Genomic DNA, 115,343 nt, shown 5'->3' with positions numbered 1-115,343 from the left:
GCTGGTGCTGGTGATCAACGACGCCGCCCTGTGGGTGTGGGGCGCCGAAGACCTGCTGGGCCGCCGTGCCCCGGGACTGACCGGCGCCGTCGATCTGCTGGGCCGGCAGTATCCCGTCTACAACCTGGCCCTGATCGCCATCGGCCCCACTGTGCTGGCTTTGCTGTGGCTGTTGCTGACGCGCACGCGCTGGGGCGTGCTGGTGCGAGCCGCCACGCAGGACCGCGAAATGCTGGGCGCGCTGGGCGTGAACCAGGCCTGGCTGTTCACGGGCGTGTTCGCGCTGGGCGCGATGCTGGCCGGGCTGGGCGGCGCGGTGCAACTGCCGCGCGAGCCGGCCAGCCTGGGGCTGGACCTGCGCGTCATCGGCGATGCCTTCGTGGTGGTCGTGGTGGGCGGCATGGGGTCTATCCCGGGCGCCTATGTGGCCGCGCTGGTCATCGCCGAGCTGAAGGCGCTGTGCGCCGGCCTGGGCACGGTCACGCTGCTGGGCATCGAGGTGTCGTTCTCCAAGCTGACGCTGGTGGTCGAGTTCCTGTTCATGGCGCTGGTGCTGGCGGTCAGGCCCTGGGGCCTGTTCGGCCGGCCGCAATCCATCAGCCGCGGTACGGCGCCCGCCGAGGCGCCGCTGCGCCCCGCCTCGCGCCGTGTGCGCCTGCTGGCCCTGCTGCTGCTGGCGTCGCTGATCGCGCTGCCCCTGCTGGACGCCTGGCTGCCGTATGCGCCGGTGCTGGCGCAGGACATCCTGATTGCGGCGCTGTTCGCGCTCAGCCTGCACTTCATCATGGGGCCGGGCGGCATGCATTCGTTCGGCCACGCGGCGTACTTCGGTCTGGGCGCTTACGGCGCTGCCTTGTTGCTGAAGGCCGCCGCGCTGCCGATGCCCGTCGCGTTGATCGCAGGCCCGTTGGCGGCAATGGCCGGCGCGGTGGTGTTCGGCTGGTTCTGCGTGCGCCTGTCGGGCGTCTATCTGGCGATGCTGACGCTGGCGTTCTCGCAGATCGTCTGGTCGGTCGTCTTCCAGTGGGATGGCTTTACAGGCGGCTCCAACGGCTTGATCGGCGTGTGGCCGGACGACTGGTTGTCGGGCCACGCGTATTACTACCTGGTGCTGGCGCTGGCCACGCTCTCGCTGCTGGCGTTGCGGCGCATCCTGTTCGCGCCTTTCGGCTACGCCTTGCGCGCCGGCCGCGATTCGCCCTTGCGCGCCGACGCCATCGGCATCGACGTCAAGCGCGTGCAATGGATGGCGTTCGTGCTGGCGGGCCTGTTCGCCGGGCTGGCCGGCGCGTTGTTCGCGTTTTCCAAGGGCAGTATCTCGCCCGATGCCATGGCGGTCGGCAAATCGGTCGACGGCCTGGTGATGGTGCTGCTGGGCGGCATTCAGACGCTGGCCGGGCCCGTGGTGGGCGCCGCGGCCTTCAACGTGCTGCAGGACTATGCGATGCGGCTGACGGAATACTGGCGCGCGCTGCTGGGCGGGGTGATCCTGCTGCTGGTGCTGGCCTTTCCACAAGGGATCGCCGGCGGGTTCCGGCAACTGGCGCAGCGTATGTCCATGCCGGGGGCTTCTCGATGAACCTGCTGCAAGTCCGTGACCTGGGCAAGTCGTTCGGCGGCGTGCAGGCCGTGGACGGCATCAGTTTCGACCTGGCCGCGGGCGAACTGCTCGCCCTGATCGGTCCCAACGGCGCCGGCAAGACCACCACCTTCAACATGGTGGGCGGCCAGATGGCGCCCAGCCGGGGTTCGGTGCTGTTGGACGGCAAAGAGCTGGCCGGCAAGCGTCCGCGCGACATCTGGCGGCTGGGCGTGGGCCGCACCTTCCAGATCGCGGCCACCTTCGCTTCGTTGACGGTGGCCGAGAACGTGCAGATGGCGCTGCTGTCGCACCAGCGCCGCATTTTTTCGCTGTGGTCGCCGGCGGGCGATACGCATCGTGGCCAGGCGCTCGATCTGCTGGAGCAGGTTGGCATGCGCGACCAGGCCGACCGGCCGTGCAGCGAACTGGCCTACGGCGACGTCAAGCGTGTCGAGCTGGCCGTGGGCCTGGCCAACGATCCGCGCCTGTTGCTGATGGACGAGCCCACCGCGGGCATGGCCACGCAGGAGCGCCGCGACTTGATGGCGCTGGCCAAGCGCCTGGTGATCGAGCGCCGCATGGCCGCGCTGTTCACCGAGCACAGCATGGACGTGGTGTTCGCCTATGCGGACCGTGTGATCGTGCTGGCGCGCGGCCGGCTGATCGCCGAAGGCACGCCGCAGGAGATCCGCCATCATCCTGCCGTGCGTGAAGTCTATTTCGGCTCGGGCAAGACCTTCGAGAAAACGGGAGACGTGGCATGAGCGCGCCAGGCAGCCCCACCGCCGGACCGTTGTTGCGCGTCGAAGGACTGAACGCCTGGTACGGCGCCGCGCATATCCTGTTCGGCATGGATTTCGAGGTGCGGCGCGGCGAGGTCGTTGCGCTGCTGGGCCGCAACGGCGCCGGCAAGTCGACCACGCTGAAAGCCGTGATGGGCATGCTGGCGCGCCGCGCCGGCCATGTCACGTTCATGGGCCGCGACATCTCTCGCCGGCAACCCTACGAGATCGCTCGCCTGGGCCTGGGCTTCGTCCCGGAAGACCGCCGCATCTTCACCGACCTGACCGTCACCGAAAACCTGGAGGTCGGCCGCCAGCCCGCGCGCCGCTGGCTCGACGGCAGCCCGGTGCCGACCTGGACGCCGGATCAGCTCTACCAACTGTTCCCCAACCTGGGCGCCATGCCCGATCGCCCCGGCGGGCAGATGAGCGGCGGCGAGCAGCAGATGCTGACTGTGGCGCGCACGCTGATGGGCAACCCGTATCTGCTGCTGTTGGACGAACCCTCGGAGGGCGTGGCCCCCTTGATCGTCGAGCAGATGGCCCAGATGATCCTGACCTTGAAGGCCCAGGGTGTCAGCATCCTGCTGTCCGAACAGAACCCGCATTTCGCTGGCTTGGTGGCCGATCGCGCCTACGTGCTGGAGAAGGGCCAGATCCGCCAGGAGGGGACGATGGCGGAAGTGTCGGGTGGTTTGGCGCTTTAAATCCGTCTCGATCCTGGGTCCTCAGCCGTCGGGGAAGAGACCGACGCAGGCGAGATCGTTGTAGCGCTTGTGCGGGTCCGCCACGAGGTCCGCGGCAGGCCGCGACGCGGCGTGATGCACGACCAGCGGCAGGTCTTCGTCGTAGAGATATTGGGTATCCAGGTCCTGGCAGCGGCGGCCAAAAGAAACCGGATTCGCCAAAAAAAGCGCCCCTGGAAGCAAGGGCGCGGTTCGGTGCATCAGGGCGGTTGGGCCTTACAGGGCCTCGAAGATCCCCGCAGCCCCCATCCCGGTCCCGATGCACATCGTCACCATGCCGTATTTGCCCTTGGTGCGCCGCAACCCATGCACCAGCGTGGCCGTACGAATCGCCCCTGTGGCCCCCAACGGGTGCCCCAACGCGATCGCCCCTCCCAGCGGATTCACCTTGTCGGGATCGAGCTGCACATCCCGGATCACCGCCAGCGACTGTGCGGCGAACGCCTCGTTCAACTCGATCCAGTCGATGTCCTGAAGCGCCAGGCCCGTCGTCGCCAGCACCTTCGGAATCGCCGCGGCAGGCCCGATGCCCATGATCTCCGGCGGCACGCCCGCCACCGCGAATCCGGCAAAGCGCGCCAGGGGTTGCAGGTTGAACTCGCGCAGGATGCGCTCGGACACCAGCACCACCGCACCCGCGCCATCCGACATCTGCGAACTGTTGCCCGCCGTGACGCTGCCGCGCGCGGCGAACACCGGGCGCAGCTTCGCCAACGCTTCCGGCGTGGTGTCGGCACGAGGGCCTTCGTCCCGGTCCGCCGTGCGTTCCACCCGCCTGGGCTCGCCCGACTTGCCGTCCGGCAGCCACGACACCACGGTGTAGGGCGTGGTCTCGGCCTGGAAGTGGCCGGCCTCGATGGCGGCGATGGCCTTGCGGTGCGAGGCGAGGGCGAAAGCGTCCTGGTCTTCGCGCGACACCTTCCAGCGCTCGGCCACCTTCTCGCCGGTCAGGCCCATGCCGTAGGCCATGCCCAGGTTTTCGTCGTGTTCGAAGATGGCGGGGTTCATGGCCACCTTGTTGCCCATGATCTGCGGCATGGCGCTCATGGACTCGGTGCCCGCGCCGATCATGATGTCGGCTTCGCCCAGGCGGATGCGTGCGGCCGCGTCGGCCACGGCCTGCAGGCCCGAGGCGCAGAAGCGGTTGACGGTGACGCCCGCCACGCGGTCGGGCAGGCCGGCCAGCAGCAGCGCGATGCGCGCCACGTTCATACCTTGTTCGGCTTCGGGCATGGCGCAGCCGGCGACCACGTCGTCGATGCGCGCGCTATCGAGCGACGGCACCTGCGCCAGCGCGCCGCGCAGCGCTGCGGCCAGCATGTCGTCGGGGCGGGTGTGGAGGTACAGGCCGTTGCGCTTGCCCACCGGCAAGCGGGTGGCGGCCACGATATAGGCTTCCTGCATGGTCTTGGTCATGGTCGGTTTCCTGTTTTTACCGCCGGGCCGCCCCAAGGGAAAAAGCGCCCCCCTCGGGGGGGCAGCAAGCCGAAGGCGCGGCGTGGGGGCATTTTCATTGCCTTAGTTGCGAAGCGGTTTGCCGGTGTCCAGGGTATGGCGGATGCGCGCCTGCGTTTCGGGCGTGCGCAGCAGCGCCACGAACTCGCGGCGTTCCACCGCCAGCAGCCAGGTCTCGTCCACGCGGGTGCCGGCGTCGATCTCGCCGCCGCACAGGGCCACCGCGGCGCTGCGCGCGACGCGGTAGTCGTGCTCGCTGATCATGCCGCCGGCACGCATGTTGACCAGCACCATTTCCAGGTTGGCGATGCCGGTGCGGCCCGCCACCGGGATGCCACGCACGGGCAAGGGCGGCTTGTAGCCGGTGTCGGCCAGCGCGCGCGCCTCCTTCAGCGCGACCCACAGCAGTTCGCCGGGATGGAACACCACCGGATCGGTATCGGCCGCGTAGCCCATGTCGACGGCCTGCAGCGCGCTCTTGGCGACCTGCGCCGTGGCGATGTTCTGGAACACGGGTTGCAGGTATGGGAAGACCTCGTTGGGCGTGGCCGTGGCCGCGGCCAGGGCGGCCGCCCGCGCGGCCAGCGCCTTGCTGCCGCCGCCCGCCGGGATCAGGCCCACGCCGGCCTCGACCAGGCCCACGTAGCTCTCCAGCGCCATCACGCGCCGGGCCGCATGCAGCATGAATTCGCAGCCGCCGCCCAGCGCCATGCCCTGCACCGCCGCCACCACCGGCACCTGCGAGTAGCGCAGCGCCAGCGACGTGTTCTGGAAAGTCTCGACCGTGGCCTCCAGCATGTCGAACTGTCCCGCCTGGCAGGCCTGGTAGACCTGTTCGAGATTCGCGCCCAGCGCAAACGGCGCGTCGTGCCACAGCACCAGGGCATTGAAATCGGCCTCGGCGCGCGCGACGGATTCGCGGATGCCTTCGAGCACTTCATTGCCCAGCACGTGGTTGCGCGTGGTGATCGACAGGATCGCCACGCCGGCATCGACTTGGGGCAAATGCCACAGGCGCACGCCCGGGTTCTCCCACACGGTGACGCCGCGGTCGGGCGCGGCCTCGCCGGCCACGGTCTCGGGGAACAACTGGCGGCCATACACCGGCAGCGACGAACGCGGCTGCCATTTGCCGTCGGTGGCCCGGTACGAGCCCTCGGGCGCGTGCACGCCCTGGCGTTGCGGCTCCAGCACCCAGGCGGGCAGGGGAGCGTCGCTCATGGCGCGGCCTTGCTGCACGTCGTCGGCGATGGCGCTTGCGACGTCCTGCCAGCCCGCGGCCTGCCAGGTCTCGAAAGGACCCTGGCTCCAGCCGAAGCCCCAGCGCATGGCCAGGTCCAGGTCTCGCGCGTTGTCGGCGACGTCGGCCAGGTGCACGGCGCTGTAGTGGAACAGGTCGCGGAAAATACTCCAGAGGAACTGCGCCTGCGGGTGCTGCGAGGCGCGCAGCTCGGCCAGCCGCTTGGCCGGATTGCGGCCGTGCAGGATGGTGGCGACTTCATCGGCCACCTTGCCGCCGCTGGGACGATAGTCGCCCGTATTCAGGTCCAGCACCTGAATCTCTTTGCCCACCTTCTTGTAGACGCCCGCGCCGCGCTTCTGGCCCAGCGCGCCGGCGTCGATCAGGCGTTGCAGCCATTCCGGCGACTTGAAATGGCGATGCCAGGGATCGGCCGCCAGATGGTCGTGCATGGTGCCGATGACGTGCGCCAGCGTATCCAGGCCCACCACGTCGGCGGTGCGGTAGGTGGCGCTCTTGGGCCGGCCGATCAGCGGACCGGTCAGCGCATCCACCTCGTCGAAGCCCAGGTTCAGCCGTTGCGTGTGGTGCATGGCGGCCAGGATCGAGAACACGCCGATGCGGTTGGCCACGAAGTTCGGCGTGTCCAGCGCGCGCACCACGCCCTTGCCCAGGCGGGTGGTCAGCCAGGTTTCCAGGCCATCCAGCACCTGCGGCTGCGTGAACGAGGTGGCGATCAGTTCGACCAGCCGCATGTAGCGCGGCGGGTTGAAGAAGTGCACGCCGCAGAAACGCGGGCGCAGGGATTCGGGCAGGGCCTCGGCCAGCGACTGGATGGACAGTCCCGAGGTGTTGGACGCGATGGTGGCGCGCGCGTCGAGATGCGGCGCGATGCGCTCGTACAGCGCGGTCTTCCAGTCGAGCCGTTCCGCAATGGCCTCGATCACCAGGTCGCATTGGCCCAGTTTCGGCAGGTCGTCATCGTAGTTGGCGGGCGCGATCAGCGCCAGCCGGGCCAGGCCGGCCAGCGGCGCGGGTTCGAGCTTCTTCAGGCCCTCCAGGGCTTTGCGGGCGACGCCATTGCGGTCGCCCTCCTTGGCGGTCAGGTCGTACAGGGTGACGCGCACGCCCGCGTTGGCCAGGTGGGCGGCAATCTGCGCACCCATCACGCCAGCGCCCAGGACGGCGGCATGCTTGACGATGAACTTGCTCAAAACAACCTCCTCGTTGGTGGAGCGGTCCTGGTGAGGGATGCACCAGGACCGCCCGGGGCCGCGACGCGCAACCGCGCCGGACCTGTCAGAACCGTGCGGTGACCTGCACGCCCAGGATGTTTCCCTTGCTTTCGTAGCTGCCCGCCAGGCGGCCCCTGGACAGTTGGTTGCCCGATGTGGTGTCGATGTCGGAGTCGCGCAGGTACAGATAGGTGTAGCCTACATCGATGTCGATGTTCTTCGTGGCCCGGTATTGCACCCCGGTCGAGAACCACCAGCGGTCGGTGTCCGGCAGCGAGGCCAGGCGGTCTTCCGCCTTGTGCACCGGCGACTGGTCGAAGGCCACGCCGACCTTCCACTTCCATTGCTCGTTGATCTGGTAGTTGGCGCCCAGCGCGATGCGCCAGGTGTCACGGAAATTCAGCGGCAGCGAGTCGGAGGGGCCATTGCGGTTGGCGATGTCCAGCGACTGCAGGCTGCTCCAGCCCGTCCAGGAAATGTCGCCCAGCAGTTGCCAGCGTGGCGTGAGCTGGTGCGAGGCGCTCAGGATGAGCTGGTCGGGCAGCTTCACCGTGGTGCTGGCCGCGTAAGACGCGGTGGTGGTGGCGCCGCCGGGCAGGGCGATGTCGTTGACGTCGGTGTTGCCCTTCGCGTCCTGTTTCATGGTGGAGCGGTACGACACGCCGATGCGGGTGCTTTCCGTCGGCTGGAACATCACGCCGGCGTTCCAGCCCCAGGCGTCGCCATGCATCTTCAGGCGGGCGTCGCCGTTGGTGAAGATGCCCGCCGCGGGCACCAGCGGCACGACGGTTTTCTTCTGGTATTCGGCGTCGATGCGCTGCCAGTTGGCGCCGATGCCCAGCGACAACTGGTCGGACACCTTGTAGGCGATGGACGGATTGATGTTGTAGGTGGTGATCTCGAATTTGTTCGAGTGGTACTGGCCCGCCCAGCCGCTGTCGTACTCCGTCATCAGGCCGAACGGCGCGCCCATGCCGATGCCCAGCCACCACTTCGGCGCCACCTGGTACGACAGGTAGGCATTGGGCACCACGCCCAGGTGGCCCGCATCGCCGCTGTTGCCGCCGGTGGGAGCGGTGCCGCCCAGCACGGTGGGGTTGCGGCTGTTGCCGTTGTCCCGGAACTTGAACGACGGCCAGATGGCGTTGGCGCCCGCCGACACGTTGCCGCCGGGCAGATAGGTCATGCCGGCCGGGTTGAAGTAGATGGTGCTGGCGTTCTCGGGGTTGGCGGCCGAGCCCGCATAGGCGTTGCCCAGGCCGCTGGCGTTCTGTTCCAACAGTTGGAAACCGGCGGCATGGACGCCCACGCCGTAGGTGCCTGCGAGCAGGGCGGTGATGGCGTTGAGCGCCAGGAGGTGTTTGCGCATTCTCAGGTCTCCGATGGATATAGGTATTGTCGCCGGGCTGGTTTGCTTTTTTGGGTCGCCGCAACCGCCCGATCGTTGTTGTTCCTGCGTTTACTACTCGCCCGCCGGCCTGCCGGCGGGCGGGTTTATTCCGTGGTGGGCGCCGTTGGCTCCTGGGTGCGCGACCCATGCAGCGGACCGCCGGTGTAGGGGGCATAGCCGGTGCCGAAGATCACGCCGGCATCGGCCAGGTCCGCGTCCGCCACGACGCCCGCGGCGACCTGCTGCCGCGCGCGCGCGACAAGGGGTTCGACCAGGCGTTGCGCCAATCCTGGTGCGGCCCGGCCGGCTTCGCCGCGGGCGGGCTTGACGGCCTTGCCATCGCGCCACGTGTAGAAGCCCTTTCCCGTCTTGCTGCCCAGCTCGCCGCGCTCGACGTGCTGCAGCAGGCAGCGGGGCGGTTCGGCGCCATCCGCCAATTGGCGTCCGGCGGCCAGCGCGATGTCCAGCCCCACGGTGTCGGCGAGTTCGATGGGCCCCATCGGCATGCCGTATGCCGTCATCGCGGCATCGATGGCGGCGGGCGCCATGCCTTCGTCCACACAGCGCATGGCCTCCAGCATGTAGGGCGCCAGCACGGCATTGACCAGGAAGCCCGGCGCATCCTGCACCGGCAGCGGCAGCTTGCCGATGGCGCCGACGAAGGCGCAGGCGCGGGCCTGCGCGCCGCCGTCATCGGCCGGGCCGCGCACCACTTCGACCAGCGGCATGCGCGCCACGGGGTTGAAGAAGTGGATGCCGACCAGCCGTTGCGGTTGCGCCAGTTCCGCGCCCAGGTCGCGCAGCGACAGGCTTGACGTATTGGTGGCCAGCAGTGCGCCCGGCTTCAGGCGCGGCTCGATCTGGCGATACAGCGCGCGCTTGGCGTCGAGTTGTTCGACGATGGCCTCGATGACCACGTCGGCCCGCGCGACCCCGTGCCCTTCGGGATCCGGAATCAGGCGGTCGAAGGCGGCGCGCGCGGCGCGGCGGTCCTTCAGCTTGCGGGAATAGAGCTTGCCCGCGCGTCCCAGCGCAGGCGCGATGCGCGAGAGGTCCTGGTCCTGCAGCGTGACGGTCAGGCCGCGCAGCGCGCACCATGCCGCGATGTCGCCGCCCATGGTGCCCGCGCCCACCACGTGCACGTGCGCCACGGCCGGCGTGCCATCCGTCTTGCCGTAGGCCTTCAGGCGCTCTTGCAGGCGGAACACGCGCACCAGGTTGCGCGCCGTGCCGGAGGACAGGATGGCGTCCAGCCGCGCGGGCGCCAGCAGGGCATTGCCTTCGTGCTGTTCCCACAGGTCGACGATGGCGCCGGGCGCGGGGTAGTGGCCCTGCGGATCTTTCTCGGCGATGCGCTTGCGCGCCTGCCGGGCCACCAGTCCCTTGACGGGCGGGCGGTTCATCAGGCCGGGGATGCCGCGCGCGCGGCGCGGTTTCTGGCCAGACAGCACCTGATGGCGCGCGGCGGCATCGAGCAGGCGGGTCGGCACGCGGGCATCGGCCAGGCCCAGCGCCGCGGCGCGGCGGGCGTCGATGCGCCGGCCGGTCAGCATCATGTCCAGCGCGGCCGGGGCGCCGATCAGCGCGGGCAGGCGCAGCATGCCACCCCAGCCGGGCACGATGCCCAGCATCACTTCGGGCAGGGCCAGCGCGGTGTCGGGCTCGTCGGCCACCAGGCGATAGCGGCAGGCCAGCGCCAGTTCCAGGCCGCCGCCCAGGCAGTGGCCGTGGATCAGCGCCAGCGTGGGATAGCGCACCCCGGCCAGCCGCTCGAACAGGTGCCAGCCGCGCGCGATCAAGGCGCGGGCGGCTTCGGGGCCGTCCAGCGCGGCGAACTCGTCGATGTCGGCGCCGGCGATGAAGCCGGCCTTCTTGGCCGACCGGATCACCAGGCCGCGTGGCGGCTGGGCATCCAGCGCATCCAGCATGGCGGACAGTTCATCCATCACGGGGGCGGACAGCGTATTGACCGCGCCGTCCACGCAATCCAGCGTCAGCCAGGCCAGGCCGTCCGCGTCGTGTCGCAATTGCCAGTTCATCGCGCTTCCTCCGTGCCGGGCAGGGCGGGCTGGAGCGGGCTGGCGGAGCCTGCCTGCCCTGCGTGCGCGGGTTCCTCGTCATGCGCCGCGGCCGTTCGCTGGCCCGGCGCGCCGCCGTCCAGGGTCTCGACCAGCATCGCGCCGCCCTGGCCGCCGCCGATGCAGATGGCGGCCATGCCGCGCCGCAATCCCCGCGCGCGCAGCGCATGCAGCAGGTGCAGCACGATGCGCGCGCCCGACGCGCCCACGGGATGGCCCAGCGCGATGGCGCCGCCGTCCACGTTCAGTCTCTCCTGGTCCAGGCGGCCCCAGGCCGGCGTGCCCAACTGCTCGGCGCAATAGGCCTCGTCCTGCCAGGCGGCCAGACATCCCAGCACCTGCGCGGCGAACGCTTCGTTGATCTCCCACAGATCCAGGTCGTTCAGGCGCAGCCCGTGGCGTTGCAGGATGGGCGTGGCCGCATGCACGGGGCCCAGGCCCATCTGTGCGGGATCCAGCCCGGCCCATTGGCTGTCCAGGATGCGGCCCAACGGCTTCAGGCCGTACTGGTCGACCGCCGCCTGCGAGGCCAGCAGCAGCATCGCCGCGCCGTCGGTCACCTGCGAACTGTTGCCCGCCGTGACGTTGCCCCAGGGTTTGTCGAACACCGGGCGCAGCTTGGCCAGCCGTTCGGGCGTGGAGTCGTCGCGCACGCCGTCGTCGTGGTCGTGCAGTGTGCCCTTGCGCGGATCGACCAGCGGGGCCAGTTCGCCCTGCGTGTCGCCGCGCGCGCGGGCCGCCAGCGCGCGCTGATGGCTGCGCGCCGCGTAGGCGTCCATTGCGGTGCGGTCGATGCCGAAGCGGGTGGCCAGGTTCTCGGCGGTCTGCCCCATCGACAGGCCCACCACGGGGTCGGTCAGGCCCTTGAGCAGCCCGATCACGGGCGCCAGCTTGCGGAAAGGAAACTGGCCCAGCGTGGCCAGACGCGCGCCCAGGTTGCGCGCCGACGACCAGCGCGCCAGCCACTGCACCATCTCATCTGAGACCAGCACCGGCGCGCGCGACAGCGCGTCCACGCCGCCCGCCAGCACCAGGTCGTGCCGGCCCAGCTGGATCGAGGCGATGGCGCTGTCCAGCGCCTGCATGCCCGACGCGCAGTTGCGCATCACCGTCCAGCCCGGGACCTTGTCGCCGCAGCCCAGGCGCAGCGCGATCACGCGTCCGATGTTGACTTCGTCGGGCGAGGGCGCGGCGCAGCCGATGACCACTTCGCCCAGGGCATCGGGCGCGAAGGGCTGGCGCAACAGCAGCGCGCGGCCCGCCTGCACGGCCAGGTCGCCCGCGGCGAATGGGCCCGGGGCGTTGCGCGCCTTCAGGAAGGGACTGCGCGCCCCATCGACGACATAGACAGGCTGGAAACTCATGCGGTGTGCCCCTCGTCGTTGCGCGCCGGTCTTCCCGCGGCGGGAGCCGCGCGCCGTGCTGGGTGATCGTGCCGGGTCGTGCCTTGCGCCATCATGCCGCCCGCTCCTGGCGCTCGCCGGCCGCGTCCTGTGCGCCCAGGTCGAACGGGAAGTCGTCCACCCGCACCACGCGGTCACGCAACACGTTGCGCTGGCGCAGCAGCTTGTAGTCGTCGTCCGACAGCAGGCTGGCCGCCCAGGCCGCTTCGGCCATGTCGCGCACGTTGGCACGCGGGTTGCCGTCCAGCGCCCCACGTTTCTCGATATCGCGCAGGCGGGCTTCGGCGGGTTCGGCGGCCAGGGTGGCGGCCAGCGCCTGCTCCAGCGCGCCGACCGGCTCGTCGGCACTGTCAGGCAGATAGCAGCCGGCGGTCAGGCGGTCGCGCGCCGCGCCCGGCGCGATCAGCAACTGCGCCACTTTCTGGCCCAGCACGTCGCGGGGCGCGCGCTCGGGCATGCCCCAGGGGAACAGCACCACGCGCAGCAGTTCGGCCACGCCGCGTTGCGGCAGATTGTCCAGCACGCCGTTGGCGGCTTCCTGCAGCTTGTGCAGGGCATCCTGCATGGCCCAGTGCGCCAGCGGCGCGTCTTCCAGTTGGCGGCCCTGGTCTTCGTATCGCTTCAATACCGCGCTGGCCAGGTACAGCTGCGACAGCATGTCGCCCAGCCGCGCCGACAGCCGCTCGCGGCGCTTCAGGCTGCCGCCCAGCAACAGCATGCACAGGTCGGCCAGCAGCGCGAAGCTGGCGGCATAGCGCGTCATGCGGCGATAGTACGTATGCATGGCCGGCGCCGCGCGGCCGGGCGCCCGCGCGAAACGCGCGCCCGTGAACGCCAGCCCCAGGGTGCGGGCGGCGTTGCCCAGCGTGAAGCGCACGTGGCCCCAGAAGGCCTTGTCGAAGGCTTCCAGGCCGCGCTGCCGGTCGCTGTCCTGCGCCGCGCGCATCTCGTCCAGCACGTAGGGATGGCAGCGGATCGCGCCCTGTCCGAAGACGATCAGGCTGCGCGTCAGGATATTGGCGCCTTCCACCGTAATGCCGATGGGCGCCTGTTGGTACGCGCGGCCCAGGAAGTTCGACGGCCCCAGGCAGATGCCCTTGCCGCCGATCACGTCCATGCCGTCCACCACTACCTGGCGCGCGCGCTCGGTCACGTGGTACTTCACGATGGCCGACACCACCGAGGGCTTGGCGCCCAGGTCGATGGCGCCCGCCGTCATCACGCGCGCGGCCTCGGTCAGGTAGGTGTTGCCGCCGATGCGCGCCAGCGCTTCCTCCACGCCCTCGAAACGGCCCACCGGCACGCGGAACTGGCTGCGCACGCGGGCATAGGCGCCCACGGTGCGCGTGGTGTATTTGGCCATCGCCGAGTTGGACGAGGGCAGCGAGATCGAGCGGCCCGCCGCCAGGCATTCCATCAGCATGCGCCAGCCCTGGCCGGCGCGTTCCGGTCCGCCGATGATGAATTCCAGCGGCATGAAGACATCCTGCCCGCGCGTGGGACCGTTCATGAACATGGCGCCCAGCGGCTGGTGGCGGCGGCCCGTGTCCACGCCGGGATGGTCGTGCGGCACCAGCGCGCAGGTGATGCCCAGGTCGGTCTCGCCGCCCAGCAGCCGGTCGGGGTCGTACAGGCGGAAAGCCAGGCCCAGCAGCGTGCACACCGGCGCCAGCGTGATGTAGCGCTTGTCCCAGCTGACGCGCATGCCCAGCACTTCCTGGCCCTGCCATTGGCCGCGGCAGACGATGCCGTGGTCGGGAATGGCGGCGGCGTCCGAGCCCGCCCACGGGCTGGTCAGCGCGAAGGCCGGCACTTCGGTGCCGTTGGCCAGGCGCGGCAGATAGTGGTTCTTCTGTTCGTCGGTGCCGTAGTGCAGCAGCAGTTCGGCCGGCCCCAGCGAGTTGGGCACCATCACCGACACCGCCAGCGCGGACGAGCGCGTCGACAGCCGCGCGATCACTTCCGAATGCGCATAGGCCGAGAAGCCCAGGCCGCCGTATTCCTTGGGAATGATCATGCCCAGGAACCCGTTGGTCTTCAGATAGGCCCACAGTTCCGGCGACAGGTCTTTGCGCTGCTGAGTGATGTCCCAGTCGTCGGCCATGCGGCAGGCTTCGGCGGTCTCGTGGTCCAGGAAGCGCTGCTCGGCCTCGCTCAGTTGCGGCTTGGGATAGGACAGCAGCGTGTTCCAGTCCGGACGGCCACGGAACAGTTCGCCTTCCCACCACACCGTACCCGCTTCCAGCGCATCGCGCTCGGTGGCGGACATCTGCGGCAGCACCTTGCGGTACATCTGGAACACCGGCCTGGTCAGCAGGGCCTGGCGCAGCGGCTGCAGTATCAGCACCGCCGCCACGGCGGCCACCAACAGCAACAGGATCAGGAAGGCAAGCATGAGGGAGTCTCCGGTAGTCGTTGTGCTTGTCGTGGGCGCCGGTCGGGGTCAGCCAGGCGCCAGCAGGGGCGGCAATGGCGCGCGCAGGCCGCCCAGCAGGAAGCTCATCAGGCGCGGCATCAGCAGCGCGGGGTTGTCGGGCTGCTCGGTCTCGTCGATGCTCCAGTGCGTCACCAGGCGCAGGGTGCTGGTGCCCATGATGGCGTACGAGGTGGCGCCCAGCATGAAATGGAAGCGCCACATGATCTCGGCGCGGGGCACGTCGGGCAGCGAGGCGAACAGTGCGTTCTGGTAGCGTTCCATCACGTCGGCGTATTCATCGGCGAACAGCGTGCGGATGAATCCCGTGGGATCGGTCATGGTGCGTTCGAGCAGCGGCAGGAAATGCCGGCCGGCGTGCTCGGGATCGTCGGCCAGGCGCAGCAGGGTGCCGAAGAAAGCGTCCAATACTTGCGAGGGCTTCAGCGCCTTGCCGCCGGCCTCGGCCTCCAGCGTGTCCAGCACGCGCAGGCGTTCCTGGTTGACCAGCGCCAGGCGGCGTTTCAGCACCTCTTGCAGCAGCGCTTCCTTGCCACCGAAGTGATAGTTGACTGCGGCCAGATTGACGCCCGCGGCCGCGGTGATCTGCCGCATCGACGTGCCGTCGTAGCCATGATGGGCGAACAGGCCCTCGGCGGCATCGAGGATGGCCTCACGGGTGGAGGACGGCGGGAGGGAGGGCGTTTCCTTCATCGTCTCGGCTGATTCAAACGTTCGTTTGAGACTGATTATAGAGATTGTCATCTTGCTGAAATTCCCGATAATCCCTGACAGGGTTTACGCTTAGCCCTCTGCGCGGCGGATGCGGCAGCGCACAAGACCCCGCCGGCCTGTCGGCGACCCCGCCGGCTGGGCGGCCCAGCAGTTACAGTCGAGCCATGTTGCGTGTCCTGCATGCCGTCCGCCCGCGACGCGTTTTGTGCCGGTGTATTGATGGACGGTCCGCCCGCGGCACGCCGTTTCCGTTTTTTCGCGAGGTTCACCATGTTTGTAGACGTTCGGATTTCCGCCTGTGCCACCGGCCCGGAGGCACGGCAATGAGCCCCGCTTCCCTCCCGACGCAGCACTGGAATCTCGACGGCATCGTGTCCGGCCTGCGGGCCGCGCGCGTGGACTGGCGCGGCCCGCACGGCCGCCTGCGAGAGACTTCCGCCGGCCGTGAATTCCCGTCCCCCGAAGGCTTGCGCCATGTCGTCAAGCAACTGTGCGGCGCGCTGTTCCCGATGCGCCTGGGCCCCATCGATCTGCGCGAGGAAGTCGAAGACTTCTATGTCGGTCACACCTTGGGCGAGGCCCTGGACGAGCTGCTGCACCAGGTCTACCTGGAACTGCGCCACCTGAGCCGCGACGAAGACGAGCCGCGCGAACAGACGCTCGAACGCGCCGTGGCCATCACGCGCGCGTTCGGCGCCGAGCTGCCCGCCGTGCGCCGTACGCTGGACCTGGACGTGACCGCCGCCTATCAGGGCGATCCGGCCGCGCGCAGCGTCGACGAAGTGCTGTTGTCGTATCCCGGCGTCACCGCCATGATCCACTTCCGCCTGGCGCACGTGCTGTACCGCCTGGGCGCGCCCATGCTGGCGCGCATCGTGACCGAGCTGGCGCACTCCGACACCGGCATCGACATCCATCCCGGCGCCACCATCGGCCGCAGCTTCTTCATCGATCACGGCACCGGTGTCGTCATCGGCGAAACGGCCATCATCGGCGACCGCGTGCGGCTCTACCAGATGGTCACGCTGGGCGCCAAGCGCTTCCCGCCCGGTGAAAACGGCGAGCTGAAGAAGGGCTTGGCGCGCCACCCGATCATCGAGGACGATGTCGTCATCTACGCCGGCGCCACCATCCTGGGCCGCATCACCATCGGCAAGGGTTCGACCATCGGCGGCAACGTGTGGCTGACGCGCAGCGTGGCGCCGGGCAGCAACGTCACTCAGGCCAGCCTGGTGAGCGACATGCCCGACTGCGGCCTGGGCGCATGACCGCATCGCTGCAGGACCTGCGCATCTTCCTCGATGCGCATCCGCGCCTGTTCGTGCTGACGGGCGCTGGCTGCAGCATCGGCTCGGGCATCCCCGTCTATCGCGACGACGAGGGCGCCTGGATGCGCAAGCCGCCCATCGACTTCCAGACCTTCATGGGCGGCGTGCCGGCTCGCGCACGGTATTGGGCGCGCAGCATGGTGGGCTGGCGGCGCTTCGGCCACGTGCAGCCCAACGCGGCGCACCGTGCGTTGGCGGCGATGGAAGCCGACGGCCGCATCGGGCTGCTCGTCACGCAGAACGTCGATGGTTTGCACCAGGCGGCCGGCAGCCATCATGTGGTGGACCTGCACGGCAAGCTGGATGAGGTGCGCTGCATGAACTGCGATTGGCGCGGCGCGCGTGAGGCCTGGCAGCAGACGCTGGTGGAGCGCAATCCCGGTTGGGCGGCCTTCGACGCACCCGATGCGCCGGATGGCGATGCCGATCTGGAGGGCCTGGATTTTTCGTCGTTCGATATTCCCGCCTGTCCGCGCTGCGGGGGCATCGTCAAGCCGGATGTGGTGTTCTTCGGCGAAAGCGTGCCGCGAGATCGTGTCGAACGTGCGCAGGCGGCGCTGGAGCGCGCCGATGCGATGTTGGTCGTGGGGTCGTCGTTGATGGTGTATTCGGGCTATCGGTACGTGCTGGAGGCCAGCCGGCGCGGGCAGCCGGTGGCGGCGATCAATCTGGGGCGTACGCGGGCGGATGATTTGTTGGCGTTGAAGGTGCAGCAGCCTTGTGCGGAGGCGTTGGCGGCGTTGCGGGTGGGATAGGGAGCCGGCTTGGCGAGGCTCGGGTTTGCCGAGCGGTTCACGCCAGTCAAGCGTTCCGATGCCTCAGGCCTGGACGGCTTCCATTCTTGGCAACGCCTTCAACGGAAACTCCCCGACCCCAGGGATCGGAAAGAAGCGGATCCCCAGTATCGGCGCGCCTCTCAGCCGCCAGGACAGGTTGAATACCGCCATGTCGCAGCAGGGGATCTCGGGATGCTCCGTCTGCAATCGCTCGACCACGGCGCCGCCGGAATACAGATTGTGCCCAAGCAACCAGAACCTGGACGCGCCACGCACGATATGAAAGGTCTCGTCGCCATGGTGGATGGGATCGGCCATTACGCAGATGTCGATCCGCGTGATCTCGGCCACTGGCATGGTCCAGGATTTCTGACGCCAATAGAGCCTTAGCTCGTCGCCGGAATATTCAATTCGGTTGTCTTCGGCACCCATGTCCCAGCCTCGAAGCCATTTCAACCCGAGTCACAGCAGCCCGCTTGCAACGGCGTTGCCGGCCTCTAGGCCGTCCTTCACTGCGGCGCCAACTCACCCATCAACACCCGCCTGGCCGCATGCCAGCTACCCGCATCCGGCGCCAGCAGCAACCCCCCATCCCGATGCGTGGGCTTGTACGGGCTGCCATCGAAGTGCGCCGAATACCCGCCCGCCTCGCGATGAATCAGCCACCCCGCCGCGTGATCCCAAGGCGTCAGCTTGTTATAGAACAGCACATGGCAATGCCCCGATGCGGCCATGCGGTATTCATACGCCGCGCAGCGCAGCGACGCCGTGCTGCCCAGCTTGGACAGGTTGCCGTTCACCGTATCGCGCAACGGCTGCGGCAGATTGCCGGTGGCGATCATGCCGTCCATGTCCTCGGGCGGCGCGGGATCGGCCACTTTCAGCGGTTGCGGGGCCGCGCCCTGACGTTCGATCCAGGCGCCTTCGCCGCGCACCGCCAGCGCGGCATCGCGCCCGATGGGGTCGTAGATGACGCCCGCGATGACGTCGCCGCGATGGCACACCGCGATCATCATGCCGAACAGCGGCAGGCCCGCCACGAAGTTGCGCGTGCCGTCCACGGGATCGACCAGGAAGGCCAGGTCGGCGTCGACCAGCATGTTCAACAGCGCGGGGTTGCGCGTGGACGATTCCTCGCCGATGAACACCGAGCCGGGATAGAGCTTGCCCAGGCGGGCGGCGATGTGGCGCTCGGCGCCTTCGTCGGCATCGGTGACGGGGTCGCGGCGCGAGTCCTTCTCGCGCACGGCCTGGGGCGAAAGATTGCGAAAACGCGGCAGGACTTCGGCCTGGGCGGCCTCGGCCAGGATGGCTACCAGGCGACGGGTCTCGTCCTTGGAGAAGGTGCGGGTCATGGCGGGGCGGGGCCGGGCGGCCGGCGGAGGCTGTCGGGCGGTCAATCTAGCACGCGCGCGCGCTTGGTGGGATGACGCCGATTGTCGCGGAGCTATGTCGCGGGGCGGGCGCCATTCTCAATGAATGCCGGCGGCCATCCGGCAGCGCTTTATGTGAGGCGACCTCGGACTTGCGGCCGGGCAACTGACCGGCGCGAAACACGCCGCCGGTCTCGTCCCGCGCAAAGCGTGAAGCGGCAGTGGGGCCAGGCCCGTCGCGACGGCGTTGCTCCTTCGCGGTGCGCGCAGCCGTGCATGGCTGCACCATCGTTGTGCGCTGCCGCATTCGCCGGCACTCGCCCGTTGGCGCGCGTCGTGTGGAGCGGCCTCGCCTTTCCCCGTGGCGAGGCAACGATCACGGCGGTTTCCGTCAACCTGGCACGGCTTTTGCGTAAGCCTTGGCATGGCCCGCTGCTCCGGGCCTACTGACAACGTGTGCAATACCCGGCAAAGGCGCCCCATGACCATCCTGGTCTCGGGTGCCTTTGTGTTTTACAGGGACGCACGCCACGGAAGCCGCCATGAAAGACATGACATCCGCACCCCCCCTGCAAACCCTGATCGTGATCGGCAACGGCATGGTCGGCCATCACTGCGTCGAGCAACTGGTGGCGCAGGGCGCGCTGGCCCGCTACCGCATCGAGGTGTTCGGCGACGAGCCGCAGCGCGCCTACGATCGCGTGCACCTGTCCGAATACCTGTCCGGCCGCGATGCCGAGTCGATGGGCATGGGCGACGGCACGCTGTACCAGACGCCCGGCGTGACGCTGCACCTGAACACGCGCGTGCAGGAGATCGACCGCGCGCGCCACGAGGTGGTCACCGCCAGCGGCCGTCACGCCTACGACAAGCTGGTGATGGCCACCGGCTCGTTTCCCTTCGTGCCGCCCATCGCGGGCGTGGAAGAGCCCGAGGCGCGTCTGGTCTATCGCACGCTGGAAGACCTGGACGCCATCCGCGCGGCGGCTGCCGGCGCGCGCCGCGGCGTGGTGGTGGGCGGTGGCCTGCTGGGCCTGGAGGCGGCCAACGCATTGCGCGCGCTGGGGCTGGAGGCCCACGTGGTGGAGTTCGCGCCGCGCCTGATGCCGGTGCAACTGGACGAGGCGGGCGGGCAGGCATTGCGCGCGCGCATCGAGGCGCTGGGCGTGCAGGTGCACGTCTCGCGCGCCACCGAGACCATCAAGCCGGGCATGCGCCACCGCTATCGCCTGAACTTCGCGGGCGGCGAAGCCCTGGAAACGGATCTGGTCGTGTTCTCGGCGGGCATCCGGCCGCGTGACGGCCTGGCGCGCACGGCGGGCCTGGCGGTGGGCGAGCGCGGCGGCATCGTCATCGATGGCGATTGCCGCACCAGTGACGTCGACATCTATGCCATCGGCGAATGCGCGTTGTGGAACGGCATGGTGTACGGCCTGGTGGCGCCGGGCTACCAGATGGCGCGCACCGTCGCGGCCCTCCTGTGCGAACAACCGGCGCAGCCCTTCGCGGGCGCGGACATGTCCACCAAGCTGAAGCTGCTGGGCGTGGACGTAGGGTCCATCGGCGACGCGCACGGCGCCACGCCGGGCGCGCGCAGCTATCGCTACATGGATGAGGTGAATGCCGGCTACCGCCGCCTGGTGGTGTCCGAGGACGGCAAGCGCGTGCTGGGCGCGGTGCTGGTGGGCGACAACAGCTACTACGACACGCTGCTGCAGTACGTGCAGAACGGCATCGCGCCGCCGGCCGACCCCGCCGGCCTGATCCTGCCGCGCAGCGCGGATACGCCGGTGCTGGGCCCCGCCGCGCTGCCCGCCACGGCCACCATCTGTTCGTGCCATAACGTCAGCAAGGCGGCCGTGTGCGCGGCCATCGACGACGGCTGTACGGACCTGGCGGGCGTGAAGGCCTGCACCAAGGCGGGCACCGGCTGCGGCGGCTGCGCGGCATTGCTGAAACAGGTGTTCGAGCACGAACTGTCCGCGCGCGGCGTGGCGGTGGACAAGAGCCTGTGCGAGCACTTCGCCTATACGCGGCAGGAGCTCTATCACTTCGTGCGGGTGGAGGGCATCGAGTCGTTCGAGCAACTGCTGGCCGCGCATGGCCGGGGCCACGTGGGCTGCGACATCTGCAAGCCCGCGGTGGCGTCGGTGCTGGCCTCGTGCTGGAACCGGCCGATCCAGGATCCGCTGCTGGTGCCGCTGCAGGACACCAACGACACCTTCATGGCCAACATGCAGAAGAACGGCACCTACTCGGTGGTGCCGCGCATTCCGGGTGGCGAGGTGACGCCGGACGGGCTGATCGCCATCGGCGCCGTGGCGAAGAAGTACCAGCTGTACACCAAGATCACGGGCGGCCAGCGCATCGACCTGTTCGGCGCGCAGTTGCACGAGTTGCCGGACATCTGGGCCGAGCTGATCGCGGCGGGCTTCGAGACGGGCCATGCCTACGGCAAGTCGACCCGCACGGTGAAATCCTGCGTGGGCAGCACCTGGTGCCGCTACGGCGTACAGGACAGCGTGGTCATGGCGTTGCGCATCGAACACCGCTACAAGGGCCTGCGCGCGCCGCACAAGCTGAAGTTCGCGGTGTCGGGCTGCACGCGGGAGTGCGCCGAGGCCCAGAGCAAGGACATCGGCGTGATCGCCACCGAGCGCGGCTGGAACCTGTACGTGTGCGGCAATGGCGGCATGCGGCCGCGCCACGCAGAACTGTTCGCCACGGATCTGGACGACGAGATGCTGATCCGCCTGATCGACCGCGTGCTGATGCTGTACATCCGCACGGCCGACAAGCTGCAACGCACCTCGGTGTGGCGCGAGTCGCTGGACGGCGGGCTGGACTACCTGAAGGACGTGGTGCTGCACGACAGCCTGGGGCTGGCGGCCGAGCTGGAGTCGCAGATGCAACTGGTGGTGGACCGCTACGAATGCGAATGGGCCAACGCCATCAACGATCCCGAGAAGCTCAAGCGCTTCCGCACCTTCGTCAACGACCGCCGCGCGGATCCCGACGTGCAGTTCGTGGAGGAACGAGGCCAGCGCCGCCCCGCCACGGCCGCCGAGGCCCGCCGCATTCCCATCGCCGTGGAGCAACTTTGATGACCGCAACCCTGCAACGTTCCGACGTCCAGGCCTCGTGGCGCACCGTGTGCCAGCGCGCCGATCTCGTGGCCAACTCCGGCGTGGTCGCCTGGGTGGACGGCGCGCAGGTGGCGCTGTTCTACCTGCCGCAGGAAGGCGATGCCGTCTATGCCGTGGAACACCGTGATCCCAAGTCGGGCGCCAACGTGATCGGCCGCGGCATCGTGGGGCACCTGGCCGGCGCGCTGGTCGTGGCCTCGCCGCTCTACAAGCAGCATTTCCGGCTGGCGGACGGCAGTTGCGTGGAGTTTCCCGACCAGCAACTGCGCGTATGGCCCGCGCGCATCACGGGCGACGCGGTCGAGATCGCGGCCTGATTCATCCCTTCATCGAAGCACCGAGGTATCCAAAATGTCCTATATCGTTCCCACCGAATTCGTCACCAAGATGGTCGACGCAGGCGAATCCAAGCTGCACATGGGCACCCGCGACGCGCTGCTGCGCGCCTACATGGCCGGCGCCATCCTGGCGCTGGCCGCCGTGTTCGCCGTCACGGTCAGCGTGCAGACCGGCTCGCCCATCCTGGGCGCCGCGCTGTTTCCCGTCGGCTTCTGCATGTTGTACCTGATGGGTTTCGACCTGCTGACCGGCGTGTTTGTGCTGACGCCGCTGGCGCTGTTCGAGAAGCGGCCCGGCATCACGGTCGGCGTGATCCTGCGCCACTGGGGCGTGGTGTTCCTGGGCAATTTCGCGGGCGCGCTGACGGTGGCGCTGATGATGGCCATCGTTTTCACCTACGGCTTCGCGGCGCCGGTGAACAAGGTGGGCGAGGTCATCTCGCACATCGGCGAGAACCGCACGCTGGGCTACAAGGAATACGGCGCGGCGGGCATGCTGACCATCTTCATCCGTGGCGTGCTGTGCAACTGGATGGTGTCGCTGGGCGTGGTGGGCGCCATGATCTCGACCTCCGTCAGCGGCAAGGTCATCGCCATGTGGATGCCCATCATGCTGTTCTTCGCCATGGGCTTCGAGCATTCGGTGGTGAACATGTTCCTGTTCCCCTCGGCGCTCATCATGGGCGGCCAGTTCTCCATCATGGACTACCTGATCTGGAACGAGCTGCCCGTGGTGCTGGGCAACATGGTGGGCGGCATCTCGCTGACCGGCCTGACGCTGTACGCCACCCACCTGAAGACCGCGCCCAAGCGCAGCTTCGGCTGATTCTTCAAGCGCATCAGGAGCACGATCATGGAAACCTCTGTCTGGCTGATCGGCGCCGGCCCCGGCGATCCGGAACTGCTGACGCTGCGCGCGGTGAAGGCGTTGCGGCGCGCCCAGGTCGTGCTGGTGGACGACCTGGTGAATCCCGAGGTGCTGGAATTCTGCCCCGGCGCCCGCGTGATCCGCGTGGGCAAGCGCGGCGGCTGCCGCTCCACGCCGCAGGACTTCATCCAGCGCCTGATGCTGCGCTATGCCCGCCAGGGCCTGCGCGTGGCGCGCCTGAAGGGAGGCGATCCCTGTATCTTCGGCCGGGGCGGCGAAGAGGCCGAGTGGCTGACGCGCCACGGCGTGGCCTGCGAAGTGATCAACGGCATCACCTCCGGCCTGGCGGCGGCCACGGCCGCCGGCATTCCCTTGACCCTGCGCGGCGCGGCGCGCGGCGTGACGCTGGTCACGGCGCACACCGAGGACGGCAGCGAGCTGGCCTGGCAGGCCCTGGCGCAAGGCGGCACCACGCTGGTGGTGTACATGGGCGTGGCGCGGCTGGCCGCCGTGGCCGAAGCCTTGCTGCACGGCGGCCTGTGCGGCGATACTGCGGTGGCCATGATCGAACGTGCTTCGTTGCCCGACCAGCGCGTCTGCCGTTCGACCCTGGCCGCGATGGCGGCCGACGCCCAGGCGTTCGGCCTGCAGAGCCCCGCCATCCTGGTGATCGGCGAGGTGGCCGCCTGCCAGATGTTCGGCATCGCGCCGCAGGATATCGACGCCCGGGCGGGGGCGCGCAAACAGGCTTGAATCCAGGGGTAGTCTCATGAGCAGAGGGGCCATGCGGCCGGCATTGCGGTTTCTGCTGGCGGCGCGGCAGTCCGAGCTGCACGGGCTGGAGCAGCTATCGCATACCTGCCAGTTCGTCTCGCTGGTGGGCGAGCTGGTACACGCGCTTCAGAAAGAGCGCGGTTATTCGATCCTGACGCTGTGCCAGGACCGCGCCGACCTGTTGCCCACGCTGGATGCCTATACGCGCGGCGCCGAATCCGGCGAGGCGCGCATGCGGGGTTTCCTGGACAGCGTGTTGTCGCGCGGCAGCGAGCAGCCGGGCCGCGCGCGCTTGTACAGCTGTATCGCCTATGCGCTGTACCGGCTGGACGAGTTGCCTGACTTGCGGTGGCGCGTGCGCCAGCGAAAGCTGGACGCACAGGGCGCCAGCCTGGCTTTCACGCGCCTGGTCTCCAGCCTGCTGGCGGTGGTGTTCGAGGCCGCCGATGCTTCGCTGGATGCGGGCATCACGCGCCTGTTGGTGGCGCTGCTGAACTTCATGCAGGGCAAGGAACTGAGTGGCCAGGAGCGCGCTTACGGCGTGCTGGGATACACCGCGGGGTATTTCACCGATGCGCAGAAGGCCCAGATGGCCGAACTCGCGGCGGGGCAGCAGCGCTGCTTCGAGGTGTTCGGCGAATGCGCGCCCGCCGACGTGCTGCCGGCCTGGCAGCAGGTGCAGCCGCATACGGAAAAGGTGCAGCAACTGCGCGGCATGGCGCGGCAGACCCATGCGGGCCAGGCGCTGGATCCGGGGCTGGCCGAGCTGTGGTTCGAGTTATGCACCGCCCGCATCGACGCGATGGCGCCGGTGGAGCAGGGCCTGGCCGACACGCTGGCGCGCCAGTGCGCGCAGCGCATCGAGGCGGCCCGCGCCGAGCGCGACAATCATCGCTCGTTGCTGGACCAGTTCGCGCAGCACGTGGGCGGCGAGTCGCCCGCCATGCTGTTCAACGTGCAGCGCCGCGTGCTGGACGTGCCGCCGGAAGACGGCGTGGCCGGCGGCATCGAGCGTTCGATGCTGGACATGCTGCAGGACCAGGCCGCGCGCATGCGGCAGGCCGACCAGGCGCTGTCGCAGGCGCGCGGCGCGCTGGACGAACGCAAGCGCATCGAGCGCGCCAAGTGGTTGCTGGTGCAGAAGCACGGCCTGACCGAACCGGCCGCGCATGAGCGCTTGCAGCGCGCCGCGATGGAAAGCGGGATGTCGCTGGCCGACGTGGCGCAGCAGGTGCTGGACCACCCGGCGGCGCGGCGCTGATCGTCACGGCGCAATCACCGCGCCGGGCGTCCCGTGTGGCGGCCCGGCTCGATTCCTACAGACCCGTCGTCTTCAACAACTGCTCGGGATAGCGTTCGCCTTCGATCTGGATGGCGGCCGCCGCGGTCTCGATCTGCTCCAGGTCGGCGGCGGTCAGCACCACCTCGGCGGCGCCCAGGTTTTCCTGCAGGCGGTGCAGCTTGGTGGTGCCGGGGATGGGCACGATCCAAGGCTTCTGCGCCAGCAGCCAGGCCAGCGCGATCTGCGCCGGGGTGGCGTCCTTTTCCTGGGCGATGCGCTTGAGCAGGTCCACCAGCGCCTGGTTCTTGTCCATCGCCTCGGCCGTGAAGCGCGGCAGGATGCTGCGGAAATCGCCTTCGCCCGGCGGAGTGTCCTTGCTCATCGCGCCGGTCAGGAAACCCTTGCCCAGCGGGCTGTAGGGCACCAGGCCGATGCCCAGCTCCTCGCAGGCCTCCAGGATGCCGTTGGTCTGCACGCCACGAGTCCAGAGCGAGAACTCGTTCTGCAGCGCGGTGATGGGCTGCACGGCATGGGCGCGCCGAGCGGTCTGCGCGCCGGGCTCCGACATGCCGAAGTGCTTCACCTTGCCCGCGGCGATGAGGTCCTTGACCGCGCCCGCGACGTCTTCGATCGGCACGTTGGGATCGACGCGGTGCTGATAGAACAGGTCGATCTGCTCGATGCCCAGCCGCTTGAGCGAGGCGTCGGCCACCGCCTTGATATTTTCGGGCCGGCTGTTCAGGCCGGACTGCTTGCCATCGACGATGTCGAATCCGAACTTGGTGGCGATCACGACCTGATCGCGTACGGGGCGCAGCGCCTCGCCCACCATCTCTTCATTGGTGAACGGGCCGTAGACTTCCGCCGTGTCGAAGAACGTGACGCCCAGATCCACCGCCTGGCGGATCAGCGTGATGCCCTCCTGCTTGCCCAGCTTGTGGGCATAGCCGAAGTCCAGCCCCATGCAGCCATAGCCGATGGCCGAGACTTCCAACCCGTTCTTTCCGAGAGTGCGCTTTTGCATGGTCTTGCTTCCTTCCAAAGTGATTCCAGGGCAAGTGTGGCTTGCCAGGAATCAGTCTAGTCAGCGAAGCATAGGCTGATAAGACCGGGGGGCGGCATGGTCTCATGCATGCAATTCATGAATCGAGGGAAACTGCGCGTCCGCCGCATGGCCGGCGCATGCTCGCGCCGGCCTTTCCCGGTGAATCAGCCCTTCGCGCCCAGATCCAGGCACAGATACTTGGCTTCGACATATTCCTCGATGCCGTATTTGGAACCTTCGCGGCCCAGCCCCGACTGCTTCACGCCGCCGAACGGACCGACCTCGTTCGAGATGATGCCGGTGTTGATGCCGACGATGCCGTATTCCAGCGCTTCCGACACGCGCCACACGCGGGCGTAGTCGCGCGTGTAGAAATACGCGGCCAGGCCGAAGATGGTGTCGTTGGCCATCTTCAGCACTTCGTCTTCCGCCTTGAAGCGGAACAGCGGGGCCACCGGGCCGAACGTTTCTTCCGTCGCCACCTTCATCTGCTGCGTCACGTCGCGCAGGATGGTGGGTTCGAAGAAGGTGCCGCCCAGCTTGTGGGGCTTGCCGCCGGCGATGACCGACGCGCCCTTGGACGTGGCGTCCTCGATGTGTTCCTTCACCTTGTCCACGGCGGCCTGGTCGATCAGCGGACCTTGCGTCACGCCCTGCTCGAAGCCGTCGCCCACCTTCATGGCGTTGACCTTGGCGACCAGGCGCTGGGCCAGTTCGTCGTACACGGCATCGTGCACGTAGATGCGGTTGGCGCACACGCAGGTCTGGCCGGCGTTGCGGTACTTCGAGGCCAGGATGCCGTCCACGGCCGCGTCGAGGTCGGCGTCGTCGAACACGATGAACGGCGCGTTGCCGCCCAGTTCCAGCGACAGCTTCTTGATGGTGGGTGCGCATTGCTCCATCAGCGTGCGGCCCACTTCGGTCGAGCCCGTGAAGCTCAGCTTGCGCACGACGTCGCTTTCGCACAGCGCCGCGCCGATGTCGCGCGAGCTGCCGGTGATGACGTGGAACACGCCCTTGGGCACGCCGGCTTCCTCGGCCAGCACGGCCAGGGCCAGCGCCGTCAGCGGGGTCTGCTGGGCCGGCTTGACGATCATGGTGCAGCCGGCGGCCAGCGCGGGGCCGGCCTTGCGGGTAATCATGGCGGCGGGGAAGTTCCACGGCGTGATGGCGGCGGTGACGCCGATGGGCTGTTTCAGCACCAGCAGGCGCTGGCCGGCCTTGGGGCTTTGCAGCACGTCGCCGTCGATGCGCTTGGCTTCCTCGCCGAACCATTCCAGGAACGAGGCGGCATAGGCGATCTCGCCCGCGGCTTCGGTCACGGGCTTGCCCTGCTCGGCGGTCATGATGGCGGCCAGGTCCTGCTGGTTGGCCATCATCAGCTGCGACCACTTCAGCAGCACGGCGGCGCGCTCCTTGCCGGTCTTGGCGGCCCAGGCGGGCAGGGCGGCGGCGGCGCTGTCGATCGCCTGCTCGGTTTCCTTGCGGCCCAGCTTGGGCACGGACACGATGGTCTTGCCGGTGGACGGGTTGTCCACGGGGATGCTGGCGCCGGTGGCGGCGACCCATTTGCCGTCGAGGTAGCAGGCGTCGCGCAGCAGGTCGGGGCGCTTGAGCGTGAGGGAGGACTGAGTCATGAAAACTCCTTCGGAATCGGGGACGGCCGGCGTGCCCGCGATGTGGGGCGCGCCGGCCATAAGAGGGTAAGGCACAGCAAGCGCTGTGCCTATCGGGACGGAATATCCGCGGGTCTGCGCTCAGCCCTTGATCGCGTCGGCCAGGATATCCAGCGCGCGCGCGAACTGCGCATCGGGAATGGTCAGCGGGTACAGGAAGCGCAGCACGTTGCCGTACACGCCGCAGCTCAGCAGGATCAGGCCCTGCTGCATGGCGCGGGCCTGCACGCGCTTGACGGCCTCGGCGTCCGGCTTGCCGTCCGCGTCGACCAGTTCCACGGCAACCATCGAGCCCAGGCCGCGCACGTCGGCGATGCCGGGCACTTCCTTGCGCAGGTTGTTCAGGCGGCCCATCAACTGCTCGCCCAACTGGGCCGAGCGCTCGCACAGCTTTTCTTCCTCGATCACGTCCAGCACGGCCAGCGCGGCGGCCACGGACAGTGCGTTGCCGGCGTAGGTGCCGCCCAGGCCGCCGGGGGCCGGGCCGTCCATCACCTCGGCGCGGCCGACCACGCCCGAGATGGGCATGCCGCCGCCCAGGCTCTTGGCGATGGTCATCAGGTCGGGCTTGACGTCATGGTGCTGCATGGCGAACAGCTTGCCGGTGCGGGCGAAGCCGGTCTGCACTTCGTCGGCGATCAGCAGGATGCCGTGCTCGTCGCACACGCGGCGCAGTTCGCGCATCAGTTCGGGCGGGGCCACGTTGAAGCCGCCTTCGCCTTGCACGGGTTCGAGGATGATCGCGGCCACGCGCTTGGGATCGATGTCCGTCTTGAACAGCATCTCCAGCGCCTTGATCGACTCGGCTACGGTGACGTCGGCGCCGGGGAAGGGCGCGTGGAAGATCTCGGCCGGCATCGGGCCGAACGACAGCTTGTACGGGGCGACCTTGCCGGTCAGGGCCATGCCCAGCAGGGTGCGGCCGTGGAAGGCGCCGCCGAAGGCGATGACGCCCGAGCGGCCGGTGTACGAACGCGCGATCTTCACGGCGTTCTCGACGGCCTCGGCGCCGGTCGTGAAGAAGGCGGTCTTGGCCGGGCCTTCGATGGGAGCCAGCGCGTTGATGCGCTCGGCCAGCGCCACGTAGCCTGCGTACGGCACGATCTGGTAGGCGGTGTGCGTGAACTGCTGCAATTGCGCGGCGATGGCGGCCTGCACCTTGGGATGCACGTGGCCGGTGTTCAGCACGGCGATGCCGCCGGCGAAGTCGATGTATTCCTTACCCTCGGCATCCCACAGCGTGGCGTTCTCGGCGCGCACGGCATAGAAATCGCACATCACGCCCACGCCGCGCGGGGTGGCCTGGGCACGGCGGGTATTCAGTTCCTGGTTCTTCATGGTCAATCTCGGTAGGGGTATTCGTGCCGTTGCTGCGGCGGGGTGGCGAGCGCGTGCAGCGGCGCCCGGGATACGAAATATTTAATGCTAAGATGGCCCCATTCAAAGGAACCACTTCGGCTTATCAGGTAGAACCAATTGAGATCCATCGTCGGCGACCTGCTGTTGCTGCGCCTGGGCGATGCGGCGGACGGCCCCATGAACCAGCGGCTCTACCGCGGCCTGCGCGAAGCCATCCTGGACGGCACCATTGCCGCCGACACGCGCCTGCCCGCCACGCGCGACCTGGCGGCCGAGTTGAAGATCGCCCGCAACACCGTCGTGCACGTCTACGCGCAATTGCAGGCCGAGGGCTATACGCGTAGCCGGCAGGGCAACGGCACCTTCGTCACCGACACGCTGCCCGAGTCTTACCTGTCCAGCGGGCGCAGCACCCGCCGCGCGGCGCCCGTGGCCAGCCGGCCGGCCTTGTCCGAGCGTGGCGCGCGCATCGTCGACGGGGTGTCGGCCTCGCCCTTTCAATGGGGCGCCTTCATGCCGGGGGTGCCCGACGTCACCGAGTTTCCGCACCAGAAGTTCGGCCGCATCGTCAGCGGGCTATGGCGCCGCCCGCCGCCCGAACTGCTGAGTTATTCGTATGGCGGCGGCCTGCCCGCGCTGCGCGAGGCGCTGGCGCAGTATCTGGCGCTGACGCGTTCGGTGGATTGCGACCCCGAGCAGATCCTCATCACCGAAGGGTCGCACCAGGCCATCGATCTGGCCACGCGCCTGCTGGGGGGCGCGGGCGACCTGGCCTGGATCGAGAACCCCGGCTATTGGGGCGCGCGCTCGGTGCTGTCGGCCAACGGCATCCGCGTCGAGCCCCAGCCGGTGGATGAAGAAGGCATGCGCGTGCCGACCGACCCGGTGGCCGTGCCGCCGCGTTTCGTCTTCGTCACCCCTTCGCACCAGTATCCGCTGGGGCCGGTGATGTCGCTGGCGCGGCGCCGCCAGTTACTGGCGCTGGCGCGCAACTGGGGCAGCTGGATCATCGAGGACGACTACGACAGCGAATTCCGTTTCACGGGCCGGCCCATCCCGTCGCTGCAAGGCCTGGAGCCGGACGCGCCGGTCATCTACCTGGGCACCTTCAGCAAGACCATGTACCCCGGCCTGCGGCTGGGCTACCTGGTGCTGCCGCGCGCGCTGGCGCCGGCCTTCCAGGCCGCGCATGCCGAGTTGTACCGAGAGGGCCATCAGATGACGCACGCGGCCGTGGCCGCCTTCATCGCCGAAGGCCATTACGCCGCGCACGTGCGGCGCATGCGCATGCTGTATGGCCGCAGGCGCGCCATGCTGGTCAACCTGATCGACCGGCGCCTGGGCCCGGAGTGGCTGCATCGCGATTCCAGCGACGCGGGTCTGCACTTGGTGTTGAACCTGCCCGATGACCTGTCCGACCAGAAGGTGGTGCAGGCCGCGCACGAACGCGGCGTGCTGATGCGGCCGTTGTCGCGCTATTACGCGGGCGAGCAGGCGCCGCGCCAGGGGCTGCTGCTGGGCTATGCGTGCGTGCCGGACAACCAGATCGCGCGCAAGTTCGAGGTGGTGCTGGACAGCCTGACGGCGGTGGCCAGGCAGGGGAAGGCGCGGCAGGGCTGAACGGTTCGTCCGGCCCCCGCGGCGGCTCCCGCCTGCCCGTCAGCCCTGTTTTCCGAAGCCGCCGCTGGCCCAATCCGATGCGCGTTGCACGCTCAGCTTGTAGGTCGGCGCCACGCGGGTCTGGGCCAGTTGCTCGCCCAATTCGTCGTAGGCGCTCAGCACGGCATACGGCTCGTCTTCGTCGGGAACGATATCCAGCTTGACGGTCAGGCGGCCGGCCTCGGCATCGATCTTCACGCTCTTGTGCAGCGTGGCGTGCAACTGCTGTTCGTGGCGGCGCAGCACTTCGTTGGCGGTCTTGACCAACGTGTGGAAGGCGGGCGTGTCCAGCGGTTTGGGATTCTTCTTGTCGCGGCCCATGGTCCAGGGGCCGACCAAGGCGGGTTCGGCGTGTCCGTCCAGGGTCATCGCGACCGCCCAGCCGTCATCGTCCTCGTTCTTGATGATCCTGGCGGTCCAGCCGTCGTCGCGCCAAAGCGTGGGGCTGTGTTCCCTGGTGTCTTCGGATGGTTCGGTATCCGGGGCGTCGAGGTCATTCACTGTGGTACTTCTCCTGGTTTTCTGTTGCCGGCAGCGGCGCGGCCGGACGATGCGGCACTGTAGTCCAACGCTGGGCGGGATTGTCGCCACGAGGGACATCGCGGACACGCTGGCGCCGGTGATGAGAGGGATCTTTCGTTCATGCGAGGCTCAGCGCCGCCGCCAGCCCCGCGGCATTGCGCATGCCGTGGTCTTCGTAGTTCGTGTTGAACAGGGCCTGCGTGCGCTTGGCCTTCTGCGCCAGCCTTCTGATACGCAAGGCCAGTTCGGCCAGTTCCTCGGGCGTGTACACGTACTGGAAGCGCGACGACGAGGCCGAGCCGCTGGCGTTCCACGCCGCGGCGTTGCGGCCGTGCAGGCGCACCACGGCCAGATCGGGGTGCGCGGCCTCCCAGACCGCGGGCACCGTGTTGTCCATGCCTTGCGGCGCATCCACCACGGTGTGCGCCACGCCCAGTTCGCGTTGCAGCGCCAGTGTGGCTTGCGTGGCGTCGGGGCCGTCGAACCAGCTGACGTGGCGGAATTCGGCCGCCATCGGCAGGCCGTCCATGCGGCGAGCGCAGTCGCGCAGCCGGGCGATGCCGCGTGCGTCGCGCTGCACCCAGGGAGGAAACTGGAAGTGCACCGCGCCCAGCTTGTCCGCCATGCGCAAGGGTTCCACCGCCTGGATGAACCGGCGCCATAGTTCATCCTGCCAGCCTTCGGGCAATTGATTGTCATACAGCGATTCGGGGGCGTCGGGCCAGTCGCGGCGCAGGTCGGCGGGCAGCGCCTGCCGCGGGATGCGATGGCCCGTGAAGGCGCGGAAGGCCTTCATGTTGAAGATGAAATCCGGCGGGGTGCGCTGCGTCCACAGGTACGCCGTGTACGGATCGGGCAGGGCGTAATAGCTGGCGTCGACCTCGACCGTGCCGAACTGCGCGGCGTAGTAGCGCAGGCGGGATTCGGCGTCGTTGGCGTGCGGCGGGTAGAAACGGCCGCATGCCAATAGCGTCGGATCGGTCCAGGAAGCGGTGCCGGTAAGGAGGGTCATGACGGGGAAGGGCGGCCGTGCCGGGTTGGCATGAGACCTGCGGCGGATAACCGTCGGGTCTTTGCCGCACAGGACCGCGGCGCCGTTACGGATTTCTGTATAAATATACAGTACTCTTGCGTCTGGATTACCCTTGATGCCTATGTCCGACCACGATTTTCCAGGCGCCCGCGAGTCGGCGCCCGATGCCGGCAGCCCTGTGGATGGGCGGGCCGCCCCCGTTCGTCCCGACCCCCTCGCCGACCTGAACCCCGCCCAGCGCGAGGCCGCCGAATACGGCGCCGGCCCGGACGGCCCTGGCCAGGCGCTGCTGGTCATTGCCGGCGCCGGGTCGGGCAAGACCAGCACGCTGGCGCATCGCGTGGCGCATCTGGTGCTCAATGGCGCCGATCCGCAGCGCATGCTGCTGCTGACCTTCTCGCGCCGCGCCGCGCAGGAAATGGAGCGCCGCGTGGGCGGCGTGCTGCGCAAAGCCATGAACCTGGGCGCCGGCCAATCCGCGCCGCCCTTGCCGTGGTCGGGCACTTTCCACAGCGTGGGCGCGCGCCTGCTGCGCGAATATGCCCAGCGCATCGGCCTGTCCGAAACCTTCACCGTGCACGACCGTGGCGACGCCGAAGACCTGATGGGCATGGTGCGCCACGAACTGGGCATGTCGGCCACCAGCGAACGTTTTCCGCTCAAGGGCACCTGCCTGTCCATCTACTCGCGCGCGGTCAACAGCCAGGCGCCGGTGGGCGAGGTGCTGGCCAAGGTTTTCCCGTGGTGCGCCCAGTGGGAAGACCAATTGAAGCGCCTGTTCCGCGCCTATGTGCAGGCCAAGCAGGCGCAGCAGGTGCTGGATTACGACGACCTGCTGCTGTATTGGGCCGAAATGATGCGCGACCCGGGCCTGGCGCGCGAGGCCGGCGAGCGCTTCGACCACGTGCTGGTCGACGAATACCAGGACACCAACCGATTGCAGGCCGGCATCCTGCTGGCCCTCAAGCCCGAGGGGCGCGGCCTGACCGTGGTGGGCGACGATGCGCAGGCCATCTATTCCTTCCGCGCGGCCACGGTGCGCAACATCCTGGACTTCCCGAAGCAGTTCCCGTCGGGCGCGCACGTGGTCACGCTGGAGCGCAACTACCGCTCCACGCAGCCCATCCTGGATGCGTCCAACGCGGTGATCGGCCTGGCGCCCGAACGCTATGCCAAGCAGCTCTGGACCGATCGCGCCTCGTCGCAGAAGCCCGAGCTGGTCACGGTGTCCGACGAGGCCGGGCAGGCGCGCTGGGTGGCCGACCAGGTATTGGCGCTGCGCGAAGGCGGGGCCACGCTGAAGTCGCAGGCGGCCCTGTTCCGCGCGGCCAGCCACAGCGCCGCGCTGGAACTCGAACTGACCCGCCGCAACATTCCCTTCGTGAAGTTCGGCGGCCTGAAGTTCCTTGAGGCCGCGCACGTGAAGGACCTGCTGTCCATCCTGCGCTGGGCCGAGAATCCGCGTTCGCGCATGGCGGGCTTTCGCGTGGCGCAACTGCTGCCCGGCATCGGCCCCGCCACGGCGGGCCGCCTGATGGACGAGCTGGCGCAATCCGCCGAACCCGTCGATGCGATGCGCGCCTTCAAGCCTGGCGCCGGCGCGCGCGACGAGTGGACCGCCTTCGTGCAGGTCTACGCCGCGCTGCGGGCGCCCGGCCCGCACTGGCCCGGCGACGTCGACGTGGCGCTGCGCTGGTACGGCGACCAGATCGAGCGTCTGTACGACGGCGACGCGGCCATGCGCCGCGCCGACCTGGAGCAGTTGTCCCGCATCGCCATGGGCTACCCCACACGCGAACGTTTTCTTACCGAACTGACGCTGGACCCGCCCAATGCCACCAGCGACGAATCCGGCGCGCCGCTGCGCGACGAGGACTACATGATCCTGTCCACCATCCATTCGGCCAAGGGGCAGGAATGGCGCGCGGTCTACGTGCTGAACGCGGTGGACGGCTGCATTCCTTCCGACATGAGCACCGGCGACAGCGAGGAGATCGAGGAAGAGCGGCGGCTGTTGTACGTGGCCATGACGCGGGCGCGCGAACGCCTGCAGGTCATCGTGCCGCAGCGCTTCTACGTGCACCAGCAGAACGGCATGGGCGACCGCCACGTGTATGCCTCGCGCACGCGCTTCATTCCGCAGACGATGATGCCGCTGTTCGAGCATCAGCCCAAGCCGCCCGACCTGCCGCACGATCGAGGTAAGCGGGTCAAGCCCGATGCGCCGGTCGTGGACCTGGCCAGCCGCATGCGCGGCATGTTCTCGTAGGCCGCGCTGGCTGACGGCTTCCTGAGCCCTCGCGGGGTGGGCTGGGCGTGTCCGCGCCGCCGCACTATCATGGGGGCGGCGGGGCGAACCGTCCGCGAGGTGCGAACAGCGAATCCGCGCGACGGGCCGCCGACGCCATCCTCAAGGAGCACCGATGCAGCAGGACGTCCCAGCCGACCAGACCGCCAATCCGCCCGACAAGGCCACCAGCGTGGTGGCCTCGGTGCTATACGTCAACGGACGCCGCGACCGGGACGTGCCCCTGGAGGACGTCCATCAATACGCGGGCCAGAAAGAGGACATGCTCTGGATCGGCCTGCGCAATCCCAGCGCCGAGGTGCTGGCGCAGGTAGTCGGTTCGCTGGGCGCCTGTGACAAGAACGTCGAGGAGATGGTCGAGCCGCACCGGCGCGCCAAGATCATTGACTACGGCGACATGGTGCTGGTGGTCGCGCCCACGGTCGAGGTCGATAACGAGCGGCCCACCTTCGGCGAGACGCAGTTGCTGATCGGCAGCGGCTTTCTGGTCACCGTGCGGCGCGGCGCCATATCCCCGCACACCACGCTGCGCGAGCGTCTGGAGGCCGTGCCCGACCTGCTGCGGCGCGGTAGCGACTATGTGGCGTCCGAAGTGCTGGACCTGCTGGCCGACCGCTATCTGGCCGCCGTCACCAAGTTCGAATCCGTCGTCGAGCATGCCGAGCAGAAACTGCTGATCCGCGGCGCCAAGGATGCCGACATCCGCAAGCTGTACCGCCAGCGGCGCGACCTGTTGCGCATGCACACGCTGATCGCGCCCATGACCGAGATCTGCCGCCGCCTGGCGCGGGTCGAGATGCCGGCGGTCGATATCCACGCGCGGCCGTATTTCGGCGAGGTGGCCGACCGTATCCAACGCATCGACGAACTGATCAACGCCTTGCGCGAGGCGCTGGCCTTCGCTTTCGAAGCCAGCCAGATGATCGCGCAGGCCTCGCAGAACGACACCACGCGCAGGCTGGCGTCCTGGGCGGCCATCCTGGCGGTGCCCACGGCGGTGGCGGGTATCTACGGCATGAACTTCGAGTACATGCCCGAACTGAAATGGCAGTGGGGCTATCCGCTGACCTTGTCGATGATCGCGGCGGCGTGCGGCGTGCTGTATTGGCGGTTTCGGAAGTCGGGGTGGTTGTAGACACCCCGCGCAGCCGCGCCTGAACGCCAGCGGCGTGCGCCTGGCCTACGCTTTGGACAGCTCCGGCGCAATCCCCGCCACGTGCATGAGAAACGCCGTCACCGCCGGATTGTCGTGCCGGCTGCGCCACGCCAGGTACAGATCGGCATGCAAGGTCTGCTGCGCCAGGGGCCGGTATTCGACGCCTTCCAGCCGCAGTTCGCGCGCCGAATCGGGCACCAGTCCATAACCCAACCCGGCCCGCACCATTGCCACCAGCGTATGCGTCTGGCCGGCCTGCTGCACATAATGCGGCTGTACGTCCGCCAGCCCCAGCGCGCCCACCACGCGGTCATGGAAATAACGCCCTTCGTTGGGCGAGTACAGGATCAGCGGCTGCTGGTGCAGCGCCGACAGCGGCACGGCGTCGTGCCGGCCCAGCGGCGAGCCCGCGGGCAGGGCCAGGATCATGGGCTCGCGTTCGATCAGGTGCGTGCGCAGGTGCTGGTGCGGCGGCAGATGGCGCGCCAGCACGACATCCAGTTCGCCCGCCAGCAACAGCCGCCCCAGGTCGGCGGACACCATCTCGCGCAGGCGGATGCCTACTTCGGGCAAGGCCTGCCGCGCGCGCATCAGCAGCGAGGGCATCAGCCGGTAGGCCGCCACCGCCGTGAACCCCAGGGTCAGTTCTCCCGCTTCGCCATCGGCCGTGCGGCGCGCGGTCTGCATGGTGCGCGCGGCCAGGTCCAGCAGGTGGCGGGCGTCGCGCAGCAGGCGGGCGCCGGCGGCGGTCAGCGTCACGCTGCGGCTGCTGCGCTCGAACAACTGCACTTGCAGATCCTGTTCCAGCAGCTGGATCTGGCGGCTGAGCGGCGGCTGCGTCATGCGCAACCGCGCGGCGGCGCGGCCGAAGTGCAGTTCCTCGGCCACCGCCACGAAGCAGGAAAGCTGGCGTAGATCCATCAATTCATTCCTTGTATTGATCGATGCTATTTGTAGCTCAAAGCGCATCGATGCGCATTTCATTCCTAGAATTTCGGGCAGGCGCAACGATGCGCCATAAAAAGGAAAATCATGGAGACAACACAAAAAACGTTCCGCGCCCGCCGCGGCCTGCTGGCTGCCGCTGTCGCCGCCACCGCCGCATTGGCGCTGCCCCTGGGCGCCCAGGCCGCCGGCAGCTTCCCCGACCATCCCATCACCCTGGTCGTGCCGTTCTCGCCGGGCGGGGGCACCGACATCGCCGCGCGCATCCTGGCCACCCGCATGGGCCAGAAGCTGGGCCAGTCGGTGGTGGTCGACAACCGTGCCGGCGCGGGCGGGCAGATCGCCGCGGACATGGTGGCGCGCGCCGCGCCGGACGGCTACACACTGCTGTTCGCCAACTCGGGCATGCTGGCCATCAACCCCTGGCTGTACGACCTGCGCAGCGACCCCGCCACCTCCTTCGCGCCGGTGTCGCTGTTCGCCGACCTGCCGTTCGCGCTGGTCGTGGCGCCATCGGTCAAGGCCAGCAACGTGCAGGAGCTGATCGCGCTGGCCAAGGCCAGGCCGGGCGACCACACCTTCGCCAGTTCCGGCACGGGCGGCGCCCCGCATCTGACCGGCGAGATCTTCCAGCAGGCCACCGGCACGCAATTGACGCACGTGCCGTACAAGGGCGGCGGCCCCGCCATGACCGACCTGATGGCCGGCCGCGTCGACATGCTGTTCGCCTCCATCCTGGAAGTCAGTCCCTACGTGAAGGCCGGCAAGCTGCGCGCGCTGGCCATCACGGGCCCCGACCGCTCGCCCACGCTGCCCGACGTGCCCACCATCGACCAGGCCGGCGTGCGCAACGCGCAGGGCGGGTCGTGGACGGCCGTGATGGCGCCCGCCGATACCCCGCGTCCCGTCGTGGACAAGCTGTCGGCCCTGGTGCGCGAGATCGCCGCCGAGCCGGACATCGTCCAGAAACTGGTCGCGCAGGGCGCCGTGGCGCACGGCTCCACGCCCGATGAAGTCGCCAGGCTTGCCGCCAGCGAGCGCGCGCGCTACGGTGACATCATCAAGGCCCGTGGCCTGAAGGTCCAATAGTTCCCACCGCTCATCCAGCAACCCCAACCGAAGCACCCATGACTGATACTGCATCGACCCGAGACATCGACCTGCTGATGGTCGGCCCCCTGGCGCCCGCGCTGATCGACGACATCGGCAGCCGCTACCGCCTGCACCGGCTGTGGGAGGCCGCGGACCGCGCCGCCTTCCTGCGCCAGCACGGCGGCGCCATCCGCGGCATCGTGACCAGCGGCCGTTTCGGCGCCGACCGCGCGCTGATCGAAAGCCTGCCGAAGCTGGAGGTCATCAACAGTTTCGGCGTGGGTTACGACCCGATCGACGTGGATGCCGCGCGTGAACGCAAGGTCGTCGTCACGAACACGCCCGGCGTGCTGGACGAGTGCGTGGCGGATACGGCCCTGGCGTTGATGCTGGCCGTGCCGCGCCGTATCGCCGAGGCCGACCGCTACGTGCGCGAAGGCCGCTGGCCCGAGGCCAGCTTCGGCCTGGGGCGCAAGGTCACCGGCAAGCGCTGCGGCATCGTCGGCCTGGGCAACATCGGCCGCCAGATCGCCGCACGCGCCGAGGCGTTCGGCATGCCCGTGGCGTACTGCAACCGCAGTCCGCGCCCCGATGCGCCGGAACGCTACCGCTATTACGCCGATCCGGCGGAACTGGCCGCCAACAGCGATTTCCTGGTGCTGGCCCTGCCGGGCGGCGCCAGCACGCGCCACCTCGTCGATGCGCGCGTGCTGAAGGCGCTGGGCAGCCAGGGCTACCTGATCAACGTGGCGCGCGGCACGGTGGTCGACGAACAGGCGTTGGTGAGCGCCCTGCAAAACGGCGAGATCGCGGGCGCCGGCCTGGACGTGTTCGAGCACGAACCCCAGGTGCCGCAGGCCCTGATCGACTCGGACCGCACGGTGCTGCTGCCCCACATCGGCAGCGGCACCGCCGAGACCCGGGATGCCATGGGCGACCTGCTGCTGGCCAACCTGGACGGCTGGTTCAGCAGCCGGACGGTGCGCACGGCGGTGGCCTGACAGGCGCGACGCCAAGCCACGGGCAGGTTCCTTCAGGCATGCGGGGGAAGGCACGGCGGGCGACGGACGGCTCTTGGAAGGCAGAGCCACCCGCGGTACGGGGCCGGGACCTCGCCGGATGACGAATCCGTCGCTTCGGCCCCGCCATGCCTGCAAGGCCAGTCCAGGCTTGTGGCAAACTGCGGGCGATTCCAGCCCGCAGAGCTTCCCGTGTCTCGACCCCCTGTTTTCCGGCCCGGCCGCCGCGGCCGCAACCGCAGTATCGGCGCCGCCGTGGCCGCCCTGGTCCTGACCCTGGCAGGCACGCTGCTGCACCGCTATCTGCCGTCGGGCGACCGTGCCGAGGCGCCCGCGCGCGGCAGCCAGCAACAGCGCGGCGAGCCTTACACCCTGCGCGGCCAGGTGTCCGACGTGGCCGACGGCGATACCCTCACCCTGGCCACCGCCCAGGGCCCCCGCAAGATCCGCCTGGACAGCATCGACGCGCCCGAGACCGATCACGGTCCGGGCCAGCCCGGCCAGCCTTTCGGCGAGGCCTCGCGCAAGCACCTGGCCAGCATGGTGGCGGGCCGCCGCCTGTCGGCCACCTGCTTCGAAAGCGACCAGTACGACCGCCACGTCTGCACCCTCAATCTGGAGGATGGCTCGTCGGCCAACCGCGCCCAGGTGTCCTCCGGCTACGCCTGGGCCTACACCGCGCGGCGCGGCGCCTACCTGCGCGATCGGGAAATGACCCGCCTGCAGAAGGTCGCCCGCGAGGCACGCCAGGGCCTGTGGTCGCAGCCCGGCGCAATCGAACCCTGGAAGTGGCGCTATGACTGCTGGAGGCAGCGCCAGTGTGGCTAGGACACGGAAACGAAACGGTGTTTGCTATTCTGTGCGGCTGCATGCTCATGGGGGCGTTTTCATGATCGGTCGGTTGTGGCGATACACCGCTGCGGTGCTCTTGGCGCTGCTCATGGCCGCCTGCTCGCGGGAAAATCCCATCAACAGCCCCTACGCCGCCGACGCGCTGGCGCAGAACACGCTGTATACGGCGTTCGTCAGCCGTTCGCCGAAGTACCTGGACCCGGCCAGCTCCTATTCCGTCGACGAGACGCCTTATACCTACAACATCTACGAGCCGCTGTATGGATACCACTATCTGAAACGGCCGTACGAGCTGGTGCCGCGCGCGGCCGCGTCCATCGACCCGCCGCGCTACGTCGATGCGCAGGGCCAGGAACTGCCGGCCGACGCGCCTGGCGAGCAGATCGCCGAAAGCGTCTACGACATCAAGATCCGCCCCGGCGTGCGCTATCAGCCGCACCCCGCCTTCGCGCGCAAGGATGACGGCGGCTACGCGTATTTCCCGCTGGCGCCCGGCGAGCTGGACGAGAAGTTCGCCATCCCCGACTTTCCAAAGACGGGCACGCGCGAGCTGTCCGCCGACGATTACGTCTATGCCTTCCGCCGCCTGGCCAGTCCGCGCGTGGTGTCGCCCATCTATTCGCTGTTGGCCAATTACGTGGTCGGCATGGAGGACTACGGCACCGAACTGCGCAAGCGCGACCAGGCGCAGCGCGCCAGCCTGCCGCCGGGCACGCGCGACCTGCCCTGGATGGACCTGCGCGAGCAGGGCTTCGAGGGCGTGCAGGCGCTGGACGGCCACACGCTGCGCATCCGCATCAAGGGCAAGTACCCGCAGTTCAAGTACTGGCTGGCCATGACCTTCACGGCGCCGGTGCCCTGGGAGGCCGACCGCTTCTACAGCCAGCCCGGCATGGCCTCGCACGACCTGTCGCTGAACACCTGGCCGGTGGGCACGGGCCCGTACATGCTGGCCGAGTCCATCACCAACCGCCGCCACGTGCTGGCGCGCAACCCCAATTTCCACGGCGAGGCCTATCCCTGCGAGGGCGAGCCGGCCGACCGCGAGCAGGGTTTGCTGGCCGACTGCGGCAAGCCGACCCCCTTCATCGACCGCATCGTCTTCAACATCGAGAAGGAAGCGGTGCCGCTGACGGGCAAGTTCCTGCAGGGCTACTACGACATCCCGCAGGTCGAGCGCGGCGAGTACGGCGTGGCGATGCGCGTGGCGGCGGGCGATTCGGCCGAGAAGGCCGAGCTCTACCGCGACCACGGCATCCATCTGCCGTCCACCGTCGAGACCTCCAACTGGTACATGGGCTTCAACTGGCTCGACCCGGTGGTCGGCAAGGGCGACACGCCCGAGCAGCAGGAAAAGAACCGCAAGCTGCGCCAGGCGGTCAGCATCGCCTTCGACTGGGAAGAGTACGTGGCGGTGTTCGAGAACAGCCAGGCCCAGGTGGCGCATGGCCCGGTGCCGCCGGGCGTGGTGGGCTTCCAGGATCTACCCGCCGGCTACAACCCCGTGGTGTACGACCTGGTCGACGGCAAGCCGCGGCGCAAGTCGCTGGATGAGGCGAAGCAGCTGCTGGCCGAGGCCGGCTACCCCGACGGCCGCAACGCCCGGACCGGCCAGCCGCTGGTGCTGTACTACGACGCCATGAGCGGCGCGGGCGGCAATCCGCAGTTCGACTGGATGCGCCGCCAACTGGCCAAGATCGGCATCCAGATGGACGTGCGGTCCACCGACTACAACCGCTTCCAGGACAAGATGCGGCGCGGCGCCGCGCAGATCTTCCTGTGGGGCTGGAACGCCGACTACCCCGACGCCGAGAACTTCCTGTTCCTGCTGTACGGCCCGAATTCCAAGGTGAAGGACGGCGGCGAGAATGCCGCCAACTATGCCAATCCCGAGTTCGACAAGCTGTTCGAACAGATGAAGTTCCTGGACGATGGCCCCGAGAAGGCGGCCCTGGTGGCCCGCATGGTCGCGATCGTGCGGCGCGATTCGCCGTGGATGTTCGGCTACTTCCCGCTGTCGGGCGGCGCCTATCAGCAGTGGGTGGGCAACGCCAAGCCCACGCAGATGGTGCGCAACACCTTGCAGTACCTGAAGATCGATCCGGCCTTGCGCGTGCGCAAGATCGACGAATGGAACCGGCCTGTCTGGTGGCCGGTGCTGTTGCTGGTGGCGCTGCTGGCCCTCGCCGTCTGGCCGTCGCTGGCGGCATTGCGCCGCCGTGAACGCCAGACCGCCCTGCAAACGGCGGCCGCGTCCGAGGAGTCCCGCAAATGATCGGCTACGTCATCCGCCGCCTGCTCTACGGCGCGCTGATCCTGGTGGGGGTCAACCTCTTCACCTTCGTGCTGTTCTTCGCGGTCAATACGCCCGACGACATGGCGCGCCTGGCCATCGGCGGCCAGCGCATCAGCCAGGACGCCATCGAGAAGTGGAAGGTCGACCACGGCTACGACAAGCCGCTGTTCCTGAACACCAGGCAAGAGGGTACGGCCAAGTACACCGACACCGTGTTCTACCAGCGTTCGGTGCCCCTGCTGGCCATGGAGTTCGGGCCGTCAGACGGTGGCCGAGACATCGGCCGCGAGATACGCACCCGCATGTGGCCCAGCCTGGCGCTGGCCGTGCCCACCTTCATACTGGGCCTGTTGGCCAGCGTGGCGTTCTCGGTGATGCTGGTGTATTTCCGCACCACGCGGCTCGATTTCTGGGGCGTGGTGCTGTGCGTGGTGATGCTGTCGATTTCCAGCCTGTTCTACATCATCGCGGGGCAATGGCTGTTCTCGAAGCTGCTGCGGCTGGTGCCGTACTCGGGCTTCTCGTACGGGCTGGACATGGTCAAGTTCCTGGCGTTGCCGGTGCTGGTGGCCATCGTCGCGCGGCTGGGGCCCGAGGCGCGCTTCTACCGCACGCTGTTCCTGGAAGAGATCGGCAAGGACTACGTGCGCACCGCGCGCGCCAAGGGCCTGACCGAGCGCACCGTGCTGTTTCGCCACGTGCTGCGCAACGCCATGCTGCCCATTCTTACCGGCACGGTGTCGGCCATCCCGTTGCTGTTCATGGGCAGCCTGATCGCCGAGTCGTTCTTCGGCATTCCGGGGCTGGGCAGCTACACCATCGACGCCATCAGCGCGCAGGATTTCTCCATCGTGCGCGCCATGGTGTTCCTGGGCTCGGTGCTGTACATCATCGGCCTGATCCTGGCCGATATCTCGTACACCCTGGCCGACCCGCGCGTCCGTTTCGACTAGGGCCCAACCATGCCGATGATCGTATTCCTCTGGACCGACGTCGCCCTCTATCTGTTGCTGGTGGGCGTGCTGCTGTATGTCTGGCGCGTGCGGCGCAGTCCCACGCTGCGCGCCACGTGGGGCAGGGTGGCGCGCGACACGCCCGCCATGTGCTCGGCCGTGGTGTTGCTGGCCTTCGTGCTGGTGGGCCTGCTGGATTCGCTGCACTACCGGCCCCGCCTGCCCGCCGCGCCCGATGCGCCGGCCAGCGCCGCCGTGGCCTATGCCCCCGCCGTGAAATCGGTGCTCGACGGCCTGCTGGACGGCACGGTGCTCAGCCGGCCCGAGAAGACCTATTCCTCGCCGCTGGCCTCGCACCAGTTCACCAAGGAGACCATGCTGATCGACGGCAAGCCGGTGCGCGACTTTCCGCGCCTGCGCAGCGGCGGCGCGCACCTGACCGATCCGCCGTCGCAGACCGGGCCGGACATCCTGCGCCGGCTGGGCGCGGGGCTGGCCGGCGGCGTCGCCGTGGCCTTGCTCGGCGGCGCCCTGCTGTCGGCCGCGCTGGCGCGCAGGCAGGGCGGCTTTCGCAATGCCGCGTGCGATATCGCGCGCGGCCGCACCGAATTGCCCTGGCGTCCCATGACGATCACCTTTGGCCTGATGTGCCTGGTGGTGGGCGCCGTGGCGGGCCTGTCCAGCGGCTATCACGTGCTGGGCACCGACCGCACCGGCAACGACGTGCTGTGGCAGTCCCTGAAAAGCATCCGCACGGCCCTGGTCATCGGCAGCCTGACCACCATCGCCATGCTGCCGCCCGCCATCGCCTTCGGCATCGCCTCGGGCTATTTCAAGGGCTGGGTGGACGACGTCATCCAGTACCTCTACACCACGCTCACCTCCATTCCCGGCGTGCTGCTGGTGGCGGCCTGCGCGCTGATGATGCAGGTCTACATCGACGCCAATCCCGACCTGTTCACCACGTCGGCCGCGCGCGCCGACCTGCGCCTGTTCCTGCTGTGCATGATCCTGGGCCTGACCGGCTGGGCCGGCCTGTGCCGCCTGCTGCGCGCCGAGACGCTGAAGCTGCGCGAGCTGGAATACGTGCAGGCCGCGCGCGCCTTCGGCGTCTCGCACTGGCGCATCATGCGCCGCCACCTGCTGCCCAACGTCATGCACATCGTGCTGATCACCGTGGTGCTCGAATTCTCGGGCCTGGTGCTGTATGAAGCCGTGCTGTCGTACCTGGGCATCGGCGTGGACCCCAGCATGAATTCGTTCGGGTCGATGATCGACCGCGCCCGGCTGGAAATGTCGCGCGATCCCATGATCTGGTGGAACCTGCTGGCCGCCTTCGCCTTCATGCTGGCGCTGGTGCTGGCCGCCAATCTGTTCGCCGACGCGGTGCGCGATGCGTTCGATCCGCGTGCGCGGCGTTTCAAGCCTGCCTCCGCGCCGGCTGCCGGAGGCGCCGTATGAACCCGATGCAGGCATCCCGCTCCGGCGGCCCCTTGCTGGCCGTCGAAGGCCTGAGCGTGGACGTGGCCGGCGAGTCCAGCCTGACCCATGCCGTCAAGCGCCTGCAGTTCGCCATCTCGCAGGGCGAGACCTTTGCGCTGGTGGGCGAGTCGGGCAGCGGCAAGAGCATGACCGCGCTGGCGTTGTTGCGGCTGTTGCCGGATGCCGGCCGCATCGTCGGCGGCCAGGTGCATCTGCACGGCGAAGACCTGAACCAACTGCCCGAAAGCGCCATGCGGCGCGTGCGGGGCGGGCGCATCGGCATCATCTTCCAGGAACCCGCCACCAGCCTGAACCCCGTGATGCGGGTGGGCGACCAGATCATCGAGACGCTGGTCCAGCACACCCCGCTGCGCGGCGCGGCGGCGCGCGAGCGTGCCATCCACTGGCTGCAGCGCGTCGGCATCCCCGATCCGCAGCGCCGCATCGACGACTATCCGTTCCAGTTCTCGGGCGGCCAGAAACAGCGCGTGATGATCGCCATCGCGCTGGCGGCCGAACCCCGCCTGCTGATCGCCGACGAGCCCACCACCGCGCTGGACGTCACCGTGCAGGCGCAGGTGCTGGACCTGCTGGCCGACATCCAGCGCGAGCTGGGCATGGCCATCCTGCTGATCACCCATGATCTGGCCGTGGTCAGCAAAGTGGCGCATCACGTGGCCCTGATGCGTTTCGGCGAGATCGTGGAAAGCGCGGCCGCGGCCGATTTCTTTGCGACCCCGCGCCATGCCTATGCGCGCGAATTGTTCAACGCCATTCCCACCTATGCCAAGCGCGGCCGGCCCTTGTCGGCGGCGGGGCAGGCGGCGGCGGATGCGCAGCCGGAGAAACACCCCCATCCGCCCGCGGGCGAGGTGGTGCTGGATGTGCGGGACCTGCGCGTGCATTACCCCATACGCAAGGGCGCGCTGCGCCGCACGGTGGGGTGGGTGAAGGCGGTGGACGGCGTCACCTTCACGCTGCGCGCGGGCGAGACGCTGGCCCTGCTGGGCGAATCCGGCTGCGGCAAGACCACCACGGGCAAGGCGTTGTTGCGTCTGGCTGAAGGCGCCAAGGTGTCGGGCCGTGCCGAGCTGGAGGGTGCCGACCTGTTGACGGCTTCTCGTTCGGAGATGAAGCGCCTGCGGCGCGACATCCAGATCGTGTTCCAGGACCCGTTCGCCTCGCTGGATCCGCGCATGCGGGTGGGCGACATCCTGGATGAGGGCATCGCGGCATTGCGTCCCGATATGTCCGAGGCGCAACGCCGCAAGCGTGTGGAAGGCCTGCTGGACCGGGTGGGGCTGCCCGCCAATACCGCCACGCGCTATCCGCACGAGTTCTCCGGTGGCCAGCGGCAACGTATCGCCATCGCGCGGGCGCTGGCGGTCGAGCCGCGCGTGCTGATCTGCGACGAACCCACGTCCGCATTGGATGTGTCGGTGCAGGCGCAGATTCTGGATCTGCTGCGGGAATTGCAGGCCGAGCTGGGCATTGCCTATCTGTTCATCACGCACAACTTCAGCGTGGTGGAGTATCTGGCGGACCGGATCGCGGTGATGGCGGGGGGGCAGATCGTGGAGTGCGCCAGTGCGGATGCGGTGCTGCATGCACCGGATCATGAGATGACGCGACGGCTGCTGGAGGCGGTGCCGCGGTTGGAATTTGGCGGGTAAGTGATCGATAGGGCTGCCAATGCCGAGCCAATGGCAGCCGGTGCTGCGTGTTCACAGCGTGATAATCGAAGAAAATCTCATGGATGATTTTGAACTTCAGCTGGAGCTGAGCCAACTCAGGAGCGAGCTTGCGCTGTTGCGAACTGAGGTAGCGCAGTTGGACGATTGGGCCAACGGGGTTTTTGCCGCGCTTCAAGACGCATTGCTGCCCATTTTGCGTGATAACCCCTTACTCGCAGCCGAACTAGGTGGGCGTTGGTCCGAAGTGAGTGAGCGCTTTGATCGGCTGGAGACCTCGACGGGGCAGCATGAGGATTTCCATGAAACTCAGGAGCTTCTAGAGGCTCGTAAGATGCTGTTCAGAACTTTCCAATTACTCGGACTTTGGTCGTCGCGTCCATCCCGCGGTTGAGGCGGGACATCGAGTCTGTCTTGCGTATTCCAGATAGCTTGGATTGCGGCCCAAAAGGATAAGGCCGGCGCTTCAGGGCGCCGGCCCTTCGTGCATGGATCTTTATCGTCGAACGATCAATCGTTCAGGTCCAGCCCGTGCCTGGCATGCAGCCAGGCCATCGTGTCGTGCCGCAGTGCCCGGAGATACTGCTTCAGGAATGCCTGCACCGCCTGCAACTGCTCCGGGTCGAACTGGCGGCCGATGAAGGCTACTTCGTCCGCCTGGGCCTGGCGCTCGCGCTCCAGGTCGCGGCAGCGTTCGGCCACCGGGCGGATCACGATGACGCGGCGATCCAGGGGGTGGCGGCCCCGCTGCACATAACCGGCGGCTTCCAGCCGGTTGATCAGGGCGGTGGTGCCGCCCCAGCTGATGCCCATCAACTGGCCCAGTTGGCCGGTGGGCAGGGCTTCGAACTCCTGCACCAATTCCAGCGCCTTCAGTTCCGTCAGCGACAGCCCCAGCTTCTCGGCGATGGCGGCTTGGGTGGCGGAGATGTACACCCCCAACTGCCGGCTCATGACCATGGCGATGTCGTCGATCGGGCCCGTGCGGTGCATGGGGTCGTAGTCTTGATTCCCGTCCGACCTGCGGTCTTGCTGCATGTAGATGCGGTCCGTTTCCAGCATGGCGTTGCTCCGTCTTGTTCTGGATGAGGGCTGATGGGATTACTTCAGGCTGGCCGTGACGCCGCCGAGCACGCCGCCGAGCAGGCCGCCGTTCTGGCCGCCGCCCAGCAGGCCACCGAGCAGGCCGCCATTGTTGGCAGGCGCAGCCGTGGTCGTGCCGGTGGTGGCGGCACCGCCGCCAGCCGCGGCGCCGCCACCGGTCGAAACCGTCGTGCCGCCCGTGGTCACCGTGGCCGTGCCGCCCACCGCGACGACACCGCCGAGCAGGCCGCCCACCAGGCCGCCACTGGCGCCGTTCTGGCCACCGCCCAACAAGCCGCCCAGCAGGCCGCCGTTGGCCGTACCCGAACCCGTGCCGCCGGTGCTGCCACCCGTCACGCCGCCCAGCAGGCCGGTGATCGGCGCCAGCAGGCCGCCGTTGGCGCCGCCGGCCGAGCCACCCGTCACGCCGCCCAGCAGGCCCGTCACGGGGGCCAGCAGGCCGCCGGTGCCGCCGGCCGAGCCGCCCGTCACGCCGCCCAGCAGGCCCGTCACGGGGGCCAGCAGGCCGCCGGTACCGCCGGCCGTGCCACCGGTCACGCCGCTCAGCAGACCGGTCACCGGAGCCAGCAGGCCACCCGTACCGCCGCCCGCCGCGCCGCCGGTCAGACCACCCAGCAGGCCGCCCGTCACCGGGGTCAGCAGGCCGTTGTCACCGGTCAGACCCAGGCCGCCGGTCAGCGACGAAACCGCCCCGGTCACGCTGGACAGGGTGTTGCCCAGCGGGTTGGGGTTGGCCGCGTCCGCATGCAGCAGGCCGCCCGCGCTGGTCACGGCATTGCCGACGTTGGTCAACACGCCATTCAAGCCCAGGGCGCCGCCGGGCACGCTGCCACCGGCATTGGCCACGGTGCCGCCGATGCTGGCCAGCAGGCCGGCGACAGGTTGGCCCAGGCCAGTCGTGGCGCCGACTTGCTGCGTCAGGCTGGTGACGGTGCCCGCGACCGGCGAGACCACCGGATCGAGCGCGGCGCCGACGCCGCCCAACGCGCCTTCCAGGCCGGCCGGCAACACGTTGTCCACGGCCGAACCGGCGTTGGCCAGGGTCGGTTCCAGGATCGGGGTGGAAGGGCCGCTCAGCAAGCCGCCCGCCACGCCGCCAACCAGTTGGTTCACCGGCTGCAGCAGGCCGCCTTCACCACCCAGGGCGCCGGTCAGCGCGCCGACGGCGTTGGTGGCGTTGCCCACGACGGTGGTCAGGGGCTGGGGGTTGTCGGGATTGGCGTTCAGCAGGCCGCCCACGCTGCCCACGGTGTCGCCCAGGCCGCTGACCAGGCCACCCAGGCCGGTGCTCAGGTTGCCCGGCAGGCCGGTGCCGGCGACCGTGTCGCCCAGGTTGCTGACGGTGCCGCCCACTTGCTGCAGCACGCCGTCGACGGGGGCGCCCAGGCCGGTGGTGGCGCCGACTTGCTGCGTCAGGCCGGTGACCGTGTCGACCACGGGGGCCAAGGTCGGATCCAGCGCGGCGCCGATGCCACCCAGCGAGCCGGCCGAACCGACGGGCAGCAGGCTGTCCACGGCCGAGCCGGTATTGCCCAGCGCGGTTTCCAGCAGGCCGGCGCTGGCGGTCGGATCAGTGGGATTCGTGGGGTTCGTGGGATTCGTGGGGTTGGTCGGGTCGGTGGGATTCGTCGGGTTGGTCGGATTCGTGGGGACATCGCCGCCGCCGGCAATGCTGCCGTTGGAACGATGGCCGCTTCCGCCTCCGCAACCCACCAGGGCGACGGCCAGCATGGCCGAAACGAGAGGGGCGATCATACGGCTACGCTTGACTTGGTTTTCTTGCTTGGCAGACATGGTGAGCTCCTGCTCAGGGAGGTTGGGAATTCAGGCCGCTTTTTTGGCCCGATACCCTACCTATGCATAATCCATGCCAGCTTTTTGCAAGCCCCGGAAATTGCCTTCTAAGGTTTTCCCGGGGGACAGCGAATACCCTTGGTAATCAAGGCTTTGCCGTAGAAAGCTCAGAAACGGCAAGTGAATTGAAACCGGGAGGTGCCGATTTTCCGGGCGTTGGGAATGTTGTTTTTCTGCGAATATCCCGGGGGCGTTACGGGGGGCGTTACGTTGGCGTTACGTAACGGAAACCCCCCAACTACAGAGCATCGTAGAACAGCGAGTAGTTCGCGTTGAAGCGCACGCCGTGGTCATCGTTGGTGGGGCGGGCGGCCATCGGCTTGGCCACGTTGACGTCGAAAAGATAAAACTTGTCGTCCGTCACGCGCAGCCCCAGCGCGGCCGACGACAGGTGCCGGTTATTCAGATCCTGCAGTGCGCGGTTGTTGTACCAGGTGCGCGCATAATCGACCATCACGTAGGGCTGCACTGCCGCCAGATACTGCCAGCCGGTATTGAAGCGCCGATTCAACTCGGCGGAAAGGCCTATCCCCTTGTCGCCGCTCTGCTCGCCCTGGGGGTATCCCATGGCATAGCGCCAACTGCCGAACGACACCTGCTCCGAGGTGGGCATGCGGTCGGAGGTATATTGGCCCGCGCCCGAGAACACCAGGCCGAACTGCGCGGGCAGGGCAAACGTCTGGCGCGCCGAGAGATTGAAGCGCGTGAAGTCCAGGTCGACGTCCGGTTCGGCCGAATACCCGTAATTGGTGACGATGCTCTTGTCGGCCCCCATGCCATCGAAACCATGCGACACGCTGGCGGTGACGTCGGTGCTGCGGTTCTGGTCTATCTGTATATAGCGCAACTCGGCGGTGGCGGCGCGCACGCGGGTATTCTGCTGCAGCCAGCGATCATTGCTGCGCACGTCGTAGCGATCCTTGGCGTTGACGGCATACATGCCCACCGTGCCCGTCAGCGAACGCTGATTGTTCAGAAGCAGCGGATAGCTGACGCCGACCCCGATACGGTCGGTGGTGACCTTGCGTTGGAATCCCAGATATTCCAGGCTGTCGTCCTCGGGACGCGCCTGGTAGTGGTAGCCGTCGATCTTCAGGGCCAGTCCGTCCCGGCCGATCGGGATGCGCGCCTCGCCCGAATAGTATTTGACGTCGTCCGTATTGAAAGGGACGGCGGCCGTCAGCTTCAGTTGTTCCCCCAGCGGCGTCAGGCTGTTGGTGCCCAGGTTGACCAGCGGTTGCATGCCGGTGCCCAGGTCGGCCACGCCGCCGTTGGCGGTGAACGGCGTGCGCCTGGCATCGATGCGCAACTCCGTTGCGCCATCGGCCCTGCGCGGCAAATCCAGCGCGGGCGTAATGGCTACGCCCGGCACGATGCGCATCAGGTTCAACACCCGCTCCAGCGTCGGCTGGGTCAGCGGCTTTTCTTCCAGCAATGGGCCGGCCAGGGTTTCCAGGCGGTCTTTTGCCCCGCCCAATCCATCGCCCGTGACCTGTACGCTGCCGATATGGCCTTCGACCACGGTTACTGCCACCAGGCCATTGGCAAAGCCCTGGTTCTGCAGCAGCGCGAAGGACAGGGGATAACCGTGGGACCGGTACAGCTCGGTGATCTTGTCCACCTCTTTCACCAGGTCGCCCACCGAGGTTTCCTTGCCCGACAGCGGCGCCAGGATACTGGAGACGTCGTCGAACGGAATCGTGTGCACGCCCGACACATCGAAATTCAGCGGCACGATCCGCTGCGCCAGCCGGGCCTGGATCGCCAGTTGTTCCGGCGTCGGCGCCTGCACCTGCGGGGCGGGTTCAGGCGCCTGCGGGCGGGGATCCATTTGCGGGAGCGAGTCGACGGGATTGCCACGCAACGGCCCGGCGGCTTGGACGGCCGTGCATCCCAACAACAGGACGGCGAGCGAGGATAGGCGCAACGCAGTAACACCGGAGACTATGTTCATGGCTGGTTCGGTCGCGGCGCTCGCACGCCCGGGATTGGCCGGGGCGCACCGCTGCGGCATGCGCGGGATTCGGGGACTGATTTGCGCCGCAGTTGCGGAATATTGCCAGCATTGCCGGATAACGACAATTTTCGCGTTAACGCGATTATTTGGATTTTGCCTATATCGGTTTGTGACTCCAGTGAAAAGGTTTGAATGAATCTAACGGGCTTGGAGAAAAACAAGACTCTCGCGAGTATCTGTTGCAGAAAATAATGTCTTAAACTTGCGAATGTACGGGAAAACCCTGATGTTATTGCTCTGTAAATAGATAAGACTGAGTAAACATTTCAAAACAAGACTGTGCATTCTTGGTGGTTCTTCTCCCGTTTTTCATGCTTTTCCGGAGGATATGCACTGTGAAATTCAATTCGGCGGCAGCCTGAGGGCTGCGCCAGAAAAATAATACGACTACTGCAAGTCTGTCGCTTTGGCGCATTATGCGCGGCGACGGTTTTCGTGCGCGGTCGTAAACCGTTTTATCTTGGTCTGCCTGTCCTGGCGGTTGCAACGGATGGATTTATGCGTGACCCCCGAAGTAGCTGGCCGCCGGATGCTTTATTGGCCCGAAACCGCAGCGCCGCGTATCGGTGTCTCTAGGGCCTGTGTTCGAGGGCCATTTCCTTGTGTTTTTTGGAGGTACTGCATATGTATGCTCAATTGAAAAGCTTCTGGCAGGACGAAGAGGGCGCCACCGCCATCGAGTACGGCCTTATCGCTGGTCTTATTGCTGTGGTCATCGTCCTCGCGGTCACGAACTTGGGCGAGACGCTCAACGGTATCTTCGAAAGCATCAACACGTCGCTCTCGACGGAGTAGGGGTCAGCAGTGACCGCCTGTTCGCCGTGAAGCCGGTTTCCGGCGTCATGGCATGATTGTCAGCATCTCGTATTGCGGAGTCCGAGCGTCCGCTTTCCAATACGCGCGGACTCCGCGAGCGATAGAAGGTGGAGCACCTCTTGTTGAGGGAGATCGTATGGTGGGCAGTCTTTCTCGCCTTCAACGTGGCAGTGATCGGGTGCGACCTGCGTCGGCGTCGAGTGCCGAACGCACTTGTGTTGTGTGGCCTGTTCGCGCAACTGCTATGGCTGATCGCGCATGCCGTATCGGACGTGCCGCCTGGCGTCGGTGCGCAGGGCTTGCCCGATGCGCTGATCGCTTTCGCGCTCGGCCTGCTGTTCGTCGTCTTCTGGAAACTGCGCCTGATGGGGGCCGGGGACGTCAAGTATCTGGCCGTGCTCGGTCTGATGCTGGGCGTCTGGCCCTGGCTGCTGGTGCTGGTGTTCAGCGCCATACCCTGCGGGCTGCATGCCCTGGCGCAGGGACTCCAGGTCGCGCGCGATCCTCGCAAACCACGGCGCGGCGTTCCCTACGCCGCCTACCTGGCATTGGTCGCCGCCAGTCTGGCGCTTATGCCGTCGAGTTCGCCATGGTGTTCATGGTGTTCTTCCTGGTTGTCTACGGTCTTCTGACCTACGGTTTCGTTTTCGCCGCCCAGCAGCAGTTGAACTACGCCGCCGAAGAGGGCGCGCGCAGCGCGTTGCATTGGCAGGGCGGACGTCAGTTGCCGCTGCGTGCCGGCCTGGCGGCGTCCCATGCCGGCACGCAGGCGGATTGGGTCGGTCGGATGGGGGGCAGTCCGGCTGTCGTCACGGTGTGCGGCCCGGCCGGCCTGCTCAGCGGCAGCGGCGCGTGCAGCGGAGTGCCGCTGGAGGCCGACCAGCTCGAAGTCATGGTCCGCTACGCCTACGGCGCGTTTCCCCTGGTGCCGCTGCTGCCGGGCATGGGCGTCCTGGTTCCCGATAGTCTGTCCTCCCGCGCTTCCGTGCGCATCGGGGGACAGGCCGACCAACCTGCGGCGAGCTGACATGCGCCCGCGCGGATGTCGAGGCTTTGCTTCCTCCCGCCGCCAGCGTGGCGCGGCGGCCATCGAGTTCGCGCTGACGATCACGGTGCTGCTGATGCTGATGGTTGGCCTGATCGGCTATGGCGTCGTGTTCTGGATGCAGCAGAAGCTGACCAAGGCGGCCGGAGAAGGCGCGCAGGCCGTACTGCTGGCCGCCCAGCAGGGAGAACTGCGCCGTGCGGCGCTCGAGTCGCTGGCGTGCCTGAGCGTGCGCCGTGAGGCGTTGCGGTTCTCGGATACCGATGCCGACGGCGCCCAGCGCATCGGCTGCACCCCCGTTTTCGGGCCCTGCACCTGGACCATGGCGGGCGCGGTGATGGCGCCCTGCGTGAGTATTCGGGTGGCCTATGACCCCGCGGGCTGGCCGTTGATGGCGACCATGCGCAATCTGTCGCAGGCGCTGTCCGGCAGTTCCACCTGGTTTCCGTCTTCGCTGACGGCCAATGCTGTCGTCCAGATTCCACAGGTCCCGCAGGAGCCCGCAACATGAGTACCGTCACCAAGATCGCCGCCGCCTTGCTGGTCATGCTGGCGGTGGCGCTGGGTTTCCTGGCCTATCGCCTGGCCACGCAGTCGCCGCCGCCGCCCCCGCCCGCGGCGCAGCCCACGGCCGCGCCCGCGCGCGCCACCGTTCCCGTGGTCGTGGCCGCCAGAGCGATTCCCGCTGGCGAGCGCATCGCCGCCGATGCGTTGAAGATTGAACAATGGCATGCGCAGCCCACGCAGGCCTATGCCACCACCGAAAAGCTGGTCGGCGAGTACGCGCGGCTGGACATCGCCGCGGGGCAGCCGCTGGGCGATGCCCTGCTGGCCAAGGGGCTGGCACGCTACTTGCAGCCCGGCGAACGCGCCGTGACGATTCCCGTCGATGAGACCAGCGGCGTGCAGAACCGGGTGTTGCCCGGTGACGTGGTCGATCTTTTCTTCGTCCTGGATCGAGGCGCCGAGGTGCCGGGAACGCAGACCCGCCTGCTGCAGTCCCGCGTGAAGGTGCTGGCCTACGGGCTGAAGTCGGTGGATGGCCCGCCCGCCGGCGAAGAGCAGGCGAGCGCCCCCGGCCAGTCGCGCTCGCCTCCGCCCGCGCCGCGCAACGCCGTGCTGGCCGTCCCGGTGGACAAGGTCAACGAATTGCTGCTGGCGGCCAAGTCGGGCCGGTTGCAGATGGCGTTGCGCGCGCCGCAGGACGAAGCGATGCCCGATCCGGACCTGTTCCCGGCGCGCATGCCGGTGCTGGCCGCCAAGCCCGGCCTGACCGCCGAGCAGCAGGCGCAGGCGAAGGATCCGGTCAATGCCGCCTATGCGGGCGAAGTGCTGCCGCAACTGGCCGGCCCGCCTCCCGCCCCCGAATCCAGGCCGCGTCCGCGTCCCGCGGCTGCCTCGGGCGGTGGCCGCAGTATCGAAGTGGTGCGTGGCACCGATGTGCAGTCCGTGCGCTATTGATCGGCGTTTTCCCCATGGACTTTCTCAATTCGAACGAGCAGAGCCGCATGAAAACAGTACAGATCGTCGGGCGTGGAATCTTCTTGGCGGTGCTGGGCGCCAGCGCGTTGGCCGGGCAACAGGCGACGGCGGCCCAGCCGCGCGGCGCGGCGGCGCCCGCGCAGCCCGCGGCCGCGGCGCCCACGGCTGCGCGTGAGGTCACGCTGACGGTCAAGGGCCAGCAGCCGCTGCCGCTGACGTCCACGCCGACCCGTGTGGCGGTGGGCGACCCTGAAGTGGCGGATGTGAAGGTGTTGCCGCCGGGCGTGAACCGCCCCGGCGAAGTGATGCTGATCGGCCGCCGGGCCGGCACGACCCAGGTGCGGATCTGGACGCGGGGCGCTCGCGAACCCGAGGTCTGGACCGTGCGCGTGGCCTCCGACGTCGCCGCCGCGCTCGCGCAGCGCGGCGTGGCGATGGGCGCCAATGTGGATGCCGCCGGCGGCTACGGCCTGGTGACGGGGACGGCGCCATCGGCCGACCTGCACCGCGGCGCCGCCTCGGCGGCCACGGCGGCGGGGGGCGGCGAGGACAAGGTCGTCGACATGTCGGTGGTCAATACCAGCGGCGTGGTGCAGGTCGAGGTGAAGGTCGTCGAAGTGTCGCGTTCGGTGATGAAGGACATCGGCCTGAACTTCACCGCGGGCAGCAACGGACCTTGGACGGGCGGCGTGCAGTTGGCGCCCGATCTGGCGTCCGGGGGCTTCTTCGGCGCCCTGAATTACGCCACGCGCAACTTCAACGCCTCGCTGCGGCTGTTGCAGACCAACGGCCTGGCGCGCGTGCTGGCCGAACCGACGCTGGTCGCGATGTCGGGGCAGAGCGCCAGTTTCCTGGCGGGCGGCGAGATTCCGGTGCCGGAGTCGGGCGGACTGGGTACGCAGAACGTGGTCTACAAGCCTTTCGGCATCGGGCTGACGGTGGCTCCCACCGTGATCTCGCGCGATCGCATCGCGCTGAAGGTGGCGCCGGAGGCCAGCGAGCTGGACTACGCCAACGGCATCACCATCTTCAACGAGAACAACACCACGGTGATTCCCGCGCTGCGCACGCGCAAGGCCGACACCATGGTCGAGCTGGGCGATGGCGAGAGCTACATCATTTCCGGCCTGGTCTCGCGCAACACGCGCGCCAGCGTCAACAAGATTCCGCTGCTGGGCGACCTGCCCATCATCGGCAGCTTCTTTCGCAACGTACAGTACTCGCAGGACGAACGCGAGCTGGTCATCGTCGTGACGCCGCGCCTGGTGCGGCCGATTGCACGCGGCGTGGCCTTGCCGATGCCCGGGGCGCGCCAGGAGCGCACCGATTCCGCTTTCAATGCCTGGGGCAACTATCTGCTGGGCCCATGGGTCAGCGACGAGAAGATGCCCGGTTTTTCACAGTGATGCCCATGAAGACACATGCCCGAGAAGGTGTTGCCCTGGACAAGGCCACCTGCTTCCTGTTCTGCTCCGGCAACAGCACCGTGGCGCAGCAACTGGGGCAGGCGATCGGCGATCTCGGCCTGCTGATGCAGGAATCGCCGTCGGTGGATACGCTGGTTCAGCGCCTGGCGGAGCTCAATCCGCAGGTCGTGTTCCTGGACTTCACCCTGAATCCCTCCGATCCCGGCCGGCTGTTGGCCTCGGCCGATCTGGCGCGCATCCTCGCGCGCGTAGCCCCTGCGATTCCACGCGTGGCGGTGGGGTATGTCATCCAGCCCGACGGCGCCATTGCCGCGCTGCGCGCTGGCGTCAGCGATTTCGTCGACCCCTCGGTGTCGCCCGAGGAAGTGCGCGGCGTGGTGCAGCGGCTGATTGCCGCGCGCCGTTCGGAACCCGGCCGTACCGGCCAGCGCAGCGTGTTGCTGGTGGGCGCCCGGCCCGGGGTGGGCACCAGTACGCTGGCCGTGCATGCCGCAGGGCTGATGCAGGAACGCCTGGCGCAAGCAGCGCTGGGCCGTCATCGCGACCCCTCCGGCAAGCCTGCCAAGCCGGGCGACGTCATGGCCGCGCAACTCCCCCTTTCCGACCGGGTGGGGGTGCTGGACCTGGGGTATCCCATCGGCGATTGCCTGCTGTACCTGAACGTCAGCAGCGATTTCGATTTCGCCGAGGGCGTGCGCAACCTGAACCGGCTGGACGGCACGTTGCTCAACTCCGCGCTGGCGCACACGGCGTCGGGCATCAGCGCCATCGCGCTGCCGCGCGATCTGTCGCAGATGCGCGCGGTATCGCCGTCCGACTCGCTGATGCTGTTCGAGCGCCTGCGCCAGCATTGCGGCATGCTGCTGACCGACGCGGGCGGCTGCCCCGATCCCGAGTTCGTCGCCAAGCTGGCACGTGCGTGCGGCGAGGTCTGGCTGGTGACCGACCAGAGCGTCAGCGCGCTGGTCGCGCTGGCGGATTCGATGCGCGAACTCGAGCGCCATCACGTCGACAAGTCCACGCTGAAGTTGGTGGTGAACCGCTATGACGAGCGCTATGGCATGACGGCGGCGCAGATCGCCGAGCGTTTCGGGGTGAAGCTGGCCGGTACGCTGCCCGACCGCACGTTGCCGCTGATGGCCTGCCTGAACCAGGGCCATCTGCTGCACGAGCAGGCCGAGCGCGACGTGTACGTGCGCGCCGTGCAGCAACTGGTCGAGCACCTGATGGCAACCGACAGCACGGCCTCGCCGGGCGCGCGTTCGTCTTCGGGGTGGCTGGCGACTTGGCTGCCAGGCGTCCACAAACGCATGGCACCGGAATAAACGGGGATCGCGATCATGATGTCATCGATGGAGTTCGGCGCCAACGCTCCGGTTTCGGACGGGCAGTTCGCCGCCAGCCAGCGTTTCCAGGACGTGAAGAACCTGGCGTACGAGCACCTGCTGTCGCGCATCGAAGAGTTGGGCGCCGAGTTCGGCCGCTGGACGCGTACGGCCATCCAGGAGTTCGTCGATCTCGAAGTGGCCAGTTTCGTGCGGCTGCGCCGCGTGCCCATCAACGAGGGCGAGATGCAGCAGGTCGCCGCCGCGCTGACCAAGGAGTTGGCCGGGCTCGGGCCGCTGGAGGACCTGCTGGCCGACGTGGCGGTGGAAGACATCCTGATCAACGGCTACAACAACGTCTTCGTGTCACGACGCGGCGTGCTGACCCGCGAAAGCCTGCGCTTTTCCGACAACCAGCACGTGTTGCGCATCGTGCGCCGCATCCTGGCGCCGCTGGGCCGCCGGCTGGACGAGTCCAGCCCCATGGTGGACGCGCGCCTGCCGGATGGCGGGCGCCTGAACGTGGTGATCGAGCCGCTGTCCGTCGATGGTCCGATGGTGTCGATCCGGAAGTTCCGCCAGGATCCGCTCAAGCCCAACGACCTGCTGACGCTGGGCACTTTCAACGAAGAAGTCTTCCGGCTGTTGAACGCCGCCGTGCGCAACCGCTGCAATGTGCTGGTGTCCGGCGGCACCAGTTCGGGCAAGACCTCGCTGCTGAACGCGCTGGCCTTCTTCATTCCCGAGTACGAACGCGTGGTCACCGTGGAGGACACCGCCGAACTGTCGCTGAACCATCCGCACGTGGTGCGGCTGGAGTCGCGCCAGGGCGGCTTCGACGGCGCGGGCGCGGTCACCATCCGCGATCTGATCCGCAACAGCCTGCGGATGCGTCCCGACCGCGTGGTGGTGGGGGAGGTGCGCGGCGCCGAGGTGATGGACATGCTGCAGGCCATGAACACCGGCCACGAAGGCTCGATGGCCACCATCCACGCCAACTCGCCGCGCGAATGCCTGTACCGGATCGAGATGCTGGCGGGGTTCGCGGGCTTCCAGGGCAGCGAGGACAGCCTGCGCCGGCAGATCGCCAGCGCGCTGGATTTCATTGTGCAGATCGGACGCCTGCCCAGCGGCAAGCGCCGCGTGACGTCCATCACCGAAGTCACCGGCATGGGCGACAACGTCATCGCCACGCAGGAACTGTATCGCTACGACCCCTTCATGGCGCCGGATGGCGAAGAGAAGGACAACTGGGTCAGCCTGGGCATCCTGCCGCATACGCCCAAACTGGCGCGCGTGCGCAATGAGTTGCGCGGCTTGCCGCCCGATGCGGCGCCCGCCGAACCCGACGACAACGGCGGTGGCGGCGGTTTCTGGGGGCGGAGGCGCTGATGGGCATGGCCCTGGTCCTGGTGCTGGCGGCGGCGCTGCTGCTGGGCGGCGCGGTGCTGCTGTTGCGTCGCGCCGGCGCGGATGCCCGCCATTCGGCGCAGTCGGCGTTCCTGACCAAGCGGTTGGAGACGCGCGCAGCCGCGGAAGGCGCGGTCTCCGCCGGCTTCGGCGGCCGCTATGTTCCGCAGGGCGGCGGGGCGTGGGCGCGCCTGCTGCTGCAGGCCGGGCTGCGGCCCGATGCGCGCTTCTACATCATGCTGATCCTGCCCGTCGTGGTGATTCCCGTGCTGGCCTGGTTGTTCGGCGGCTGGTTTTCCGCGGGCGCGGCGCTGGCGCTGACGGTCCTGCTGTCGTACTTCCGCATCTGGTACAAGGCGGATCGCCGCAAGCGGCGCATGATCTCGCAGTTGCCGGTCTTCCTGGATGCCGTCGTGCGCCTGATCACCATCGGCAACAGTGTGAACGCGGCGTTCCAGGGCGGCCTGGCGAACGTCGATGATCCCTTGCTCGAAGTATTGCAGCGTGCCGATGCCCTGTCGCGTTCCGGCAAGGACCTGGATGCGTCGCTGCTGCAGGTGTCGCGCCAGTACGGCCTGCGCGAATTGTTCCTGGTCTCGGCGGTGATCTCGCTGGCCCTGCGCTTCGGCGGCCGCAGCGACCAGGTGCTGGAACGCATGGCGGGCTTCATGCGCGACCTGGAACACGCGCGCGATGAGTTGACCGCGCTGTCGGCGGAAATCCGCTTGTCGGCCTGGATCCTGGCGCTGCTGCCGATCGGGCTGGGCCTGTTCATCATCACGTTCAACAACGCGCTGTTCGTGGGGATGTGGAACGATCCGCTGGGGTTCCGGATGCTGCTGGTGGCCGCCGGCCTGCAGATCGGCGGTTCGTATTGGCTGTATCGCATGGCACGCGCGGTGTAGGGGCGGCGATGGACCGTGTGCTGAACGACGCGACGTTGCGCATCTACCTGATCGGCGGCCTGCTGGCCGTGATGGCGCTGATGATCGGGCTGACCGTGGCCATCGTGGTGCGGGCGGGCCGGCAGGGCCGCAGCCGGCAGGTGGTCGAGCGTGCGCTGGCCGTGCGCGAAGGCCAGCCGGCGCTGGCGGCCGAGGGGCCGGTGGGGCGAGTGGCGGCCATGGCCAGCAAGGCCGAGCAGGCCGGCCAGAAGCTCGGCACCGGCCGGATGGGCCAGTCCTTGCTGGACGCGGAAGACCGCAGGCTGGTGGAGGTGGCAGGGTTCGAGGACGTGCCGCGCGCGCGTGCGCTGTTCGTCTTCGGACGCTTCGTCTGCGCCATCGTGCTGCCCGTGGGCCTGTGGCTGGCCGCCAGTGCGTACTTCTCCAGGCTGTCGCTGGCGATGGAACTGTGCGTGGCCTTCATCGGCTTCGCCCTGGGCTGGATGGCGCCCAAGTGGTGGCTCAAGCGCCGGGTCTCGCGCCGCAAGGAGTGCGCCGAGGAAGAGCTTCCCCTGTTGATCGACCTGATCCGGCTGCTGCAGGGCGTCGGGCTCTCCATCGACCAGACCCTGCACATCCTGGTGACCGACTTCCGCTCCACACTGCCGGTGCTGGGGCTCGAGTTGAAGGTCGCCATCGACCAGTACGCACGCGGCCGGACCCGCGATCAGTCGCTGGCGCGCCTGGCGCAAGGTTTCGACAACGACGACCTGGCGGCCATCTGCCGCCTGATCGTACAGGTGGACAAGCACGGCGGCGCGGTGCAGGAGCCGCTGGCGCGGTTCGGCGAACGCGTGCGCGAGCGCCGCAAGCTGGACCTGAAAGCGCGCGTGGCCCGCATGACGGTGAAGATGACCGGCGTGATGGTGATCACGCTATTGCCCGCGCTGATCATCATCACGGGCGGATCGGGTTTCGTCGCGTTGTTGCGCGGCCTGTCGCGCGTGTCGGGAGGGGGATGATGCAGAAGATGTTTTCCGAAGCCCGCAAGGGGCGGGCGGCGCTGCTTGCGCTGGCCGCGGTGCTGATGCTGCCCGGCTGCCAGACCAACCGTGCGGAGAGTGCACGCCAGTTGATGCAGCAGCAGGAAGAAGAGCAGGCCATGGCGCGCATGGAAGACGATGCCGCCAACCAGCGTGCCGCCTCGCGTCCGCAGATGGCGCTGTCCCTGATCCGCAAGGAACAGGAAGAGGGCCGTTTCTTCGCCTCGCTGGCTTATCTGGATGCCTATCGGCAGACCTTCGGCGACGTGCCCGAAGCGTCCGCCATGCGTGCCGACGCGCTGCGCAAGACCGGGCAGCCGCAGGCCAGCGAGCAGGCCTATCGCGCGCTGACCAGCGGTCCGGAGGCGGCGCGCGCCTGGCATGGCCTGGGACTGCTGGCCGGCATGCATGGCGATTTCGGGCAGGCCGCGCAGCATCTGCGCCGCGCCACGCAACTGCGGCCCACCGATGCGCAGTATCTCGGCGACCTGGGTTACGCGTTGCTGCGCGCGGGCGATTCCCGGCAGGCGCGCGTGCCGCTGGGCCAGGCTGCCGAGCTGGCGCCCGACAACGCGAAGATCCTGGCCAATCTGGCGCTGCTGCTGCTGGTCGAAGGCGACCCGGCCGGCGCGCGCCAGGTCATGGACCGGGCCAATCTCAGCAACGAAGCGCGCAATCAGGTGCAGCAGTTGGCCGCGCAGGTTCGCGCGCCCGTCGCCACGCCCGTGGCCTCGGCCGGGCCTGCGGCGGTGTCCGCCGCGGGACGTCCGGTCGTGCGGAATATGTCCGCCGACAAGGCTGCGGCGTCGCCAGCCCCGGCTGCGCAGGGCGCCACCGCGGCCTTGGACCGGCAGGACGGCATGGTCATGCCCGTGCTCAGCCGCCAGGGGCCGTTGATGAACAGTTTCGGCAATCCGCCCGTTACGCAATGACCACCCGGTTCCAGGAGATGATCGTGCACAACCCCCTCCGTATATCCCTGCTGGCGGCCGTTGGCCTGCTGGCCGCGGGCGGCGCGGCCGCGCAGCAGCCGCCCCTCACCGGGACGGCGGGCGCGCCGCCCGTGGCCCAGACGCAGCCGGTCGCGCCGGCAGGCCAGGCGCCCGTGGCTCGTCCTGTGGTGCGCCAGGTGCAGGAAGCGCCCGCGCCTGCAGCCGCCGCGCCGGCGGCTTCGCCCGCTGCGCAGGCCGCGTCCGCCCAACCCGCCACGCCGGCCGCGCAAGAGCCCTCTCGCGAAGAGCAGTTCGGCGACATCACGCGCGGCCTGGTGGGCCTGCAGGCTGCCGGCCTGCGGTCCGGTCCGGGCCTGCCGCTGCAAGGCCCGGTAGCCACTGCGGCCTGGAGTCGCTACATGAAGAGCTTCGAGCATCCGATCCCGCAGTGGTTCGGCGAGCGTGTCTCCAACGGAGGCGGTTCGGGTGGCGGCTCCGGCGGCCTGTCCCAATAAAGGCCGCGCCAGGAGACGCATCATCATGCTGCACACGCGCTTCCCCCGCCTGCCGCGCCGCCAGCGCGGCTCCATCCTCATCCCGGCCGCGATGGCGATCCTGCTGGGAATGGTGCTGCTGTGGGGCGTGCAGCTGGGCTATGCGTTCTACCTGAAGCGCGAGCTGCAGAAAACGGCGGACATGGCGGCGTTGACGGCGGCCCAGGTGCTGGCGGGCGGCGGGGCGACGGAATGCGCCGCGGCCGTCACGGCCGCGCAGTCCGCCATCACGGCCAACATGCGTGACCTGGGAACGCCGCAGGTCGCCTGCGTGCGCTGGGACGGCAAGAACACCGCGCTGGCGCCGCGCTACATTCGCAGCGCCGACATCGGGGCCGGCGAACGCTACAACGCGGTCAGCATCAATCTGTCGACCACCGCACCGTCGCTGTTCCCGTTCACCGAGGGGGTCACGCTGTACGCCGAGGCGGTGGGAGCGCGTCCCGCCGATCCCGTCGCGGCCTTCTCGGTCGGCACCCGGCTGGCCAAGGCCAAGGACGGTGCTGTTCTGACCAATCTGCTGAAAGGGGTGGGGCTGAACATTGCCGACACGGCCCTGGTCGGCTATGACGCAGGCCTGGCCAATGTCAAGATCACCCCGGCCGGACTGCTCAATCAACTCGGTATCGACGTACCCGCGAATATTTCCGTCGCCGATCTCAATCAGTTGCTGGCGGCGAAAACCGCTCCCCTGGGAGGCTTGATCGACGCGGTGGTCAATCTGGGGGGGCGTTCGGAATTGCTGGCGGCGAATGTCGGGTTGCTCCATGCGGTCGAAGCCGCGGTCAATGCCAAGAACCTGCAGGTCCAGTTAGGTTCGAACGTGGATGGACGCGCTTCCAGCCTGTTCGCGAAAATCGTCGCGCCGGATGCGCAATCGGCTTTGAATGTGGAAGTCAGCGCGCTGGATATCCTGGGCACGGCAATCGGCGTCGGTACGGGAGGGCACGCCATCGAAGTCGGTGGTTCGGGCATCGATTTCCTTGGCATTTCCGTCAAGCCACAGATCCGAGTCATCGAACCTCCCTCCATTGCCATCGGCGGGGTGGGCGCTACGGCTTATACGGCGCAAGTGCGTCTGTATCTGCCCATATCCGTGCGGACACCTCAGCTTTTGAGCGGCCTGCTCGACCTTGACGTGTCACTGCCCATCGTTGTGGACCTCGTTAATGGCAAGGGCACGATCACAAGCATGTGTCAGGCTCGGGACGCCAGCAGCCGCGAGCTGGCCACCATCGCCGTGCAGTCGTCCATCGCGAAAGTCTGCATCGGAGGCGCACCGGCAGGGGCTGCCGCTGGTTGGCCATTCTCCACGTCGGCCAGTTGTGACCAGAACCTAGAGAAGCAGCAACTGCTTTCCCTGAGGCTGCTCGGTACGAGCCTCGCAAGCCTCAACACCAAGCTGACCGTGGACGCATTGCCGGCGGATGGATCCGCCACACTGTACGCCGGCCAGCCGGCGCAGACCGTGCCGGCGAACGGCAACCAGTTGATGCTCGGGACGACTCTCAAGAAGGCCACCGATGCCTTGCTGACGGCCTTGCTGGGCCAGACGGCGGCGACCGGCACCGGACCGGGATTCAGCACGCCTGATCAGCAAGCACAGTTGCGCAAGGATCTGGCGAACAAGGTATTCGACGATGCCAAGCTGGCCAACGGATGCAATGTCGCCGCTACCGGTCAAGCAGGCTATCAGTGCCGCCAGGCGTTGTGGCAATCGGCGTTGACGACGATCCAGAACGGATCCAGCGGATTGCAGGGGTTGCTGGGGACGACGCTGAACAACTCGGTCAACCTGCTCAGTGACGTTCTGACCTTGAACGTCGTCGGGGTGCTCAACAGCACCGGCAATCTAGTCGGCGGACTGTTGAACTCGGTGGGCGATGTCCTGAGGAACGTATTGGGCGGCATCATTCCCACCAATACCTGCGCGTCGTGGTCGCTGCTGGGGGGCTATCAGGGCAACGAGACGGGTTGCAAGACCGAGATCGCGAATTCGCTGAAGAACACCGGTCCCGTGGGCGCGGGCCAGCCGTCCAATGCGGTCATTGCCCTGTTGGGCCTGGTGCTGGGGATATTGCAGCAGCCTCTGGACAACCTGGGGGCAGGGCTGGCCCAGACGGTCAACAACGTCGTCGGTCTGGAACTCGGCCAAACAGACGTCAATCTGCTATCCCTGGATTGCAATGGCAAAGGAGTGCAGCTTGTTTACTGAAACGCGCGGTGGGGGCGGTGCATGACCGATGCCGCCAACCCGCAGAGCGTCGACGGCCTGGACGTGTACGTGTGGGAAGGCGCGTCGGACATCGCCTTTCGCGCCGAGCGCTTCCTGGCGGGATACGACGCCACCATCGTGCACTTCGATGCCGCCAGCGGCATTGCGCCGCAGCGCGACGCCGCGCGGCCGGCCGTCGCGCTGGTGTCCGTCACGGTGATGAGCGATGCGCGTTTCTCGGGTTTCGACTGGCTGGCCACGCAAGGCATCCCGGTGATCTGGGTGGCCTCGGAAGACCGCAATCCCGATCCGCGCTATTACGCGCCCGCCTATTCGTACACGCTGCCGCTGTCGTTCAACGGCGCCGAGCTGCGCCGCCTGCTGTTTCGCCTGGCGGGCGTGGCGCGGGCCGCCAGCCTGCCCGAGCAGCGCCCCGTCCCGACCTTGGTGGCGGTGTCCGACGTGATGCGCGACATGCTGAACGAGGCGCGCATGTTCGCCGATTGCCGCGCCAACGTGATGGTCAACGGCGAGACCGGCGTGGGCAAGGAGCGCATCGCGCGCCTGCTGCACGACGAATCCTCCTGGTCGCGCGGGCCGTTCGTGGCGGTCAATTGCGGCGCCATTCCCGAAGGCCTGTTCGAGGCGCATTTCTTCGGCCACGCCAAGGGCGCGTTCACCGGGGCGGTGGGCGCGCACAAGGGGTATTTCGAACAGGCCAGCGGCGGCACCCTGTTCCTGGACGAGATCGGCGATCTGCCGCTCTATCAGCAGGTGAAGCTGCTGCGCGTGCTGGAGCAGAACACGGTCACCCGGCTGGGCTCGACGATGGAGGTGCCGGTGGAGTTCCGCCTGGTGGCGGCCACCAACAAGGATCTGCGCAGCCTGGTGGCCCAGGGCGAGTTTCGGGCCGACCTGTATTACCGCCTGGCGGTGATCGAATTGCGCATTCCCAATCTGGAGGAGCGCGGTCCGCAAGAGAAAATCGCGATTTTCACGTCGCTGCTGGCCCAGCAGGGCGTGGGCGATGATAATCCGCCCGATTGGCTGTTGCAGCGCGTGGCCGGGTTGCGGTTTCCCGGCAACGTGCGCGAGTTGTCGAATCTGGCCGAACGCGTGGCCATCGTGCGCCGCCAGTTGGGGGAGTGGAACCTCGGCCGCCTCGAACAGATTCTGGATCGGCACCAGCAGGCATTTGCAGCCCCCCCTGCCGTGCTGGAGCCCCCGCCCGCGGCGCTCGGCCCCGCCGAAAAAGCCGAACGAGAGCGTATACTCGCCGCGCTGGAAGCAAATGGCTGGCGTCGGCAGGATACGGCCCATCACCTGGGGATCAGTCGCAAGGTGTTATGGGAGAAAATGCGTAAATTGCGGCTGGGCGAAGCCCTGGCCGAGACCGCGGACGGAGTGACCGAGCTCTGATCGCGTCTTTTCCGCAAAATCCGTGCCGATACGGATTAGAAATACAGCAGTAAGTTGCTATAGTTAAAGGATTGTTGCTAAGAGGAAGGCATGAATATCCAACAACTCGGTCCCTCCTTGCGTCTGGCCATGGCCTGCGCGGCGCTTGCAAGCCTTACGGCCTGCGCGGGCGCCCAGCAGCAAAGCGAGCCGCAACCCGTGGTCAAGCAGGTCGAGACCGACGACAAAGCCGCCTCGGCGCCGGTGACTCCGCCGGCTCCCCCGACGCCATCGCCTTCGGCCGCTGCCGAACCGCCCGCCGTGACCACCACGGTTGCCGAACTGCAGGGCCTGATCCAGAACCGTCAGGTGGCCGAGTTGCGCACCACCTACAACGGCAGTTATGGCGCCAGCCTGTTGTTCAAGGCGGACGACATGCAGTATTACGTTGCGTTGTTCCAACAGCGCGACTTCTGGCGTGTCGTGAAGACGGTCTCGCAGCCGCAGGCCGAAGCGACCTACCGCGCGTTCGTCGCACAGGCCGCCGAATTGGCCGCCATCGATCTGCAGCGCATCCGCCTGCAGGCCGAGAACGGCAATGCCGAAAAGCAGCTGGCCGCGCGTAGCCGCCAACTGAGCGTGTTGCAGGCCGACCAGGCCCTGCGCCAGCAACAGGAGAAAGTGGTCGCCGATCGCCAGGCCCAATTGCGCCAGGAGCGCGATGCGCTGGCCGAGCAACGCCAGGACACGCGCGCCCAACTGCGCGCGCTGCAGCGCCAGATCGACGAACTGCAGGCCGAGCAGGAGCGGGTGGGCAAGAAGCCGGCGCCGCGCCGCAACTGATCCGGATCATCGCCGTTCTTCCCTCAGGGCGCCCCAGGGCGCCCTTTGTCTTTCCAGGCCAGCGGTGTCGCGCCGCCCGGCAATCTTGTATTCTTGCCGATCGGCTTCATATACCCGCCATGGCTCTGAAAGTTTTCGATCTGCAGTGCGAGCACGGCCACGTCTTCGAGGGCTGGTTCGGTTCGCACGACGACTACGACGCGCAACGTTCGCGTGGCCTCGTGTCGTGTCCCGTGTGCGACTCCAGCGAGATCGTCAAGCGGCTGTCCGCGCCGCACCTGAACGTCGCGCATCTGCATCAGCCCGCACCGGTGCCTGCGCCGGCCCAGAGGGCGGGCGGCGTGCCGATGTCCGCGTTGCAGGCCCAGGTCATGCGCCAGGTGCGCGAACTGATCCGCAACACCGAAAACGTGGGTACGCGTTTCGCCGAGGAGGCCCGCCGCATCCACGAAGGCGATGCCGACGAGCGCCCCATCCGCGGCGTGGCTACGCCCGAGGAACGGGCCTCGCTGGCCGAGGACGGCATCGACGTCATGTCGGTGCCCGCCTTCCTGGACGACGATCGCCTGCAATAGTCGCTGCGAGAGGGTCGCAAGCCAAAAGACGAAAAGCCCTGGATCGCTCCAGGGCTTTTGCTTGATACTGCTTGAATACACCCAGGCCCGCGCGTGGCAGGCCCGGGGGCAGGGCATCAGTTGACGCGGCTGCGGTACTCGTTGGTGCGCGTGTCGATTTCGATCTTGTCGCCGATGGCGCAGAACAGCGGCACGTTCAGTTCGTAGCCGGTGTTGATCTTGGCGGGCTTGAGCACCTTGCCCGAGGTGTCGCCACGGACGGCCGGCTCGGTGTAGGTGATTTCGCGGACCAGGATGGTGGGCAGTTCGACCGAGATGGCGCGGCCATCGTAGAACACCACTTCGACCGGCATGGCTTCTTCGAGGTAGTTCAGGGCGTCGCCCATGCTGTCGGCTTCGATCTCGTACTGGTTGTACTCGTCGTCCATGAAGACGTACATGGGATCGCCGAAGTAGGAGTACGTGCACTCCTTGCGCTCGAGCATCACGACCTCGAACTTTTCGTCGGCCTTGTAGACCGATTCGCTGTTCGAACCGTTCAGCAGGTTCTTGAATTTCAGCTTGACCACGGCCGCGTTACGGCCCGACTTGTTGTATTCGGCCTTCTGGACCACCAGCGGGTCTTTGCCCACCATGACCACGTTGCCGACCCGCAATTCCTGAGCGGTTTTCATCGATTAAAACTCCGGGGGAAAATGCGCACTCACCGTGCTTGCGCGAAATTCGCACCGGACCGCGTCCGCCGGCAGTGTGCAAACGCGTTGCAAAGGCCAGCGGCGGGTTCCTGCTCGAGGTTTCGGCGCCCCGGGAGGCTGTGAAATTTGAGCCCAGGCTCGTCGGACGATCCGTCGAGCAAAGCAACTCGGAAAACCAGCTATTCTAGCGCGTCCTGGCCAATTCTGCGCAGAAATCGGCGAGGTTGTCGGCCAGATCGGGATGTTGCGCCAGGTCGGCGTCCCATTGCCGGGCCGACTGCCGCCAGGCCTGCCAGGTGGGGGCGGCCAAGGCCCGGGCCAGTGCCCGGGGGACGGCGCTGGCATCGGCGTTCCAGGCCCGGACCAGGGTCTGCGCGGCCTCGGGCGCGTCGTAGCGCGCCTGCCACGCCCCCAGTTTTTCCAGGTGCGTGTCTTCGTCCTGCGGATAGATCTGCCATACCAGCGGCCGCGCCGCCCAGGCCGCACGCACGAAGGAATCTTCGCCGCGGACGAAATTGATGTCCGCGCACCACAGCAGGCGATCGAAATCGTCCTGCACGACGAACGGCACGCGGGCCACGTGCAGGCGGCCGCCGGGGGGCACGGCGGCCTCGAGCCCTGGCGCCACGCCTTGCGGTGCCAGCAGCAGGGTGCGAGAAGCATCCTTGGCCAGCGCCGCGGCCAGTTCGGCCCAGGGGGCGTGCGGATAGCAGAACAGGGTGACCAGGCGCGCATCCTGTTCCACCAGGCCCAGTTCATTCTGTCCCAGGCCCAGGGTGCGCAGGAAATCCTGCCGATGCCCGCGGCAGGCCTGCAGGGCATCGCGTTGCGCCGACAGGCCGGGTTCCCGCAGCAGGCCGCCAGTGGCCGGGGTGAAACCCGGAAAGAAGAAATGCTTGGTCAATCCGTCCGGACGGCGCGAGGGCAGGCCGTGGCAGCTTTCGACCCAGGATTCGGCGCTGAGGTATTCCAGATTGATCCAGACCGGCTGCGTGCGCCGCATGGCGGCGACGTAATCCGCGGGTGGGTCGCAGGCGAAGGCTTCGATCACCACCTCGGCCGGCGTCAGCAGCGCCGGGTCGGGCTGCGGCGTCCAGCGCACGATCTCGATGCCGGCCACCAGCTGATGCGCCAGGCCGGGCTGCACGTCGGGCTGGATGCGCTGGAAGGCGGCCAGGTCATCGACCCACAGGCGCACCGGCCAGCCGCGTCCGTGCGCCAGCCGCCGTGCCAGCCGCCAGCACACCCCGATGTCGCCGTAGTTGTCGACGACGCGGCAGAACACATCGGTGCGCATGGCGCGGGGACGTCAGTGAAAGCGCGTGGGCGCCGCTTCGGCGTCCTCGGGCAATTCGGCGTGCACGAGTTCGCCCAGCGGATTGGGAAACTGCGGCGCGCCGCAATCCTCGCAGTAGTCGGGCGGCAGCACGCCGGGAATGCGTCGCACGTCGGCCACGCCGTATTCCTTGAGCAACGCGGCGATCTCGTCGACGGCGTCGGGTTGGCCGTCTTCGCCGGGAGGATCTTCCTCGCGGCCGTACAGCGGCCAGACGCAGCCGTAGTACACGTCGTTGCTGTTGCGCGGCGTGAAGCCGATGCGGTATTCGTCGATCTGGCCCTCGCCGCAACCGGCGATCACGGCGCGCAGATGCCCGGGGGGCAGGCTGACGGCGCCTTCCAGCCAACTGATGGCGGCACGCAGCGACAGGGGCCGCACGCGGCGGTCGGCGTCGCGGTTGCTGACGTAATAGGCATCGGGCAGCAGGCATTCGATGCCGCAGCCCGGCAACAGCGAAGCCAGCGTGGGCTGGGCCTGGGCAATCCATTGTTCGAGGCAGGCTTCGCGGCTGGCGGCCGGGTCCTCGGGGTGTTCCTGCCAGCGGAAGAGGGCGCCGCGCTCGGGCACGGCCACGGCCGCCACCAGGTAGCGGGTGTCGGCCAGCATGTTGGCCGTTTCGATGTCGGTGTTGAGCACTGGCAGGCTGGTCTCGGCGCCCAGGGCGCGGGCCGCCAGGCGGTGCATCCATTGCCAGGTTTCGGCGAAGGTGCGCGGCATCTGGTCGATGCTGACCAGTTGCGGCAGCAGGGCCATGCGGGCATGGCTGGCCAGGACGTGGCCGTGCAACTGCGCCAGCAAGGCCTGCTGCGCCGAGGCGGAGATGGGGCCGGTGGGAATGGTGTAGCGCGTCCAGGCGGCGACGGGCGCGACCAGCAGCAGCACGTCGTGGCGCACGCCGTTCTTCTCGACCTGCATGGATTCGGACAGGGTTTCGGCCTGTTCGATCAGCACTTCGTAGGCGCCGGTATCGTGCTGCGCGAGGTGATCGAGCGCCGCTTCCAGCGGGCCGTCCTGACCCTGGCGCAGCAGTTTGGGGATGGCCTCGCTCAGTTGCCCCTGCCAGTAGGCGTCTTCCAAGTGGCTGCCGGAGCGGTTCAGCGCCTGCGCCAGGGACACCAGACGCGTGGCGTCGCGGCCCATGCGGGGCGAGGAGGTTCGACTGCGGACTCGGGCCATGAATTCTTTGAAGCGGTAAAGGGAACCTCGTAGTTTACCTCTGCCCGCCGGGCGGCCCGGGGGAATTGGTCCGCCCGCGGCAACAGTGCGTGCCGCCAGCCCCCATTTATCGCGGTGCGCAGCGGGCGCATCATGTCTGCATTCCCTTATGCAATGCCAGAGGTTTCATCATGCGTTGGCCCGTTCTTTTCATTTCCCATGGTTCGCCGATGATGGCGGTCGAGCCTGGTCGCACCGGCGCCGTGCTCCAGGCCTGGGGCACGGCCCAGGCCGAACGCCCCAAGGGCATCGTGGTGGTGTCGCCGCACTGGATGGGCCATGGGCTGGCGGTCTCCACCCGCGACCGCCAGGTGGCGTGGCACGACTTCGGCGGCTTTCCGCCCGAGCTCTATCACCTGCAGTACGCCGCGCCGGGCTCGCCCGAGCTGGCCGCCCGCGTGCAGCAGGTGCTGGCCGATGCCGGCATGCAGGCCGGCAACGATCCGCGCCGCCCGCTGGATCATGGCGCCTGGGTGCCGTTGCGTTACCTGTATCCCGATGCCGACGTGCCCGTGGTGCAACTGGCGCTGGACGTGGGCCGCGACGCGCGCGGGCAGTACGAGCTGGGCCGCGCGCTGGCGCCGCTGCGCGACGAAGGCATCCTGCTGATCGGTTCGGGGTCGCTCACGCACAACCTGCGCGACGTCCGCATGCCGCACGGCGCGCCAGCCGTCGATTATGTGCCTGCGTTCCAGGACTGGTACGCGCGACACGTCGCCGCCGGGGACATCGACGGCCTGCTCGACTGGCAGGCGTCCGCGCCCGGCGCGGCGCGCGCGCATCCGCATGACGACCATCTGATGCCGTTCTACGTCGCGCTGGGCGCGGGCGGGCCGGTGCGTACCCGCCTGGTCGACGAAGTGGCCTACGGCGCGTTGGCCATGGACGCCTACGCGTTCAGCGGCTAGCTCGTCATACCTCTGGGCATGGCGCTGCCCGTGCACGGCGCGCGCCGGCCGGCGGGGCATCCGCCGGCCACGATCCCCCCTCGCAGATGAAAAGCAGAAAGGCGGACTCCCTTGGGATGTCCGCCTTTTCTCCAATTGACTTCCAGTTTGGGCTACCGCACAATCAATTCATAAGACATCGTACAACGTGAACGGAATGTGAAAGCATTCCAACCAAAGGAAAGGAGACACTTTCATGCCCATCGCACGCCGGGAATTCCTGGCCGTCATCGGAGCGGCTGCGCTCACCTCGGCCGCGCGTCCGGTCCTTGCCGCGCAAGACTGGCCCAACCGCAACATCCGCCTGATCGTGCCGTATCCGGCCGGCGGGTCGTCCGACATCATCGCCCGCGCCATCAGCCAGCCGCTGTCCACCGCGCTGGGCCAGACGGTGATCGTCGATAACCGCCCCGGCGCCAACGGCAACCTGGGCGCCGGCCAGACGGCCCAGGCCGATGACGGCCATACCCTGCTGATCTGCGACGTGGGCGCGCTGGCCATCAGCCCGTCGGTCTACACCAAGCTCAATTTCGATCCCTCCAAGGACCTGCGCGGCGTCAGCATGCTGGCGTACTCGCCGCACGTCATTGCCGTGCACCCCTCGGTGAAGGTCAACACTCTGCAGGAACTGATCGAACTGACCAAGCGCGAGCGCCTGAACTTCGCGGTGCCCGCCGTGGGCAGCGCGCCGCATCTGGCTGGCGTGGCGGTAGGGCAGGCCACCGGCGCCAAGTGGGAATACGTGCCCTACAAGGGCGGCGCGCAGGCCATCACCGACGTGGTGGGCGGCCAGGTGCAGGTCATCATGAACGGCCTGCTGGCCACGCTGCCGCACGTGCAGAGCGGCAAGCTCCGCGCCATCGCGATCTCCAAGCGCGAGCGCATGTCCATCCTGCCCGACGTCGCCACCATCGCCGAGCAGGGCGTGCCCGGCTTCGAATCCGGCACCTGGCAGGGCATCCTGGCCCCGCGCAGCATGCCCGACCCCATCGCCAGCCGCGTGGGCGCCGAACTGGCCAAGATCATCAACCAGCCCGACATCAAGAAGAAGCTGGGCGAGCAGGGCGCCGAAGTGGTCGTGATGAATCCCGCCGATCTCGACGCGTTCTTCAACAAGGAACGCGCGCGCTGGGCCGAAGTGGTGGCCAAGGCCGACATCCGCCTGGATTGATCCGCGTGCCGGCCTGGCCGCGACGACGCGGCCAGGCGCGATGCCCGCGCATGAAAAAGCCGATCCCTGAAGATCGGCTTTTTTGCATCGCGCGCGGGCGATGGCGCGACCGGGGCGGGCTCGCCCCGGGCCGCGATCAGGCGGCCAGCAGTTGGCGCAGCACGAAGGGCAGGATGCCGCCGTGCTTGTAGTAATCCACCTCGATCGGCGTGTCGATGCGCAGCGTGAGGACGACCTCTTGCGTGCTGCCGTCTTCACGGTGGATCGTCAGGGTGACGTCCTGCATGGGCTTGATTTCGCCCTCCAGGCCCGAGATGTCATAGGTCTCGCGGCCCGTGATGCCCAGGCTGTCGACGCTGTCGTTGCCCTTGAACTGCAGGGGCAGCACGCCCATGCCGACCAGGTTGCTGCGGTGGATGCGCTCGAAGCTGCGGGTGATGACGGCCTTCACGCCCAGCAACTGCGTGCCCTTGGCGGCCCAGTCGCGCGACGAGCCCGTGCCGTACTCTTCGCCGCCGAACACCACCGTGGGGGTGTCCTGGCTTACGTACTTCATGGCCGCGTCGTAGATGGACATCTGTTCGCCGGTGGGCTGGAACAGGGTTTCGCCGCCTTCGAAGCGGCTGCCGTCGGCCTTGGCCGGGATCATCAGGTTCTTGATGCGCACGTTGGCGAAGGTGCCGCGCATCATGATCTCGTGGTTGCCGCGCCGCGAACCGTAGCTGTTGAAGTCGGCCTTCATCACGCCGTGCTCTTTCAGCCACTTGCCCGCGGGCGAGGTTTCCTTGATGGAGCCGGCCGGCGAGATGTGGTCGGTGGTGACCGAGTCGCCGAAAATGCCCAGCGCGCGCGCGCCGCGGACGGTGGGCATGGCGCCCGGCGTCATGCCGAAGCCGGCGAAGAAGGGCGGCTCGGCGATGTAGGTGGATTCGGGCCAGTCGTAGGTCTCGCCCGTGACGCCCTTGATGTTCTCCCACAGCTTGCCGGGGTTGCTCTTGACCTGGCCGTAGTTCTGCTGGAACGCCTCGGGGTTCAGCGCGAACTTGACCAGTTCGTTGATTTCGTCGGTGGTCGGCCAGATGTCCCCCAGCCACACGTCGCCGTTCTTGCCCCGGCCCACGGGCTCGGTCATCAGGTCGCGCGTGACGGTGCCGGCCAGCGCGTAGGCCACCACCAGCGGGGGCGAGGCCAGGAAGTTGGCCTTGATGTTCGGATGGATGCGGGCCTCGAAGTTGCGGTTACCCGACAGCACGGCCGCGCACACCAGGTCGTTGCCGGTGATGGCTTCGTTCAGGTCGGGGGCGAGGTCGCCGGCGTTGCCGATGCAGGTGGTGCAGCCGTAGGCGGCCACGTCGAAGCCCAGCTTCTCAAGGTAGGGCAGCAAGCCCGTCTTGGTCAGGTATTCGGTGACCACGCGCGATCCGGGGGCCAGCGAGGTCTTGATGTGCCTGGGCACCTTCAGGCCGGCCTCGACGGCCTTCTTGGCCAGCAGGCCGGCAGCCAGCAGCACGCTGGGATTGGACGTGTTGGTGCACGAGGTGATGGCGGCGATGAGGATGTCGCCGTTCTTGATCTTCGTGCCCGCGCTGGTGGTGAACGTCTCGGACAGCTTCTCGGCCGGCTGGTTGAAGCCGTTCTCGGAGACCGGCTTGGAGTACAGGTCGATGAAGGTGTTCTTGACGTTGCCGATCTCGATGCGGTCCTGCGGACGCTTCGGGCCGGCCAGCGACGGCGCGACGGTGGACAGGTCCAGCGTCAGCAGCTTGGTGTAGTTGATGTCCTTTGCCTTGGGCACGCCGTACATCTTCTGCGCCTTGAAGTAGGCGGCGAAGGCGTCGATTTCTTCCTGGGTGCGGCCGGTGCCCTCGAAGTAGTCGATGGTGCGGTCGTCGACGGGGAAGAAGCCCATGGTGGCGCCGTACTCGGGCGCCATGTTGCCGATGGTGGCGCGGTCGGTGACGCTGAGGCTGGCGGTGCCTTCGCCGCAGAACTCGACGAACTTGCCCACCACCTTCTCGCGGCGCAGCATCTCGGTGATGGTGAGCACCAGGTCGGTGGCGGTGACGCCGCCGCGCAGCTTGCCCTTGAGCTCGACGCCCACCACGTCGGGCGTCAGGAAGTACACGGGCTGGCCCAGCATGCCGGCCTCGGCCTCGATGCCGCCCACGCCCCAGCCGACCACGCCGATGCCGTTGATCATGGTGGTGTGGCTGTCGGTGCCCACCAGCGAGTCGGGGTAGTACACGTCGTTCCCGTCATGGTGAACGCCGCGCGCCAGGTATTCCAGGTTGACCTGGTGGACGATGCCGAAGCCCGGGGGCACCACGCCGAACGTGTCGAACGCCTGCATGCCCCACTTCATGAACTGGTAGCGCTCTTTATTGCGCTGGAATTCCAGTTTCATGTTCAGGTCGAGCGCGTTCTTGGTGCCGAAGTGGTCGATCATGACGGAGTGATCGACCACCAGGTCGACCGGCACCAGCGGCTCGATGCGCTTGGGATCCTTGCCCATCTGCGTGGCCACCGAGCGCATGGCCGCGATGTCGGCCAGCAGCGGAACGCCCGTGAAGTCCTGCAGCACCACGCGGGCCACGACGAAGGGAATCTCGTCTTCGCGGCGGGCGTTGGCCTGCCAGCCGGCGAGTTGGCGGACGTGCTCTTCGGTGACCTTCTGGCCATCGCAATTGCGCAGCACGGATTCCAGCACGATGCGGATGGACACCGGCAGCCGCTGCACGTCGATGCCCAGGGCTTTGCCCAGGGCCGGCAGCGAATAGTACTGACAGGTTTTCTTGCCTAGCTTGAATGTCTTGAGCGTGTCGAGCGTGTTGTGCGGCATGTCGGACTCCCTGGGTTTGGACCGCGTGAAAGCGCCATTTTCAGGCGTTTCGGCGTGCTTGTCATTGTATGTGAGACAAGCGTAATTGGGGGCTTGTGTCTTATATCTTATATAAGACATAAAACAGGTGTCAAAGTTGCATCCCGCCTATTCCGGCAGGCTTTCCAGTACGTCGTTCAAGCGGGTGTCAGGCGGCACTCCGATGCCGAAATCCACGGCCAGCACCTCGCGGATCTCGGCCGCGCCAGCCAGCGTGCGCCTGTGCGTCGTGCCGTCCGGGCCATAGCGCGTGTAGTCCCGGTTGCGCAGGGCCAGGCGCGCGCCCGGGACGGGACGCGCGGCGATCAGGTCGCGTATGAACATGGAATCGGGATGCGTCGAGACGTAATAGCTGGCGACTTCATAATCGGGCAGCGTCTGCGCCTGCAGATCGTAGCGGTACAGCGTGCGCCAGCCGCCGCCGACCAGGGCCTGCATCCGCCAGTTGCCCGCCTCGCCCGGCACCAGGCGGAAATCGCCGTGCGGGGTGGCCTGCACGCCGGGTTCCAGCCGCAGCACGCCGGTCAGCGTCATCGCGCCGAAGCCCACGTCGACGATATGCGGCTGGCCGTCGATGCGCACCCGCAGCAGCATGTGGGTGCGCGGGGTGATGGCGTCCTCGGGATGCGACCACAGCACGCTGGCGGCCAGGTCGGTCACGGTGAAACCCAGTTCGCGCAGGGCGGCGCCGAACAGCAGGTTGTGCTCGTAGCAGTAGCCGCCACGCCGGTCTTGCACCAGTTTGCGATGCAGGTCGGGCAGGGCCAGGCTGACGGGCTTGCGCAGCAGGGGATCGAGGTTTTCGAAGGGGATGGCCTGCACGTGGTGCAGCACGAGGGTGGCGACGCCATCCAGGGTGGCCGAGGGCCAGGAATGCAGGCCGATGCGTTGCAGGTAGTTGTCCCACAGCGTGGCGTCGGACATGGCACCTCCGGATCGTTCGTGGCGATCCGTCCATCGTAACGCCGTGGGGCGGGGCGTGCAGGAACGCCCCGCGGCCTAGAAAATGCCCAGCCAGCCGCCGCGGCTCAGTTCGCCTTCACACCCCTTGTATTGCGTGCCGAAGCGTTCGGCGCGTGCCTGCACCTGCGCCGCCACGCGCTTCAACCACGCCTTGGCCTCGTAGCTGCGGTTGCGGTAGCCGGTCCAGCCTTCGTGGTAGTTCAGGTACTGGCGGTAGGCGTCCCATTTGGAGATGCCGTTGAGCTTCTGGGTCTTGGTCATGTACCAGCCCATGAAATCCATCGCATCGCCGAAGTCGCTGCGGCTGGAAGTCCAGCCGCCGGCCTCGCGCTGGTAGTCGGCCCAGGTCTCGTCCTTGGCCTGCGCGTAGCCGTAGGCGGAGCTGACGCGGCCCCAGGGGATGAAGCCCAGGAAGTAATAGCGTGGCGGCACCGCGTCGTGCCGGAAGCTGGACTCCTGGTACATCATCGCGATGGGCACCTGGGGCGGCACGCCCCATTTGCTTTGAACGCGCAGGGCGGCGTCGTGCCAATCCGGCTTCTCGCGGAAGATCGCGCAGATGTTCTCGGGATTCGAGGGCGGCACCGTGGCGCAGCCGGCCAGCAGCAGGGGCGCGATGAGCAGCAGTCCTCGCATCGGCTTGCGTGTCCTATTCGGCGTGCTGGTTTCGGGCATGGCGCTGATTGTAAGCGCTTGTGAATGGCAGCGACGCCCCGATTCCCGTCAGTGTCCAACCACCTCTGCCCGGACGCGGTCAAAACGGCGTTCCGCCAGATCCTGGGGGCTGATCCAGAAAGAGGCGTTACCGACGTCTCCGAATACCATGTGAACGCCGTAGTCGGTCGCAAGGTGCAGAAGCAGGATTTCCGGCTCGTCAACAGACGGAGCGTCCTGGCAGGAACGCGGGTAGCCCAGCATCTGATGGACGGCGGGGCTTGGCGGCTGGCCTGCCAATTCTGTAACAGGCAGATGGTGATGATGCAGGGCTTCCAGGAAGTAGGTGGGAATATGTGCTGCGGTTTCAGGTGCGCCGACCGTGAAATCGATTGTGGCCAGCAGCCCTCTGTCGTGGATATCCGCGAGATCGTGAAGTGAGAAAAGGTTCAGGCTTCCGGGAGCACCGGACAGGCCGGCAAGCCAGTTGCGGAAGTCGGCCCGTGTCTGATTCGGGGGCTGAGTGCCCAGGCCCATCTGCTGTGCATCGGCCATCCAGCGACGACCTTCGTTTTCGATGCGCCGCAATTCGTCCTGCCGTGCCTGGTCTTGATAGCCCTGGTACCCAATCACTTTCGATGTGCGGGCGATCACAAGCCGAGCCATGCGTTCGATCATGACGGCTAACTGCGGGAACGCCGTCGGGACTTGCCATCTAGGGTCCGATGGCTGCGTCAGCCCAGCTTCGAGGATGTCCGTCGCCCCCTCCGGAGGATTTGCCCCAGGGGACGCCGCGATGGTCAGGGCCTGTGCAACGCGCGCTTCCCGGACGCGCTCGTCGTAGTATTCGCCCACCAGATCCATTGCGACGTCGAGGTCCACTTTGCCCTCATATATATCGGCGGCGGGCAGCGTCAGTTTGCCGACGAGCGCCTCGCCGGTATCGGAGTTCAGATACGCTTCGATGATCCGCGCGACATGCTCCGTCTGGTAGATCGCCGAATAGTCGGGCCAACTGTCCATCGTGATGGGAACGAGCGGCCACTCGGTATGCGTTGCGGGTGCTGATTCCCCTTTGAGCACCCATCTCAGGCGGGAGTAGCGATATCTCTCGTAGACCGGCTGCAGGGTAGTTGGGGCAGCCCTGCGCGATTGGTTGCAGGGCGCGTCCGGGGCATGGATCACCCGGATGCTATCCCGATCGTCTGAATCCCATATCTGATCGTCTGCATCGTCCGCGAAAAAGAACAGCATGCCGCAGGCGGGTAGATGCCCGTCGATGCTGGGCAACTCGGCGCAGTCGATCTGGCACAGGAAGTGCAGAGGACGGCCGTGGCTCAGGCTGGTCGGCCAATCCATATCGTCAGGCAATTGCGGCAGGCCGCCCAGACGGCTACGGACATGGGTGAAGCGGTGCGGCGGATACGGGCGGTGCAGCATGATCGCAGGCTTGCGATAGTGGTGCATCACGCGGTCCACGATCTCGTGGATATCGGATTCCTGCAGCATCTTCATATGATGGACCTGTAAGCGGCGCGGCGTTGAGACGCCGGACTATTTACAGGCTTTCCATGACAGCAGGATATCCGTTCCGCGCGGCTCAATGCCGCGCGGACAGGTCGGGCGCGGTGCTTACGCCGACGGCGGCACGAAGCCCTGGGCCTCCACCGTGCCGTCTTCGAACAGGAAGCGCTCCATCTGCTGCTGCAGGTACTTGCGGGCGCGGGCGTCGGCCAGGTTCAGGCGGTTTTCGTTGACCAGGCGAGTCTGGATGCCTTTCCACTCTTCCCAGGCCTCTTTCGAGACCTCGCGCCAGATGCGCGTGCCAATTTCGCCGGGGTAGGGCGGAAAATCCAGCCCTTCGGCTTCACGCTTCAGTTTCACACAGTTGACGGTACGAGCCATGGTCTGTTGCCGGTAAGGATTGCGAAGCTGCGATTTTAGCCGTGCCCGGGGTTTGCCCGGATCACGGCCCTGCCGGCGTCACAGTTTCTTGATGAAGACCAGGCTGTTGCGCGAGCGGTTGTAGTGGTTCTGCTTGTCGCGCGGCAGGTCGGAGATGCCGCCCTGCACGAAGCCGCGCTTGATGAACCAGTGCGAGGTGCGGGTGGTCAGCACGAACAGGCGCTTCATGCCCAGCGCGCGGGCGCGCGCTTCCATGTGGCGCAGCAGGATCTCGCCTTCGCCGGAGCCTTGCCATTCGGGATGGACGATCAGGCAGGCCATCTCGGCCATCTGCTCTTCGGGGTACGGATGCAGGGCCGCGCAGGCGTAGATGACGGCGTCGTGCTCCAGCACGGTGAAGTTCTCGACGTCGCGCTCGATCACGCTGCGGGGGCGCGGCACCAGCGTGCCGTCGGCTTCCAGCGGCTCGATCAGGCTCAGGATGGCCCCGACGTCGTCGATGGTGGCCGGACGCAGGTCGTCCAGCGTGTCTTCCACCACCATGGTGCCCACGCCGTCGTGGGTGAAGATCTCCAGCAGCACGCCGCCGTCCAGCGAGAACGGCACCAGGTGCGCGCGCGCCACGCCGCGCTTGACCGCCAGGGAGGCGTATTGCAGGTACAGGTTGGTGTCTTCGTCCAGCTTGCCCGCGGCCAGCAGCGCGTCGGCATCGACGCGCGCCAGTTCGGTATCGACCGAACCGTCTTCGTGCAGCACGCCGGGCGCGCCCGACAGGAAGATCAGTTTTTCGGCGCGCAGCGCCACGGCCACGCTGGTGGCCAGTTCTTCCATCGCCAGGTTGAAGGCGTCGCCGGTGGGCGAGAAGCCCAGCGGCGACAGCAGCACGACCGAGCCGCGTTCGATGGCGAACTTCAGGGCATCGACGTCGATCTTGCGCACCAGGCCGGTGTGCTGGTAATCGACGCCATCGACCACGCCGGTGGGGCGGGCCGTGACGAAGTTGCCCGAGATGACGCGGATGTGCGAGCCCGACATGGGCGTGTTCGGCAGGCCCTGGCTGAAGGCGGCCTCGATGTCCAGGCGGATCTCGCCGGCGGCTTCCTTGGCGCATTCCAGCGCCGCCTTGTCGGTGGGCGCCACGCCGCGGCCGAACTGCTGCGTGAAGCCTTTCAGGCGCAGTTGCTCGTTGACCTGGGGGCGCGAACCGTGCACCAGCACCAGCCGCACGCCCAGCGCGGACAAGAGCGACAGATCCTGGATCAGGGTGTTCAGCGCGCCTTCCTGCACCAGCTCGCCGCCGAAGGCCACCACGAATGTCTTGCCTCGGAAGGCGTGCACGTAAGGCGCCACCTCCCGGAACCATCGGACGAACTGGGCGGCGGCGAACTCGGGGGCTTCGAGGGCGGAGACGGTGTCGGGGTCCTGGTCGGGCATGATGAGGGCGTGCGATTCCTGGGGGTGGCAAAGGATGGCCGTCGCCTGGTGCGGCCTGCGGCGGGTCGCGAAATTATATGACCGGCGCGGGGCGGCTGCGCGCGGGCCGCCGCCGTTTTCGCACGCTCGCCTGTGCGGCGCTCGGGGGGACGGCCCGCAGCCGGATGGGGTTCCCGGAAATGCTGCCCTCGAAAATTTATAATAGGTGGTTCACCGGATGAATCGCCTCTTATGTCAGAAGTCTCCCGCGCGCCCGACGGATCCCAGGAAGGTCCCCGCAGCGACGCACCCCGTGACGGCAGCCGCGGCAACGGAAATCGCAATCGTGGCAATCGCCAGGGCGGCCCGAGGCCGGAGCGCGCCCCTGGCGCCCCCGAAGAGCCGGCCGATCGCCCGGAACGGCCCATTCCCGTCATCACCTATCCGGAAGACCTGCCCGTCAGCGCGCGGCGGCAGGAGATCGCGCGCGCCATTGCCAACCACCAGGTGGTGATCGTCAGCGGCGAGACCGGCTCGGGCAAGACCACGCAGTTGCCCAAGATCTGCATGGAGCTGGGCCGCGGCCGCCGCAAGATGATCGGCCACACGCAGCCGCGGCGCCTGGCCGCCACCTCGGTGGCCAAGCGCATCGCCGAAGAGCTGAACACCCCGATGGGCGAAGTGGTGGGCTACCAGGTGCGCTTCAACGACCGCACCGGTCCCAACGCGGCCATCAAGCTGATGACCGACGGCATCCTGCTGGCCGAGTCGCAGCGCGATCCGCTCTTGCGCCGCTACGACACCATCATCATCGACGAGGCGCACGAGCGCAGCCTGAACATCGACTTCCTGCTGGGCTACCTGAAGCAGCTGCTGCCGCGCAGGCCCGACCTGAAGGTGGTCATCACCTCGGCCACCATCGACGCCGAGCGTTTTTCGCGCCATTTCGCGGAATCGCCCGAGCGGCCGGCGCCGGTCATCGAGGTGTCGGGCCGGCTGTATCCGGTGGAAGTGCGCTACCGCGCCGTGCAGCAGCCGCAGGATGCGGACGACGCTCCCGCGGCCAAATCCCCGCGCGGCGAACCCGCCCGCCTGAGTGGCGACGAAGAGCGCGACCTGATCGACGCCATCGTCGACGCGGTGGACGAGTGCGCGCGGCATGGCCCCGGCGACGTGCTGGTGTTCCTGCCCGGCGAGCGCGAGATCCGCGAGTCGGCCGAGGCGCTGCGCAAGCACCATCCCGCCGGCACGGAAATCCTGCCGCTGTTCGCGCGCCTGTCGCAGGCCGAGCAGGAACAGATCTTCCATCCGCGCGGCAACGCGCGCCGCGTCGTGCTGGCCACCAACGTGGCGGAAACCTCGCTGACGGTGCCCGGCATCCGCTACGTGGTCGACAGCGGCCTGGCGCGCATCAAGCGCTATTCGTGGCGCAACAAGGTCGAGCAGCTGCGCATCGAGCCCATCAGCCGCGCCTCGGCCAACCAGCGCGCCGGCCGTTGCGGCCGCGTGGGGCCGGGCGTGTGCATCCGGCTGTACGACGAGACCGATTTCAACGCGCGCGCGCCGTTCACCGATCCCGAGGTGCTGCGCTCGTCGCTGGCCTCGGTCATCCTGCGCATGAAGTCGCTGGGCCTGGACGAGATCGAGGATTTCCCGTTCGTCGAGGCGCCGCCGGGACGGGCGGTGGCCGATGGCTATCACCTGCTGCAGGAACTGGGCGCCATCGCGCCCAAGTCCATGGACGACGAGGGCGAGCGCACCGGTGCGGCCTATGAACTGACGTCCACCGGCCGCGAGCTGGCCAAGCTGCCCGTCGATCCGCGCATTGGCCGCATGATCCTGGCCGCGCGCGAGCAGCAGTGCCTGACCGAGATGCTGATCATCGCGGCGGCGCTGTCCGTGCAGGACCCGCGCGACCGCCCGATGGCCGAGCGCGAGGCTTCCGAGGCCGCCCACGCCAAGTTCGCCGACGACAAGTCCGAGTTCCTGTCCTTCCTGAAACTGTGGCGCTGGTATGGCGAACAGGTGCAGCACAAGCAGTCGCAGCGCAAGCTGGTGGGCCTGTTGCGGCAGAATTTCCTGTCGCCCATCCGCCTGCGCGAATGGCACGACGTGCACAGCCAGTTGGCCGCCCTGGTGGGCGAACAGGGCTGGCGCCTGAACCAGGCCGACGCCACCTACGAGCAGTTGCATCACGCGCTGCTGTCGGGCCTGTTGGGCAACGTCGGTTTCAAGGGCGAGGAAAGCGGCCAGTACCTGGGCGCGCGCGAGATCCGCTTCCACATCCATCCCGGCTCGCGCCTGGCCAGGAAGGGCGGACGCTGGATCATGGCGGCCGAACTGGTCGAGACCACGCGCCTGTACGCGCGCTGCGTGGCCAACATCGATCCCACCTGGCTCGAACGCGTCGGCGCGCACCTGCTGCGCCGCAACTGGTCCGACCCACGCTGGGAAAAGAAATCCGGCCAGGTCGTGGCCAACGAGCGCGCCACGCTGTACGGGCTGGTCGTGTACGCGGGCCGGCGCGTGCAGTACGGCCGCATCAATCCGCAGCACGCCCGCGAGATATTCATCCGCGACGCGCTGGTGCCGGGCGAGATCGACACCAGGCTGCCCTTCGTGGCGCACAACCGCAAGCTGATCGCCGGCATCGAGAAGCTGGAGCACCAGACGCGCCGGCCCGACATCCTGGTCGACGACGAACTGATCTACGCGTTCTACGACCGCCAGTTGCCCGACGGCATCTCGCAGACGGCCACGCTGGAAAAGTGGGTGTCCGGCCTGGACAAGGCCGCTTCGTCCCTGCTGCTGACGCGCGAAGAGCTGATGCGCCACGAGGCCGCGGGCGTCACCACCGACGTGTTTCCCAAGAAGGTCGAGTGGCAGGGCGCCACCATGGCGCTGGATTACCACTTCGAGCCCGGTTCGCCGCGCGACGGCGTCACCTTGTCCGTGCCGCTGTTCGCGCTGAACCAGCTGGATGCCCAGCGCTGCGAATGGCTGGTGCCCGGCATGCTGAAGGAAAAGGTGCACCTGCTGCTGAAGTCGCTGCCGCAGAAGCTGCGCCGCCATTGCGTGCCGCTGCCCGACTACGCGGCCGGCTTCTACGACCGCTGGTACGACAAGCTGGGCGATCCGCAGCAGGGCCTGGTCGACGCCGTCATCGCCGACATGTGGAAGCAGGTGCAGATCCGCCCCGCCGTGGCGGATTTCAAGCTCGAGACGCTGCCCACCCACCTGTTCATGAATTTCCGGGTGGTCGACGAGCATGGCCGCATGCTGGCCGCCGGCCGCAATCTTGCGCAGTTGAAGGCCGAACTGGGCAAGCAGGCGCAGGCCACCTTCCAGCAACTGGCCGCGCGCGACACCGAGGTGGCGCAGGCGCTGGCGCACGAGAAGCTGACGGCCTGGACCTTCGGCCCGTTGCCCGAACTGATGGAGATCCGGCGCGGCGGGCAGTCGGTCATCGGCTATCCGGCGCTGATCGACCGGGGCACGCATTGCGACCTGGACGTGTTCGACGATCCCGAGGACGCGCGCCGGCAGCATCGCGCCGGCCTGTTGCGGCTGTTCCGCCTGGGGCTGCGCGAGCAGGTCAAGTTCCTGGAAAAGAACCTGACCGACATCACCAAGATGAGCATGCTGTACATGAACCTGGGCACGCAGGACGAGCTGCGCGACCAGATCATCGACTGCGCGCTGGCCCAGGCCTGCCTGGGCGATCCCTGGCCCGCCAACGCGCAGCAGTTCGAGGCGCGCCGCAACGACGGCAAGGGCCGCCTGGGCCTGCTGGCGCAGGAAGTGGCGCGCCTGGCGCATGCCATCCTGACCGAATACGCCGCCGTGCAGCGCAAGCTGCCGCAGGCCAAGCCGCATGCGGCGGCCTACGCCGATCTGCAACAGCAGATCGGGGCGCTGGTGCCCAAGTGGTTCCTGCGCGATACGCCGTACGCGCAACTGGCGCATTTTCCGCGCTACCTGAAGGCGGCGGTGGGACGCATCGACAAGCTGCGCGCCGATCCCGCGCGCGATGCCAAGCTGATGGGCGAGATGGCGCCGCTGCTGGTGCAGTACCAGCGCGCGCGCTCGGCGCTCAAGGGCACCGCCGATCCGCGCCTGGACGAGTTCCGCTGGATGCTGGAGGAACTGCGGGTGGCCTTGTACGCGCAGGAGCTGCGCACGCCGCAGCCGGTGTCGGTGAAGCGCCTGATGAAAGCCTGGGAGTCGCTGCAGCGCTAAGGAAAAAGGCGGAAGACCTTATCGGGCCGCCTTTTTATTAAGCCCGCATGCGGATCAGAGCGCCAGGAAGGCCAGGATGATCAGCACGATCAGGCCCCACTTGGTGGCCTTGTAGACGTTGCGGTTCCAGGCCTTGAATTCCTTGCGCTTCTCGTCGAACCGATGGTGCAGGTGCGTCAGCTTGTTGATGGCGCCGGTCTGGTCGCCGCTGTCGTTGGGCGAACTGGCCGCCGACATCACCACCTTGCCGAACCAGCGGTTGAACGACTCGGCCCAGCCCCACTTCAGCGGACGTTCGACGTCGCAGAACAGGATGATGCGGTTGGACTCGGACTTGTTGTGCGCTTCGTGGATGTAGGTCTCGTCGAACACCACGCTTTCGCCGTCGCGCCAGCTGTAGCGTTCGCCGTCCACGTCGATGTAGCAGCGGTCGTCGTTCGGCGTGGCCAGGCCCAGGTGATAGCGCAGCGAGCCCGAGAACGGGTCGCGGTGCGGGTTCAGCGTGCCGCCGGGCGGCAGCTCGGCGAACATGGCCGCCTTGACCTTGGGCAGCGTGCGCAGGATGGCCACGGTCCTGGGGCACAGTTGTTCGGCCGAAGGATGCCGGGCGTCATACCACTTCAGGTAGAAGCGCTTCCAGCCGTTCTTGAAGAACGAGTTGAAGCCCACGTCGTCGTGCTTCTCGGCGGCCTTGATGTGGCGCAACTGCTGCATGGCCAGCGCCTCGTCGCGGATGATCTCCCAGTTGTCGTCCAGTACTTTCAACTCGGGGATTTCGCGGGTGGTGACGTACGGCGTGGTGGGCACGCGCGAGGCCAGCACCATGAACGCGTTGACCGGCGCCAGGATGACGGAGTGGTCAAGGAACACGCGTGACAGCTTCTGCCGGACGCGGCCGCGGAAGTGGGCAAAGAGAATGGAGGCCAGCCAAAGCCCCGGAATCAGCCATTTCATGTCGGTAATGGATCGTGCGGCGCGGGACGCGCACCGCTGGTCGGATATTGTTGCACAGGCGTGGTTTGGACGCCGCCGTCCGCGCAGAGTTCGCGCAGGATCTGCGCGAAGTGCGTTTCGGCCTGCAAGGGGACGTCCCGCACCCGGCGGATCAGGCTCATGGGCGGCAGTTCCCAGTCGAAGCGCCAGGGGGCCATGGCCACCCGGCCATGCAAGGCCATTTCCCGCGCGATGTCCTCGGGCACGATGGATACCAGCCGGTCGTCGCCCGTGATCAGGCTCTCGATCACGTCCAGCGAGTAGGTCTCGATCATCGGCGTGGGCGGCTGCACCTGGGCTCGCACGAACAGTCCGGCGATCATGCCGCCGATGGGCGTGGCGGGCGAGGGCAGGATCCAGCGCATCGAGGCCAGCTCGGACCAGTCGGGCGGCCCGTGCGGCAGCCGGCGCACCAGGCGGGGATGCCCGATCAGGGCGGGCCATTGGCGATAGAGCATTTCGTGCCAGATGGCGCGCGGATCGGGGCCGCCGCCCGCGGCGCGGCCGATCACGCAATCCAGGTCGCGGCGCAGCAGCAGTTCCAGCAACTGGTCCGTAGTGGCGCGGTGCAGGGTGACGGTGACCCCATGCCGCTGGTGCAGCAGGGCCACGGCGCGCGCCAGCAGCGGCCCCGATACGAAGGGAATGGCGCCGATGTTCAGGTGCGCGCTGTGGCCCGACCGCAAGGCATCCACCTCGCGGGTCCATTGGTCCAGGTCCTGCAGCAGGTGACGCGCGCGCACCAGCGCCAACTGGCCCAGCGGCGTGGGTTCCAGGCCGTGGCGTGACCGGGTGAACAGCGGCGCGCCGAAGATGTCCTCGATCTCGGCCAGCGCCTTGGTGGCGGCGGGCTGGCTGATGCCCGTTTCCACCGCGACACGAGTCAGCGTGCCGTGGCGGCGCACCGCCAGCAGCAGGTTCAGATGGCGGATTTTCAGGCGCGCAGCCAGCCGGCTGGGCAGGGAGGGAGAGGACATGCTTACGATGAATAACCAAAAGGTTATTGATATATCAAAAAATAGCTGATCCTGGTTATTCGTGATTTCTATACTTGTGTCCAGACGATTCCGGAAGCCCTGAGCGATGTCGCACTCCTTCACCACCCGCCCCGAGATCCGCGGCACCTTCGGCGTGGTGTCTTCCACGCATTGGCTGGCCTCCCAGACCGCGATGAGCGTGCTGGAGCGCGGCGGCAATGCCTTCGACGCGGCGGTGGCCGGCGGTTTCGTGCTGCAGATCGTCGAGCCGCACTTGAATGGACCCGGCGGCGAGGTGCCGATCCTGTTCTGGAGCGAGTCCGAGCGCCGCATGCGCGCGTTGTGCGGGCAGGGCACGGCGCCCGCGCTGGCCTCCGCGGCCTGGTTCCGTTCGCAGGGACATCATCTGGTGCCGGGCATCGGCCTGCTGCCCGCCGTGGTGCCCGGCGCTTTCGGCGCCTGGCTGACGCTGCTGCGCGACTACGGCACCTGGGAACTGCAGGATGTGCTGCAGCCGGCCATCGACTACGCGCGCAACGGATTTCCCTTGGTGCCGCGCATCGTGCAGGCCATTCTGGCCGTGCAGGAACTGTTCCGCACCGAATGGACCACCTCGGCCGATGTCTGGCTGCCGGATGGCCGCGTGCCGCATCCCGAGCAGTTGTTCCGCACGCCCGCCGTGGCCGCCACCTACGAGCGGCTGGTCCGCGAGGCCGGCCGCGGCGCGGGCAGCCGGGCGCAGCGCCTGGATGCCGCCATCGACCTTTGGTACCGCGGCTTCGTGGCCCGAGCCATCGATGACTACTACCGCCACGCCGAGGTGCGCGACTGCACCGGCGAGCGGCATCGCGGACTGCTGCGCCATGACGACATGGCGGCGTGGCAGGCCGGCTACGACGAACCCCTGCGGCTTCAGTACGGGCGCTACACCGTGGCCAAGTGCGGCGTCTGGTCCCAGGGGCCGGTGTTTCTGCAGCAGTTGGCCATGCTGCGCCATCTGGGCATCGAGGGCCTGGATGCCGCCAGTCCGCAGTTCGTACACCGCGTCGCCGAGTCCGCCAAGCTGGCGTTCGCCGACCGCATGGCCTGGTACGGCGATCCCCGGCATACCGATGCGCCGCTGGAGGCCCTGCTGTCGGACGCCTATGCGCGTGAGCGAGCCGCCTTGGTCACGGCGCGGGCAAGCGCCGAATTGCGGCCGGGCCATCCGGGCGGTCGCGCTCCCGTGCTGCCCGACCTGTCGGCCAGCACGCGCGCGCTGGCGGATGCCGACACCCGCTTCGGCGTCGGCGAACCCACGTTCGCGGCGCTGCCGCCGGTGGACGAATGGGCGCGGCGCGAGATTTTCGTCGGCGATACCTGCCACATCGACGTCATCGACCGGCACGGCAACATGGTCGCGGCCACGCCGTCGGGCGGCTGGCTGTCGTCCAGCCCGGTCGTGCCGGGGCTGGGTTTCTCGATCTCCACGCGCTTGCAGATGACGTGGCTGGACGAGGGTCTGCCCGGCACCCTGCGGCCGGGCGCACGCCCCTGCACCACGCTGTCGCCCGGCCTGGCGCTGCGCGACGGCGAGCCGTACATGGCGTTCGGCACGCCTGGCGGCGACCAGCAGGACCAGTGGACCGTGGCCTTCTTCCTGCGCCACGCCGCGCTCGGCATGAACCTGCAACAGGCGATCGAGGCGCCGTCCTGGCACGTCGATCATTTCCCCGGCTCGTTCTGGCCGCGCGCGACCACGCTGAACCGGCTGACGGTCGAGGCAGGCCTGCCCGAGGACACCCTGCAGGCGCTGCGCCTGGCGGGCCATGACCTGCGCGTCGGCGCACCCTGGTCCGAAGGCCGCATCAGCGTCTGCACGCGCGAGCCCGCGGCGGGCGGTGCGATGCTGTTGCGCGCGGGTGCGAACCCGCGCGGCATGCAGGGCTACGCCGTCGGGCGCTGAATTTTTTCGAATCCATGGCCGGGGGCGTGCCCGCCGCCGGCCGGATATGCAGTCGCAGTGCAACTTATAACCACACAAGGGGTATGCAGATGGCTTTCTCTTCGATTCGCAAGGCGTTATCCACATTGGCGCTGGCCGCCGCCACGGTGCTGCCGGCGGCGGCGCACGCGGCCTGGCCCGAGCGGCCGATCACGTTGATCGTGCCGTGGGCGGCGGGCGGTTCCACCGACATCCTGGCGCGGCTGCTGTCCGAGCACCTGAGCACCTCGCTCGGCCAGTCCGTGGTGGTGGAGAACCGCTCGGGCGCCTCCGGCAACATCGGTTCCAACTACGTGGCGCGCGCCAAGCCGGACGGCTATACGCTGCTGATCGGCTCGATGAGCACGCACACGATGAACCAGGCGTTGTTCAAGACCATGCCTTTCGACGGCGTGAAGGACTTCACGCCCATCGCCGAACTGGCGCTGGTCACCAATACGATGGTGATCAATCCCTCGGTGCCCGTGAACAGCGTGGCCGAGTTCATCGCGTATGCCAAGGCGCGTCCGGGCCAGATCGCCTATGCCTCGGCGGGCGCGGGCTCGACCAATCACCTGAGCGCCGCGCTGTTCGAGAAGGCGACCGGCGTCTCGATGACGCACGTGCCTTACCGGGGCGGCGCGCCCGCCGTGCTGGACACCGTGGCCGACCGCACCCAGCTGCTGTTCAGCGCCGGCACGCAGACCCTGCCGCACGTGCAATCGGGCAAGCTCAAGCTGCTGGCCGTGACCGAGTCGCAGCGTTCCGGGCTGCTGCCGCAGGTGCCCACCGTGGCCGAGACGGTGCCCGGCTATGAACTGGCGGTCTGGTACGGCGCGTTCGGCCCCGCCGGCATGCCCCAGGACGTGGTGCAGCGCCTGAGCCGCGAGATCAATGCCATCCTGGCCAGGCCCGAGGTCATCAAGAAGATGGGCGACATGGGCGTCGAAGTGCGCCAGTCCACCCCGCAGGGGTTCGCCCAGACCTTGCAGAACGATGCCGACAAGTACGGCAAGCTCGTCCGCGAACTCGGCATCTCGATGGAGTGACGATGACCGCCGCCTTCGCCGATCTGCTTCCCGCGCTGGACGCGCTGACCCAGGCGCACGCCGGCGCCGATCCGGCGGGCGTGTGCGCCGCGGTCGACCTCCAGGCGCGAACGGTGCTCGGGCATACGCTGTGCACGGTCAACCGGTTTGACCCGCGCAGCATGGCCCTGTCCCGGCTGTACAGCTCCAACCCGCAGGCCTATCCGCCCGGCGGCGGCAAGGACAAGCGGGGTACGCCGTGGGGACGCCAGGTGCTGCTGGAGCAGCGCCTGTTCATCGGCGAGGGCGAACAGGCGATCCGGCAGTCCTTCGACGACCACGCGGCCATCGCGGCGCTGGGGCTGGCGTCGGTGATCAACGTGCCGGTCGTGGCGCGCGGGCAGTGCCTGGGCACCCTCAATTTCCTGATGCCGCAGGCGCAGGTAAGCCAGGACAAGATCGCGGCGGCCCGGCTGGCCGGGCTGCTGGTCGTGCCCGCGCTGATGGCGCTGGGCTGAAAGCGCGGGGAGGCGCCGTACAGGCCCTAGTACAATCCCGGGCATGTCAGATGCCGCCGTTTCGCCCCCCGCTTTCGTCCACCTGCGTGTCCATTCCGAGTTCTCGGTGGTGGACGGCCTGGTGCGTGTCCCCGACCTGATCAAACGGGTCGCCAAGCTCGGCCAGCCCGCGGTGGCGCTGACCGACCTGTCCAATCTGTTCGGCCTGATCAAGTTCTACAAGGGCGCGCGTGGCGCGGGCGTCAAGCCCATCGCCGGCTGCGATGCCTGGCTGGCCAACGACGACGATCCCGACAAGCCGTTCCGCGTCCTGCTGCTGGTGCGCAACCACAAGGGCTATCTCAGCCTGTGCGAACTGCTGTCCCAGGCTTTTCTTACCAACCAGGGCACGGGCCGCGCCGAACTGCGCCGCGAGTGGCTGCAGGGCCGCGAAGGCCTGATCGTGCTGTCCGGCGGCCGCGCGGGCGACGTCGGCCAGGCGCTGGAGGCGGGCAACGCCGTGTCGGCGCTGTCGCTGGCGCGCCAGTGGGCGCACATGTTCCCCGGCTCCTACTTCATCGAGCTGCAGCGCAGCGGCATGGAAGGCGACGAGGCCTATGTGCAGGCCGCCATGCGCCTGGCGGCCGAGGCGGGCCTGCCGGTGGTGGCCACCCACCCGGTGCAGTTCCTGGACCGCGACGAATTCCAGGCGCACGAGGCGCGGGTGTGCATCTCGCAGGGCGAGGTGCTGGCCAACCCGCGGCGGGTCAAGCGTTTCTCGCCCGAGCAGTACCTGCAAAGCTCAGAGGAAATGGCCAGGCGTTTCGCCGACGTGCCGTCTGCGCTGGCCAACACGGTGGAGATCGCACGCCGCTGCAACCTGACGCTGACACTGGGCAAGCCGCGCCTGCCGAACTTTCCCACGCCCGACGGCGTGTCGCTGGACGACTACCTGGTCCAGCTGTCCGAGCAGGGCCTGGAAAAGCGCATGGAGTTCCTGTTCCCGGATGCGGCGGAGCGGGAATCCAAGCGCAAGCAGTACTACGACCGCCTGGCCTGGGAATGCAAGATCATCATCCAGATGGGTTTCCCCGGCTACTTCCTGATCGTGCAGGACTTCATCAACTGGGGCAAGAACAACGGCGTGCCGGTCGGCCCCGGGCGGGGGTCGGGCGCGGGCTCTCTGGTGGCCTATGCGCTGGGCATCACCGATCTCGACCCCATCCGCTACGACTTGCTGTTCGAGCGTTTCCTGAACCCGGAGCGCGTGTCGATGCCCGACTTCGACATCGACTTCTGCCAGGACAACCGCGAACGCGTCATCGACTACGTGAAGGAAAAGTACGGCCGCGCGGCCGTCAGCCAGATCGCCACCTTCGGTACGCTGGGCGCCAAGGCCGTGGTCCGCGACGCGGGCCGCGTGCTGGACATGCCCTATATGTTCTGCGACGGCCTGTCCAAGCTGATCCCGTTCAACCCGGCCGACCCCTGGACGCTGGAGCGCACGCTGGCCGACGAGCCCGCCTTCAAGGAGCGCTACGAACAGGAAGAGGAAGTGCGCGGCCTGGTCGACCTGGCCCGCCCGCTGGAAGGCCTGACCCGCAACATCGGCATGCACGCCGGCGGCGTGCTGATCGCGCCGGGCAAGCTTACCGACTTCTGCCCGCTGTATTGCCAGCCGGGCCAGGAGAACAGCGCGGTCTCGCAGTACGACAAGGACGACGTCGAGGCCGCCGGCCTGGTCAAGTTCGACTTCCTGGGCCTGCGCAACCTGACCATTCTCGACTGGGCCGTGCGCTACGTGCGCCAGTTCAACGAGACCAAGCGCGATTTCGACATCATGGCGCTGGCGCTGGACGACCAGGCGGCCTATCGCGTGCTGTGCGAGGCCAACACCACGGCGGTGTTCCAGCTCGAATCGCGCGGCATGAAGGAGCTGCTGAAGAAGCTCAAGCCCAGCAACTTCGAAGACGTGATCGCCATGCTGGCCCTGTATCGCCCGGGGCCGCTCGAATCCGGCATGGTGGACGACTTCGTCAATCGCAAGCACGGCCGCGCGCAGGTGGACTACTTCCACCCCGACCTGGAAAGCACCCTGAAGAGCACCTACGGGGTCATCGTCTACCAGGAACAGGTGATGCTGATCTCGCAGATCATCGGCGGCTACTCGCTGGGCGGCGCCGACCTGCTGCGGCGCGCCATGGGCAAGAAGAAGGCCGAGGAAATGGCCAAGGAGCGCATCAAGTTCGAAGAAGGCGCGCGCAACAAGGGCCACGATCCCGACCTGGCGGTCAAGCTGTTCGACCTGATGGAGAAGTTCGCGGGCTATGGCTTCAACAAGTCGCACTCGGCCGCCTATGCGCTGATTTCGTACCAGACCGCCTGGCTCAAGGCCTATCACCCCGCCGAGTTCCTGGCCGCCACGCTATCGGCGGACATGGACGACACCGACAAGGTGCAGACCTTCGTGCGCGATGCGCAGGCCAACGGCGTGGCGGTGCTGCCGCCGGACGTCAACGCCTCGGGCTATCGCTTCGAACCCGTGCAGGACGAGCATTTCGCCAAGGGTAAGCCGCCGCGCACCATGCGCTACGGCCTGGGCGCGGTCAAGGGCACGGGGCAGGGCGCGGTCGAGGAGATCCTGCGCGCCCGCGCCGCGGGCGGCGCGTTCCAGAACCTGTTCGATTTCTGCCGCCGGGTGGACAAGCATGCCGTCAACCGCCGTACCGTCGAGGCCTTGATCCGCGCCGGCGCGTTCGACACCATCGAACCCAACCGCGCCGCCTTGCTGGGCTCCATCGGCACGGCCATGGAGGCGGCCGAGCAGGCGGCCCGCAGCGCCAACCAGGTGTCGTTGTTCGGCGACGACAGCAGCGACGTGGTCGCCAGCGAACTCGCCAAGGTGGCGCCCTGGAATCTGCACGCGAAACTGACCGAGGAAAAGGCCGCGCTGGGCTACTATTTCAGCGGCCATCTGTTCGACCATTGGCGCGACGAGGTCCGCCGCATCGTGCCCATGCAATTGGTACGCGTCGAGCCGCAGCGCGACCTGCAGTGGATGTGCGGCGTGCTGGCCGGCGTGCGCGTGATGATGACGCGGCGCGGCAAGATGGTGTTCGCCGTGCTGGACGACGGCACCGCCCAGGTCGAGATTTCCATCTTCAACGAGCTGTACGAGAAACACCGGAACCGTCTGCGCGAGGATCAGCTCATCATTGTTCAGGGCAAGGTCAGTAACGACGATTACTCTGGCGGTATGCGTATCGTCGCCGAGCAGCTGTACGACTTGCAGCTGGCGCGCGAGGCGCGCGCCCGTTCCCTGCGGGTCAGGCTCAATGGGCAAGCCGATGCGAATCGCCTGCACCAGTTGCTGAACCCGTTCCGGGCCGAGCCCGAGAACGGCGTGCCGGGGGTGCCGGTCGACATCGTCTACCAGAAGGACGACTTCCAGTGCACGATGCGGCTGGGCGAACAATGGCGCGTGCGCATGGCTGATACCCTGCTGGAGAACCTGGCCGCCTGGGCCAAGCCGGACGGGGTCGAGATCACTTACTAGCAAAACATTCATTGCGGGGGCGCCGAACCAGGAGCGGCGTCCCGAGTATGGTGCAGGAGCGATACCTACAATGAAAAACGCACCCAGCGTTCCGGTGCTGATGTACCACCACGTCACCCCGAAATACAGCCGGTTGTCCGTGCGTAGCAAAGGGTTCGAGAGCCAGATCGCGGGCCTGGCGCGCAAGGGCTATACCTCGCTGACGGCCCGGCAATACGCGGACTACCTGAACGGGGTTCCCGTACCCGAGAAGTCGGTGCTGATTACCTTCGACGACGGCTATCTCGACAACTGGGTGCATGCACATCCGATCCTGCAGCGCTACGGCATGCACGCCGTGCTGTTCGTCATCACACAATGGATCGGTGACGGTCCGGTGCGCCCGCATGCCGGGCAAGGCCTGCCGCTGCCGGCATCGCCCGACCACGCCGGTTGCACGGCGCTGGTCGAGGCCGGCCGCTACGACGAGGTCGCATTGCGCTGGAGCGAGCTGCGGGCCATGCAAGAGGCCGGCACCTTCGAGATCCACTCGCATACCCACACCCATACCCGCTGGGACAAGGTCTGCGGCTCCGATGTCGCCGCCAAGCGCCGGCATGTGGCCGAGGAACTGGCCACGTCCAAGGCCCTGCTCGAACAGCATCTGGGTCCCGTCAGCGATCACCTGTGCTGGCCGCAGGGGTATTTCGACGCGGACTACGTCGCCGAAGCGCGGGCCGCGGGCTTCCGCCATCTGTACACCACCGACGCGTACGGGCTGAACAAGCCGGGAGGCGATCCCGGCCATATCTACCGCTTCCCGATGCGCGACAGCGACTCGGGCCGCTTCAATCACCGCATCTGGCTCTACAGCAACACCACCTTCGGGCCCAGCTACCTGGCCTTCAAGGCCTGGCGGCGCAAGATCAGGCAGCAGAAGCGGCTGGCCGCCGCGGCTTCCCTGGCCGTCGACGGCCGATAGCACGCGGCAGCAGCGGCCGCGCCAATGCATCGGGGCCATGCCCGCGCGGGTAGCGCGGGCATGGCCCCGATGCATTGCGGGCGTGGATCAGCGTGCGAACAGCAGCAGGCCCCACAGCACGATCATGGACAGCAGGCCCAGCCAGCAGGCGCCCCAGAAGCCGATGAGCGGCCATTTCACGTCCAGCGGGATCTGCTTGGGCTGGATGTGCTTGAGCAGGCGGTTCGATTCCCCGATGACCCAGAACGACGCGCCGGGAAAGGCCAGGCGGAAGAAATAATCGAGGAAAATCGTCGCGCGGATCGCGAAGGGATACTGCGCGAACGGGCGCTGCTCGAGATAGGGGTGCTTGAGCACCGCGTTGATGCGCTTGGACTTCATGAAGAACAGCACGAAACCGCAGATCGAGCACGTGATGAAGCACGCGACGAACAGGCTGAACGCGACGCGCAGGAAAGGCGCCAGCGCGGGGTCGATCGTAGACATCATCCTCGGGTTTGTCCTTCGCCGTTGAGTACCCATTTCAGGGTGGTCAGGCCTTCCAGGCCGACAGGGCCGCGTGCATGCAGGCGGTTGGTGGAAATGCCGATCTCGGCGCCCAGGCCGTATTCGAAACCATCGGCGAAGCAGGTCGGCAGGTTGACGTACACCGAACTGGAGTCGACCACGCGCTGGAACGCGGTGGCGGCCGACAGGTTCTCGGTGACGATGGCGTCGGTGTGGCCGGAGCCCCAGCGCGCGATGTGCGCCATGGCGTCTTCCTGGCTGTCGACGATGCGCACCGCCAGGATGGGGCCGAGGTATTCGGTGGCCCAGTCGTCGTCGGTGGCGGGCAGGGCGTACGGCAGCAGGGCGCGGGTGCGCTCGCAGCCGCGCAGCTCGACGCCGTGGTCGCAGAAGGCGCGGCCCAGGGCCGGCAGGATGCGTTCGGCGGCGGCCGCGTGCACCAGCAGGGTTTCCATCGCGCCGCACACGCCATAGCGGTAGGTCTTGGCGTTGAAGGCGATGGCGTGGGCTTTGGCGGGATCGGCGGCCTGGTCGATGTAGACGTGGCAGTTGCCATCCAGGTGCTTGATCATCGGCACGCGGGCTTCCTGCGCCAGGCGGGCGATGAGGCCCTTGCCGCCGCGCGGCACGATGACGTCGACGTGTTCCGTCATGGTGATGAGCGCACCGACCGCGGCGCGGTCGGTGGTGTCGACCACCTGCACGGCCTCGGGGGGCAGGCCGGCTTCGCGCAGGCCGTGCTGCACGATGCGGCCCAGGGCCAGGTTCGAGCGCAGGGCCTCGCGGCCGCCGCGCAGGATGGCGGCGTTGCCGGACTTCAGGCACAGCGCGGCCGCGTCGATGGTGACGTTGGGGCGCGACTCGTAGATGATGCCGATGACGCCCAGCGGGACGCGCATCTGCGCGACGCGCATGCCGTTGGGGCGCACGTGGGTGGCGCTGATGCTGCCGATGGGATCGGGCAGCGAAGCGACCTGCAGCAGGCCTTCGTGCATCAGGTCGATGCCGCGGTCGGACAGCGTCAGGCGGTCGAGCATGGCGGCTTCCAGGCCGTCGGTGCGCGCAGCGGCGACGTCGGCCGCGTTGGCTTCCTTCAGCTCGGCGCGGCGCGCGCTCAGTTCGGCGGCCATGGCGTGCAGGGCGCGGTTCTTCTGGGCGGCGCCGGCCTGCATGGTGACGCGCGAGGCGCTTCGGGCGTTTTCGCCCAGGGCCAGCATGGATTCTTCTATCGTGGTCATGGCGGGAATCGTTGCGAGAGTCGGCGGCTGATGGCCGCCGCGACAGGGTAGTGTACCGGTGGTGAACCGGCGTACGAGCGAGGGCGAAGGCGGCGGCTATGCCGCCTTCACGGTCGGCGGCCCGCCGCGGCCGATGCCGGACCCGCCGCGGCCACCCGCAGGGCCAGGCGCGCCATTTCTTCCCAGGGGTCGGACAGCCGGCCCGCCACGGACAGCCCCTTGATCAGGCGGTCGACGTCGTGCGCGTGCTGGACGGCGGCGGGCCAGGCCCGCGGGGGCACGCGGCCCAGCGCCTGCTGGGCCAGCCGTTCGTGCGCGCCGAACACCCGCAGGCGGCGCATCAGGCCATTCATGTCCTGTCCCTGCTGGCGGGCTTCGGCCAGCCGGGCCAGCAGGCGGATTTCCTCGCCCACCGCCCACAACACCAGGGGCAGGGCCTCGCCTTCGGCGCGCAGCCCGGACAACATGCGCAGCGTGCGGGCGCTGTCGCCGGCCAGCATGGCGTCGCGCAGGCCGAAGACGTCGTAGCGGGCCACGTTGAGCACGGCCTTTTCCACATCCTCGGCGGCCAGCTCGCCTTCCGGATAGAGCAGGCCGAGCTTCTGGATTTCCTGGTGGGCGGCCAGCAGGTTGCCTTCGACCTTGTCGGCCATCCATTGCAGGGTGGCGCCATCGGTGCGCTGGTTCTGGCGCCCCAGGCGCGCGCCGATCCAGGCGGGCAGGCGGCCGCGTTCGATGTTGGCGATGTCGCACGGCACGCCGGCCTGGGCCAGCGCCAGCGCCCATTTGCTGTCGCGCGTGGCCTTGTCCAGGCGTGGCAGGGACACCACGACCAGCGTGTCGGCGTCGGCCTGCTGCCGGGCCTGGTTGGCCAGTTTCACCAGCGTGTCGCCGCCGGCCTTGCCGGGCTTGCCGGTGGGGATCTTCAGTTCGAGCAGGCGGCGGTCGCCGAACAGCGAGACGGTCTGGGTGGCCGCGATGACGGCGCTCCAGTCGCTGCGGGCGTCCATGACCAGCGAGGTGCGTTCGGTGTAACCCGCCGACCGCGCGGCGGCGCGCAGCGCGTCCACCGCTTCGGTGACCAGCAGCGGCTCGTCGCCGGACACCATGTACAACGGCGCCAGACGCTGTCCGGCGCGTTGAAGGTGATCGGCCAGTCCGCCGGCATCCAGGGCTTGCGCCATGGGTCTCAGTACCGCTGGCGTGCGTCGTTGACCGACGGCGAACGCAGGGGATAGGGCACATCCGGCGCGGCCTGGACCGCGTTGGGATCGTAGACCGGCGCGTTGGGGTCGGAGACGCCCTGTTTGAGGCGCTCGGCCGCATCACGGACGTCCGGCGCCGTCAGGCGGCGCAGCAGGCGGTTGACCAGGGATTGCTGCATGTTCTCGTACAGCATGTTTATCTGGTCTTCCTTGGCCTGCATTGCCTGCTCGTCGTACGGCATCTGCTGGTAAGCCGTCAGCGTCGTATCGGGGATGATGGCGTTGCCCTTGGCGTCGATCAGGCGGAACGAGAAGACGATGCTCAGTTCGTATTCCTCGACGCGGCCCTGGGCGTTCAGGGACACCTCGCGCAGGCCGCGCGTATCGTTGGTCTGCTGCAGGATGGCCTCGGCCTCCTTGGCGGTCTGGGTGATGCGCGTATCCGGCGACGCGGCCCGCACCGAGCGGCGCACGTCGGCGCCGAACTTGGTGTTGTCGGGGATGGAGATGTACAGCGTTTCGAAGGGCAGCGGCGTCACGCCGCGCATCTTGAAACCGCAGGCCGACAGCAGCAGGACGAGCGCCAGGCCCGCCGCGCGCAGCAGCGGCCGGGAGAACGGGCGGGACGGGGCGAGCCAGGCGTGGTTCATGTGAGGTTTCAGCCTACGACGTTGACGAGCTTGCCGGGGACGACGATGACCCGCTTGGGCGGGCGGCCTTCGAGGAAGCGCGCGACTTCCTCGTGGGCGGCGGCCAGCCGTTCGATGTCTTCCTTGGGCGCCTGGGCGGCCACGCGCAGCGAGCCGCGCAGCTTGCCGTTGACCTGCAGCATCAGCTGGATCTCGTCGGCCACCAGGGCCGCTTCGTCGACGTGCGGCCACGGCGCGTCCAGCAGGTCGCCCAGTTGGCCGGCATAGCCCAGGTCGCGCCACAGCTGCCAGGTGATGTGCGGCACCACCGGGTACAGCACGCGCAGCAGGATGCCGATGGTCTCGGCCAGGGCGGCGTCGGCCGCGGCGCCTTCGGGCAGCGTGGCGCCGTCGATGGCGTTCAGCACTTTCATGCTGGAGGACACGACAGTGTTGTACTGGATGCGCTGATAGTCGTAGTCGGCTTGCTTCAGCAGGCCGTAGACCTCGCGGCGCAGATCCTTGACGGGGGCGGGGGCCTGCGACCAGTCGGCGCCGGCGGCCAGGCCGCGCGCCACGGCCTCGCGGCGCGTGTGGCACAGCGACCACAGGCGGCGCAGGAAGCGGTTGGCGCCCTCGACGCCGGAGTCGGACCACTCGAGCGTCTGCTCGGGCGGGCTGGCGAACATGACGAACAGGCGCGCGGTGTCGGCGCCCAGGGTGTCGATCAGCGATTGCGGATCGACGCCGTTGTTCTTGGACTTGGACATCGTGCCCACGCCGCCGTAGGTGACGTCGGATCCGTCGGACTTGAGCTTGGCGCCGGTGATGGCCCCCTTGGCGTCGTAGACGTTCTCGACCTCTTCGGGCCAGAAGTATTCGATGCCGCCCTGCGCGTTGCGGCGCGAGTAGATGTGGTTCAGCACCATGCCCTGGCACAGCAGCCTGGTGAAGGGCTCGTCGAACTTCAAGAGGCCCATGTCGCGCATGACCTTGGTCCAGAAGCGGGCGTACAGCAGGTGCAGCACGGCGTGCTCGATGCCGCCGATGTACTGGTCCATCGGCATCCAGTAATCGTTGCGCTGGTCGACCATGGCCAGGTCGTTGCCCGGAGAGGTGTAGCGCATGAAGTACCAGGACGAGTCGACGAACGTGTCCATCGTGTCGGTTTCGCGGCGCGCGGGCTTGCCGCAACTGGGGCACGAGCACGACAGGAAGGCTTCGTTCCTGGCCAGCGGGTTGCCGCTGCCGTCGGGGATGAGGTCGTCGGGCAGCACGACGGGCAGGTCCGCCTCGGGGACGGGCACGGGGCCGCAGTCGGGGCAGTGGATGATGGGGATCGGGGTGCCCCAGTAGCGCTGGCGCGAGATGCCCCAGTCGCGCAGGCGCCAGGTGGTCTGCTTCTCGCCCAGGCCCTGCGCGGCCAGGTCGGCGGCGATGGCGTCCACGGCTTCCTTGTGCGAGAGGCCGTCGTACTTGCCCGAGGCGACGGTGCGGCCGGCCTGCTTGTCGCCGTACCATTCCTGCCAGGCGTCGGTGGAGTATTCCTTGCCTTCGAGCGCCACGACCTGGCGGATGGGCAGGCCGTACTTCCTGGCGAACGCGAAATCGCGCTCGTCGTGCGCGGGCACGCCCATGACGGCGCCGTCGCCGTAGCTCATCAGCACGTAGTTGCCGACCCAGACCTCGACCGGCTGGCCGGTGATGGGGTGGTTGACGGTCAGGCCCGTGGGCATGCCCTCTTTTTCACGCGTGGCCATCTCGGCCTCGGTGGTGCCGCCCAGCTTGCACTGCTCGATGAATGCGGCCAGTTGCGGGTTGCCTTGCGCGGCATGCGTGGCCAGGGGATGTTCGGGGGCGACGGCGCAGAAGGTGACGCCCATGATGGTGTCGCCGCGCGTGGTGAAGACGTACATCTTGCCGTCCTGCACCAATTGGCCGTCGGCGCCGGCGATCGTGTGCGGGAACGCGAAGCGCAGGCCTTCCGACTTGCCGATCCAGTTCTCCTGCATGACGCGCACGCGCTCGGGCCAGCCGGGCAGCCCGTTCCTGACCTGGTCGAGCAGTTCGTCGGCGTAGTCGGTGATGCGCAGGTAGTAGCCGGGGATTTCCCGCTTTTCCACAGGCGCGCCCGAGCGCCAGCCGCGGCCGTCGATGACCTGTTCGTTGGCCAGCACGGTCTGGTCGACCGGATCCCAGTTGACGACCTGGGTCTTGCGGTAGGCCACGCCCTTTTCCAGCATCTTCAGGAACAGCCACTGGTTCCACTTGTAATAGGCGGGATCGCAGGCGCACATTTCGCGCGACCAGTCGATCGCCAGCCCCATCGCCTTCATCTGCTTCTTCATGTAGGCGATGTTGTCGTACGTCCACTTGGCCGGCGGCACCTTGGACTTGATGGCGGCGTTCTCGGCCGGCATGCCGAAGGCGTCCCAGCCCATGGGCATCAGCACGTTGTAGCCGCGCATGCGCAGTTGGCGCGCCATCATGTCGTTGATGGTGTAGTTGCGCACGTGGCCCATGTGCAGCTTGCCGCTGGGATAGGGCAGCATCGAGCAGGCGTAGAACTTGGGCTTCTCGGAACCGTCGGCGTTGGTGGCGTGCTCGTGGACGAGATAGGCGTCGCGCGCCTGCCAGTCTTGTTGGGCGGCGGCTTCTACGGCGGTGGGCTGATAGCGTTCCTGCATGGGAAAGGTGCGGGTGTCCGGCAAATGGGTAGCGGCCGCCCGGGGGGCGGCCAAAACCATGGATTATAGGAGAGGTGGGGCTATCGTTGCGCGGCGGCGGGCCTGGCGGGCGGTCCGGCCGGGATGCGTGCGTTGGGCGACAGGCAGGCATAGGCCAGCGCGGCCAGGGCGATTGCGGCGCCGGCGATGCACACGCCCGTCCAGCCGGCATGCGGATACAGCCAGGACGACAGCAGCGAGCCCGAGGCGCCGCCGATGAAATACGACGTCATGTAGCCCGCCGTCAGGCGGCTGCGCGCCTCGGGCCGCAGGCGGTAGATCGAACTCTGGTTGGTGACGTGCACGCCCTGGACGGCCAGATCCAGGATCAGGATGCCGGCCAAGAGCGGCAGCACGCCGTACTCGCCCAGCCCCGTGAGCACCCACGAGCCCGCCAGCAGCGCCAGTCCGGCGTAGGTGGCGGCGTTGCCCAGGCCGCGGTCGGCCAGGCGACCGAACCGGTTGGCGGCGAAGGCGCCGATGGCGCCCGCCAGGCCGAACAGTCCGATGGTGGTGTTGGAGTAGCCGTAGGCCGGGCCGGACAGCAGGAACGTCAGCGGCGTCCACAGCACGCTGAAGGTGGCGAAGGTCAGGCCGCCGATCAGCGAGCGCGCCCGGAACAGCGGTTCCTGCGCGAACAGCTTGAACATGGATCCCAGCAGTTGCGGATAGGGCATGCGGTCGGGGTTGCGCCAGCGCGGCAGTTTCAGCCACAGCACGCCGGCCATGCCGAACATGAGCAGCGCGGCAACCCAGTACACGGTGCGCCAGTTGCCCACGTCGGCCAGCGCGCCCGCCACGGTGCGCGCCAGCAGGATGCCCAGCAGCAGGCCGCTCATCACGGTGCCGACCGCCTTGCCGCGCTCGTGCGGCTCGGCCAGGGTGGCGGCGAAGGGCACCAGCACCTGCGCGACCACCGACAGCAGGGCGCTGATGGCGGTGCCGGCCAGCAACATGGGAAAACTGTGCGCGAAGGACGACACCAGCAGGCCGCAGCCAGACAGGATCGTCATGCCGACGATCAGGCCACGGCGTTCCAGCACGTCGCCCAGCGGCACCAGCAGGATCAGGCCGACGGCGTAGCTGAGTTGCGCGGTGGTGACGATGCCGCCCGCCTGCGCGTTGGACAGGCCGAACTGCTGGCCGATGGCATGCAGCAGGGGTTGGGCGTAGTAGTTGCCCGAGACGGCCAGGCCGGTGGCGACCGCCATCAGCAGAACCATCGGCGTGCTCAGGCGGGGGGGTGAGGCGTTCATTGTCGTGGTGCTCATGGGGTGTCCGTCGTGGCGATGCCGCCGGGCCTGGCCTGGTCGTGGCTGGCCAGCAGCTTGCGCAGCAGGCCGGCCAGCCGGTTGCGTTCGGTGGGCGACAGCGGCGCCAGCAGGCCGTCCAACTGCGCCACGTAGTCTTCCAATGCGCGGCGGATGGTGTTGCGGCCCAGGGGCGTCAGCGACACGATGACGCCGCGGCGGTCGTCGGGATTGGGGCGGCGGGCGGCCAGCCCGGCCTGTTCCAGGCGATCGAGCCGGTTGGTCATGGCGCCGGAGGACAGCAGCAGGGCGTCGATGAGCTGCTGCGGACTGAGCGCGTAAGGCGAGCCCGCGCGGTACAGCGTGGCCAGCAGGTCGAACTCGCCTTGCTGGATGCCGTGCTGGCGAAAGGTGCGGTCGATGTCGCGCATGGCCAGCGTATGGAGCCGGAACACCCGGCTCAGTACGGCCATCGGCGAGACGTCCAGGTCGGGGCGCTCGCTGGCCCATTGCGCGAGCACGAAGTCGACGTGATCCTGTGTCATGGCAGATACCTCGATATGAAGTATCTTTATATCAAGATAAATATCCTGCTGTCCAATGGATGGAAAGAGAAAGCCTCAACGCAAAGAACCCGCCACGAGGGCGGGTTCTTTGCTTTTGGGGTGCTGCGCGGCAGATTACTGCGCGGCGTCCTTCAGCTTCTTCAGCGGACGGACCTTGACCTTGACCGAAGCGGGCTTGGCCGGGAACCAACGCTCTTGCCCGGTGAAGGGATCCTTGCCGAAGCGCTTGGCCTTGGCGGGAACCTTCTGCACCGAGATCTTGAACAGGCCGGGCAGCGTGAATTCGCCGGCGCCCTTCTTGTCCACGGAGCCCAGCACCGAGCCTTCCAGGGCAGCCAGCACGGTCTTGACCGACTTGGCTTCGACGCCGGTGGTTTCAACCAGGTGAGCGATCAGTTGCGACTTGTTCAGCGCTTCCTTGATCGGGCGGATGGTGGCGGCGGCAGCCGTCTTCTTCACCGCGGTCTTGGTGGCGACAGCCTTCTTGGCGGGGGCCTTGGCGGGAGCCTTGGCAGCCTTGGCCGGAGCCTTGGCAGGCGCCTTCACGGCGGTCTTGGTGACTTTCTTGGCGGGAGCTTTTGCTTTGGTGGCCATGGTCGGGATCCGTATGTTGAGTACAAGAGGCTGCGCATCGTGTGTGAAGGCGATGCGCACCTCGCGGCGATGATAGCGGAACTGGCGTGCAATGCACGGTTTTTCAAGGGCTCGCGCAGCATTCTTTGTTGTTTTCCCCGCATTTGAAGCGTCTTTCGCGCCGAAATGCGCCTGGCGGCGCGTGTTTGCGCGGGGGGCGGCGCTACGTTTACGCTAGCGGTCTTGCCGATCGGAAGGGCTGCATGATGCGGCCCGCGCGGCAATTCAAGGCACGATATGGCGGAGCAGGATAGCGGCGGACACATGCCGCGGCGGCGCGTGGGGACTGGGCGCAAGGTGTTCGGCGACTGGATGGGCGAGGTCGATGGGCGCACCTTGCGCGCCGACGCGATGGCCGGTCTGCTGGGCGCCTTGCTGGTGCTGCCGCAAGGCGTGGCCTTCGCCACGCTGGCGGGGCTGCCGCCCGAGTATGGCCTGTACTCCGCCATCGTGCCCTGTGTGCTGGCGGCGCTGTTCGGGTCCAGCCGGCACGTGATGTCGGGCCCGACCAATGCGAACTCGCTGGCGCTTTTCGCGGTGCTGTCGCCGCTGGCGATCGCCGGCAGTCCGGGTTACATCGAGCTGGCTTTGGCCGTCACCGTGCTGGTCGGGCTGCTGCAACTGGCCGTCGGCGTGCTGCGCCTGGGGGCGCTCGCCAACTTCATCTCTCCGTCCGCGCTGTTCGGTTTCACCAGCGGCGCGGCGCTGCTGATCGCGTTGCACGCATGGGTCGATGCGCTGGGCCTGGACATCGATGGGCATGGCAGCGCCGACACCCTGCTGGGCATCGTGGGCGGCCTGGACCAGGCGCACGCGGGCGCGTTGCTGGTGGCGGTCGCGACGGTGGGCGGCGCGCTGGCGGTGCGTCGCTGGGATCGCCGCAAGCCCTACATGCTGCTGGGCCTGGTGGCGGGCACCGCGATCGCGGCGCTCTGGAATGCGTGGCGGCCGCACGATGCCGTGGCGGTGCTGGGGCCGCTGGCGCAGCCGTGGCCGCCCTTCCGCGTGCCGGACGTGCAATGGCGCGTGCTGCCCGACCTGATCGGGCTGGCCGTGCCGCTGACCATCGTGGCGCTGGCGCAGTCGATCTCCATCGCCAAGGCGGTCGCCGCGCGGTCGGGGCAGGCTATCGATGCCAACCGCGAGTTCATCGGACAGGGCGTGTCCAACGCGGTGGGCGGGTTCTTTTCCAGCTATCTGTCGTGCGGCTCGCTGAATCGCTCGATGCCCAATTTCGAGGCCGGCGCGCGCACGCCGCTGGCCGCGGTGTTCTCATCGGCCCTGCTGGTGGCGCTGGTCGCGTTGACCGCGCCGCTCCTGGCGCGCATTCCGCACGCGGCCATTGCCGGCCTGCTGCTGCTGGTGGCCTGGACGTTGTTGGACGTGCCGCGCTGGCGCAGGCTGGCGAAGGTGGACCGCACCGAGGCGCTGATCGCCGGCGCGACGATGGCCGCCACCGTGTGCATCCGCATGGAGGTGGCCATCCTGCTGGGCACGCTGCTGTCGCTGTCGGGCTATCTGTACCGCACGTCGCGGCCCGCCATGCGCACCATGGGCTTCGACGCCGACGATCCCGCGCGGCATTTCGTGCCGCTGGAGGGGCAGGGCGGCACGTTGCCCGAATGCCCGCAATTGAAGCTGCTGCGGATGGAAGGGTCGGTCTATTTCGGCGCGGCGGTGCACGTGGCCGACCGGTTGCAGGCGCTGCGCGCGGCGCCGGACGCGCCGCGCCATCTGCTGGTGATGTGCAAGAGCATGAACTTCGTCGACCACGCCGGCGTGGAGGTCTGGGAGCACGAGCTGCGCAAGCGGCGCCAGTTGGGCGGCGACGTCTACTTCCATCGTCCGCGTCCGCAGGTGATGCAGTCCTGGGCGCGCACGGGTTTCCTCGAGGAACTGGGCGCGGACCGCGTCTTCCCGGACAAGCACGTGGCGATCCACGAGATCTACCAGCGCCTGGATCCGGACATCTGCGCCGGCTGTACGGCGCGCTGCTTCACCGAGTGCGGGCCGCCCGGGCATGCGGGGCAGCGGCGCGCATAGCGCTCAGTAGGGGTTCGGGCGGGGCGGGGGTTGCAGCGGTTGCTGGGTCTGCGGATGGGATTGCCGCGGCGCCTGCGGTGGGCGGGCCTGCGCGGGATCGGCCGGCTGCGACGGATCCGCGATGGGGTGGCTCAGGCGGCGTGAGGTGATGGGGACCTGGCGGGTGATGGCCGGGCCTGGCGATGCGGTGGCGCCGCCGCTGTCTGTCGCGGCAGGCGATGCATCTGGAGCGGAATCGGTCGGGCCGCGACCGGCCATGCCGTCCTGGGCCGGGCCTTCCTCGGCAGCGCCGGCCTGCGTCGCGGGGTGCTCCGCCTGCCGCAGCCTGCGCACCGCGACGTCCGGCAGTTGCAGCCGCGCGCCATCCTGGTAGCCGGTCGCCTGCATCGTCGGCACGCCGTTTTCGACGGCGAGGGTTCCTATGTACGTGCCCAGCGTCGATTGATGATCCAACGGGCGGAAACGGATGCGGCCCAGCGGCGTGTCGACCTCCAGCCCGGCGAACACTTCCGCCAGGGCGTCGGGCGCGGCCGAGCCGGCCTTGGCGATGCCTGTGGCCAGCGACATCAGCGTGGTGTAGCCCAGCAGCGATCCGGCCTGTGGCGCGGCGCCATAGCGGGCCTGATAGGCCTGCGCGAAGCGCTGATGCTCGGGCGTATCGATGGCCTGGTCGGGGTAGCCCGCGACGATCCATCCGGCCGGCGCGTCGGCGCCCAACGGCGACAGATATTCCGGCAGGCCGGCGAACGGCGCGACGACGGCCCTGTCCCTGAACGTGGCCAGCGCCGTGCCTTCGCGCACGAAGCGCGTCAGGTCGGGGCCCTGCAACGCCACGAACAGCGCATCGGGTTGGAATGGCTCCAGCTTGCCCAGCGCGGCGCGCAGGTCGAACTTGCCGGCCGGCACCGGCAGGTCGGCCACGATCTCGGCGTTGGACTGGAAGGCCTGCATCATGCTTCTGAACGTGGCCGTCATGCCGCGTCCGGTCTCGTCGTCCGGATACACGATGGCCCAGCGCGGCTTGCGCAGCGCCAGGGCCTTGGGCATGACGGCGGCCACCAGCATGCGGCTGGAGAGGCCCACGCGATACGTATAGCGATTGCCCTGCTGCCAGACCAACTGGTCGCTCATGGGGGCGGCGGCCAGGTAGAAGACCTTGTTGTGCGCGGCGAAGTCGCCCAGGGCCAGGCCGGATTCGGAGCGCATGCCGCCGAACAGCACGTCGACCTTTTCCTTCTCCAGCAGTTGCAGGGCGGCCTGCACGGCATTGCCGGCGCGGTCGCCGTCGTCGCGCGACAGCACCTGCAGCCTGCGTCCCAGCACGCCGCCCGAGGCATTGATCTCTTCCTGGGCCAGTTGCCAGCCCTTGCGGTAGGGGTCGAGAAAGGCGGGGTAGGCCTTGTAGCTGTTGATCTCGCCGATGCGCAGCGGCGGCGGAGCCTTCTGCGCGTGGGCGGCTGCGGCCAACATCAGGGCGGCTAGCGCGGCGGCTAGCGTGCGCGTGGCGTGGCGTGGCGAGGGAAGAGTGAGGCGATGCATGGCGCGGCGTGGTCGGCTGGCGTTGGCCGGGCGCGCTTGCCGGAACCGGTGATCCGGCGTGGCGCCTTCGGCTTGGGTCCGTGGCCCGCGGTATCCCGCGGACAAACAAAAAGGCCCTGCATGAGCAGGGCCTTGAACGATACCGTAAAACGGATACCGCGAATTTATCCGCTGAATTACTTCAGCTTGGTTTCCTTGTAGTCGACGTGCTTGCGCGCGACCGGATCGAACTTCTTGATCAGCATCTTTTCCGGGGTGTTGCGCTTGTTCTTCGTCGTGGTGTAGAAGTGACCCGTGCCCGCGGTGGACTCGAGCTTGATTTTTTCACGGATGCCTTTGGCCATGTCGTGCTCCTGGTATTAGATGGGGGCGTGTCGCTTAGACGGCTTCGCCGCGGGCGCGCAGGTCGGCCAGCACGGCGTCGATGCCGTTCTTGTCGATCGTGCGGATGGCGGCGGCGGTCACGCGCAGGCGAACCCAGCGGTTTTCGCTTTCGACCCAGAACCGGCGCGATTGCAGGTTCGGGAGGAAGCGACGCTTGGTCTTGTTGTTAGCGTGCGAAACGTTGTTGCCCACCATCGGGCCCTTGCCGGTAACTTGGCAAACGCGTGCCATGGATACACCTCTTGGGTTGTTCTAGCCGCGCATGGGGAAGGACAGAGAGGAGATCGGCCGGCCCTGCCTGAGGGCCCTTCGTGAGACGCTGCGCTGATGCTTGGTGACCCGCGCAGGTGCTGAAGAAGTGCTTATACCCCGCTGTCTGCCGCCCACGCGGGCGGTAGTCAGAGTGTGTCGAACGCAAAGCATAGCGGTCGCACACGGGAAATATTGCGGTATTTTGCTGAAATTCTGCTAAGAGAAATCCAGGCAATCTCTGATTCTAGTACGGATTTTGTGGTTGGGTCAAGCGCCGCGGCGTGCAATGCGGCCACACAGCCACGACAGGCAGGCGCAACCCGCCAGCACGGTGGCCAGCGGCAGGACGCTGTCGCTCTGCCAGGCGCTGACGGCCAGGCCGGCCAGCGCGCCGCAGGACAGTTGCAGCATGCCCAGCATGGCCGAGGCGGCGCCCAGGCGGCCGCCTTGCTCGGACAGCGCCAGCGCGGCCGAGTTCGGATTGACGAAGCCCTGGCTGAACATGTATCCCATCAGGCAGATCATCAGCACCGGCAGCGCCATCAGGCCGGTGATGGCCAGCAGGAAGGCCGCCAGGCTGGCCAGCGCCAGGGCCGTCTGGGCGCGCCGTTGCAGCACCACCGGCTGCAGGCGGCGCAGCAGGCGCGCGCTGACCTGCGAGCCGATGATCAGCGCGGCGGCGTTGGCGCCGAACAACAGACCGTAGTATTCGGGCGGCACGCCATACAGTTCGATGAACACGCGCGGTGAACCGACGATGTAGGCGAACATGCCGGCCTGTCCCAGCCCGCCCGCCAGGCTGTGCGCCATGAAGCTGCGGTGCTCGAGCAGGGCGCCGTAATTGGACAGGATGGTGTTCCAGCGCAAGGGCACCATGCGCTCGGGCGCCAGCGATTCGCGCATGGTCAGCGACACGGCCGTCAGCAGGGCCAGGCCCAGCAGCGCCATCACCCAGAACAGGCTGCGCCAGCCGACGAATCCCAGCAGTTGCCCGCCGACCAGCGGCGCCAGGATGGGCGCCAGGCCCATGATCAGCATCATCAGCGACAGGGCGCGCGCGGCGTCCTGCGTGGAATAGTGGTCGCGGATGACGGCGCGCGGAATGACCACGCCGGCCGCGCTGCCCAGCGCCTGCAGCAGGCGGCACAGCGTCAGGGTCTCGATGCTCCCGGCGACTGCACAGCCGACCGAGGCCAGTACGTACATCACCAGGCCGATCTGCATGGGCAGCTTGCGGCCGTAGCGGTCGGCCAGCGGGCCATAGGCGATCTGCGCCATGGCCAGGCCGGCCAGGTAGGCGGCGAGCGTGCGTTCGACCTCGCCGCGCGGCACCCCGAGTCCCTGCGCGATGGCGGGGAAGGCCGGCAGGTACATGTCGATGGAGAACGGTCCGATCGCCGTGACCGCACCCATGAGCAGTAACCAGCCAGGGAAGGTGCGGGACAGCGATTGGGAGGGCATGGAGGCGAGGGGGGCTTGAAGGGTGACGGTAGCGGGCGGCGCCGCCGCCGGTTTCGGGCAGGCACGATATGTGCGCGGCGCAGAAACAGAAGAATCTAGCATGGGTCAGCTTACACGCAAATTTCTTCCGTTTTCCGATAAAGTCCTTCTCAATGTTTTTCGTAACAGGGGAGAGGGTCTCGTGAATCCTGTGCTTTCAGCAGTGGATCGCAAGCTCGGCAGCCTGCCGGTGCCGGTCCAATTGATCATGCCTGACGGAACGAAAGTCGGTCCAGCCGACGCCAGGGTCAGGTTCGTGGCGCGCGACAAGACCGCGTTGGCGCATCTGGCGACCGGCGCGGTGGGAGTCCTGGGGCAGGACTACGTCGAGGGACGCATCGACATCGAGGGCAGCATGCGCGACCTCATGTCCGCGGCCGCCGCCTTGTTGCCCGATTCGCCCATCGAGGACACCGAGGGCGGCGTGCTGAAGAAAGTGGCGCGCAAGATGATCTCGGTGTCGCGCCATTCGATGGAGCGCGATGCGCGGCAGATCGAGTTCCACTACGACCTGTCCGACGACTTCTACGCGTTGTGGCTGGATCCGCGCCGGGTCTATTCCTGCGCCTATTTCCGCACGCCGGAGATGCCGCTGGCGCAGGCCCAGGAAGCCAAGCTGGACCACATCTGCCGCAAGCTGCGCCTGCAGCCCGGCGAGCGTTTCCTGGACGTGGGCGCAGGCTGGGGCGGCTTGCTGCTGTGGGCCGCCGAACACTATGGCGTGGACGCCACCGGCATCACGCTGTCGAAGAACCAGCATGCCTACGTCAACAAGCTGATCCAGCAGAAAGGCCTGTCGGGCCGCGTGCGCATGGAGCTGCTCGACTACCGCAAGCTGGACGAGCGCCAGGCCTTCGACAAGATCGCCTCGGTCGGCATGTTCGAGCATGTCGGACGCGCGCAGTTGCCGGAGTACTTCGCCAAGCTGCGCCGGCTGATCAAGCCGGGCGGCCTGATCATGAACCACGGCATCACCGCGTCGGGCGTCTACAACGCCGAGATGGGCAGCGGAATGGGCGAGTTCATCGAGAAGTACATCTTCCCGGGCGGCGAATTGACGCACATCAGCCGCGTGCTCGAGGCGGTGACGCTGGGCGGGCTGGAATCGGTGGACGTCGAGAACCTGCGCCCGCATTACGCCCGCACGCTGTGGCACTGGAGCGATTCGCTAGAGGCCCAGCTGGACCGCGCCAGCGAGATCCTGCAGGGCGAGCAGGGCCAGCGTTCGCTGCGCGCCTACCGCCTGTATCTGGCGGGCTGCGCGATGGCGTTCGAGCACGGCTGGGTGGCGCTGCACCAGGTGCTGGTGTCGACCCTGGCCTCGGGCCGCCACGACGAGCTGGACAACCCGCCGGACCTGGCCTATCCGTGGCGTCGCGACTATATCTACGAAGGCGGTCAGGCCGTGCCGCAACCGGCCCCGGGCGACCCCGTGGTGGTGCCGTTCACGACAGGCGACAAGGCCGCCTGACCGGTCTGTCTTCACCGGCCCGCCGGATGGCGGGCCGGCCGCAAAAACGATCAATAATTTGTTGCGGGTTGAGCTTGTCGGCAAAAACGTTTAACATGCTGCCTTCTTCGCTCAGTTTCAGTCATTTTTCGAGACTGCATTTTCTGTGATTTGTTTTGGTGCGTCGCACCAGATGTGATCACTGTCCTACGGGCACCAGACCCCCTGCCGTCTGATGCTCTTCTGTTGGTGTCGGTTTGTATTGGCGGTTCTGCCCGTCTTCCGCACAACCCCCCTAGCTACTCGGCACATGCTGGCGTTGCGCGCCGTCTGTGTCCCTGAAACCTATGGAGGCAAAAAGCCCATGCGTCATCCTCTCTGCAAAACCGTGGCCGCCGCGGCCGTCCTGTTCGCTTGCGCCTCGGGCGCCCAGGCCGCCGAAACGGCCTGCGAACTGAACCGGCCCGTCAATTTCGGCGGCATGAACTGGGAGTCGAACCTGGTCGTGGTCGAGATCGAACGGTTCATCATGGAAAACGGCTACGGCTGCAAGACCGAAGTGCTGCCCACCGAGACGCTGCCCGCCCTGGCCGCGCTGGAGCGCGGCGATCTCGACATCAATTCCGAGATCTGGCTGAACAGCGTGGCCGACCCCTGGGAAAAGGCGCAGAAGACCGGCAAGGTCAAGCGCATCGGCGAAGTGTTCATGGGCGGCGAAGCCTGGTTCGTGCCCCGTTATACCGCCGAACGCCTGCCGGAACTGAAATCGGCCGCCGACCTGCCGAAGTTCAAGGACAAGTTCACCGATCCCGAAGAACCCTCGAAGGGCCGCTTCTATGGCTGCCCGGCGGGCTGGGGCTGCGAAGTGGTCAGCACCAACCTGTTCCATGCCCTGAAGCTGGACGACACGTACACCCTGTACTCGCCCGGCACCGGCGCGGCGCAGAAGGCCGCACTCACGGCTGCCTACAAGCGCAAGCAGGATGTCGTCTTCTACTACTGGTACCCGACCCCGCTGGTGGGCTCGATGGACCTGGTCAAGCTCGACATGCCGCCCTATGACGCCGAAAAGCACAAGTGCCTGACGGACACCAAGTGCGCCAACCCGCAGCCCAGCGCCTACCCCCAGAACCCGGTGTTCACCGCGGTCAACACGGGCTTCTCCGAGAAGGCTCCCAAGCTGACCGCCTTCCTGTCCAAGGTCGCCATCCCCAACCCGGTGGTCGACGAGACCCTGGCGCACATGGAAGAGTCGGGCGACGAGGCGCGCGACGTGGCCCAGTGGTTCCTGAAGAACAAGGCCGACGTGTGGACCAAGTGGGTCGACGCCGAGGTCGCCAAGCGCGTTCAGGCCAAGCTGTAATGGTGTTGGCGTTTCGGCCGCGGGCCGTAACTTTCCGGAGTTGATCGATGTTTCCAGAGATCATTGCCCCGCGCGCGGTGCGCGGGGTGATCGACACATTCGTCGATCACTTGGTGACGCAATACGCGGACACCCTCGAGTCGCTGTCCAAGCCCTTCCTGCACGTGCTGGTCTGGCTCGAACAGTTGTTGCGTAGCGCCCCCTGGTGGGCGGTGGTGCTGGCGGTGATTGTCCTGGCCTATGCCGTGGGCCGCCGCATCGGCCTGGCCGTGGGCATGGGCGCGCTGCTGTGCGTGATCGGCGTCCTGGGCCTGTGGGATGCCGGCATGCAGACGCTGGCGCTCATGATCATGGCCACGGGGCTGTCGGTGCTGATCGGCATCCCGCTGGGCGTGCTGATGGCGCGGGTGAACTGGCTGCGCAACATCATGATGCCGGTGCTGGACGTGATGCAGACCATGCCCAGCTTCGTGTACCTGATCCCCGTCGTGATGCTGTTCGGACTGGGCAAGATCCCGGCCATCATCGCCACGGTGATCTACGCGGTGCCGCCGCTGATCCGCCTGACCGACCTGGGCATCCGCCTGGTCGACCGCGAAGTGCTGGAGGCCGCGCGGGCCTTCGGCGCCAGCCCCCGACAGCAGCTGTTCGGCGTGCAGTTGCCGCTGGCGCTGCCCAACATCATGGCCGGCCTGAACCAGACCACCATGATGGCGCTGTCCATGGTCGTCATCGCCTCGATGATCGGCGCGCGCGGCCTGGGCTACGAAGTGCTGCTGGGCATCAACCGCCTGGAAGTCGGCCGTGGCCTGCTGGCGGGCCTGGGCATCGTGGTGCTGGCCGTGCTGTTCGACCGCATCACCCAGTCGTACGGACGGCGCGTGCGCCAGGGAGGCCACCAATGAGCAAGATCGAAGTCCGCAACATCTACAAGATCTTCGGATCGCATCCGCAGAAGTGGCTGAAGGCCGCGCAGGACGGCGTCAGCAAGGAAGCGCTGCTGGCCGAGAGCGGCCACACGCTGGGCCTGCGCGACATCAGCCTGTCCATCGACGAAGGCAGCATCTACGTCATCATGGGCCTGTCGGGCTCGGGCAAATCGACGCTGATCCGCCATTTCAACCGGCTGATCGATCCCAGCGCGGGGCAGATCCTGGTCGACGGCGTGGACGTCATGGCCATGGACGACAAGCAGTTGGAAACCTTCCGGCGCACCAAGATGAGCATGGTGTTCCAGCGCTTCGGCCTGTTCCCGCACCGCACGGTGCTGGACAACGCCGCCTACGGCCTGCAGGTGCAGGGCGTGGGGCGCGCCGAGCGCGAGAAGCGCGCCATGCACTGGCTCGAGCAGGTGGGGCTGTCCGGCTTCGAGAAGCAGTATCCGCACCAGCTGTCCGGCGGCATGCAGCAGCGCGTGGGCCTGGCCCGCGCGCTGGCCACCGATGCCGAAGTGCTGCTGATGGACGAGGCCTTCTCGGCGTTGGACCCGCTGATCCGCCGCGAGATGCAGGACCAGCTGCTGAGCCTGCAATCGCAGTTGAACAAGACCATCGTGTTCATCACGCACGACCTGGACGAGGCCCTGCGCCTGGGCAACCGCATCGCCATCCTGAAAGACGGCGAGCTGGTGCAGGAGGGCACGCCCGAGGATATCCTGCTGAATCCGTCGAACGACTACGTGCAGGCTTTCCTGCAGGACGTGAACCGCACCAAGGTGCTGAACGCGTCGCACGCGGTCAATCCGCCGCGCCTGACGCTGACCATGCGTTCGCGGCCGGCGCATGCGCTGGAGCGCATGAAGGCGCTGGACTACGCTTATGCGCCGGTGCTGGACGGCAAGCGCCTGGCCGGCGTGCTGACGGCCGAGGCGGCGTTGGCGATGGTGCAGGAAGGCGCGCGCGACATTTCGCGCCAGGTGACGGATCTGGCCTCGGTGCCGGCCACCGCCGGTCTGGACGAAGTGCTGGCTCGCCTGGTCCATAGCGACCAGCCGGTCGCCGTGACGGGCGAGGGCGACGAGTTCCTCGGCATGCTGTCGCGCGCCAAGGTGGTCGAGCTGGTGACGCCGGTCGTGGCCGCGGCCGACGCGCCCGCGGGCGAATCGGCCGAATCGCCGGCTCCGGCCGAACCGGCGGCCACGCCCGTCAATCCAGTTTGACGTTGGCCTCCCGGATGATCTCGCCCCAGCGGCGGGTCTCCGAGCGGATGTAGGCGTCGTATTCCTGCGGCGTCGCGCCCAGCGCCTGGGCGCCCTGCACCTTCAGTTGCTTCTGCATTTCGGGCGACTGAAGGGCGCGGCGTATTTCGGCGTTCAGCTTGTCCACGATGGGCTGCGGGGTGCCCCTGGGCACCATCACGCCCTGCCAGGCGCCCACCTCGAAACCGGGCTTGCGCGCCTCGGCCACGGTGGGCACGTCGGGCAACTGGTCGCTGCGCGCCTTGCTGGTGATGGCCAGGGCGCGCACCTTGCCATCGCGGATGAAGCCCAGCGAATCGTTCAGCGTATTGGTCATGAACTGCACCTGCCCGCCGACCAGGTCGGTCATGGCCGGCGCGCTGCCGCGATACGGCACGTGCACCGCCTCCAGCCCCAGTTCGCGCAGCAGCATCACCGCGCCCAGGTGGGTGACGTTGCCCGGCCCGGCGGACCCGAACGACAGCTTGTCCGGGGCGCGTTTCACGTAGTCCACGAAGCCCGCCAGGTCCTTGGCCGGGATGGACGGATGCACCAGCAGCACCAGCGGAATCACCGCCGTGGACGACACGGCGGTGAAGTCGCGGGCGGGATCGAAACTCAGCTTGGTATACAGATTGGGGCTCAAGGCAATCGACGAGGTGTTGTACAGCACCGTGTAGCCGTCGGGCTTGGCCTGCGCCACGGCCTGCATGCCGATGTTGCCGTTGGCGCCGCCCTTGTTCTCGATGACGACGGTCTGGCCCAATTGGTCGGTCAGTTGCTTGGCCAGCACGCGCGCCACCAAGTCGGTGGGGCCGCCGGGCGGGAAGGGCACCACCATGGTGACGGGGCGTTCGGGCCAGGCGGCCTGCGCGGGGGCGTTGGCCAAGGCCAGCGCCGCCAGGGCCGCGCCGGCGGCCAGGCGTGCAAAACGGGGGATCATGCTTGTCTCCTGATTTTTTGGGATGTCGTGCGGTCGGCGCGCCCTCTGATGGGGCGGTTGCCGTTATTCCGGCTTGCCGGCCAGCATGCGCACGGCCGTGTACTGGATGACGGGCGTGCCGTGCTGGTTACGGATCTCGATGGCCGAACTCACGATGGCGCGATTGTTTTTCGAGGTCGGCCGCACGCCCGTCACTTCCACCTCGGCCCAGACCGTGTCGCCGGCCACCACGGGCGCCAGGATCTTCTTGTGGACTTCCAGCAGCGCCAGGCCGGTGCCCTGCACCATGCCCTGCATCAGCAGGCCTTCGATGATGCCGTAGGTCAGCGCGCCCGGCACGGGGCGGCCCTGGATCGCACCGCCGCCGAAGGTGGTGTCCGTGAAGATCGTCTCCAGCATGCCCGTGGCGCTGATGAAGTTGATGATGTCGGTCTCGGTGATGGTGCGGCGCAGGGTGTGGAAGCGTTGGCCGACTTCCAGTTCCTGCCAGTAGTAGCCCATGCCCAGGACGGTGATTTTCTCGCTCATGCGTGTCTCCTGTTGTGTGGATGTCTTGCCGATGAATGGGGGAAGCTAGGGCCTGTTCACA

Annotated in this window: 93 protein-coding genes and 1 pseudogene (1 of these 94 running past the window's edge); 50 read left to right on the top strand and 44 right to left on the bottom strand. The window is 67.7% G+C overall.

Features of this window, described 5'->3' with window-relative positions; all coding sequences use genetic code 11:
* The 3 genes in view from A7W11_RS25560 to A7W11_RS25550 are tightly spaced (each overlapping or abutting the next) and all read left to right on the top strand, a layout consistent with a single transcriptional unit that may run on beyond the window.
* On the top strand, window positions 1-1,579 hold the 3' portion of the coding sequence (locus A7W11_RS25560) for an ABC transporter permease (RefSeq protein ID WP_066420779.1). 317 nt of this gene lie to the left of the window's left edge; 1,579 of the gene's 1,896 nt are visible here — the last part of the coding sequence; its start codon lies beyond the left edge, outside the window; the stop codon is at window positions 1,577-1,579.
* Window positions 1,576-2,346, top strand: coding sequence for an ABC transporter ATP-binding protein (locus A7W11_RS25555; RefSeq protein ID WP_066420778.1), 771 nt, complete (start codon window positions 1,576-1,578; stop codon window positions 2,344-2,346). Before A7W11_RS25560 ends, A7W11_RS25555 begins: the two co-directional genes overlap by 4 nt.
* On the top strand, window positions 2,343-3,071 hold the full coding sequence (locus A7W11_RS25550) for an ABC transporter ATP-binding protein (protein WP_066420777.1): 729 nt from the start codon (window positions 2,343-2,345) through the stop codon (window positions 3,069-3,071). Before A7W11_RS25555 ends, A7W11_RS25550 begins: the two co-directional genes overlap by 4 nt.
* A 21-nt stretch (window positions 3,072-3,092) precedes the next feature.
* On the opposite strand, the gene A7W11_RS25545 is transcribed toward A7W11_RS25550, so the two are convergent.
* The 8 genes and pseudogenes from A7W11_RS25545 to A7W11_RS25510 all read right to left on the bottom strand — a co-directional run bounded on the left by A7W11_RS25545 (window position 3,093) and on the right by A7W11_RS25510 (window position 15,038).
* Window positions 3,093-3,272: a hypothetical protein gene (locus A7W11_RS25545; RefSeq protein ID WP_066420774.1), complete on the bottom strand. Its 180-nt coding sequence runs from the start codon at window positions 3,270-3,272 to the stop codon at window positions 3,093-3,095.
* A gap of 54 nt (window positions 3,273-3,326) precedes the next feature.
* Entirely contained in the window at window positions 3,327-4,526 is a 1,200-nt protein-coding gene (locus A7W11_RS25540; protein ID WP_066420772.1) for an acetyl-CoA C-acyltransferase, read from the bottom strand.
* A gap of 102 nt (window positions 4,527-4,628) precedes the next feature.
* Entirely contained in the window at window positions 4,629-7,019 is a 2,391-nt protein-coding gene (locus A7W11_RS25535; RefSeq protein ID WP_066420765.1) for a 3-hydroxyacyl-CoA dehydrogenase/enoyl-CoA hydratase family protein, read from the bottom strand.
* Between the two features lie 85 nt (window positions 7,020-7,104).
* Window positions 7,105-8,409, bottom strand: coding sequence for an OmpP1/FadL family transporter (locus A7W11_RS25530; RefSeq protein WP_066420762.1), 1,305 nt, complete (start codon window positions 8,407-8,409; stop codon window positions 7,105-7,107).
* Between the two features lie 125 nt (window positions 8,410-8,534).
* Entirely contained in the window at window positions 8,535-10,469 is a 1,935-nt protein-coding gene (locus tag A7W11_RS25525) for a 3-hydroxyacyl-CoA dehydrogenase NAD-binding domain-containing protein (protein ID WP_066420760.1), read from the bottom strand.
* A gap of 116 nt (window positions 10,470-10,585) precedes the next feature.
* Window positions 10,586-11,872, bottom strand: a pseudogene (locus A7W11_RS25520) (acetyl-CoA C-acetyltransferase); the annotation flags it as partial.
* A gap of 91 nt (window positions 11,873-11,963) precedes the next feature.
* On the bottom strand, window positions 11,964-14,306 hold the full coding sequence (locus tag A7W11_RS25515) for an acyl-CoA dehydrogenase (protein ID WP_066420759.1): 2,343 nt from the start codon (window positions 14,304-14,306) through the stop codon (window positions 11,964-11,966).
* A 48-nt stretch (window positions 14,307-14,354) separates the two neighbouring features.
* Entirely contained in the window at window positions 14,355-15,038 is a 684-nt protein-coding gene (locus tag A7W11_RS25510; protein WP_066420757.1) for a TetR/AcrR family transcriptional regulator, read from the bottom strand.
* A gap of 344 nt (window positions 15,039-15,382) precedes the next feature.
* Between A7W11_RS25510 and epsC the strand changes: the two genes are divergently transcribed.
* A complete protein-coding gene (gene epsC, locus A7W11_RS25505) occupies window positions 15,383-16,327 on the top strand; it encodes a serine O-acetyltransferase EpsC (protein WP_066420756.1) in 945 nt (314 codons plus the stop codon).
* Window positions 16,324-17,142, top strand: a complete 819-nt coding sequence (locus tag A7W11_RS25500; protein WP_066420755.1) for an NAD-dependent protein deacetylase — start codon at window positions 16,324-16,326, stop codon at window positions 17,140-17,142. The genes epsC and A7W11_RS25500 overlap by 4 nt, the downstream gene beginning before the upstream one ends.
* Window positions 17,143-17,205: 63 nt before the next feature.
* Here A7W11_RS25500 and A7W11_RS25495 read toward each other — a convergent pair whose 3' ends face one another.
* Window positions 17,206-17,595: a hypothetical protein gene (locus A7W11_RS25495; protein WP_066420753.1), complete on the bottom strand. Its 390-nt coding sequence runs from the start codon at window positions 17,593-17,595 to the stop codon at window positions 17,206-17,208.
* 77 nt (window positions 17,596-17,672) lie between these two features.
* Entirely contained in the window at window positions 17,673-18,518 is an 846-nt protein-coding gene (locus A7W11_RS25490; RefSeq protein ID WP_066420751.1) for an inositol monophosphatase family protein, read from the bottom strand.
* Window positions 18,519-19,087: 569 nt separating this feature from the next.
* Here A7W11_RS25490 and nirB point away from each other — a divergent pair.
* Genes nirB through A7W11_RS25465 form a run of 5 tightly spaced genes read left to right on the top strand, consistent with a single transcriptional unit; the run spans window position 19,088 to window position 24,923 of the window.
* A complete protein-coding gene (gene nirB / locus A7W11_RS25485; protein WP_156523230.1) occupies window positions 19,088-21,640 on the top strand; it encodes a nitrite reductase large subunit NirB in 2,553 nt (850 codons plus the stop codon).
* Entirely contained in the window at window positions 21,640-21,999 is a 360-nt protein-coding gene (nirD, locus tag A7W11_RS25480) for a nitrite reductase small subunit NirD (RefSeq protein ID WP_066420742.1), read from the top strand. The genes nirB and nirD overlap by 1 nt, the downstream gene beginning before the upstream one ends.
* 34 nt (window positions 22,000-22,033) lie before the next feature.
* Entirely contained in the window at window positions 22,034-22,846 is an 813-nt protein-coding gene (locus tag A7W11_RS25475) for a formate/nitrite transporter family protein (RefSeq protein ID WP_066420740.1), read from the top strand.
* A 27-nt stretch (window positions 22,847-22,873) separates the two neighbouring features.
* Window positions 22,874-23,641, top strand: a complete 768-nt coding sequence (gene cobA / locus A7W11_RS25470; protein WP_066420739.1) for a uroporphyrinogen-III C-methyltransferase — start codon at window positions 22,874-22,876, stop codon at window positions 23,639-23,641.
* A 16-nt stretch (window positions 23,642-23,657) separates the two neighbouring features.
* Window positions 23,658-24,923, top strand: coding sequence for a nitrate- and nitrite sensing domain-containing protein (locus tag A7W11_RS25465; protein ID WP_082887480.1), 1,266 nt, complete (start codon window positions 23,658-23,660; stop codon window positions 24,921-24,923).
* Window positions 24,924-24,978: 55 nt separating this feature from the next.
* On the opposite strand, the gene A7W11_RS25460 is transcribed toward A7W11_RS25465, so the two are convergent.
* From A7W11_RS25460 to A7W11_RS25450, 3 genes are all read right to left on the bottom strand, one after another.
* A complete protein-coding gene (locus A7W11_RS25460) occupies window positions 24,979-25,968 on the bottom strand; it encodes an aldo/keto reductase (protein ID WP_066421843.1) in 990 nt (329 codons plus the stop codon).
* A gap of 185 nt (window positions 25,969-26,153) precedes the next feature.
* A complete protein-coding gene (locus A7W11_RS25455) occupies window positions 26,154-27,626 on the bottom strand; it encodes an NAD-dependent succinate-semialdehyde dehydrogenase (RefSeq protein WP_066421836.1) in 1,473 nt (490 codons plus the stop codon).
* A 120-nt stretch (window positions 27,627-27,746) separates the two neighbouring features.
* The gene (locus A7W11_RS25450) at window positions 27,747-29,003 is read right to left on the bottom strand and encodes a 4-aminobutyrate--2-oxoglutarate transaminase (protein WP_066420737.1); all 1,257 of its coding nucleotides are present in this window, start codon (window positions 29,001-29,003) and stop codon (window positions 27,747-27,749) included.
* A gap of 138 nt (window positions 29,004-29,141) precedes the next feature.
* Between A7W11_RS25450 and pdxR the strand changes: the two genes are divergently transcribed.
* Entirely contained in the window at window positions 29,142-30,644 is a 1,503-nt protein-coding gene (gene pdxR / locus A7W11_RS25445; RefSeq protein WP_412778751.1) for a MocR-like pyridoxine biosynthesis transcription factor PdxR, read from the top strand.
* A gap of 39 nt (window positions 30,645-30,683) precedes the next feature.
* Here pdxR and A7W11_RS25440 read toward each other — a convergent pair whose 3' ends face one another.
* Both A7W11_RS25440 and A7W11_RS25435 read right to left on the bottom strand, forming a co-directional pair.
* Complete coding sequence (locus A7W11_RS25440) at window positions 30,684-31,184, bottom strand: hypothetical protein (RefSeq protein WP_066420731.1); 501 nt, start codon at window positions 31,182-31,184, stop codon at window positions 30,684-30,686.
* 139 nt (window positions 31,185-31,323) lie between these two features.
* Window positions 31,324-32,217, bottom strand: coding sequence for a DUF72 domain-containing protein (locus A7W11_RS25435; RefSeq protein WP_066420729.1), 894 nt, complete (start codon window positions 32,215-32,217; stop codon window positions 31,324-31,326).
* Window positions 32,218-32,359: 142 nt separating this feature from the next.
* Here A7W11_RS25435 and A7W11_RS25430 point away from each other — a divergent pair, with 142 nt between their 5' ends.
* Window positions 32,360-34,507: an ATP-dependent helicase gene (locus A7W11_RS25430; protein ID WP_082887479.1), complete on the top strand. Its 2,148-nt coding sequence runs from the start codon at window positions 32,360-32,362 to the stop codon at window positions 34,505-34,507.
* Between the two features lie 154 nt (window positions 34,508-34,661).
* Window positions 34,662-35,681, top strand: a complete 1,020-nt coding sequence (locus A7W11_RS25425) for a magnesium and cobalt transport protein CorA (RefSeq protein WP_066420727.1) — start codon at window positions 34,662-34,664, stop codon at window positions 35,679-35,681.
* Between the two features lie 45 nt (window positions 35,682-35,726).
* Here A7W11_RS25425 and A7W11_RS25420 read toward each other — a convergent pair whose 3' ends face one another.
* On the bottom strand, window positions 35,727-36,623 hold the full coding sequence (locus A7W11_RS25420) for a LysR family transcriptional regulator (RefSeq protein WP_066420726.1): 897 nt from the start codon (window positions 36,621-36,623) through the stop codon (window positions 35,727-35,729).
* Window positions 36,624-36,734: 111 nt separating this feature from the next.
* On the opposite strand from A7W11_RS25420, the gene A7W11_RS25415 reads away from it, so the two are divergent.
* The 8 genes from A7W11_RS25415 (at window position 36,735) to A7W11_RS25380 (ending at window position 46,426) form a co-directional block, all read left to right on the top strand.
* Window positions 36,735-37,736 (top strand): Bug family tripartite tricarboxylate transporter substrate binding protein, encoded by a 1,002-nt coding sequence (locus A7W11_RS25415; protein WP_066420724.1) that lies wholly within the window; start codon window positions 36,735-36,737, stop codon window positions 37,734-37,736.
* A 38-nt stretch (window positions 37,737-37,774) separates the two neighbouring features.
* The gene (locus A7W11_RS25410) at window positions 37,775-38,740 is read left to right on the top strand and encodes a 2-hydroxyacid dehydrogenase (protein ID WP_066420717.1); all 966 of its coding nucleotides are present in this window, start codon (window positions 37,775-37,777) and stop codon (window positions 38,738-38,740) included.
* A 210-nt stretch (window positions 38,741-38,950) separates the two neighbouring features.
* Entirely contained in the window at window positions 38,951-39,586 is a 636-nt protein-coding gene (locus A7W11_RS25405) for a thermonuclease family protein (RefSeq protein WP_066420716.1), read from the top strand.
* Between the two features lie 61 nt (window positions 39,587-39,647).
* Complete coding sequence (locus A7W11_RS25400; protein ID WP_066420714.1) at window positions 39,648-41,885, top strand: ABC transporter substrate-binding protein; 2,238 nt, start codon at window positions 39,648-39,650, stop codon at window positions 41,883-41,885.
* Entirely contained in the window at window positions 41,882-42,859 is a 978-nt protein-coding gene (locus A7W11_RS25395; protein ID WP_066420712.1) for an ABC transporter permease, read from the top strand. Before A7W11_RS25400 ends, A7W11_RS25395 begins: the two co-directional genes overlap by 4 nt.
* Before the next feature lie 9 nt (window positions 42,860-42,868).
* Complete coding sequence (locus A7W11_RS25390; RefSeq protein WP_066420710.1) at window positions 42,869-44,320, top strand: ABC transporter permease; 1,452 nt, start codon at window positions 42,869-42,871, stop codon at window positions 44,318-44,320.
* A 5-nt stretch (window positions 44,321-44,325) separates the two neighbouring features.
* Complete coding sequence (locus A7W11_RS25385; RefSeq protein ID WP_066421829.1) at window positions 44,326-46,014, top strand: ABC transporter ATP-binding protein; 1,689 nt, start codon at window positions 44,326-44,328, stop codon at window positions 46,012-46,014.
* Between the two features lie 79 nt (window positions 46,015-46,093).
* Window positions 46,094-46,426 (top strand): hypothetical protein, encoded by a 333-nt coding sequence (locus tag A7W11_RS25380; RefSeq protein ID WP_156523229.1) that lies wholly within the window; start codon window positions 46,094-46,096, stop codon window positions 46,424-46,426.
* A gap of 116 nt (window positions 46,427-46,542) precedes the next feature.
* Here the strand turns inward: A7W11_RS25380 and A7W11_RS25375 are convergent, their stop codons facing one another.
* The 3 genes from A7W11_RS25375 to A7W11_RS25365 form a co-directional block, all read right to left on the bottom strand.
* The gene (locus A7W11_RS25375; RefSeq protein WP_066420706.1) at window positions 46,543-47,094 is read right to left on the bottom strand and encodes a MarR family winged helix-turn-helix transcriptional regulator; all 552 of its coding nucleotides are present in this window, start codon (window positions 47,092-47,094) and stop codon (window positions 46,543-46,545) included.
* 39 nt (window positions 47,095-47,133) lie between these two features.
* Window positions 47,134-48,930, bottom strand: a complete 1,797-nt coding sequence (locus tag A7W11_RS25370; RefSeq protein WP_066420704.1) for a collagen-like triple helix repeat-containing protein — start codon at window positions 48,928-48,930, stop codon at window positions 47,134-47,136.
* A gap of 298 nt (window positions 48,931-49,228) precedes the next feature.
* Entirely contained in the window at window positions 49,229-50,821 is a 1,593-nt protein-coding gene (locus A7W11_RS25365; protein WP_235816969.1) for a ShlB/FhaC/HecB family hemolysin secretion/activation protein, read from the bottom strand.
* Between the two features lie 810 nt (window positions 50,822-51,631).
* On the opposite strand from A7W11_RS25365, the gene A7W11_RS25360 reads away from it, so the two are divergent.
* The 16 genes from A7W11_RS25360 to A7W11_RS25285 all read left to right on the top strand — a co-directional run bounded on the left by A7W11_RS25360 (window position 51,632) and on the right by A7W11_RS25285 (window position 66,956).
* Entirely contained in the window at window positions 51,632-51,802 is a 171-nt protein-coding gene (locus A7W11_RS25360; RefSeq protein WP_066420699.1) for a Flp family type IVb pilin, read from the top strand.
* Between the two features lie 140 nt (window positions 51,803-51,942).
* Entirely contained in the window at window positions 51,943-52,455 is a 513-nt protein-coding gene (locus A7W11_RS28440) for an A24 family peptidase (protein WP_235816968.1), read from the top strand.
* Window positions 52,416-52,850, top strand: a complete 435-nt coding sequence (locus A7W11_RS28435; RefSeq protein ID WP_173678846.1) for a TadE family protein — start codon at window positions 52,416-52,418, stop codon at window positions 52,848-52,850. Before A7W11_RS28440 ends, A7W11_RS28435 begins: the two co-directional genes overlap by 40 nt.
* A 1-nt stretch (window position 52,851) precedes the next feature.
* A complete protein-coding gene (locus A7W11_RS25345; RefSeq protein ID WP_066420695.1) occupies window positions 52,852-53,379 on the top strand; it encodes a TadE/TadG family type IV pilus assembly protein in 528 nt (175 codons plus the stop codon).
* Complete coding sequence (cpaB, locus tag A7W11_RS25340) at window positions 53,376-54,329, top strand: Flp pilus assembly protein CpaB (protein ID WP_066420692.1); 954 nt, start codon at window positions 53,376-53,378, stop codon at window positions 54,327-54,329. The genes A7W11_RS25345 and cpaB overlap by 4 nt, the downstream gene beginning before the upstream one ends.
* Window positions 54,330-54,376: 47 nt before the next feature.
* Window positions 54,377-55,756: a type II and III secretion system protein family protein gene (locus A7W11_RS25335; protein ID WP_082887536.1), complete on the top strand. Its 1,380-nt coding sequence runs from the start codon at window positions 54,377-54,379 to the stop codon at window positions 55,754-55,756.
* Complete coding sequence (locus A7W11_RS25330; protein WP_156523228.1) at window positions 55,753-57,102, top strand: pilus assembly protein CpaE; 1,350 nt, start codon at window positions 55,753-55,755, stop codon at window positions 57,100-57,102. The genes A7W11_RS25335 and A7W11_RS25330 overlap by 4 nt, the downstream gene beginning before the upstream one ends.
* A 15-nt stretch (window positions 57,103-57,117) precedes the next feature.
* Entirely contained in the window at window positions 57,118-58,494 is a 1,377-nt protein-coding gene (locus A7W11_RS25325) for a CpaF family protein (RefSeq protein WP_066420689.1), read from the top strand.
* Entirely contained in the window at window positions 58,494-59,417 is a 924-nt protein-coding gene (locus tag A7W11_RS25320; protein WP_066420687.1) for a type II secretion system F family protein, read from the top strand. Before A7W11_RS25325 ends, A7W11_RS25320 begins: the two co-directional genes overlap by 1 nt.
* An 8-nt stretch (window positions 59,418-59,425) precedes the next feature.
* A complete protein-coding gene (locus tag A7W11_RS25315) occupies window positions 59,426-60,418 on the top strand; it encodes a type II secretion system F family protein (RefSeq protein WP_066420685.1) in 993 nt (330 codons plus the stop codon).
* A gap of 8 nt (window positions 60,419-60,426) precedes the next feature.
* Window positions 60,427-61,371, top strand: coding sequence for a tetratricopeptide repeat protein (locus A7W11_RS25310; RefSeq protein WP_066421811.1), 945 nt, complete (start codon window positions 60,427-60,429; stop codon window positions 61,369-61,371).
* A 17-nt stretch (window positions 61,372-61,388) separates the two neighbouring features.
* Complete coding sequence (locus A7W11_RS25305) at window positions 61,389-61,886, top strand: DUF3613 domain-containing protein (protein WP_066421809.1); 498 nt, start codon at window positions 61,389-61,391, stop codon at window positions 61,884-61,886.
* Window positions 61,887-61,911: 25 nt separating this feature from the next.
* Entirely contained in the window at window positions 61,912-64,140 is a 2,229-nt protein-coding gene (locus tag A7W11_RS25300) for a TadG family pilus assembly protein (RefSeq protein WP_066420684.1), read from the top strand.
* 21 nt (window positions 64,141-64,161) lie between these two features.
* Window positions 64,162-65,559, top strand: coding sequence for a sigma 54-interacting transcriptional regulator (locus A7W11_RS25295; RefSeq protein WP_066420683.1), 1,398 nt, complete (start codon window positions 64,162-64,164; stop codon window positions 65,557-65,559).
* A 90-nt stretch (window positions 65,560-65,649) separates the two neighbouring features.
* On the top strand, window positions 65,650-66,381 hold the full coding sequence (locus A7W11_RS25290) for a DUF2968 domain-containing protein (protein WP_066420678.1): 732 nt from the start codon (window positions 65,650-65,652) through the stop codon (window positions 66,379-66,381).
* Window positions 66,382-66,500: 119 nt separating this feature from the next.
* Entirely contained in the window at window positions 66,501-66,956 is a 456-nt protein-coding gene (locus A7W11_RS25285) for a DUF1178 family protein (RefSeq protein WP_066420675.1), read from the top strand.
* A gap of 116 nt (window positions 66,957-67,072) precedes the next feature.
* On the opposite strand, the gene efp is transcribed toward A7W11_RS25285, so the two are convergent.
* The 3 genes from efp to A7W11_RS25270 all read right to left on the bottom strand — a co-directional run bounded on the left by efp (window position 67,073) and on the right by A7W11_RS25270 (window position 70,166).
* The gene (gene efp, locus A7W11_RS25280) at window positions 67,073-67,630 is read right to left on the bottom strand and encodes an elongation factor P (protein WP_066131154.1); all 558 of its coding nucleotides are present in this window, start codon (window positions 67,628-67,630) and stop codon (window positions 67,073-67,075) included.
* 205 nt (window positions 67,631-67,835) lie between these two features.
* On the bottom strand, window positions 67,836-68,948 hold the full coding sequence (gene earP / locus A7W11_RS25275; RefSeq protein ID WP_066420673.1) for an elongation factor P maturation arginine rhamnosyltransferase EarP: 1,113 nt from the start codon (window positions 68,946-68,948) through the stop codon (window positions 67,836-67,838).
* Window positions 68,949-68,960: 12 nt separating this feature from the next.
* Entirely contained in the window at window positions 68,961-70,166 is a 1,206-nt protein-coding gene (locus A7W11_RS25270) for a DUF2863 family protein (protein ID WP_066420668.1), read from the bottom strand.
* Window positions 70,167-70,336: 170 nt separating this feature from the next.
* Here A7W11_RS25270 and A7W11_RS25265 point away from each other — a divergent pair, with 170 nt between their 5' ends.
* Both A7W11_RS25265 and A7W11_RS25260 read left to right on the top strand, forming a co-directional pair.
* Entirely contained in the window at window positions 70,337-71,113 is a 777-nt protein-coding gene (locus tag A7W11_RS25265; RefSeq protein ID WP_082887477.1) for a DODA-type extradiol aromatic ring-opening family dioxygenase, read from the top strand.
* Between the two features lie 235 nt (window positions 71,114-71,348).
* A complete protein-coding gene (locus A7W11_RS25260) occupies window positions 71,349-72,323 on the top strand; it encodes a Bug family tripartite tricarboxylate transporter substrate binding protein (RefSeq protein WP_066420662.1) in 975 nt (324 codons plus the stop codon).
* 136 nt (window positions 72,324-72,459) lie between these two features.
* Here A7W11_RS25260 and acnA read toward each other — a convergent pair whose 3' ends face one another.
* The 6 genes from acnA to argA form a co-directional block, all read right to left on the bottom strand.
* Window positions 72,460-75,162: an aconitate hydratase AcnA gene (acnA, locus tag A7W11_RS25255; protein ID WP_066420661.1), complete on the bottom strand. Its 2,703-nt coding sequence runs from the start codon at window positions 75,160-75,162 to the stop codon at window positions 72,460-72,462.
* Window positions 75,163-75,309: 147 nt separating this feature from the next.
* Complete coding sequence (locus tag A7W11_RS25250; RefSeq protein WP_066420660.1) at window positions 75,310-76,125, bottom strand: arylamine N-acetyltransferase family protein; 816 nt, start codon at window positions 76,123-76,125, stop codon at window positions 75,310-75,312.
* A 75-nt stretch (window positions 76,126-76,200) separates the two neighbouring features.
* Window positions 76,201-76,800, bottom strand: a complete 600-nt coding sequence (locus tag A7W11_RS25245; RefSeq protein ID WP_066420658.1) for a transglycosylase SLT domain-containing protein — start codon at window positions 76,798-76,800, stop codon at window positions 76,201-76,203.
* Window positions 76,801-76,887: 87 nt separating this feature from the next.
* A complete protein-coding gene (locus tag A7W11_RS25240) occupies window positions 76,888-78,333 on the bottom strand; it encodes a DUF1963 domain-containing protein (RefSeq protein WP_066420655.1) in 1,446 nt (481 codons plus the stop codon).
* Window positions 78,334-78,450: 117 nt separating this feature from the next.
* Window positions 78,451-78,723 carry an oxidative damage protection protein gene (locus tag A7W11_RS25235; RefSeq protein WP_066420652.1) on the bottom strand — a complete coding sequence of 91 codons (273 nt, stop codon included), beginning with the start codon at window positions 78,721-78,723 and terminating at the stop codon, window positions 78,451-78,453.
* A 78-nt stretch (window positions 78,724-78,801) separates the two neighbouring features.
* Window positions 78,802-80,157, bottom strand: a complete 1,356-nt coding sequence (gene argA / locus A7W11_RS25230) for an amino-acid N-acetyltransferase (RefSeq protein ID WP_066420641.1) — start codon at window positions 80,155-80,157, stop codon at window positions 78,802-78,804.
* A gap of 231 nt (window positions 80,158-80,388) precedes the next feature.
* Between argA and hrpA the strand changes: the two genes are divergently transcribed.
* Window positions 80,389-84,375 (top strand): ATP-dependent RNA helicase HrpA, encoded by a 3,987-nt coding sequence (gene hrpA, locus A7W11_RS25225; protein WP_082887476.1) that lies wholly within the window; start codon window positions 80,389-80,391, stop codon window positions 84,373-84,375.
* 54 nt (window positions 84,376-84,429) lie between these two features.
* Here the strand turns inward: hrpA and lpxO are convergent, their stop codons facing one another.
* Together lpxO and A7W11_RS25215 are read right to left on the bottom strand one after the other, a co-directional pair.
* The gene (gene lpxO / locus A7W11_RS25220) at window positions 84,430-85,329 is read right to left on the bottom strand and encodes a lipid A hydroxylase LpxO (protein ID WP_066420635.1); all 900 of its coding nucleotides are present in this window, start codon (window positions 85,327-85,329) and stop codon (window positions 84,430-84,432) included.
* Window positions 85,326-86,345 (bottom strand): LysR family transcriptional regulator, encoded by a 1,020-nt coding sequence (locus tag A7W11_RS25215; RefSeq protein ID WP_066420632.1) that lies wholly within the window; start codon window positions 86,343-86,345, stop codon window positions 85,326-85,328. Before A7W11_RS25215 ends, lpxO begins: the two co-directional genes overlap by 4 nt.
* A 106-nt stretch (window positions 86,346-86,451) precedes the next feature.
* Between A7W11_RS25215 and A7W11_RS25210 the strand changes: the two genes are divergently transcribed.
* From A7W11_RS25210 to A7W11_RS25190, 5 genes are all read left to right on the top strand, one after another.
* On the top strand, window positions 86,452-88,290 hold the full coding sequence (locus A7W11_RS25210; RefSeq protein WP_066420629.1) for a gamma-glutamyltransferase family protein: 1,839 nt from the start codon (window positions 86,452-86,454) through the stop codon (window positions 88,288-88,290).
* Between the two features lie 83 nt (window positions 88,291-88,373).
* On the top strand, window positions 88,374-89,357 hold the full coding sequence (locus tag A7W11_RS25205; protein ID WP_066420627.1) for a Bug family tripartite tricarboxylate transporter substrate binding protein: 984 nt from the start codon (window positions 88,374-88,376) through the stop codon (window positions 89,355-89,357).
* Between the two features lie 2 nt (window positions 89,358-89,359).
* On the top strand, window positions 89,360-89,854 hold the full coding sequence (locus tag A7W11_RS25200) for a GAF sensor protein (RefSeq protein WP_066420625.1): 495 nt from the start codon (window positions 89,360-89,362) through the stop codon (window positions 89,852-89,854).
* Between the two features lie 43 nt (window positions 89,855-89,897).
* Complete coding sequence (dnaE, locus tag A7W11_RS25195) at window positions 89,898-93,389, top strand: DNA polymerase III subunit alpha (RefSeq protein ID WP_066420619.1); 3,492 nt, start codon at window positions 89,898-89,900, stop codon at window positions 93,387-93,389.
* 70 nt (window positions 93,390-93,459) lie between these two features.
* Window positions 93,460-94,350 carry a polysaccharide deacetylase family protein gene (locus A7W11_RS25190; protein ID WP_066420617.1) on the top strand — a complete coding sequence of 297 codons (891 nt, stop codon included), beginning with the start codon at window positions 93,460-93,462 and terminating at the stop codon, window positions 94,348-94,350.
* An 87-nt stretch (window positions 94,351-94,437) separates the two neighbouring features.
* Here A7W11_RS25190 and A7W11_RS25185 read toward each other — a convergent pair whose 3' ends face one another.
* The 8 genes from A7W11_RS25185 to A7W11_RS25150 all read right to left on the bottom strand — a co-directional run bounded on the left by A7W11_RS25185 (window position 94,438) and on the right by A7W11_RS25150 (window position 103,065).
* Complete coding sequence (locus A7W11_RS25185) at window positions 94,438-94,839, bottom strand: hypothetical protein (RefSeq protein WP_235816967.1); 402 nt, start codon at window positions 94,837-94,839, stop codon at window positions 94,438-94,440.
* The gene (locus tag A7W11_RS25180) at window positions 94,836-96,095 is read right to left on the bottom strand and encodes a glutamate-5-semialdehyde dehydrogenase (protein WP_066420615.1); all 1,260 of its coding nucleotides are present in this window, start codon (window positions 96,093-96,095) and stop codon (window positions 94,836-94,838) included. The genes A7W11_RS25185 and A7W11_RS25180 overlap by 4 nt, the downstream gene beginning before the upstream one ends.
* Before the next feature lie 107 nt (window positions 96,096-96,202).
* Complete coding sequence (holA, locus tag A7W11_RS25175) at window positions 96,203-97,279, bottom strand: DNA polymerase III subunit delta (RefSeq protein WP_066420612.1); 1,077 nt, start codon at window positions 97,277-97,279, stop codon at window positions 96,203-96,205.
* Between the two features lie 5 nt (window positions 97,280-97,284).
* A complete protein-coding gene (locus A7W11_RS25170) occupies window positions 97,285-97,950 on the bottom strand; it encodes an LPS-assembly lipoprotein LptE (RefSeq protein WP_082887475.1) in 666 nt (221 codons plus the stop codon).
* An 8-nt stretch (window positions 97,951-97,958) separates the two neighbouring features.
* Window positions 97,959-100,616: a leucine--tRNA ligase gene (gene leuS / locus A7W11_RS25165; protein WP_066420606.1), complete on the bottom strand. Its 2,658-nt coding sequence runs from the start codon at window positions 100,614-100,616 to the stop codon at window positions 97,959-97,961.
* Between the two features lie 80 nt (window positions 100,617-100,696).
* Window positions 100,697-101,911 carry an MFS transporter gene (locus A7W11_RS25160; RefSeq protein ID WP_066420603.1) on the bottom strand — a complete coding sequence of 405 codons (1,215 nt, stop codon included), beginning with the start codon at window positions 101,909-101,911 and terminating at the stop codon, window positions 100,697-100,699.
* An 11-nt stretch (window positions 101,912-101,922) separates the two neighbouring features.
* Window positions 101,923-102,450: a MarR family winged helix-turn-helix transcriptional regulator gene (locus A7W11_RS25155; protein WP_066420601.1), complete on the bottom strand. Its 528-nt coding sequence runs from the start codon at window positions 102,448-102,450 to the stop codon at window positions 101,923-101,925.
* Between the two features lie 135 nt (window positions 102,451-102,585).
* Window positions 102,586-103,065, bottom strand: a complete 480-nt coding sequence (locus A7W11_RS25150) for an HU family DNA-binding protein (protein ID WP_066420596.1) — start codon at window positions 103,063-103,065, stop codon at window positions 102,586-102,588.
* Window positions 103,066-103,416: 351 nt separating this feature from the next.
* On the opposite strand from A7W11_RS25150, the gene A7W11_RS25145 reads away from it, so the two are divergent.
* The gene (locus A7W11_RS25145) at window positions 103,417-105,147 is read left to right on the top strand and encodes a SulP family inorganic anion transporter (RefSeq protein ID WP_235816990.1); all 1,731 of its coding nucleotides are present in this window, start codon (window positions 103,417-103,419) and stop codon (window positions 105,145-105,147) included.
* Window positions 105,148-105,150: 3 nt separating this feature from the next.
* Here the strand turns inward: A7W11_RS25145 and A7W11_RS25140 are convergent, their stop codons facing one another.
* The 4 genes from A7W11_RS25140 to A7W11_RS25125 all read right to left on the bottom strand — a co-directional run bounded on the left by A7W11_RS25140 (window position 105,151) and on the right by A7W11_RS25125 (window position 108,783).
* Complete coding sequence (locus A7W11_RS25140) at window positions 105,151-106,686, bottom strand: ABC transporter substrate-binding protein (protein ID WP_082887474.1); 1,536 nt, start codon at window positions 106,684-106,686, stop codon at window positions 105,151-105,153.
* Window positions 106,687-106,862: 176 nt separating this feature from the next.
* Entirely contained in the window at window positions 106,863-107,030 is a 168-nt protein-coding gene (gene rpmG, locus A7W11_RS25135; RefSeq protein WP_014750397.1) for a 50S ribosomal protein L33, read from the bottom strand.
* 34 nt (window positions 107,031-107,064) lie between these two features.
* Window positions 107,065-107,301 carry a 50S ribosomal protein L28 gene (gene rpmB, locus A7W11_RS25130; protein ID WP_066420587.1) on the bottom strand — a complete coding sequence of 79 codons (237 nt, stop codon included), beginning with the start codon at window positions 107,299-107,301 and terminating at the stop codon, window positions 107,065-107,067.
* A gap of 288 nt (window positions 107,302-107,589) precedes the next feature.
* On the bottom strand, window positions 107,590-108,783 hold the full coding sequence (locus tag A7W11_RS25125; protein ID WP_156523227.1) for a multidrug effflux MFS transporter: 1,194 nt from the start codon (window positions 108,781-108,783) through the stop codon (window positions 107,590-107,592).
* 181 nt (window positions 108,784-108,964) lie between these two features.
* Here A7W11_RS25125 and A7W11_RS25120 point away from each other — a divergent pair, with 181 nt between their 5' ends.
* From A7W11_RS25120 to A7W11_RS25105, 4 genes are all read left to right on the top strand, one after another.
* Window positions 108,965-110,293, top strand: coding sequence for a class I SAM-dependent methyltransferase (locus A7W11_RS25120; protein ID WP_156523226.1), 1,329 nt, complete (start codon window positions 108,965-108,967; stop codon window positions 110,291-110,293).
* 343 nt (window positions 110,294-110,636) lie between these two features.
* Window positions 110,637-111,635 carry an ABC transporter substrate-binding protein gene (locus A7W11_RS25115; protein ID WP_066420584.1) on the top strand — a complete coding sequence of 333 codons (999 nt, stop codon included), beginning with the start codon at window positions 110,637-110,639 and terminating at the stop codon, window positions 111,633-111,635.
* 47 nt (window positions 111,636-111,682) lie between these two features.
* Window positions 111,683-112,540: an ABC transporter permease gene (locus A7W11_RS25110; protein ID WP_066420582.1), complete on the top strand. Its 858-nt coding sequence runs from the start codon at window positions 111,683-111,685 to the stop codon at window positions 112,538-112,540.
* Window positions 112,537-113,793: a quaternary amine ABC transporter ATP-binding protein gene (locus A7W11_RS25105; RefSeq protein ID WP_066420580.1), complete on the top strand. Its 1,257-nt coding sequence runs from the start codon at window positions 112,537-112,539 to the stop codon at window positions 113,791-113,793. The genes A7W11_RS25110 and A7W11_RS25105 overlap by 4 nt, the downstream gene beginning before the upstream one ends.
* Here the strand turns inward: A7W11_RS25105 and A7W11_RS25100 are convergent.
* Window positions 113,780-114,754, bottom strand: coding sequence for a Bug family tripartite tricarboxylate transporter substrate binding protein (locus A7W11_RS25100; protein WP_066420578.1), 975 nt, complete (start codon window positions 114,752-114,754; stop codon window positions 113,780-113,782). The genes A7W11_RS25105 and A7W11_RS25100 overlap by 14 nt on opposite strands.
* 63 nt (window positions 114,755-114,817) lie before the next feature.
* Window positions 114,818-115,282: a MaoC family dehydratase gene (locus tag A7W11_RS25095; RefSeq protein ID WP_066420576.1), complete on the bottom strand. Its 465-nt coding sequence runs from the start codon at window positions 115,280-115,282 to the stop codon at window positions 114,818-114,820.
* Between the last annotated feature and the right edge of the window lie 61 nt (window positions 115,283-115,343).

Source organism: Bordetella ansorpii, assembly GCF_900078315.1.
GTDB lineage: Bacteria > Pseudomonadota > Gammaproteobacteria > Burkholderiales > Burkholderiaceae_B > Bordetella > Bordetella ansorpii.
The sequence above is the reverse complement of the archived record's forward strand: the minus strand, read 5'-3'. Positions and strand labels throughout refer to the sequence as shown.

Bases quoted from the DNA above. Each gene is read 5' to 3' on its own strand.
- A7W11_RS25295 (WP_066420683.1), top strand. From the start codon at position 64,162: ATGACCGATGCCGCCAACCCGCAGAGCGTCGACGGCCTGGACGTGTAC.
- epsC (WP_066420756.1), top strand. From the start codon at position 15,383: ATGAGCCCCGCTTCCCTCCCGACGCAGCACTGGAATCTCGACGGCATC.
- A7W11_RS25370 (WP_066420704.1), bottom strand. From the start codon at position 48,930: ATGTCTGCCAAGCAAGAAAACCAAGTCAAGCGTAGCCGTATGATCGCC.
- hrpA (WP_082887476.1), top strand. From the start codon at position 80,389: ATGTCAGAAGTCTCCCGCGCGCCCGACGGATCCCAGGAAGGTCCCCGC.
- A7W11_RS25325 (WP_066420689.1), top strand. From the start codon at position 57,118: ATGATGTCATCGATGGAGTTCGGCGCCAACGCTCCGGTTTCGGACGGG.
- A7W11_RS25110 (WP_066420582.1), top strand. From the start codon at position 111,683: ATGTTTCCAGAGATCATTGCCCCGCGCGCGGTGCGCGGGGTGATCGAC.
- A7W11_RS25245 (WP_066420658.1), bottom strand. From the start codon at position 76,800: ATGCGAGGACTGCTGCTCATCGCGCCCCTGCTGCTGGCCGGCTGCGCC.
- A7W11_RS25190 (WP_066420617.1), top strand. From the start codon at position 93,460: ATGAAAAACGCACCCAGCGTTCCGGTGCTGATGTACCACCACGTCACC.
- A7W11_RS25435 (WP_066420729.1), bottom strand. From the start codon at position 32,217: ATGACCCTCCTTACCGGCACCGCTTCCTGGACCGATCCGACGCTATTG.
- A7W11_RS25455 (WP_066421836.1), bottom strand. From the start codon at position 27,626: ATGACTCAGTCCTCCCTCACGCTCAAGCGCCCCGACCTGCTGCGCGAC.
- A7W11_RS25100 (WP_066420578.1), bottom strand. From the start codon at position 114,754: ATGATCCCCCGTTTTGCACGCCTGGCCGCCGGCGCGGCCCTGGCGGCG.
- A7W11_RS25200 (WP_066420625.1), top strand. From the start codon at position 89,360: ATGACCGCCGCCTTCGCCGATCTGCTTCCCGCGCTGGACGCGCTGACC.
- argA (WP_066420641.1), bottom strand. From the start codon at position 80,157: ATGCCCGACCAGGACCCCGACACCGTCTCCGCCCTCGAAGCCCCCGAG.
- A7W11_RS25125 (WP_156523227.1), bottom strand. From the start codon at position 108,783: ATGCCCTCCCAATCGCTGTCCCGCACCTTCCCTGGCTGGTTACTGCTC.
- A7W11_RS25335 (WP_082887536.1), top strand. From the start codon at position 54,377: ATGAAAACAGTACAGATCGTCGGGCGTGGAATCTTCTTGGCGGTGCTG.
- A7W11_RS25490 (WP_066420751.1), bottom strand. From the start codon at position 18,518: ATGACCCGCACCTTCTCCAAGGACGAGACCCGTCGCCTGGTAGCCATC.
- A7W11_RS25095 (WP_066420576.1), bottom strand. From the start codon at position 115,282: ATGAGCGAGAAAATCACCGTCCTGGGCATGGGCTACTACTGGCAGGAA.
- A7W11_RS25210 (WP_066420629.1), top strand. From the start codon at position 86,452: ATGTCGCACTCCTTCACCACCCGCCCCGAGATCCGCGGCACCTTCGGC.
- A7W11_RS25460 (WP_066421843.1), bottom strand. From the start codon at position 25,968: ATGCAAAAGCGCACTCTCGGAAAGAACGGGTTGGAAGTCTCGGCCATC.
- A7W11_RS25360 (WP_066420699.1), top strand. From the start codon at position 51,632: ATGTATGCTCAATTGAAAAGCTTCTGGCAGGACGAAGAGGGCGCCACC.
- A7W11_RS25530 (WP_066420762.1), bottom strand. From the start codon at position 8,409: ATGCGCAAACACCTCCTGGCGCTCAACGCCATCACCGCCCTGCTCGCA.
- A7W11_RS25235 (WP_066420652.1), bottom strand. From the start codon at position 78,723: ATGGCTCGTACCGTCAACTGTGTGAAACTGAAGCGTGAAGCCGAAGGG.
- A7W11_RS25310 (WP_066421811.1), top strand. From the start codon at position 60,427: ATGTTTTCCGAAGCCCGCAAGGGGCGGGCGGCGCTGCTTGCGCTGGCC.
- A7W11_RS25265 (WP_082887477.1), top strand. From the start codon at position 70,337: ATGCGTTGGCCCGTTCTTTTCATTTCCCATGGTTCGCCGATGATGGCG.
- A7W11_RS25205 (WP_066420627.1), top strand. From the start codon at position 88,374: ATGCAGATGGCTTTCTCTTCGATTCGCAAGGCGTTATCCACATTGGCG.
- dnaE (WP_066420619.1), top strand. From the start codon at position 89,898: ATGTCAGATGCCGCCGTTTCGCCCCCCGCTTTCGTCCACCTGCGTGTC.
- A7W11_RS25315 (WP_066420685.1), top strand. From the start codon at position 59,426: ATGGACCGTGTGCTGAACGACGCGACGTTGCGCATCTACCTGATCGGC.
- A7W11_RS25105 (WP_066420580.1), top strand. From the start codon at position 112,537: ATGAGCAAGATCGAAGTCCGCAACATCTACAAGATCTTCGGATCGCAT.
- A7W11_RS25145 (WP_235816990.1), top strand. From the start codon at position 103,417: ATGGGCGAGGTCGATGGGCGCACCTTGCGCGCCGACGCGATGGCCGGT.
- A7W11_RS25185 (WP_235816967.1), bottom strand. From the start codon at position 94,839: ATGATGTCTACGATCGACCCCGCGCTGGCGCCTTTCCTGCGCGTCGCG.
- nirB (WP_156523230.1), top strand. From the start codon at position 19,088: ATGACATCCGCACCCCCCCTGCAAACCCTGATCGTGATCGGCAACGGC.
- efp (WP_066131154.1), bottom strand. From the start codon at position 67,630: ATGAAAACCGCTCAGGAATTGCGGGTCGGCAACGTGGTCATGGTGGGC.
- A7W11_RS25160 (WP_066420603.1), bottom strand. From the start codon at position 101,911: ATGAACGCCTCACCCCCCCGCCTGAGCACGCCGATGGTTCTGCTGATG.
- A7W11_RS25155 (WP_066420601.1), bottom strand. From the start codon at position 102,450: ATGACACAGGATCACGTCGACTTCGTGCTCGCGCAATGGGCCAGCGAG.
- acnA (WP_066420661.1), bottom strand. From the start codon at position 75,162: ATGCCGCACAACACGCTCGACACGCTCAAGACATTCAAGCTAGGCAAG.
- A7W11_RS25260 (WP_066420662.1), top strand. From the start codon at position 71,349: ATGCCCATCGCACGCCGGGAATTCCTGGCCGTCATCGGAGCGGCTGCG.
- A7W11_RS25500 (WP_066420755.1), top strand. From the start codon at position 16,324: ATGACCGCATCGCTGCAGGACCTGCGCATCTTCCTCGATGCGCATCCG.
- nirD (WP_066420742.1), top strand. From the start codon at position 21,640: ATGACCGCAACCCTGCAACGTTCCGACGTCCAGGCCTCGTGGCGCACC.
- rpmB (WP_066420587.1), bottom strand. From the start codon at position 107,301: ATGGCACGCGTTTGCCAAGTTACCGGCAAGGGCCCGATGGTGGGCAAC.
- A7W11_RS25550 (WP_066420777.1), top strand. From the start codon at position 2,343: ATGAGCGCGCCAGGCAGCCCCACCGCCGGACCGTTGTTGCGCGTCGAA.
- A7W11_RS25420 (WP_066420726.1), bottom strand. From the start codon at position 36,623: ATGGATCTACGCCAGCTTTCCTGCTTCGTGGCGGTGGCCGAGGAACTG.
- A7W11_RS25385 (WP_066421829.1), top strand. From the start codon at position 44,326: ATGCAGGCATCCCGCTCCGGCGGCCCCTTGCTGGCCGTCGAAGGCCTG.
- A7W11_RS25425 (WP_066420727.1), top strand. From the start codon at position 34,662: ATGCAGCAGGACGTCCCAGCCGACCAGACCGCCAATCCGCCCGACAAG.
- A7W11_RS25320 (WP_066420687.1), top strand. From the start codon at position 58,494: ATGGGCATGGCCCTGGTCCTGGTGCTGGCGGCGGCGCTGCTGCTGGGC.
- A7W11_RS25495 (WP_066420753.1), bottom strand. From the start codon at position 17,595: ATGGGTGCCGAAGACAACCGAATTGAATATTCCGGCGACGAGCTAAGG.
- A7W11_RS25415 (WP_066420724.1), top strand. From the start codon at position 36,735: ATGGAGACAACACAAAAAACGTTCCGCGCCCGCCGCGGCCTGCTGGCT.
- A7W11_RS25345 (WP_066420695.1), top strand. From the start codon at position 52,852: ATGCGCCCGCGCGGATGTCGAGGCTTTGCTTCCTCCCGCCGCCAGCGT.
- A7W11_RS25170 (WP_082887475.1), bottom strand. From the start codon at position 97,950: ATGAACCACGCCTGGCTCGCCCCGTCCCGCCCGTTCTCCCGGCCGCTG.
- A7W11_RS25150 (WP_066420596.1), bottom strand. From the start codon at position 103,065: ATGGCCACCAAAGCAAAAGCTCCCGCCAAGAAAGTCACCAAGACCGCC.
- A7W11_RS25270 (WP_066420668.1), bottom strand. From the start codon at position 70,166: ATGGCCCGAGTCCGCAGTCGAACCTCCTCGCCCCGCATGGGCCGCGAC.
- A7W11_RS25285 (WP_066420675.1), top strand. From the start codon at position 66,501: ATGGCTCTGAAAGTTTTCGATCTGCAGTGCGAGCACGGCCACGTCTTC.
- leuS (WP_066420606.1), bottom strand. From the start codon at position 100,616: ATGCAGGAACGCTATCAGCCCACCGCCGTAGAAGCCGCCGCCCAACAA.
- earP (WP_066420673.1), bottom strand. From the start codon at position 68,948: ATGCGCACCGATGTGTTCTGCCGCGTCGTCGACAACTACGGCGACATC.
- A7W11_RS25180 (WP_066420615.1), bottom strand. From the start codon at position 96,095: ATGACCACGATAGAAGAATCCATGCTGGCCCTGGGCGAAAACGCCCGA.
- A7W11_RS25395 (WP_066420712.1), top strand. From the start codon at position 41,882: ATGATCGGCTACGTCATCCGCCGCCTGCTCTACGGCGCGCTGATCCTG.
- A7W11_RS25510 (WP_066420757.1), bottom strand. From the start codon at position 15,038: ATGAAGGAAACGCCCTCCCTCCCGCCGTCCTCCACCCGTGAGGCCATC.
- A7W11_RS25140 (WP_082887474.1), bottom strand. From the start codon at position 106,686: ATGCATCGCCTCACTCTTCCCTCGCCACGCCACGCCACGCGCACGCTA.
- A7W11_RS25430 (WP_082887479.1), top strand. From the start codon at position 32,360: ATGTCCGACCACGATTTTCCAGGCGCCCGCGAGTCGGCGCCCGATGCC.
- A7W11_RS25555 (WP_066420778.1), top strand. From the start codon at position 1,576: ATGAACCTGCTGCAAGTCCGTGACCTGGGCAAGTCGTTCGGCGGCGTG.
- A7W11_RS25465 (WP_082887480.1), top strand. From the start codon at position 23,658: ATGAGCAGAGGGGCCATGCGGCCGGCATTGCGGTTTCTGCTGGCGGCG.
- A7W11_RS25305 (WP_066421809.1), top strand. From the start codon at position 61,389: ATGATCGTGCACAACCCCCTCCGTATATCCCTGCTGGCGGCCGTTGGC.
- A7W11_RS25300 (WP_066420684.1), top strand. From the start codon at position 61,912: ATGCTGCACACGCGCTTCCCCCGCCTGCCGCGCCGCCAGCGCGGCTCC.
- cobA (WP_066420739.1), top strand. From the start codon at position 22,874: ATGGAAACCTCTGTCTGGCTGATCGGCGCCGGCCCCGGCGATCCGGAA.
- A7W11_RS25365 (WP_235816969.1), bottom strand. From the start codon at position 50,821: ATGGATCCCCGCCCGCAGGCGCCTGAACCCGCCCCGCAGGTGCAGGCG.
- A7W11_RS25290 (WP_066420678.1), top strand. From the start codon at position 65,650: ATGAATATCCAACAACTCGGTCCCTCCTTGCGTCTGGCCATGGCCTGC.
- lpxO (WP_066420635.1), bottom strand. From the start codon at position 85,329: ATGAAATGGCTGATTCCGGGGCTTTGGCTGGCCTCCATTCTCTTTGCC.
- A7W11_RS25115 (WP_066420584.1), top strand. From the start codon at position 110,637: ATGCGTCATCCTCTCTGCAAAACCGTGGCCGCCGCGGCCGTCCTGTTC.
- A7W11_RS25525 (WP_066420760.1), bottom strand. From the start codon at position 10,469: ATGAACTGGCAATTGCGACACGACGCGGACGGCCTGGCCTGGCTGACG.
- A7W11_RS25250 (WP_066420660.1), bottom strand. From the start codon at position 76,125: ATGTCCGACGCCACGCTGTGGGACAACTACCTGCAACGCATCGGCCTG.
- A7W11_RS25410 (WP_066420717.1), top strand. From the start codon at position 37,775: ATGACTGATACTGCATCGACCCGAGACATCGACCTGCTGATGGTCGGC.
- A7W11_RS25390 (WP_066420710.1), top strand. From the start codon at position 42,869: ATGCCGATGATCGTATTCCTCTGGACCGACGTCGCCCTCTATCTGTTG.
- A7W11_RS25215 (WP_066420632.1), bottom strand. From the start codon at position 86,345: ATGTCCTCTCCCTCCCTGCCCAGCCGGCTGGCTGCGCGCCTGAAAATC.
- A7W11_RS25540 (WP_066420772.1), bottom strand. From the start codon at position 4,526: ATGACCAAGACCATGCAGGAAGCCTATATCGTGGCCGCCACCCGCTTG.
- A7W11_RS25515 (WP_066420759.1), bottom strand. From the start codon at position 14,306: ATGCTTGCCTTCCTGATCCTGTTGCTGTTGGTGGCCGCCGTGGCGGCG.
- cpaB (WP_066420692.1), top strand. From the start codon at position 53,376: ATGAGTACCGTCACCAAGATCGCCGCCGCCTTGCTGGTCATGCTGGCG.
- A7W11_RS25400 (WP_066420714.1), top strand. From the start codon at position 39,648: ATGATCGGTCGGTTGTGGCGATACACCGCTGCGGTGCTCTTGGCGCTG.
- holA (WP_066420612.1), bottom strand. From the start codon at position 97,279: ATGGCGCAAGCCCTGGATGCCGGCGGACTGGCCGATCACCTTCAACGC.
- A7W11_RS25380 (WP_156523229.1), top strand. From the start codon at position 46,094: ATGGATGATTTTGAACTTCAGCTGGAGCTGAGCCAACTCAGGAGCGAG.
- A7W11_RS25375 (WP_066420706.1), bottom strand. From the start codon at position 47,094: ATGCTGGAAACGGACCGCATCTACATGCAGCAAGACCGCAGGTCGGAC.
- A7W11_RS25475 (WP_066420740.1), top strand. From the start codon at position 22,034: ATGTCCTATATCGTTCCCACCGAATTCGTCACCAAGATGGTCGACGCA.
- A7W11_RS25450 (WP_066420737.1), bottom strand. From the start codon at position 29,003: ATGAAGAACCAGGAACTGAATACCCGCCGTGCCCAGGCCACCCCGCGC.
- rpmG (WP_014750397.1), bottom strand. From the start codon at position 107,030: ATGGCCAAAGGCATCCGTGAAAAAATCAAGCTCGAGTCCACCGCGGGC.
- A7W11_RS25240 (WP_066420655.1), bottom strand. From the start codon at position 78,333: ATGAAGATGCTGCAGGAATCCGATATCCACGAGATCGTGGACCGCGTG.